90 protein-coding genes, 2 tRNA genes, 2 pseudogenes, 1 riboswitch and 1 other annotated feature (2 of these 96 running past the window's edge) are annotated in these 115,343 nt (G+C 41.8%); of the genes and pseudogenes, 50 read left to right on the plus strand and 44 right to left on the minus strand.

The window, feature by feature from the left end:
* Positions 1 to 352, plus strand: a protein-coding gene (locus HGO23_RS08780) for an IS1 family transposase (RefSeq protein ID WP_209028584.1) (it extends 316 nt beyond the left edge of the window). Within the gene, positions 1 to 352 belong to an annotated coding region that runs on past the window's edge; the region does not span the whole gene.
* Positions 353 to 920: 568 nt separating this feature from the next.
* A complete protein-coding gene (locus HGO23_RS08785; RefSeq protein WP_099134695.1) occupies positions 921 to 1,658 on the plus strand; it encodes a class I SAM-dependent DNA methyltransferase in 738 nt (245 codons plus the stop codon).
* 812 nt (positions 1,659 to 2,470) lie between these two features.
* Here HGO23_RS08785 and mntP read toward each other — a convergent pair.
* The 8 genes from mntP to pabB all read right to left on the minus strand — a co-directional run bounded on the left by mntP (position 2,471) and on the right by pabB (position 10,736).
* A complete protein-coding gene (gene mntP / locus HGO23_RS08790) occupies positions 2,471 to 3,058 on the minus strand; it encodes a manganese efflux pump MntP (protein WP_209028585.1) in 588 nt (195 codons plus the stop codon).
* 47 nt (positions 3,059 to 3,105) lie between these two features.
* A riboswitch (yybP-ykoY riboswitch) is annotated at positions 3,106 to 3,239 on the minus strand.
* Positions 3,240 to 3,388: 149 nt separating this feature from the next.
* Positions 3,389 to 3,847 carry a DUF986 family protein gene (locus HGO23_RS08795; RefSeq protein ID WP_099134693.1) on the minus strand — a complete coding sequence of 153 codons (459 nt, stop codon included), beginning with the start codon at positions 3,845 to 3,847 and terminating at the stop codon, positions 3,389 to 3,391.
* Positions 3,848 to 3,944: 97 nt separating this feature from the next.
* Positions 3,945 to 4,802, minus strand: coding sequence for a PTS mannose transporter subunit IID (locus HGO23_RS08800; protein WP_099134692.1), 858 nt, complete (start codon positions 4,800 to 4,802; stop codon positions 3,945 to 3,947).
* Positions 4,803 to 4,815: 13 nt separating this feature from the next.
* A complete protein-coding gene (locus tag HGO23_RS08805; protein WP_209028586.1) occupies positions 4,816 to 5,613 on the minus strand; it encodes a PTS mannose/fructose/sorbose transporter subunit IIC in 798 nt (265 codons plus the stop codon).
* Positions 5,614 to 5,696: 83 nt separating this feature from the next.
* Positions 5,697 to 6,647 (minus strand): PTS mannose transporter subunit IIAB, encoded by a 951-nt coding sequence (manX, locus tag HGO23_RS08810; RefSeq protein WP_416778690.1) that lies wholly within the window; start codon positions 6,645 to 6,647, stop codon positions 5,697 to 5,699.
* A 615-nt stretch (positions 6,648 to 7,262) separates the two neighbouring features.
* A complete protein-coding gene (locus tag HGO23_RS08815; RefSeq protein ID WP_099134689.1) occupies positions 7,263 to 8,627 on the minus strand; it encodes an L-serine ammonia-lyase in 1,365 nt (454 codons plus the stop codon).
* Between the two features lie 172 nt (positions 8,628 to 8,799).
* On the minus strand, positions 8,800 to 9,369 hold the full coding sequence (locus HGO23_RS08820; protein WP_099134688.1) for a CoA pyrophosphatase: 570 nt from the start codon (positions 9,367 to 9,369) through the stop codon (positions 8,800 to 8,802).
* Positions 9,366 to 10,736, minus strand: coding sequence for an aminodeoxychorismate synthase component 1 (pabB, locus tag HGO23_RS08825; protein ID WP_209028587.1), 1,371 nt, complete (start codon positions 10,734 to 10,736; stop codon positions 9,366 to 9,368). Before pabB ends, HGO23_RS08820 begins: the two co-directional genes overlap by 4 nt.
* A gap of 171 nt (positions 10,737 to 10,907) precedes the next feature.
* On the opposite strand from pabB, the gene HGO23_RS08830 reads away from it, so the two are divergent.
* From HGO23_RS08830 to pip, 3 genes are all read left to right on the plus strand, one after another.
* On the plus strand, positions 10,908 to 11,090 hold the full coding sequence (locus HGO23_RS08830) for a YoaH family protein (protein WP_099134686.1): 183 nt from the start codon (positions 10,908 to 10,910) through the stop codon (positions 11,088 to 11,090).
* 102 nt (positions 11,091 to 11,192) lie between these two features.
* Entirely contained in the window at positions 11,193 to 11,564 is a 372-nt protein-coding gene (gene yebF, locus HGO23_RS08835; protein ID WP_209028588.1) for a protein YebF, read from the plus strand.
* A 79-nt stretch (positions 11,565 to 11,643) separates the two neighbouring features.
* The gene (pip, locus tag HGO23_RS08840; RefSeq protein WP_209028589.1) at positions 11,644 to 12,597 is read left to right on the plus strand and encodes a prolyl aminopeptidase; all 954 of its coding nucleotides are present in this window, start codon (positions 11,644 to 11,646) and stop codon (positions 12,595 to 12,597) included.
* 47 nt (positions 12,598 to 12,644) lie between these two features.
* Here pip and HGO23_RS08845 read toward each other — a convergent pair whose 3' ends face one another.
* Positions 12,645 to 12,875 (minus strand): DNA polymerase III subunit theta, encoded by a 231-nt coding sequence (locus HGO23_RS08845; protein WP_099134903.1) that lies wholly within the window; start codon positions 12,873 to 12,875, stop codon positions 12,645 to 12,647.
* A 311-nt stretch (positions 12,876 to 13,186) separates the two neighbouring features.
* Here HGO23_RS08845 and ftnA point away from each other — a divergent pair, with 311 nt between their 5' ends.
* The 8 genes from ftnA to htpX all read left to right on the plus strand — a co-directional run bounded on the left by ftnA (position 13,187) and on the right by htpX (position 20,913).
* Positions 13,187 to 13,690, plus strand: coding sequence for a non-heme ferritin (gene ftnA / locus HGO23_RS08850; protein WP_099134683.1), 504 nt, complete (start codon positions 13,187 to 13,189; stop codon positions 13,688 to 13,690).
* Between the two features lie 218 nt (positions 13,691 to 13,908).
* Positions 13,909 to 14,295 (plus strand): CopC domain-containing protein YobA, encoded by a 387-nt coding sequence (gene yobA, locus HGO23_RS08855; RefSeq protein WP_047680240.1) that lies wholly within the window; start codon positions 13,909 to 13,911, stop codon positions 14,293 to 14,295.
* Complete coding sequence (copD, locus tag HGO23_RS08860; protein ID WP_099134682.1) at positions 14,295 to 15,254, plus strand: copper homeostasis membrane protein CopD; 960 nt, start codon at positions 14,295 to 14,297, stop codon at positions 15,252 to 15,254. The genes yobA and copD overlap by 1 nt, the downstream gene beginning before the upstream one ends.
* A 142-nt stretch (positions 15,255 to 15,396) precedes the next feature.
* A complete protein-coding gene (locus tag HGO23_RS08865; protein ID WP_099134681.1) occupies positions 15,397 to 15,768 on the plus strand; it encodes a YebY family protein in 372 nt (123 codons plus the stop codon).
* A gap of 626 nt (positions 15,769 to 16,394) precedes the next feature.
* A complete protein-coding gene (locus HGO23_RS08870) occupies positions 16,395 to 16,892 on the plus strand; it encodes a GAF domain-containing protein (protein ID WP_099134680.1) in 498 nt (165 codons plus the stop codon).
* A gap of 95 nt (positions 16,893 to 16,987) precedes the next feature.
* A complete protein-coding gene (gene proQ / locus HGO23_RS08875) occupies positions 16,988 to 17,701 on the plus strand; it encodes an RNA chaperone ProQ (RefSeq protein WP_099134679.1) in 714 nt (237 codons plus the stop codon).
* A 19-nt stretch (positions 17,702 to 17,720) separates the two neighbouring features.
* Positions 17,721 to 19,832, plus strand: coding sequence for a carboxy terminal-processing peptidase (gene prc, locus HGO23_RS08880; protein ID WP_209028590.1), 2,112 nt, complete (start codon positions 17,721 to 17,723; stop codon positions 19,830 to 19,832).
* A gap of 196 nt (positions 19,833 to 20,028) precedes the next feature.
* Complete coding sequence (gene htpX / locus HGO23_RS08885) at positions 20,029 to 20,913, plus strand: protease HtpX (protein ID WP_099134677.1); 885 nt, start codon at positions 20,029 to 20,031, stop codon at positions 20,911 to 20,913.
* Between the two features lie 218 nt (positions 20,914 to 21,131).
* On the opposite strand, the gene HGO23_RS08890 is transcribed toward htpX, so the two are convergent.
* Positions 21,132 to 22,520, minus strand: coding sequence for an L-cystine transporter (locus HGO23_RS08890; RefSeq protein ID WP_209028591.1), 1,389 nt, complete (start codon positions 22,518 to 22,520; stop codon positions 21,132 to 21,134).
* A 438-nt stretch (positions 22,521 to 22,958) separates the two neighbouring features.
* The gene (locus HGO23_RS08895; protein ID WP_209028592.1) at positions 22,959 to 23,552 is read right to left on the minus strand and encodes a metal-dependent hydrolase; all 594 of its coding nucleotides are present in this window, start codon (positions 23,550 to 23,552) and stop codon (positions 22,959 to 22,961) included.
* Between the two features lie 250 nt (positions 23,553 to 23,802).
* Between HGO23_RS08895 and HGO23_RS08900 the strand changes: the two genes are divergently transcribed.
* Positions 23,803 to 24,342, plus strand: coding sequence for a YniB family protein (locus HGO23_RS08900; protein WP_209028593.1), 540 nt, complete (start codon positions 23,803 to 23,805; stop codon positions 24,340 to 24,342).
* 292 nt (positions 24,343 to 24,634) lie between these two features.
* On the opposite strand, the gene HGO23_RS08905 is transcribed toward HGO23_RS08900, so the two are convergent.
* From HGO23_RS08905 to HGO23_RS08925, 5 genes are all read right to left on the minus strand, one after another.
* Entirely contained in the window at positions 24,635 to 25,498 is an 864-nt protein-coding gene (locus tag HGO23_RS08905; protein WP_209028594.1) for a fructosamine kinase family protein, read from the minus strand.
* Between the two features lie 143 nt (positions 25,499 to 25,641).
* Positions 25,642 to 26,517: a metal ABC transporter permease gene (locus HGO23_RS08910; RefSeq protein ID WP_099134672.1), complete on the minus strand. Its 876-nt coding sequence runs from the start codon at positions 26,515 to 26,517 to the stop codon at positions 25,642 to 25,644.
* Positions 26,514 to 27,389, minus strand: coding sequence for a metal ABC transporter permease (locus HGO23_RS08915; protein WP_099134671.1), 876 nt, complete (start codon positions 27,387 to 27,389; stop codon positions 26,514 to 26,516). The genes HGO23_RS08910 and HGO23_RS08915 overlap by 4 nt, the downstream gene beginning before the upstream one ends.
* Positions 27,386 to 28,285 carry a manganese/iron ABC transporter ATP-binding protein gene (locus tag HGO23_RS08920; RefSeq protein WP_099134670.1) on the minus strand — a complete coding sequence of 300 codons (900 nt, stop codon included), beginning with the start codon at positions 28,283 to 28,285 and terminating at the stop codon, positions 27,386 to 27,388. The genes HGO23_RS08915 and HGO23_RS08920 overlap by 4 nt, the downstream gene beginning before the upstream one ends.
* Complete coding sequence (locus HGO23_RS08925; protein ID WP_099134669.1) at positions 28,282 to 29,196, minus strand: metal ABC transporter substrate-binding protein; 915 nt, start codon at positions 29,194 to 29,196, stop codon at positions 28,282 to 28,284. The genes HGO23_RS08920 and HGO23_RS08925 overlap by 4 nt, the downstream gene beginning before the upstream one ends.
* 293 nt (positions 29,197 to 29,489) lie before the next feature.
* On the opposite strand from HGO23_RS08925, the gene HGO23_RS08930 reads away from it, so the two are divergent.
* From HGO23_RS08930 to lplA, 21 genes are all read left to right on the plus strand, one after another.
* Positions 29,490 to 30,164 (plus strand): transglycosylase SLT domain-containing protein, encoded by a 675-nt coding sequence (locus tag HGO23_RS08930; protein WP_244589842.1) that lies wholly within the window; start codon positions 29,490 to 29,492, stop codon positions 30,162 to 30,164.
* A gap of 400 nt (positions 30,165 to 30,564) precedes the next feature.
* A complete protein-coding gene (locus HGO23_RS08935; RefSeq protein WP_099134668.1) occupies positions 30,565 to 31,074 on the plus strand; it encodes a cupin domain-containing protein in 510 nt (169 codons plus the stop codon).
* Positions 31,075 to 31,244: 170 nt separating this feature from the next.
* A complete protein-coding gene (locus tag HGO23_RS08940; RefSeq protein WP_209028595.1) occupies positions 31,245 to 31,883 on the plus strand; it encodes a hypothetical protein in 639 nt (212 codons plus the stop codon).
* Positions 31,884 to 32,187: 304 nt separating this feature from the next.
* Positions 32,188 to 34,116 carry a threonine--tRNA ligase gene (gene thrS / locus HGO23_RS08945; protein ID WP_209028596.1) on the plus strand — a complete coding sequence of 643 codons (1,929 nt, stop codon included), beginning with the start codon at positions 32,188 to 32,190 and terminating at the stop codon, positions 34,114 to 34,116.
* A 3-nt stretch (positions 34,117 to 34,119) separates the two neighbouring features.
* A complete protein-coding gene (infC, locus tag HGO23_RS08950; RefSeq protein ID WP_099134665.1) occupies positions 34,120 to 34,659 on the plus strand; it encodes a translation initiation factor IF-3 in 540 nt (179 codons plus the stop codon).
* 93 nt (positions 34,660 to 34,752) lie between these two features.
* Positions 34,753 to 34,950, plus strand: coding sequence for a 50S ribosomal protein L35 (rpmI, locus tag HGO23_RS08955; protein WP_006118955.1), 198 nt, complete (start codon positions 34,753 to 34,755; stop codon positions 34,948 to 34,950).
* Positions 34,951 to 34,992: 42 nt separating this feature from the next.
* On the plus strand, positions 34,993 to 35,349 hold the full coding sequence (gene rplT, locus HGO23_RS08960; protein ID WP_010847342.1) for a 50S ribosomal protein L20: 357 nt from the start codon (positions 34,993 to 34,995) through the stop codon (positions 35,347 to 35,349).
* Positions 35,350 to 35,469: 120 nt separating this feature from the next.
* Positions 35,470 to 35,594: a sequence feature (Phe leader region), on the plus strand.
* Between the two features lie 90 nt (positions 35,595 to 35,684).
* Positions 35,685 to 36,668 (plus strand): phenylalanine--tRNA ligase subunit alpha, encoded by a 984-nt coding sequence (gene pheS, locus HGO23_RS08965; RefSeq protein WP_099134664.1) that lies wholly within the window; start codon positions 35,685 to 35,687, stop codon positions 36,666 to 36,668.
* Between the two features lie 14 nt (positions 36,669 to 36,682).
* The gene (gene pheT, locus HGO23_RS08970; protein ID WP_209028597.1) at positions 36,683 to 39,070 is read left to right on the plus strand and encodes a phenylalanine--tRNA ligase subunit beta; all 2,388 of its coding nucleotides are present in this window, start codon (positions 36,683 to 36,685) and stop codon (positions 39,068 to 39,070) included.
* 4 nt (positions 39,071 to 39,074) lie between these two features.
* The gene (gene ihfA / locus HGO23_RS08975; protein ID WP_099134662.1) at positions 39,075 to 39,371 is read left to right on the plus strand and encodes an integration host factor subunit alpha; all 297 of its coding nucleotides are present in this window, start codon (positions 39,075 to 39,077) and stop codon (positions 39,369 to 39,371) included.
* A gap of 65 nt (positions 39,372 to 39,436) precedes the next feature.
* Positions 39,437 to 40,456, plus strand: a complete 1,020-nt coding sequence (gene btuC, locus HGO23_RS08980; RefSeq protein WP_099134661.1) for a vitamin B12 ABC transporter permease BtuC — start codon at positions 39,437 to 39,439, stop codon at positions 40,454 to 40,456.
* Positions 40,457 to 40,554: 98 nt separating this feature from the next.
* Positions 40,555 to 41,322, plus strand: coding sequence for a vitamin B12 ABC transporter ATP-binding protein BtuD (gene btuD, locus HGO23_RS08985; protein ID WP_209028598.1), 768 nt, complete (start codon positions 40,555 to 40,557; stop codon positions 41,320 to 41,322).
* 132 nt (positions 41,323 to 41,454) lie between these two features.
* The gene (gene arnB, locus HGO23_RS08990; protein ID WP_209028599.1) at positions 41,455 to 42,600 is read left to right on the plus strand and encodes a UDP-4-amino-4-deoxy-L-arabinose aminotransferase; all 1,146 of its coding nucleotides are present in this window, start codon (positions 41,455 to 41,457) and stop codon (positions 42,598 to 42,600) included.
* Positions 42,597 to 43,580, plus strand: coding sequence for an undecaprenyl-phosphate 4-deoxy-4-formamido-L-arabinose transferase (gene arnC, locus HGO23_RS08995; RefSeq protein ID WP_169923023.1), 984 nt, complete (start codon positions 42,597 to 42,599; stop codon positions 43,578 to 43,580). The genes arnB and arnC overlap by 4 nt, the downstream gene beginning before the upstream one ends.
* Complete coding sequence (arnA, locus tag HGO23_RS09000; RefSeq protein ID WP_209028600.1) at positions 43,577 to 45,580, plus strand: bifunctional UDP-4-amino-4-deoxy-L-arabinose formyltransferase/UDP-glucuronic acid oxidase ArnA; 2,004 nt, start codon at positions 43,577 to 43,579, stop codon at positions 45,578 to 45,580. Before arnC ends, arnA begins: the two co-directional genes overlap by 4 nt.
* The gene (gene arnD / locus HGO23_RS09005) at positions 45,580 to 46,473 is read left to right on the plus strand and encodes a 4-deoxy-4-formamido-L-arabinose-phosphoundecaprenol deformylase (RefSeq protein WP_209028747.1); all 894 of its coding nucleotides are present in this window, start codon (positions 45,580 to 45,582) and stop codon (positions 46,471 to 46,473) included. The genes arnA and arnD overlap by 1 nt, the downstream gene beginning before the upstream one ends.
* A 7-nt stretch (positions 46,474 to 46,480) precedes the next feature.
* Positions 46,481 to 48,142 (plus strand): lipid IV(A) 4-amino-4-deoxy-L-arabinosyltransferase, encoded by a 1,662-nt coding sequence (gene arnT / locus HGO23_RS09010; RefSeq protein ID WP_209028601.1) that lies wholly within the window; start codon positions 46,481 to 46,483, stop codon positions 48,140 to 48,142.
* Position 48,143: 1 nt separating this feature from the next.
* Complete coding sequence (gene arnE / locus HGO23_RS09015) at positions 48,144 to 48,494, plus strand: 4-amino-4-deoxy-L-arabinose-phosphoundecaprenol flippase subunit ArnE (protein WP_099134655.1); 351 nt, start codon at positions 48,144 to 48,146, stop codon at positions 48,492 to 48,494.
* Positions 48,491 to 48,889: a 4-amino-4-deoxy-L-arabinose-phosphoundecaprenol flippase subunit ArnF gene (gene arnF / locus HGO23_RS09020; RefSeq protein ID WP_099134654.1), complete on the plus strand. Its 399-nt coding sequence runs from the start codon at positions 48,491 to 48,493 to the stop codon at positions 48,887 to 48,889. Before arnE ends, arnF begins: the two co-directional genes overlap by 4 nt.
* Positions 48,889 to 49,374: a C40 family peptidase gene (locus HGO23_RS09025; RefSeq protein ID WP_099134653.1), complete on the plus strand. Its 486-nt coding sequence runs from the start codon at positions 48,889 to 48,891 to the stop codon at positions 49,372 to 49,374. The genes arnF and HGO23_RS09025 overlap by 1 nt, the downstream gene beginning before the upstream one ends.
* 78 nt (positions 49,375 to 49,452) lie before the next feature.
* Positions 49,453 to 50,469: a lipoate--protein ligase gene (gene lplA / locus HGO23_RS09030; RefSeq protein ID WP_209028602.1), complete on the plus strand. Its 1,017-nt coding sequence runs from the start codon at positions 49,453 to 49,455 to the stop codon at positions 50,467 to 50,469.
* 169 nt (positions 50,470 to 50,638) lie between these two features.
* On the opposite strand, the gene HGO23_RS09035 is transcribed toward lplA, so the two are convergent.
* Positions 50,639 to 51,004 carry a helix-turn-helix domain-containing protein gene (locus tag HGO23_RS09035; RefSeq protein ID WP_099134651.1) on the minus strand — a complete coding sequence of 122 codons (366 nt, stop codon included), beginning with the start codon at positions 51,002 to 51,004 and terminating at the stop codon, positions 50,639 to 50,641.
* Between the two features lie 212 nt (positions 51,005 to 51,216).
* Between HGO23_RS09035 and HGO23_RS09040 the strand changes: the two are divergent.
* Positions 51,217 to 51,775: pseudogene (locus tag HGO23_RS09040) on the plus strand (hypothetical protein).
* A 284-nt stretch (positions 51,776 to 52,059) separates the two neighbouring features.
* Here HGO23_RS09040 and HGO23_RS09045 read toward each other — a convergent pair.
* The 7 genes from HGO23_RS09045 to ppsR form a co-directional block, all read right to left on the minus strand.
* Positions 52,060 to 52,845 (minus strand): heme ABC transporter ATP-binding protein, encoded by a 786-nt coding sequence (locus HGO23_RS09045; protein ID WP_416778694.1) that lies wholly within the window; start codon positions 52,843 to 52,845, stop codon positions 52,060 to 52,062.
* An 8-nt stretch (positions 52,846 to 52,853) separates the two neighbouring features.
* Positions 52,854 to 53,882, minus strand: coding sequence for a FecCD family ABC transporter permease (locus HGO23_RS09050; protein ID WP_209028603.1), 1,029 nt, complete (start codon positions 53,880 to 53,882; stop codon positions 52,854 to 52,856).
* Positions 53,879 to 54,697, minus strand: a complete 819-nt coding sequence (locus HGO23_RS09055) for a heme/hemin ABC transporter substrate-binding protein (RefSeq protein ID WP_099134648.1) — start codon at positions 54,695 to 54,697, stop codon at positions 53,879 to 53,881. Before HGO23_RS09055 ends, HGO23_RS09050 begins: the two co-directional genes overlap by 4 nt.
* Positions 54,694 to 55,767 (minus strand): hemin-degrading factor, encoded by a 1,074-nt coding sequence (locus HGO23_RS09060; RefSeq protein WP_209028604.1) that lies wholly within the window; start codon positions 55,765 to 55,767, stop codon positions 54,694 to 54,696. Before HGO23_RS09060 ends, HGO23_RS09055 begins: the two co-directional genes overlap by 4 nt.
* 57 nt (positions 55,768 to 55,824) lie before the next feature.
* Positions 55,825 to 57,867 (minus strand): TonB-dependent hemoglobin/transferrin/lactoferrin family receptor, encoded by a 2,043-nt coding sequence (locus HGO23_RS09065; RefSeq protein WP_209028605.1) that lies wholly within the window; start codon positions 57,865 to 57,867, stop codon positions 55,825 to 55,827.
* Between the two features lie 401 nt (positions 57,868 to 58,268).
* The gene (locus tag HGO23_RS09070; protein WP_099134645.1) at positions 58,269 to 59,315 is read right to left on the minus strand and encodes a 3-deoxy-7-phosphoheptulonate synthase; all 1,047 of its coding nucleotides are present in this window, start codon (positions 59,313 to 59,315) and stop codon (positions 58,269 to 58,271) included.
* Between the two features lie 162 nt (positions 59,316 to 59,477).
* Positions 59,478 to 60,341 (minus strand): posphoenolpyruvate synthetase regulatory kinase/phosphorylase PpsR, encoded by an 864-nt coding sequence (ppsR, locus tag HGO23_RS09075; RefSeq protein WP_099134644.1) that lies wholly within the window; start codon positions 60,339 to 60,341, stop codon positions 59,478 to 59,480.
* Positions 60,342 to 60,580: 239 nt separating this feature from the next.
* Between ppsR and ppsA the strand changes: the two genes are divergently transcribed.
* Entirely contained in the window at positions 60,581 to 62,959 is a 2,379-nt protein-coding gene (ppsA, locus tag HGO23_RS09080) for a phosphoenolpyruvate synthase (RefSeq protein ID WP_209028606.1), read from the plus strand.
* Between the two features lie 462 nt (positions 62,960 to 63,421).
* Here ppsA and ydiK read toward each other — a convergent pair whose 3' ends face one another.
* A complete protein-coding gene (gene ydiK / locus HGO23_RS09085) occupies positions 63,422 to 64,531 on the minus strand; it encodes an AI-2E family transporter YdiK (RefSeq protein WP_099134642.1) in 1,110 nt (369 codons plus the stop codon).
* 206 nt (positions 64,532 to 64,737) lie between these two features.
* Here ydiK and ydiJ point away from each other — a divergent pair, with 206 nt between their 5' ends.
* The 3 genes from ydiJ to HGO23_RS09100 all read left to right on the plus strand — a co-directional run bounded on the left by ydiJ (position 64,738) and on the right by HGO23_RS09100 (position 69,625).
* Positions 64,738 to 67,824 (plus strand): D-2-hydroxyglutarate dehydrogenase YdiJ, encoded by a 3,087-nt coding sequence (gene ydiJ / locus HGO23_RS09090; protein ID WP_099134641.1) that lies wholly within the window; start codon positions 64,738 to 64,740, stop codon positions 67,822 to 67,824.
* Complete coding sequence (locus HGO23_RS09095; RefSeq protein ID WP_099134640.1) at positions 67,821 to 68,234, plus strand: hotdog fold thioesterase; 414 nt, start codon at positions 67,821 to 67,823, stop codon at positions 68,232 to 68,234. The genes ydiJ and HGO23_RS09095 overlap by 4 nt, the downstream gene beginning before the upstream one ends.
* Positions 68,235 to 68,560: 326 nt before the next feature.
* Positions 68,561 to 69,625, plus strand: a complete 1,065-nt coding sequence (locus HGO23_RS09100; RefSeq protein ID WP_099134639.1) for a L,D-transpeptidase family protein — start codon at positions 68,561 to 68,563, stop codon at positions 69,623 to 69,625.
* A 73-nt stretch (positions 69,626 to 69,698) separates the two neighbouring features.
* Here the strand turns inward: HGO23_RS09100 and HGO23_RS09105 are convergent, their stop codons facing one another.
* From HGO23_RS09105 to HGO23_RS09125, 5 genes are all read right to left on the minus strand, one after another.
* On the minus strand, positions 69,699 to 69,935 hold the full coding sequence (locus HGO23_RS09105) for a major outer membrane lipoprotein (RefSeq protein ID WP_099134638.1): 237 nt from the start codon (positions 69,933 to 69,935) through the stop codon (positions 69,699 to 69,701).
* A 492-nt stretch (positions 69,936 to 70,427) separates the two neighbouring features.
* Positions 70,428 to 71,837, minus strand: a complete 1,410-nt coding sequence (gene pykF, locus HGO23_RS09110; protein ID WP_099134637.1) for a pyruvate kinase PykF — start codon at positions 71,835 to 71,837, stop codon at positions 70,428 to 70,430.
* A 531-nt stretch (positions 71,838 to 72,368) separates the two neighbouring features.
* A tRNA-Val gene (locus HGO23_RS09115) sits at positions 72,369 to 72,445 on the minus strand.
* Positions 72,446 to 72,478: 33 nt separating this feature from the next.
* Positions 72,479 to 72,555: transfer RNA gene (locus HGO23_RS09120), tRNA-Val, on the minus strand.
* Between the two features lie 160 nt (positions 72,556 to 72,715).
* Positions 72,716 to 74,089, minus strand: coding sequence for an MATE family efflux transporter (locus HGO23_RS09125; RefSeq protein WP_099134636.1), 1,374 nt, complete (start codon positions 74,087 to 74,089; stop codon positions 72,716 to 72,718).
* A 240-nt stretch (positions 74,090 to 74,329) separates the two neighbouring features.
* On the opposite strand from HGO23_RS09125, the gene HGO23_RS09130 reads away from it, so the two are divergent.
* A complete protein-coding gene (locus tag HGO23_RS09130) occupies positions 74,330 to 74,971 on the plus strand; it encodes a riboflavin synthase subunit alpha (protein WP_099134635.1) in 642 nt (213 codons plus the stop codon).
* Positions 74,972 to 75,069: 98 nt separating this feature from the next.
* Here HGO23_RS09130 and cfa read toward each other — a convergent pair whose 3' ends face one another.
* Together cfa and punC are read right to left on the minus strand one after the other, a co-directional pair.
* Positions 75,070 to 76,221 carry a cyclopropane fatty acyl phospholipid synthase gene (gene cfa / locus HGO23_RS09135; RefSeq protein WP_209028607.1) on the minus strand — a complete coding sequence of 384 codons (1,152 nt, stop codon included), beginning with the start codon at positions 76,219 to 76,221 and terminating at the stop codon, positions 75,070 to 75,072.
* Positions 76,222 to 76,540: 319 nt separating this feature from the next.
* Positions 76,541 to 77,719, minus strand: coding sequence for a purine nucleoside transporter PunC (gene punC, locus HGO23_RS09140; RefSeq protein WP_209028608.1), 1,179 nt, complete (start codon positions 77,717 to 77,719; stop codon positions 76,541 to 76,543).
* Positions 77,720 to 77,842: 123 nt separating this feature from the next.
* Between punC and punR the strand changes: the two genes are divergently transcribed.
* Positions 77,843 to 78,751 (plus strand): DNA-binding transcriptional activator PunR, encoded by a 909-nt coding sequence (gene punR, locus HGO23_RS09145; protein ID WP_099134632.1) that lies wholly within the window; start codon positions 77,843 to 77,845, stop codon positions 78,749 to 78,751.
* A 3-nt stretch (positions 78,752 to 78,754) separates the two neighbouring features.
* On the opposite strand, the gene purR is transcribed toward punR, so the two are convergent.
* Positions 78,755 to 79,780 (minus strand): HTH-type transcriptional repressor PurR, encoded by a 1,026-nt coding sequence (gene purR / locus HGO23_RS09150; RefSeq protein WP_099134631.1) that lies wholly within the window; start codon positions 79,778 to 79,780, stop codon positions 78,755 to 78,757.
* Between the two features lie 525 nt (positions 79,781 to 80,305).
* Positions 80,306 to 80,884 (minus strand): superoxide dismutase [Fe], encoded by a 579-nt coding sequence (sodB, locus tag HGO23_RS09155; protein ID WP_099135150.1) that lies wholly within the window; start codon positions 80,882 to 80,884, stop codon positions 80,306 to 80,308.
* 325 nt (positions 80,885 to 81,209) lie between these two features.
* Between sodB and HGO23_RS09160 the strand changes: the two genes are divergently transcribed.
* On the plus strand, positions 81,210 to 81,551 hold the full coding sequence (locus HGO23_RS09160) for a Grx4 family monothiol glutaredoxin (protein WP_209028609.1): 342 nt from the start codon (positions 81,210 to 81,212) through the stop codon (positions 81,549 to 81,551).
* Positions 81,552 to 81,725: 174 nt separating this feature from the next.
* Here the strand turns inward: HGO23_RS09160 and rnt are convergent, their stop codons facing one another.
* Together rnt and gloA are read right to left on the minus strand one after the other, a co-directional pair.
* Complete coding sequence (gene rnt, locus HGO23_RS09165; RefSeq protein ID WP_209028610.1) at positions 81,726 to 82,382, minus strand: ribonuclease T; 657 nt, start codon at positions 82,380 to 82,382, stop codon at positions 81,726 to 81,728.
* 124 nt (positions 82,383 to 82,506) lie between these two features.
* Complete coding sequence (gene gloA / locus HGO23_RS09170; RefSeq protein ID WP_209028611.1) at positions 82,507 to 82,914, minus strand: lactoylglutathione lyase; 408 nt, start codon at positions 82,912 to 82,914, stop codon at positions 82,507 to 82,509.
* A gap of 259 nt (positions 82,915 to 83,173) precedes the next feature.
* Between gloA and HGO23_RS09175 the strand changes: the two genes are divergently transcribed.
* Both HGO23_RS09175 and slyA read left to right on the plus strand, forming a co-directional pair.
* Complete coding sequence (locus HGO23_RS09175) at positions 83,174 to 83,413, plus strand: DUF1289 domain-containing protein (protein WP_099135154.1); 240 nt, start codon at positions 83,174 to 83,176, stop codon at positions 83,411 to 83,413.
* A gap of 681 nt (positions 83,414 to 84,094) precedes the next feature.
* Complete coding sequence (gene slyA, locus HGO23_RS09180) at positions 84,095 to 84,532, plus strand: transcriptional regulator SlyA (protein WP_099135155.1); 438 nt, start codon at positions 84,095 to 84,097, stop codon at positions 84,530 to 84,532.
* Between the two features lie 79 nt (positions 84,533 to 84,611).
* Here the strand turns inward: slyA and HGO23_RS09185 are convergent, their stop codons facing one another.
* The gene (locus tag HGO23_RS09185; protein ID WP_099135156.1) at positions 84,612 to 85,085 is read right to left on the minus strand and encodes an outer membrane lipoprotein; all 474 of its coding nucleotides are present in this window, start codon (positions 85,083 to 85,085) and stop codon (positions 84,612 to 84,614) included.
* Positions 85,086 to 85,420: 335 nt separating this feature from the next.
* Here HGO23_RS09185 and anmK point away from each other — a divergent pair, with 335 nt between their 5' ends.
* The 5 genes and pseudogenes from anmK to HGO23_RS09210 form a co-directional block, all read left to right on the plus strand.
* Positions 85,421 to 86,533, plus strand: coding sequence for an anhydro-N-acetylmuramic acid kinase (gene anmK, locus HGO23_RS09190; protein WP_099135157.1), 1,113 nt, complete (start codon positions 85,421 to 85,423; stop codon positions 86,531 to 86,533).
* A 41-nt stretch (positions 86,534 to 86,574) separates the two neighbouring features.
* A complete protein-coding gene (gene pdxH, locus HGO23_RS09195; RefSeq protein ID WP_099135158.1) occupies positions 86,575 to 87,228 on the plus strand; it encodes a pyridoxamine 5'-phosphate oxidase in 654 nt (217 codons plus the stop codon).
* A 203-nt stretch (positions 87,229 to 87,431) separates the two neighbouring features.
* Positions 87,432 to 88,703: a tyrosine--tRNA ligase gene (gene tyrS / locus HGO23_RS09200; RefSeq protein ID WP_099135159.1), complete on the plus strand. Its 1,272-nt coding sequence runs from the start codon at positions 87,432 to 87,434 to the stop codon at positions 88,701 to 88,703.
* A 125-nt stretch (positions 88,704 to 88,828) separates the two neighbouring features.
* Positions 88,829 to 89,707: a pyridoxal kinase PdxY gene (gene pdxY, locus HGO23_RS09205; protein WP_209028612.1), complete on the plus strand. Its 879-nt coding sequence runs from the start codon at positions 88,829 to 88,831 to the stop codon at positions 89,705 to 89,707.
* 19 nt (positions 89,708 to 89,726) lie between these two features.
* Positions 89,727 to 89,852 (plus strand): annotated as a pseudogene (locus HGO23_RS09210) (IS5/IS1182 family transposase); the annotation flags it as partial.
* A gap of 128 nt (positions 89,853 to 89,980) precedes the next feature.
* Here HGO23_RS09210 and HGO23_RS19920 read toward each other — a convergent pair.
* The 7 genes from HGO23_RS19920 to HGO23_RS09245 all read right to left on the minus strand — a co-directional run.
* Positions 89,981 to 92,935, minus strand: a complete 2,955-nt coding sequence (locus HGO23_RS19920) for a salicylate synthase (protein ID WP_342355501.1) — start codon at positions 92,933 to 92,935, stop codon at positions 89,981 to 89,983.
* 35 nt (positions 92,936 to 92,970) lie between these two features.
* Complete coding sequence (locus tag HGO23_RS09220; RefSeq protein ID WP_209028748.1) at positions 92,971 to 93,747, minus strand: thioesterase II family protein; 777 nt, start codon at positions 93,745 to 93,747, stop codon at positions 92,971 to 92,973.
* Positions 93,748 to 93,786: 39 nt separating this feature from the next.
* Positions 93,787 to 94,896 carry a Gfo/Idh/MocA family oxidoreductase gene (locus HGO23_RS09225; protein ID WP_209028614.1) on the minus strand — a complete coding sequence of 370 codons (1,110 nt, stop codon included), beginning with the start codon at positions 94,894 to 94,896 and terminating at the stop codon, positions 93,787 to 93,789.
* On the minus strand, positions 94,893 to 106,712 hold the full coding sequence (locus HGO23_RS09230) for a non-ribosomal peptide synthetase/type I polyketide synthase (RefSeq protein ID WP_209028615.1): 11,820 nt from the start codon (positions 106,710 to 106,712) through the stop codon (positions 94,893 to 94,895). Before HGO23_RS09230 ends, HGO23_RS09225 begins: the two co-directional genes overlap by 4 nt.
* Entirely contained in the window at positions 106,709 to 112,903 is a 6,195-nt protein-coding gene (locus HGO23_RS09235; RefSeq protein ID WP_209028616.1) for a non-ribosomal peptide synthetase, read from the minus strand. The genes HGO23_RS09230 and HGO23_RS09235 overlap by 4 nt, the downstream gene beginning before the upstream one ends.
* Positions 112,904 to 112,977: 74 nt before the next feature.
* Complete coding sequence (locus HGO23_RS09240; RefSeq protein WP_099135165.1) at positions 112,978 to 114,759, minus strand: ABC transporter ATP-binding protein; 1,782 nt, start codon at positions 114,757 to 114,759, stop codon at positions 112,978 to 112,980.
* On the minus strand, positions 114,746 to 115,343 hold the end of the coding sequence (locus HGO23_RS09245) for an ABC transporter ATP-binding protein (protein ID WP_209028617.1). Its footprint extends 1,217 nt past the window's final position; 598 of the gene's 1,815 nt are visible here — the last part of the coding sequence; its start codon lies beyond the right edge, outside the window; its stop codon occupies positions 114,746 to 114,748. Before HGO23_RS09245 ends, HGO23_RS09240 begins: the two co-directional genes overlap by 14 nt.

Consider the following 115,343-nt stretch of genomic DNA (forward strand, 5'->3'; position numbering starts at 1 on the left):
TGAAATAGACGAGCAATGGTCATTTGTGGGGAACAAGAAAAATCAACGCTGGCTTTGGTATGCTTGGAAGCCCCGCCTAAAACGGATAGTGGCCCATGTTTTTGGCGATCGCAGTAGAAAAACGTTAGACAAGCTACTTGCTCTCTTATCGCCCTTTAATATTCGGTTTTACTGCACAGATGATTATGTTGTTTATGATAACCTTCCCGAGGAAGATCACCTGACTGGAAAGACGTTTACTCAGCGTACTCGAGTAAAAAGACTGAATAGAAAAACTATCAGTTATTCAAAATCCGAAGAAATGCACGATAAGGTGATAGGGACTTTTATTGAGCGTGAGTACTATTTTTGATATTCAATCTAACTATTTAATACATGACCATGAAAAGGATTCATACGCCGCTCCTTCGGAAAAATGGGAGCCTATTTTACTACCATCGGCTATTTGCAACAGTGCCTATAAGTATTGCTATCATCTGTTCAATACCAGGTGGGATAATAGTCACTAAAGTGAATTACACTTCTCTCTTTGTTTTGGCGTCACTCTTCACCCTAGTGGGCCTGCTCTGGACATTATGCAAGTGTCACGATTTCCAAAAGAAAAACACATATGCTCAATCAGTTTTGTAAACATTCTGGCATTCATATTCAGGGTCTGCATTTACCAGCTTATTAAAAGAAGCATTTTACTTAATCATTACAGGAATGATAGTTTCCACAAAACATATCATAGGCGTTTTATATTTATTGACTTCTTCATATTTATCCGAAAATTAACCAACATAAAAAATAATATCTAATTCATCATTGACATATTAATATATAAAAGAGAAAGACTTTCAGTAATTATTAAATTCATACTAAATAATATACCTCTTCAATAAATAAAATACTTTGGCCTTTAGCTAAGGATAAAAAACATGAAAGATGACACTTTATATGACCCTATTGCACATCTTTACGAGAGCTTTTCAGATACTGCCGCCCATATCAAAGTAGAAATCAGAACCATCTTCAATCTGGCGGGGGATATACAAGGGAAATCCGTGTTAGATTTAGCCTGTGGATATGGTCTCTTTAGTCGAGAATACAGGAATCGTGGCGCTTCAAAAGTCATTGGAGTCGATATATCAGATAACATGATAGCCATTGCGAAAAGCAAATCACAACAATACGGTGACGATATCGAATTTCACGTAAGTGATGTCTGCAAGATGGAGTCATTTGGCAAATTTGATATAGTCAACGCAGCCTGGCTATTCTGCCATGCAGAATCTATTGAAGATCTTGAAACTATGTTCCGTGTTATTGCCGCTCACCTCAAGCCTTCCGGTAAATTGATTGCTTATACCGTTGAACCTGATTATCGATTAGAAAAAGGGAATTATGAAAATTATTGTATAAAAATTCTGAGTGAAGAGCCCGTGAAAGACACAACTCTGCTGAGAGCTGAATTTCTTACCACACCACCCAGCCCTTGTACTGTGTATTGTTGGAGCCGTGAACAATATCAAGCAGCGATCCAAAAGGCAGGGTTCAAACAATTTATATGGCAAAAACCAATGCTGTTAAAAAGCGATATTGAGAATTATCCTCCGGGTTTTTGGGATGATTATCAACGAAATTGCCTTGATACAGCTCTTGTTTGTCAGTTTTAACAAAATAATCCCCCGTGATCCGGGGGATTATCCTTAAGCCCCTACCATCTCCCTGCCAGTGCCTTGCAACGCACTGATAATCTAATCTTTCTCATCAATTTCACACACTTATAGGCTACGAACCCGAATCAATATAATGCTATCTCAATTCGAGCGGATGGAATGCATCTCTGTAGGACTAATATCCGATAGCTATATATTGCACCTGTGCATATGACCAATGTCCAGCCGAGTCGTGAACAACAATTAAAAACTCTTCTTTTGATCTAATTTCAACCGATATACCTCGACCCCACGCATCTCCTTTAACATAACTACCCGTTACAACAAAGCACTTGTACCCGCACCAATGACAATCGATGTAACATGATCGACATTATCCCAAGGATTATCACTGGTGGTTATGTTGGTTACTTCTGTCGCTGATTCTGATTTATGCATAATAACTCCTGAGCTATTTTGTATTATGTAAAGGCGATTTCTGATAATGAAAATATTTCTTAGTAATAAATTATGCTCTTGGGAATAATTAGTTTGGCTACTTTGGATCGAAATTATAATATGATGAGTCAAAGTGAAATATTATATTCAATGAATGTGAGAGTTAGAGATATATAATGACTAAGTATTGCAACCCGATAGCGAAGTAATCTGTGGAAGGTATTTGGGCACTGTGTAAACGGATATGACAGAAAGTCTCTGTCACTTGATTACATCTGTAATATAGAACGAACGTCGATGTCAACGACGTCCGTAGCATTTATCTGCAGTGCAGACTTGCACTTGCCAGTGGGGAATGATGCAGGGAGGAATCAAGAGGCATACATAAATAATTTTAGATGCTCAAATAATATATTAAAACCAATCGCAATTAATACTAATCCACCTATAAGCTCTGCACGTTTACCTAATAATGGCCCGATATAGCGTCCAATCAGCATTCCCAGAGTAGCCATAATCATTGTCATCATTCCGATGACCATTGCAGTATGTAATATATTTACCTGTAAGAAGGCGAGACCAACACCAATTGCCATTGCATCCAGACTGGTTGCAATGGCAGTAAATATTAATGTTAATGAACTATAACGACGGGGGAGAATAGATTTAACCGTGGTTTCCGGCTCACGTTTGAAACTTTCGATAATCATCCGACAACCAAGGATAAACAATAATGAGAATGCCACCCAATGATCCCATTCCATAATATATTGGCTGGTATAAAGCCCCAAAGACCAGCCAATTAAAGGAGTACAGGCTTCAACCAGACCAAAAATAAGACCAGTACGGATTGCTTCACGTAGATGTGGGCGACGCAGAGCTGCTCCTTTACTTACGGCAGCAGCGAAGGCATCCATGGATAGAGCTAATGCGAGAATAAGAGTTGTATAGAGATTCATTAAAATAACCTTGGCTGGGTGATTCCACATACACATAAATCACCCCCAACCAATGGTGATGTTATGTGTCTATGGTCTTGCCAACCGATTTGGCATTCGTACCACGTTTTATGCAAACGAGTATGTTGATACGAATTTTCCAGAAGTCTTCTGGAACAGGCTACTCCCCAATGACTGGGGTGGACAATATCATATTTGGCATAAAAGGCAAAAATATTTTACTATATGTTAAATAATGAATTGAAAATAATTATCATTATATTTTTTGTGGAAAATAAGGCTGATATAGTGTTGCAGCCTTATTTAATATTAATATGAATCAGGGAAGGGTTATTTGTTATTCAGCAGGAATTGATAAATTTTTTCTAAGTCATCTGGTTTTGTTACAGCAATATATATTTTATTTGACTCAAAATCTATCATTAAAATACCATCTTCAGATAAATTCATTGCTTTAATCTGGTCATAATTAAAGAATCGGTTGGAATAATAAAAGCCTTTTTCTTTGAATATGAGTTTAGGTGAGCGAATATAACCAAGGTATATTGTTACTAAAATGATAAAAGATAATAGATAAGTCGTTAGTGGAGTACCTTGAGCTACCACGTTATTGTAAATAATGATAGTAATTAAGACGATAAATATTAAAGCATCAATTCGATGTTTTCTTTTTAATTTTATGTTTAACAGAGTCTTGCCTTTGAGATGGTTGATGATAATTTCATCATAAACAGCAAAAGCGAGCGTTAATAAAATTGAAATCATCAATATGATGTCATTCAGGCTCATTGTCACCTCTGATTTTCTAACTGATAACTCTTGTTTTTATAAACGGGGGAGAAAATTTCCTCCCCCATATTTTTAATAAATCAATTTTCTAACAAAACTATTTAACTAAGCTCAGAAAACCGAAATGATAACCAATGATGCCGATTACGAAGAAACCAATAATGATCCATAGAGGGTTTACTTTTTTCCGTAATAGCCACATACAGCCAAAGGTCAGCAATAGCGGGGCAATACCGGGTAGCAACTGGTCAAGAATAGTTTGAACCGTTGTTACTTTCTCTACTCCTGTTACGGGATCAGGTACTTTGGAAATAACAAGTGGGATATTGACTTTCGTCCAGCTATTAACCAACGCTCCCATCACGAATAGTCCCAGGATTGACGCTCCTTCTGTCATCTTTTGCAGGAAACCGCCACCCATATCTTTAACGATATCCATTCCTTTTTTATAGCCATATGCGACACCATAGTAGCGGGTCAATAAACGCACTAGGTTGAACAAAAAGAAAAACAGAATAGGGCCAAGCAAGCTGCCACTCATAGCAATTCCTGCTCCAAGTGCGGCAAAAACAGGACGGACAGTTCCCCAGAAAATAGGATCACCTACACCCGCCAATGGCCCCATTAAACCGACTTTAATACCGTTGATTGCACCATCATCGATATTAGCTCCGTTGGCTCGTTGTTCTTCCATCGCCATTGTAACGCCCAGAATTGGGGCAGCGACATAAGGATGTGTATTGAAAAACTCCAGATGGCGTTTGATAGCCAGTTTGCGTTCTTCGGTATTTTCGGGATAGAGACGACGAATGGCTGGGACCATTGAGAAACAGAAACCCAATGCCTGCATACGTTCGAAGTTCCATGAACCCTGTAATAAATTAGAGCGTAGGAAGACACCACGGATATCGCTTTGTGTCAGTTTTTTCTGCCCCATGTTTGTTGAATCTGACATATTGTTCATCCTCTTAATCTAATTCGTTATCAAGGTTATTTGGGGTATTACCAGCAGGAGCAGCGGTTTGTGATTGGTTGTATTTAGGGCTGAGTTGAATATACAGGATTGCCAGAACAGCGCCAACGACACCGAGTATAACGAGGTTTTGGACATATACAGCGGCCACAAAACCGAGATAGAAGAATGGCATCAGGTAGCCAGCACGCATCATGTTAATTACCATTGCATAACCAACAACGACGATCATACCGCCAGCAATATTGAGGCCAGTGGTGACAACTTCTGGAATAGAGCTCAGCATGTTCTGAACTTCAGAGGTTCCGACAGACAATGCAACAACCAGTGCAGGCAAAGCAATCCGCATTGCTTGCAGTACTAAAGCAGTAATGTGAATGATAGTGATAGCGCTCAGGTTGCCATTTTCAGCAGCCTTATCCGCTGCGTGTTGGAAACCGACGGTCATAGTACGGACGATAATGGTAAGAACCTGGCCCGCAGCAGCCAATGGAATTGCCAGCGCGATACCTGCACCAACATCTTGCCCACCGGCGATAACCAGAATGGTTGAAATGATGGATGCCAGAGCTGCATCAGGAGCAATCGCTGCACCGATGTTCATCCAGCCCAGGGCGATCATTTCCAGTGTACCGCCGATGATAATGCCGGTTTTCATATCACCAAGTACTAAACCAATCAATGTACAAGCAACTAATGGACGGTGGAATTGAAATTCATCAAGAATGGAGCCCATGCCCGCAATACAGGCGACGATGAATATCAATAAAAGTTGAACAACGGTAATTTCCATTGTTTTCTCCTGTAACCAAATGTAATTTGGTAAGAATTTTGTTATTGAGTAATGGTTAATAAAAAAATATCTGTTTTTGTTTTTTAAGCTTTTTTGAGCAAATCCATCATATTTAAGCGCGCATCGCTGGCAACTTTGCGTGCCTCAAGCTCGATACCGTGAGAATTCAGCTTTTCGAAAGCATTAATATCTGTTGCATCAACAGAGATAGCATTGTTGATTTGGGTTTTACCTTGTTTGAAAGCCATACCGCCAATATTGACAGATTCCAGTGAAACACCGCCTTCTACAATACGTAGTACATCAGTAGGGTTGGTGAATAACAGCATAACGCGTTCACCGGCATATTTAGGGTTATTGTAAACACGGATACACTTGGCAATATCAATCACATGTGCACTGACACCAGGAGGTGCAACCTGCTTTAATAACGTAGAACGTACAGTATCTTGTGCTACTTCATCACTGACTACAATGATACGTTTAACATTAGTTTCTTTTGTCCAGCGAGTTGCAACCTGACCATGAATAAGACGATCGTCAATGCGAGCAAGGGCAATTTTCATGTGACCACCAGCAACAGGTGCTGTAATCTGGGAAGTCATGGAGGTTGCAGATTGGGTCGGTTCAGATTTATCAGCTTCTTTGGCTGGCTCTGTTTTAAGGGCTCGAATACCTTCTTTCCCTGTTTCCAATGCAACAGAAACCAATTCTTCCATTGATGGATCATCATCACGGCACATAAAGGCTTCAACCAGCATTGGTATGTTCACGCCAGTGATGATTTCGTAGTTTTCTTTGTCCATTACGATACGGTTCGCCGCATTAAATGGACTGCCACCCCAAGTATCGACAAAAAATAGGACCCCTTGTGTTGTATCAAGCAACTCCAGTTTCTTGTTGTATTTCTCGAATAACGTATCGGCATTTTCACCGGGCACAAAGTCGATATAAGAAACGTTTTCTTGTTCCCCAATCAACATCTCTGTGGTGCGAAGCAGTTGCTCCGCAGCAGCCCCGTGTGTGCCAATCATAATGGCTATACTCACTTGTTTTCCCCTTCTGTAACAATTGAACTCGGATTTATTGCAAGCTCATATTCAATACTTCCAATATGTTGCACTATCCCCGTCGCCTTTCAAGATGCAGCTTTGAAATCCATAGGGTATATCTATTAATAATCATGACAGCTATTAACGAATATGATAGTTACAAGCATCGTGTTTTATCGAGGATCCATCTCAAATATTCCATTTCTCATGGCTTGTATTTAATTACATAAGAAAATGTGTCATTAGATTATCATTGGAAGCATTTAAGAAAATTGCTATCAGTCAGAAAATTCAAGATAGGCTATTTTGAGAGGTTAAAATAAGATTTTTATTTTACTTATCACGAATAGGTAACTTATTTTCCTTTAAATTTTTGTTTTAATGATTTTTGCAACTGTTTTCGGTAACATTTTATTAATTTTTAGATAAAAAAATTTGATACTTTAGATTTGAAAGAAGAAAAAATGTACTCAATTGATCCGTTTCAGCCAAAAAAAATCCCTACTGTGTAGCAGGGATCTTTTTAGATAAGTAAGATTTTACCTAAAATAGGTAACAGTTTAACTTATGAACATATTAATTAAGTTACAGGTTTGATCAGTCACACTGTACTTTTATTGCCAAACCACCACGTGATGTTTCACGGTATTTCGCGTTCATGTCTTTACCAGTTTCGTACATAGTTTCAATAACTTTATCAAGTGAAACCCGTGGTTCGCTGGTGCGGCGCAATGCCATACGAGCAGCATTGATCGCTTTAACTGAAGCAATGGCATTACGTTCAATACATGGAACCTGTACCTGTCCGGCAACAGGGTCACAAGTCAAACCAAGATTATGCTCCATGCCTATTTCGGCTGCGATGCACACTTGTTCAGGACTTGCTCCAAGTAATTCTGCAAGACCTGCCGCAGCCATTGAACAGGCAACCCCCACTTCTCCCTGACAGCCGACTTCTGCTCCAGAAATGGAAGCATTCATCTTATACAGAATGCCGATTGCGCCTGATGCCAGGAAGTAGCGTGTGTACAACTCAGGAGTAACAGGCTCGATACAATAGTTGTAATAAGCCAATACTGCCGGCACGATCCCACATGCGCCATTGGTTGGTGCGGTAACAACACGCCCACCAGCAGCATTTTCTTCATTGACCGCCAAAGCGAACATATTGACTAAATCAACGACATTCATTGGGTCATTAGACAGTTGATTTGATGATGTCAGCATACGGTGCAGAGCAGCTGCACGACGAGGTACACGCAGAGGGCCAGGTAAAATGCCTTCTGTATTCAAACCACGTTCAATACAAGCCTGCATGGTGTCCCATACATCCGCAAAATATTCAGCAATTTCTTCTTTGTTATGCAAATCCAGCTCGTTTTTCATCATCAAGCCAGAAATAGATAGCCCTGTTTTGCTACAATTCATCAACAGATCAGCAGCAGAGCTGAATGGGTAAGACACAGGTTTGGTATCCTGAGATGGCTTACCGAAATGTTCTTCATCAACAATAAAACCACCACCGATGGAGTAGTAAGTTTTGCTGTAAACTTTTTTTTCACCTGCAAATGCATGAATCTGCATACCATTTTCATGCAATGAAAGGTTATCGCTACGGAAATTCATACCTCCGTCACGAGGAAAATCGACTTCATGTAAACCATTTGCCAGCGGCAAACGTTGAGTTTGCTCAACATCACGAATAAAACCAGGGATTGAATCAATATCAACAGTGGCGGGCATATTACCGGCCAACCCCATGATAATGGCGATATCCGTATGATGACCTTTCCCGGTTAATGAAAGTGAGCCGTACACATCAACAGCTACACGCGTGATAGAGGACATCAGCCCCTGGTTTACAAGATCATCGACAAATTGTTTTCCTGCTTTCATAGGGCCAACAGTATGAGAGCTGGATGGGCCGATACCCACCTTAAACATGTCGAAAACGCTAATCACGCCAGACTCCTTAGAGAAGAAAGATATATAGTATATTTATAATTAAAGCGCGTTACTTTACTGTTATTTAGTGGTGTTGATAAAGGAGTTTACAGTTTTTTTTTAATTATAATAGCTATTGATATGATTTTGGATAATAAACAAGCAAATCTATAGCTCTTCGCAAGCATTCCTAGAGTGATTTTTGAACTTGTTGTGCCAGTTGGTAAATAATGGTAGCGGTTAATCCCCAAATCATCTGATCACGATACCAGTAAAAATAGATCCGATGTTGTCGATTCCGTCGTTTAACATCTAAATATCGATAGCAAGGAAGAGAGAGTGCATCAAAAAGTGGAATTTCAAAAACTCTGTCTACTTCTGTTGGATTGACCTGAAAAGAAAAGGGAGGAGAAACCAACCCGACGACAGGTGTAACACGATACCCGCCACTACTGTCCAATGGAGTCAGTTGCCCCAGAACTTGTACCTGATGATGTGGAATGTTGACTTCTTCTTCTGCTTCACGCAAAGCCGTAGCGATCAATGAATGATCTTCCGGCTCAGCTGCACCACCGGGAAAAGCAACTTGCCCCGCATGTGAACGTAAGCTTTTAGCTCGTTGAGTCAATAAAAGTGTTGGCTCTGGCTTACAAATAATTGGCAATAATACAGCGGCACTCCGCTGATTATTGCTTAGATACTTTGGTTGTACAGGAAGTTGCAATTGAAACCGATGAATAAAATCAGAAAGAGATGTCATGATAGCTGGAGTTCCCTTAATTTAGGCAAGATATGTCCAAGTTTATCGAATGTTTCCTGATACTCTTTTTCCGCAATACTATCTGCAACAATACCACCACCAGCCCAGCAGTATATTTTTCCTTTTTCTGTCAGCAGAGTACGTATAGTGATATTGCTGTCCATTGTACCGCAGAAACTAATATAGCCAATAGAGCCACAATATCCATGTCTGCGATGTGGCTCTAATTCTTCGATAATTTCCATAGCCCGAATTTTTGGGGCACCAGTAATGGAACCACCGGGAAAACAAGCTCGTAGTAAATCGGTCGCGTGATATTCATCTGGCAGTGTGGCTGTAATGGTACTGACGAGATGATGCACTGCCGGGAAAGGTTCCACGACAAATAATTCTGGAACTTTGACGGATCCTGGCATTGCAACACGCCCGATATCATTTCTCAGGAGATCAACGATCATCAGATTCTCAGCACGGTCTTTTCGGGAATTGGATAATTTTTTAGCTTGTAATTGATCTTTTTCCGGATCTTGAGCGCGCGGTAATGTTCCTTTAATTGGTCTGGTCTGGATTTTCTTGTCTTCCAGTAATAAAAATCGTTCAGGTGAAACACTAATGATGCAATTTTCGGGCAAGCGGATAAAAGCCGAAAAAGGGGCACGGTTACATTCATTCAGTTGCTCGAATGCCTGCCACTCATCACCTTGGTAGTCGGCATGAAAACGTTGGGCCAGATTGACTTGATAGCAATCTCCATCACGCAGATAACGGTGGATCTGGGCGATTTTTTCATGATACTGCTGTTCACTCATATTTGATTGCCATGAATTGATGAGAGCAAAATCGGTTTCTTGATTTTTTTTGTGTGATTTTAGCCATGCCAGACGGTTATCAATATCGTGGTAGCTGAGTAAAGTCGCTTTTTGCTGATGATGGTCAATAATAAGACACCAATCGTAGATCCCAATCGCCATATCTGGAAAATTCAGTTTATTAATGGCCATAGTGGGTAATTTTTCAATTTTTCGTCCGAGATCATATCCCCAGATTCCCAGTGCTCCTCCCTGAAATGGCAAGTCGGGATCAAATTGTGGGGTAAAATTACAGGCATGAAGATGCTTTTTCAGTAATAGAAAGGGATCATCTTGCGAATAAGAAACTGCATCATGACTTTTGATTTCTGTTGATTCCCCTTGTGTTACAAGAGTCACAATAGGTTCAGCCACAAGAATGTCAAAACGATTATGTGGATGTTGGGCTGCACCTGAGTGTAACAACATTGCCCAGGGCGAGGCAGAGAGTGGAGCAAAATAATAGGTAGCAAGATTAGGAGAATAAGGTAACTGACGTTTTTGTAATGCAATCTTCATGGTGGAACCCGTATTGGCTGGGCAATAAAAAAATAACTGATTAAATTAATGTGCGGAGAGTACCATAGAATGGTATACCTGTTCACTGGTTGCCACACTGCAACTTAAAATTGATTGGGTATATAATCACAGCTTGTCGCTAATTATTGTTGTATATTTGAGGTTAAAGGTATGTTTTCAGGTATGCCAGCGTTGTCCCATGAAGAGCAGCAGGTCGCAGTAGAGAGGATCCATCAACTTATTTCTGAAGGGATGGGAAGTGGAGAAGCCATTGCTATTGTTGCTCAGGAGCTGCGGGAAAAGTATCAGGATAAAGAACAGACCCATGTTTTATTTGAGGATGATGTAAAATAGCAGCAACGCATTTTAAACAAAACTCACATAATTACTTTCTATTACATGTTAGTTTAACCCAACATTTAATCCATATGAATTGGATGGTAATAGGAGGTAAGTATGAAGACAAATCAATTTGCTCATCGTACTGGGTTATTGAGTGTAGCTGCTGCGTTTTTCCTTTCGTTTGCTGCGTCAGCCGCTGAAAATGATCATGTGGCTAAATTTGTTTCCTGTAAAAACCTGACTAAAGATCAAATCGCAGCACAAGTTAAGCGAGACTTTTTACAAAATCGACTTAATCATTGGGATAAAGACAGACAACAACTGGGCACAGGAAAAACCGTCGCATGGGTAAATGTCAATGATATTATTGATGATAAAGATGCGTTACAAGTTCCACTTATTGTTCGGGGTTCCAAAAAAGACAAAAGTTACAATGTCACAATTGATTGTCAAAAAGAGACTATCAGTTATAGTGAAGTTAAGTAAACAAATTGCCATGCCAGATTCAAATATATTCGGGATACTGAAAATGTATCCCGTTTTATTTAATGAGTGAGGGCTTTTTATGACGGAACCACGAAAACTTTATCCAGCTTATGACGCATATAAAACCGGATATCTGGATACTGGGGACGGACACCAAATTTACTGGGAGCTTTGCGGTAATCCTGAAGGTAAACCTGCGATATTTATCCACGGAGGGCCCGGAGGAGGAATAGCAAATTATCATCGGCAGTTATTCGATCCGGAGCATTATCATGTCATGTTATTTGATCAACGTGGCTGTGGCCGTTCCAAACCTCATGCAAGTCTTGAAAATAATACAACATGGCACCTGATTGATGATATTGAACGCTTACGTAAGCTGATGAGGGTTGATAAGTGGCTGGTTTTTGGTGGCTCATGGGGGTCAACTTTATCCCTGGCTTATGCGCAAAAACATCCGAGTTCTGTATCAGAATTGGTATTAAGGGGAATATTTTTACTCCGGCCTCAAGAGTTGCAATGGTATTATCAGGGAGGTGCTGCCCGGTTTTTTCCGGAAAAGTGGGGGCGTACACTTTCTCTTCTTTCTGAAGAAGAACGTACTGATATGATAAAGGCTTACAACAAACGTCTCACGAGTAATGACCCCGCAGTGCAGTTGGAAGCTGCCCGTTTATGGAGTATTTGGGAAGGGGAAACTGTCACACTATTACCTTCTGTGCATGCAGATTCATTCGCAGAAGAACAGTTTGCGTTGGCGTTTGCACGTATTGAAAACCATTATTTTATCAATAACGGTTTTATGGATGAGACACAGCAGTTATTAGATCATATTGACGTTATCAGGCATATTCCAGCAGTCATCATTCATGGGCGTTATGATATGGCATGCCAGTTACAGAATGCCTGGGATCTGGCGAAATCGTGGCCGGAGGCAGAATTTTATATTGTAGAAGGTGCAGGTCATTCTTTTGATGAACCGGGAATTTTGCATCAATTAATTGATGCAACTGATAAATTTATTGGGAAATAGGTAGGATAACCACTCGCTTATGCGGTGGTTACCTTTTTTATTCATATTTAACGGTTTTTGGGCTCATAAGGTAAGCGAGAAAAATATCTCGATTGTTGGCGATAGTAGTTCAATCGTTGTTGAAAATATTCCCGCAGGTGTTGTGGTTGGGTGTGTTCAACAGTGTCTGGAACGACAGGCATATTATAGCGCTCTTTAAATGCAACCCCTGATGCCGCCAGATCAACATTGACCTTATCCATCTCATCTTTAGATAACTTGGCTAAGTTATGCTCCATCATTTCCTCTCCAAAAGTACTATGTGTCTTCAGAAGATAAAATTAATTGAGTCTTCTTTATTTGGCAAGTCATTATTTGCATAATAAAACACCTCTTAAATATTAATAATATCAATTCTCATTTTGATTAAATATTTAATCAAATAAAATTGATTCTTATTTTCTTATATTTAATGAGATTTATTCTTTCTATAAAATAAAAATAATTCCTTAAATATCAATATATTATTTTTTTAAAATTTATCTTTGTTTTATTGGTTTTTAATAGGCATAATATGCAGCAATTAATAAAATGTTAGGAGGGTGGGCTAATGTTAAAACAAGAAATGATTACGAAATTAAATGAGCAATTAAATCTGGAGTTTTATTCTGCCAATTTGTACCTACAAATGAGTGCATGGTGTAGTGAGAAAGGTTACGAAGGTGCGGCTGCATTTCTGAAAACCCATTCAGGAGAAGAAATGCAACATATGCAGCGTTTATTTGATTATTTGGGCGATACAGGAGCAATGCCTGTACTGGGTGCTATTCAGGCTCCACCTGTTGAATTTAATTCTATTTCTGATGTGTTCAATCAAACCTATGAACACGAAAAACTGATCACAGAAGAGATCAATAAACTGGCTCACTTAGCGATGACAACCCAGGATTACTCTACTTTTAACTTCTTACAGTGGTATGTGGCTGAACAACACGAAGAAGAAAAATTATTCAAATCTATCTTAGATAAACTGGATATGGTGGGTGAGAGTGGTAAGTCTTTATTTTTACTGGATAAAGATTTGAAAGGATTATCGGTTCCAGCTCATGCTTAAGAGAGCACTAAAATAAATTAATCTGCATTATTTTTACCGTAATTCCTGTTTTTTGCTTATTTTTAAGCAGGAGTTACGGTTTTTTGTTTTATCTCCTATTTTTGTTTTTTGCGCAGTGTTTCACAGGTCAGGATTTTCACCACGGATTAAATTTATCGTTTGTTATAAAATCCCCTTTAAGCATAAAAATTCATCTGTATATTAAAGGGTTATTTATCATGTCTATTTTTAACATCCGTTCATTCTGGAGCAATCTGTCTGCTTTGGTTGTTCTGTTTGTCGGTATGTCCTGCCAACAGGCTTTAGCTCATGCTCACTTGAAAGATCAGACTCCGGCAGAAAATACAACGGTGGAAGCTGCACCACAAGCTATAACTCTGAGTTTCTCAGAGCGCATTGAACTTGGATTCAGCAAAGTAAAATTAATTGGCCCAGAAAAAAAAGAGATTAAAACAGGTAAGCTAGCACTTGATCCTGCGACTAAAACGAAACTAATCCTGCCTGTAGAGGATAAACTGGCAGCAGGGGAATATCGTGTTGACTGGAGTGTTCTTTCTGTCGACGGTCATAAGACGAAGGGTGTTTACAACTTTACTGTAAAATAATGATTTCACTTGAGGCGTTATACGTACTCTGCCGTTTCTTGCATTTTGTGGTAGTTATGCTGATGTTTGGGTTCAGCTTGTTTACTACCATACTTGCTTCAGGCCATTTTTTAGTTTTGATTAAAAAACGGTTGAGAGTCGGCCTGGCGATTAGCACGGTATTGGCTTTTATTACCTCAATGATCTGGTTTATTGTACAGGCAGGGTTGATGGGGGATGGCTGGCACGACGTTTATCAACTTGAAATATGGCAGGCAGTGTTAACAACTTCTTTTGGTAAAGTATGGCAATGGCAATTATTGGTTGCTGCACTTGCTGTTGGGGGAATATTCTTTTTACGTACTAATGTTGGAGATTCTAAAACAAAGAATTTCTTATTATTAGGCTGTTCTGTCGTTTTGCTTTCAAGTCATGCTTTCATTGGTCATGTCACTATGTATGAAGGGAAGCTTGGTTTGCTGCTTCAGGTAAATCAGATTGTTCATTTGCTTAGTGCAGGCTATTGGTTCGGAGGGCTATGGCCTTTTTTACTATGTCTGCAATTCTTGCGGCTAAAAGATATTTCCAAACCAAACTCAGCCTTTCACCAGATAGATAGCTGCAATATGGAGAATAGCTTGTATGATGAAAGTGTAGTTGCAATGAGGCGATTTTCTGACTATGGGCACGTAGCCGTTTTTTTGGTGATCGTTACAGGAATTGTAAGCAGTGCCATTTTAATTCCTGGTTGGCTAACTTTTGATGCTCCTGCTTCCGAATATCAATCAATGCTATGGCTGAAAATCATACTCGTTACAGCTATGGTTCTTTTGGCCTTAATCAATCGCTACATTCTGGTGCCCAAATTAAAGCAGAAAGGGCGTTATGAATTACTGATGATGAACAGTTGGTTGGAAATCATTCTTGGAACTGCTGCTCTATTGTGTGTTGCTATCTTTGCGACAGAGTCTCCTGTGTGACCCTTGAATAGTTGGTATGAGCTTAGATACGTCTATGGTTTTTAAGTTATGACCAATAAGGCTGCAATTTGTAAGACGATGGGTATATAAACAAGAAAAAGGGCGGTAGAATTCAGCTTGTATGTTTATCAGGAGGATGATGATGAAACGAGTATTTTGGTTTTTATCTTTTTTATTTTTCTCTTTCCAAGGGATTGCTGCTCCAATACAAACCATCAGTAAATTACAGTTCGGGAAACAATGGGCTTTTTCTCGCGAAGAGGTTATGCTTGATTGCCGCTCAGGAGGTGCGCTGTTTGTGATCAATCCTAGTACGCTTATGCAATATCCGCTCAATGATCGCGCAGTAGAACTGATGAAAAATAGCCGAGTTATTGCAACTCCACTAAGTACAATACTCTTAGATGATCCTGAACATCACAATCAAAAAATGAGTATTGAACCATTTCAGAAAGCAGCTATGGTGCTATGCAATGATCAAACAAGTAACGGTAAATCGAGCGGTAAAAAATAACCGTAATTTTTACTGCTAATATGCATGTCAATTAACAAGCTAACTAATTAACAAAACTTGGTAATTTACTATGTGTCAACTACTCTTTAAGAGGTAAGTTGTTCTACGTCTCAATGGCATTTTAGTGCACGGCTCTTTAAACAGAGTCATTTTCCCTAGGCTGAGTAGAGGAGTATGCTCGGCCTTTTTTTGTTATGTTTATCATGAGAACTGAATAACTTTACTCTTTTTTCGCAAAATCACCTCTTTTTCTTAACTTGTATAATCTATTCAATATACCTTATGAATTTCAAGACACAGTGTGGCGGCAGATAAATGCTCAAATAGCGAGTGACTAATGCTCTTTTTTTAACGAAGTTTTGATAATAATATGAGCAGGGACACGATCTTGGCTGCAAATTAGGTAATTTTCTAATATAAGCTGTGATAACTAACTGAATTTCATAAGTGAATACTGGTAAAAATATTAAAAGAAAATTTTAATTCTGAGGTTCAAGCGGTATTCTGGGACAGGGATATAAGGATAGTAGAAGATTTACCAGAATGGTTTGATGTCCTTGGAAAAACCTATGTTGTTGTTTTATTGTTATTAAATTGTTATTTTTCTGACTCTTGTGTAGGTGTATATGGACAAACGTGAATTCTATCAGGAACTATCAGATGGCTTGGTAGCTTTATTATCAGGCGAATATAACTTGATCGCATCTCTTGCAAATACAAGTTCATTGTTATATGAACGTTTGGGTGATGTTAATTGGGTTGGCTTTTACTTGGTAGATGGTGATACCCTAGTTTTAGGGCCATTCCAAGGTAAAATTGCTTGTGTTCGTATTCCTATAGGGAAAGGTGTATGTGGAACCGCTGTAGCAAAGAATCATATCCAGCGTATTTCTGACGTACATGCTTTTCCGGGTCATATAGCTTGTGATTCTGCCAGTAATGCTGAAATTGTTCTTCCTTTGGAAATTAATGGACAAGTTATTGGAGTTCTGGATATTGACAGCACGGTTTTTGATCGGTTTGACGAACATGATGAACATGGCTTAAAAGCGCTTGTCAGCAGGCTTTGTGAGCATTTGGGGCAATGTGTTGTGCCAAAATATCTGCAACAGAATGTAACTTAACCTATGTATGACGTGGCATTTATCAGCAACACTATTATAATGTCGCCTGTTCATGCCTGCGCTGGTTGGCAAAACCGTTGTAATCAGGAAATTTCATGGAAAATCAACCTAAGTTGAACAGTAGTAAAGAAATCATTGCTTTTTTGGCTGAGCGATTCCCGCTTTGTTTCGCCGCAGAAGGCGAAGCACGTCCTTTGAAAATCGGGATCTTTCAGGATATCGTTGAACGTATTCAGGGCGAAGAGTGTTTAAGTAAAACACAGCTCCGTTCTGCTCTGCGCTTGTATACTTCCAGTTGGCGCTACCTCTATGGAGTTAAAGAAGGAGCCCGGCGTGTTGATCTTGATGGTAATACGTGTGGTGAACTGGAAGCTGAGCATATTGAACATGCGCGTCAGCAATTAGCGGAAGCTAAAGCTCGAGTACAAGCTCAACGAGCTGAACAACGTGCCAAAAAACGTGAAACAGAAAACGTATCTGACAAGAAAAGCGAACGTCCTGTGAGTAAAAAGGCAGCGCCTCGTCGTCGCCCATCAGCAGGTAAAAAAGATGACAAGCGTCCATTTCGTTCGCAAGATCGTTTGCAACAATCATGTAAGCCAGCAGATAAAACTACCAAAAAAATTGCACAGCCTGAGTTAACCTCAGTAACGGATGTATCCTCTCTGAAAGTCGGTCAGACAATCAAAGTGAATGTAGGGAAAAGCCTCATGGATGCTTCTGTGCTGGAAATTGCAAAAGATGGTGTAAGAGTGCAATTACCTACTGGTTTGGCAATGATTGTACGCGCAGAACACTTAAAGTTCTGATACGGAGGCCAACTTGGGCATGAACAAACTCATTACTTTGGCTTTCGTTTTAGTGCTGTCATTTTCTGATATAGGGCACGCAAATACTGTTAATGGTAGTGTAAGCCGTAATAGTAATGTCACTAATTCTGATGTAGCTGGTGTTGGTACAACAGGAGGAAATAATCCCCTTACTGTTACTATTAATCAGTTACCCGATCTAAAACCAGAACTACAACATCCGACAGTGAGTAAACGAATTGTTTCCCGTTTTCTCCGCTCTCATTATCGCCATTTTAGTCTGGATGCTGATTTTTCAGGTAAGGTTTTTGATCGTTACCTAAATATGCTGGATTATGGGCACAATGTTTTTCTTGCAGCAGATATTGCACAATTTGCTGCGCAAAAAGGGCTCTTAGGCAAAGAGCTTGAAAATGGTGATCTACATCTTCCATACGCATTATTTAATTTGCAGCAGAAACGCCGTTTTGAGCGCTATCAATATGCTCTTTCCCGATTGGAAAAGCCTATCAGTTTAGATGACAACGATACGCTTGAAACTGAACGTGATAAAGCACCTTGGCCTACGAGTATTGAAGAATTAAATAATCTTTGGGATGCCAAGATTAAATCGGATTGGATAAATCTCAAACTGTCAGGTAAAAATGACAAAGAGATCAAGGAAGTACTGAAAAAACGCTATCGGACTTTATTGAAACACCTAACTCAGAGTAAAAGTGAAGACGTTTTTCGAACAATTATGATGGCTTTTGCTCGTGAAATAGATCCGCATACCAGCTATCTCTCGCCTCGCGATACGGAACAGTTCAATTCAGAGATGAGCCTTTCTCTTGAAGGTATTGGAGCTGTTTTGCAGTATGATGATGAATATGTATCTGTCCGCTCATTGGTTGCAGGAGGGCCTGCAGCCAAAAGTAATTTACTCAAAGTCGGAGATAAAATTATTGGAGTGGGGCAAGCTGGTAAACCAATTGTAGATGTTGTTGGTTGGCGTCTGGAAGATGTTGTTGTTCTGATTAAGGGGCCAAAAGGTAGTAAAGTCCGTCTTGAAGTTATTCCAAGCACAAAAGGTGCTAAAAATCACATTATCACTTTAACGCGTGAAAATATCCGTCTTGAAGATAACGCAGTTAAGATGTCAGTTAAAACTGCTAGTAAAGAGAAGGTAGGGATCCTTGATATACCAAGTTTTTATGTTGGTCTGACTAATGATGTAAAAGTACAACTGCAAAAACTAGCGAAACAAAATGTTTCTGCAATTGTCATTGATTTACGTGGTAATGGTGGTGGTGCGCTAACAGAAGCTGTCTCACTTTCTGGCTTGTTTATCTCAACGGGGCCGATTGTGCAGATTAGAGATAATACAGGTCGGATTAAAGAAGATTCGGATACTGATGAGGCAATCTATTATAAAGGGCCTTTGGTTGTTTTAGTTGATAACCGAAGTGCTTCAGCATCTGAAATTTTTGCTGCTGCTATGCAAGATTATGGGCGTGGATTGGTTGTTGGTGAGCCTACTTTTGGTAAAGGGACTGTCCAACAATATCGTTCTTTGAATCGCATTTATGATCAGATGTTAAGTCCTGATTGGCCAGAGATTGGCTCAGTACAGTATACTATTCAGAAATTTTATCGGGTGAATGGTGGTAGTACTCAACTTAAAGGTGTAACGCCTGATATTCTGATGCCAACAGGGGAAGAACCCTCTGACATAAGTGAAAGCCAGGAAGATAATGCCCTGCCATGGGATAGTATTCAACCGGCAAGTTATAATTTTTCAAAGAAAATTTCAGAGTTAGTACCACTATTGACCAAATTGCATCGTCAGCGTATCACCAATGACCCTGAGTTCAGATATATCAATCAGGATATTGCTTATTATAAGGTGCTAAAAGCGCGTCATGGTGTTTATTCGTTAAACTATGCAGAGCGAGATAAAGAAAATAAAGAGTATGAGGCGATTAAATTAAATCGCATTAATGAGCGTTTTAAACGTGAAGGGAAGAAACCACTCACATCACTTGATGATTTGCCAAAAGATTATAAAGGTCCAGATCCCTATTTAGATGAATCGGTACAGATTGCTCTAGATTTAGCTCATCAGCCTGCTGAAATAACTCAAGCGAAGTGATTTCAAACTGTGTTATGGATAAAAAGTCGGCTTGATAGTCGGCTTTTCTATTACCGACTGGATCTTATGTAATATTGTAAAGTTATGTCGATTCTGTCGCTTAACATCTTAAAAAAATTGAATAATATGAGTTCAGCCCCCATCTTATGATTTACTTTTAGTTGAACTGTTTGATTATTAAAGGAAGCCAATTTATATGATGCGAATTGCTTTGTTCCTGCTCACTAACCTGGCTGTTATGGTTGTGTTTGGGATAATACTTTCACTCACAGGAGTTCAGCGAAGTAGTGTAGCTGGTCTCATGATAATGGCTGGGTTGTTTGGTTTTGGTGGTGCATTTATTTCTCTGTTAATGTCGAAATGGATGGCATTACGTTCTGTTGGTGGTCAGGTTATTGAAAAGCCGTCTAACGAAATGGAATTTTGGCTGATGGAAACTGTCCGTCGCCAGTCTGATCAGGTTGGTATTACCATGCCACAGGTTGCCATTTATGATGCACCTGATATTAACGCATTTGCGACAGGAGCTCGTCGTAATGCTTCTTTGGTTGCTGTTAGTACTGGATTACTGAATAACATGAGTCGTGATGAAGCGGAAGCTGTAATTGCTCATGAGATCAGCCACATTGCTAATGGTGACATGGTGACAATGACGTTATTGCAAGGGATTGTAAACACATTCGTTATCTTTATTTCACGTATCATTGCACAAGCGGCTGCAAGTTTCCTGTCCAGCAGTGATGATGAGAGCGAAAGCAGCAGTAACGGTAACCCTATTGTTTATATGATCCTTTCCATGGTCCTGGAGATTGTATTTGGTATTCTGGCAAGCATTATTACCATGTGGTTTTCCCGTTACCGTGAATTTCACGCGGATGCAGGGTCAGCGAAACTTGTCGGACGTGAAAAGATGATTGCTGCATTACAACGCCTCAAAACCAGTTATGAGCCTCAGGAAGAAGGCAGCATGATGGCGTTTTGTATTAATGGTAAGTCTAAAAGCTTCAGCGAGCTATTCTTATCTCACCCTCCATTAGATAAACGTATTGAAGCTCTGCGTAGTGGTGAGTATATAAAGTAACATTCTTCTCTGATTTTTAGATGAAAGATTAAAAAAGTAATTAAAGTAAAAGCCGGGATTCAGATGAACTCCGGCTTTTTTGATACTGTTTGTCAGATAAGAAATGAAACTGAACTGAGAAAGTTTGGATAGAGGAAAAGGAAGGGGATAAGACCTTGAACCCCACCTTTGCTACTGAGATACAAAGGTGAGGGAAGGGAGTAATGAGTTTATCTTGATTAAGATTGACGCAATGTTACTTTATCTTGTTCGAATGTTTTTTTATCAGTCTTACCCATTAATTGGCTGGTAATTGTGCCAGCTACCATTGATCCGTTGACGTTTAACGCTGTGCGGCCCATATCAATAAGAGGTTCAACAGAGATCAACAGGGCGACTAAAGTGACAGGTAATCCCATTGCAGGCAGAACAATAAGCGCAGCAAATGTAGCTCCACCGCCAACACCAGCTACACCAGCAGAGCCGACTGTCACGATGCCAATGAGAGTGGCTATCCATAGGGGGTCAAGAGGATCAATTCCAACAGTTGGAGCAACCATTACTGCTAACATGGCAGGATAAATGCCTGCACAGCCATTTTGACCGATAGTTGCCCCGAATGAGGCGGAAAAGCTGGCTATAGATTCCGGGACACCGAGATGACGGCTTTGTGTCTCAACATTTAACGGAATGCTGGCAGCGCTTGAACGGCTGGTAAAGGCAAATGTCAGTACAGGGCCTGCTTTTTTGAAGAACTTTAGTGGATTAATGCCTGTCAATGCTAGAAGGACGCCGTGTACAACAAACATCAGACCTAAAGCGACGTAGGAAGCAACAACAAAGTTACCTAATTGTGCGATATCGTGAATATTGGAGCTGGCAACAACTTTAGTCATTAAAGCCATTACACCGTATGGAGTGAGGCGCATAACCAGTCTGACAAGTTTCATTGCCCATGCCTGCATAGTATCGATGGCAACAAGTGCTTGCTCACCACGCTTGCGGTCATCTTTTATCATTTGTAATGCAGCAATTCCCAGGAATGTTGCAAAAATGACTACACTGATAATTGAAGTTGGGCTTGCTCCTGTGAGATCTGCAAATGGATTTTTAGGAATAAAAGAGAGGATTAATTGCGGCACACTCAGCTCTGAAACCCGATGAATATAGTTTGCTTCAATCGTCGACAGACGCGCAGTTTCTTGCGTACCTTGAATTAACCCAGCAGAGGTCAAGCCAAACATACTGGCGATAAAAATAGCAATTAAAGCGGAAATGGCGGTAGTGAGCAGTAAAGTACCGATAGTCAGGAAGCTGATTTTACCTAAAGAAGACGCCTTATGCAGATGTGCAACTGCACTCAGTATAGAGGCAAAAACCAATGGCATAACAACCATCTGTAACAATTGTACATAACCATTACCGACAATGTTGAACCATTTAATTGATTCTTTCACAATAGGATTGTGTGCACCATAAATCACATTTAATGCCAATCCAAAAAAAACGCCTACAATCAGGGCAATAAGAACTTTCTTGGATAGGCTCCATTGATCTGAACTCGTTTTAGCTAATAATATGAGTAACGCTGCGAAAATCAGCACATTAATAACGAGTGGTAAATTCATCCCCAGTCTCCAATATTCTGACTAATATGACTTTTTTGTATGGAATATGCTTACTTCAAGTTATAACAAGAAGTTGCACCATATATTCTATTAACTATGCATGGTATCAATATAAGAATTGGCTTTCTTATAATTAAAAAGAATAAAATATAATTATTTATCACTAGCTAGTGCAATTAGTTATATGTCCTTATGTAATTTATTTTCACCTTGTTTAGATTTGGTAACAATATGCAGAGATTTACCGCGTGATATATGGGCTTTCTGGTGTTATATAATTAATAAATTTCAGATCGTTACATCAAAATAGGGGACATAACTAACAAAGTAGCGACGTTGAAGATAAAAATGATAAGTAAAAATTAAAAAGTAATACTTATGTTGTGAGTTAACCCCATCTTTTAAATGGGGTTATGGTTTGATTAAAAATAAACTCAGTTATTTATATAGATTTTGTAATTTATCGATATTTAACTTATCAAGTGACAGCTTATCGAGTGGTAGTTTGTCTAAATAGTGCATAAACGAAAAATCGATGTACTGTGGAATGAGAATAGCAATTGCTACAATCAAAACGGCTATAAATCGTTCCGCTTTTTTGCGCTCTTTTCCCCTTAATATAGGGATCCGGAAACGCACTTTTAATGGCCATAAGAGAGGGATACCTGCTGGCGTAAGCATATCTGCAACCAAATGGCTGATATAGCCTACGATCATGGCGTGGAAAAAGTCAGTTGGTATGGGCCAGTCAGCTGGCATTTTGGTCTGAAAGAGAATAATGCCAACAACTAGTGCTAATAGGCTATGTGTAAAACCACGATGCCCACAAAGTCGTGCAATAGGAATGGAAATAAAACGGAATAACCTGCCTAACGTTGAATGTGGATGATCAATATCAGGTAGTAAAGAAGCCAAAAGCACACCAGGAAGCATATGCAACCAATCTCCCTGTGCTATTTCTGGAGTAATTTCTAGCTGATGAGCCAATACAAGGCTGGCAACCGAAAAGAGAAGATGCCCTTCTGCTGTCATAATTATTTATACTGAGTTGTTTGTTATATTGATATTTATTGCTGTTTATACATACAGTTCTCGCTAGTATAGAGGGTTTTGTATAAGTTGAATAGGGGGTAAACAAGAAAAACCTTTTATTTATTAACATATGACACTAATATTTAACTGATTTTTGTCTAGAATAACTGTCTATGCTTCTGGAGATTCGTTCACTTACTGTCGCGTTATAACTTGAAATCTATTGGGTATATACTCATGAGGAGTATTAATGACGTATCAACAAGCAAGATATGTTGCTATTGCGAAGCGGCTGTTGGGGTGGATTATTTTTGTACCCACTTTTTTGTCAACTTTAGTTTCAGTGATTAACCTAGTGTGGCAACATAAGGTTAAAGGTGAGGGGATTAATGCAGTATTGAATGATTTTTTGAGAATGATGGCTGAAATGATCAAATTCAATACATCATTCTTGGATTTTTTTTGGAAGCATTCTCCAACTCCAGACTACATAGCGACGATCACAGGAGCAAATGTCAGTTTTTTGATTATTTATTTTCTGATGTTTGTTGGTTTGGCAATGAGTGCATCTGGTTTGAGGATATACCGTCAATTCAAATTCGTTAAGGAACAGATTGAAGACCATATGATCCTTGAGAAAGCTAAAGATAGCGGTGTAACTAAGAAACAGTTGGAAGCTAAAATCAAATTTCCACGCCATTCATTGTTCAGCCAAATATTCACTCTTTATATATCACCCATTATTATCGGCGCAATTGCCTATTTTTTATTGAAATTATTAGGTTGGTAATATATAAGATAGCTGCGAGAGTGGTTAGCTCCGCAGCTTACTGATATATCTAAGAATAGAACTGAAAACTGACTAAAATAGCACTCTGATATTGGGTAGACATATTACTCGTAAACTGAAGGTAATATGATGTAATTAATTTTTATTATGTATTTAATTGCTTTATTTCTATTTGTATTTGTATTTTTATAAAAATTAAATAATAACTGAATAAAATCTAGTTATTAACTTTAACTATTGGATTAGATTTGAAAGAAAAAATTTTATTTTATTCTGTAGATAGTCAGAATGATTATTCAGATAATATATTATCGATTATGGTTTGTGCAGCAATGAAACTATCGCCACCAAAAAGATTACAGCGATTCAGTAAATAATAGAGTTGATAAAGTGGTTGTCGTTCAATAAAGTCTGATGGTAATGGCCAGACACTTTGATAACCGTCAAGAACTTGCAGAGGCAATTCAGGATAGAAAGGGAGCATAGCAAGGTCACATTCACGATCTCCCCAATAACATGCCGGATCAAACGCTACGGCACAATTGTTGTTTAATGATGCACAATTTGTTGGCCATAAATCACCATGCAATAAAGATGGCTCAGGTTGATGAGAATGCAGTTTGTCACCGATTTTTTGGACAATAGAATCGATATTTCCGAATACCATTCCCTTGTCTGCTGCAAGTTGTAATTGCCAGCCAATACGCTTTTCTGCGTAAAATTGATCCCAGCGTTTTTGCCACCCATTAGGCTGTATCGTAGTGCCAAGCATATTATCAAAATCAAAACCGAATTTCGGTTGCTCATTCCATTGGTGCAGCTTAGCAAGTTGTTGACCAAAGCAATACGCGTTGTGAGCGTCAAATGGTTTTATGGGAAGGTATTCCAGTATAAGAAAACTATGACTACGATCATGCCCAACACCGTAAACTTCAGGTACGCGCGTTGTTTTACTACGCGCTAATAATTCCAGCTGTTCTGCCTCTGTTTTAAAAACAGTCAACATCTCTTTTGTGTTGGATTTAACAAAGATATGTTGTCCGCCATACTCAATAGACCACGAGTGGTGAATATCTCCTCCTGATAATTCCGTTTGATTGCGGATTTCTGCCTCACCAAAATGTTCACTTAATAGATGGCTAACAGTTTGCCACATGACTCACCTCATTAAGTTGACAATTACTATGCTCATAGTACATACAGAACCGACGATTGAACAGATTAAAAAGGAATTTAAATGAAATTGACAGGGCTATATCTAAATCAGATATAGCCCTTTAATTTGATTTTATTGAAGACTCATAATGATGGAGAGAATATGTCCTTGGTCAACTTTCTATGCATTTTCTTTCTAGCTAATTTTATTTGGTCATAAATAACGGCAAATGTGAAGAAAATAGCCTGAATGATAACAATACATGGACCTGTTTCACCATCGATATGGAAGCTGATTATTGTGCCTAAAACACTTGATAAAACAGATGCTATTATGGCAACAATCAACATTCGATCAAAACTCCGGCAGAGAATAAAAGCAATAATGCCGGGGGATATCAGCATAGCAATGACCAGAATAATACCGACGGCCTGTAATGAAGCGACAATGGTTAGAGCCAAAAGGGACAATAAGCCATAGTGGAGCAATTTTACTGGCAGGCCAACCACTTTTGCTTGATTGGGGTCGAAGCAGTAAAGCATGAAATCTTTGCGTTTCAGCAGTACAACTGCCAGCGTGAACCCTGCAATGCAGAATGTTTGGATCAATTCATTTTCGGTAATTCCGAGTATACTGCCGAACAGAATATGGGTCAGATGTTGTTCCGTATCTATACGGGTAAAAAGTACTAAACCAAATGCAAACATACCAGAAAACACAACACCCATTACGGTATCTTCTTTAATCCTACTGTGTTCTTTCAGATATCCAGTGGCGAATGCACAGAATATTCCTGACAGGAAAGCACCGATCGCAAGTGGTATACCTGCGACAAATGCCAGAACGATACCCGGTAAAACGGCGTGAGAGATGGCATCTCCCATCAATGACCAGCCCTTTAACACTAAATAACATGATAGTACTGCGCAGACCGTACCCACAACGATAGCCGCCAAAATAGCACGTTGCATGAAATCATGCAGAAAGGGTTCCGTGATGAGTTCAATTAGTGTACTCATGGGTGTCCTCCTTGAGTTAATGCCTGGGATTCTTTTCTGGCTCGTCTGCGAGAAGCCAACATGCCATGCTTAGGTGCAAAGAAGAAAGCCAATAGGAAAATCAAAGTTTGTATTGTGACAATCACACCGCCGGTTGCACCATTGAGGAAATAGCTGATGTAAGCGCCTACACAACTTGTTAGTGTGCCAATAGCAACTGAAATGATAAGTAGGTGTTTAAAACGATCTGTCAGCAAATAGGCCGTTGCTCCGGGAGTAACTACCATAGCGATAACCAGAATGGCTCCTACTGTTTGTAAAGCAGCAACAGTACAGGCACTTAATAAGGTGAAGAAAATAATTTTCAGGCGTAGTGGTGATAACCCGATAGATCGGGCATGGACTTCATCAAAGAAAACGACCAGCAGATCTTTCCAGAGCAGCATCAGGATCACGAAGGATACAGCAATAATAATTTCTACTTGTAAAACATCTTCATCAGCGATACCCAGAATATTGCCGAGAATAATCGTCTGCACATTGACAGAAGTCGGATTTAAAGAAACGATTAATAACCCGGCGGCAAAAAAAGTGGAAAAGATAAAACCGATCACTGCATCTTCACGTAATCGTGTGATGTGACGAACGAGTGTCATTGATAATGCTGCAAGCATACCGGTAAAGAAAGCGCCTCCGGCATAAGGTAAACCAAGAGCATATGCACCGGCAACGCCGGGTACAACAGAGTGGGAGAGAGCATCCCCCATCAACGACCAACCTTTCAACATCAAATAGGCTGATAAAAAAGCACAGACAGCACCGACAATAGCACTCACCCACATGGCTTTAACCATGTAGTTATAATTAAATGGTTGTAACAACAATTCCATCATGGCTGGTCGTCCTTCTGTTTTTGATTTTGTCGTGGAGGAACATGATGGTCATGACCATAAAATACGGCGGCACGTTCGTCATCGGTAATGACAGTGAGGGAGCGTGGGTCATCATCATCATGGAGTTCAGGCCCAGAAAGATTGATATGGCGTAAGACACCGTCAAATGTCATTTCCAGATTCTTCTGAGTGAATGTTGTTTCAGTTGGGCCGCTGGCCAGGACTGTTCGATTAATCAAAATAACGTGGTCGCAAAATTCGGGAACACTACCGAGGTTATGTGTTGATACTAAGATTAAGTGTCCTTCATCACGTAAATCACGGAGTAAATCGATAATGGCATTTTCTGTCTTAACATCTACTCCGGTAAAAGGTTCATCCAGTAACAGAACCTTTCCTTCTTGAGCGAGTGCTCGTGCCAGAAATGCACGTTTTTTCTGTCCGCCGGAAAGCTCACCAATTTGCCTGTCGCGTAGTTCAATCAGCCCGACACGCTCAAGTGAGTTGTTCACGATTTGATGGTCGATTTTACTCGGTCTGCGTAAGAACCCCATTTTTCCATAGCGTCCCATCATCACAACATCAGAAACCAGAACCGGAAAATTCCAGTCAACATCTTCAGTTTGTGGAACGTATGCGATGATATTTTGTTTTAATGCTGTTTTAATGGATTGGGCATTGAGAGTCACTTTTCCTTGAGAAGGTGTCACTAATCCCATAATGGTTTTAAACAATGTGGATTTTCCACTACCGTTCATACCGACTAACGCACAAATTGTGCCGCCTTTAATGTCAAAACAGGCATCGTAGATTGCAGTGTGCCCATTGTTGTAAGTAACAGTAGCGTTATTAACCAATAAATGCGGATGTTCAAATAGTGACGATGTGTTTCTCATTGATTAAATCCTTTTGCGATGGTGTCTACTGTCGTATTCAGCAGGTCAATATATGTCGGCACCGGGCCTTTTGATGTAGAAAGAGAGTCAACATAAAGCACCCCACCGTAACGAGCTCCAGTCTCTTTACTGACTTGTTTTGCTGGCTTATCTGAAACAGTACTTTCACTGAAGATGACGGGGATCTTATGTTTCACCATAATATCAATAACACGGCGAACCTGCTGTGGTGTGCCCTGAGCTTCAGCATTAATCGGCCATAAATAGGCTTCTTTGAAACCATAATCCTGTGTGAGATAGCTAAAAGCGCCTTCACTAGTTACTAACCAACGCTCATTTTCGGGAATACGAGAAAGGCGCTCTCTGAGTGGTGCATCCAGTTTGGCTATCTTATCGGCATAGATTTTGGCATTGCGATTGTAAGTATCTGCATTCGCCGGATCGTGTTTGACCAAGGCCTTGCGAATATTTTCAATATAGATTAACGCATTATTCGGAGACATCCAGGCATGTGGATTGGGATTTTGATTGTAAGGTCCTTCACGGATTGGAAGCGGTGTAATGTTTTCGGTAATGACTGCAACAGGAATATCCTGCATATTTTCGAAAAAGCGTTCAAACCAACGTTCAAGATTCAGGCCATTCCAGAGGATTAGGTCTGCTCGCTTTGCTTTGATAATATCTTTTGGGGTGGGTTGATAATCGTGAATTTCTGCACCGGGTTTTGTGATTGACTCTACAATCGCTGCATCTCCTGCGATATTTTGAGCCATGTCTTGAATAATGGTAAATGTAGTAACGACCCTGAATTTTTCATCGGCATGAGCCTGTTGGTTGAATAGAATGATCGAGAAGAGAGTAATGGCTATACTGAGTATCGGGAATGTAGAGAGTGAATGTTTTTTGTTCATTAGTGTAAACCTTATTTTTTATGTCTGTAATTTTTGATAATGATTATCAGTATCATCTTTATAAAGTCAAGGTGACACTGTCATATGGATGATAATTTTGCAGGTTTTCCTGAATTTTCTTCCTGTTCCTGAAATTACTATGCGAACAAAAAAACAGCGCATTGTCTAGTGTTTTGAAGTTTATTGAATATAACTACTTCAATTTATTTTGATGAGATATATAAAAATATTTTTATTTTATTTATAAAATTATATATGCTTTATAAGGTTAATTTTAGTTCAGGAGAATTTTCGTGAGATTAAATTTTATTCATGCTTATATTTTTCTGGCAATATTGTTAACGGGGTGTGCCAGTCAGGAATCTCATCAAATAAAGAATCACAATCCATCTCCTAAAGGAATATTCAGTGGCAATAATGTTGTTTTGGGTTCTGGTAAATTGACAAGTCGAACCAGAACAACGCCATTTGATGGGTTTATTGAGCAAGCTGCAAAGCGTTATGGTGTTGATGAAATTTTGATCAAGTCAATTATCCAGGTGGAATCCGGTTTCCGTCCAGAAGTTATCAGTAAATCTAATGCGGTTGGATTGATGCAGATTAAGGCCTCTACAGCAGGGCGGGATGCCTATCGATTGAAAGGAAAATCGGGGCAACCGACGATACGAGAGCTGAAAGATCCTAAAACTAACATTGATCTTGGCACTGCTTACATCAGTATCTTGAAAAAGCAGCATTTGGAAGGGATTATCCATCCTGAAACTTTATATTATGCGACAATAGTCGCTTATGTTAATGGTGCAGGGGCATTACTGAGAACATTTGATTCCAATCGTACTCTGGCGATTAATAAAATTAACCGAATGACTCCGGATGAATTTTATCAATATGTTCAGAATAATCACCCCGCACCGCAAGCACCTCGTTATTTATGGAAAGTGAAGAATGTTTATCGTGCCTTAGAGTAGTGTGATTTTTGGCATGTTTTGAGTATTTATTGTGTTGATGAGATTGACAGAAAACTTCAGTTTTGTTCTATTTTTTCTGTAAGTAGAAAATGCAGTTTATTACTTGTGTTCTGTTAACATATATAAAGAATAATCAGATGTGGTTATTAACGATATGTCGAGGATTTACCTTCGAAGATATTAATATCTTTGGGCTTCAAGAGTTCTGTAGAGTAACAGAGATGGAAGCATATCAAAATAATTTCTAAGTAAGTATATAAGTATATTAAATTATTATATGAGGCCATTTATTCCCGAGAATTGGGGTTAGAAATAAGAGAGACTATGTTAGTTAAACATAGTTATTGGAATAAAATAATTTAATTATCTTACTATCAACAATCATTGATTAGGAAAACCAATGTCATTAAAACAAGAAAAAAGAAGGCCTGAGTTTATTCAACATTGGACACAAAATGAAGAGGAAGAGGGGCCGGCATATCCTGATAGCGATGAAATATTCACTATAGGCTCTGCTCTTGGTGAATCTCTGGGACTAAAGAAAATAGGTATTCATCATGAACGTGTATTGCCGGGTCGCAGAACGTCCTATCCTCACGCAGAGAAAGATGAAGAAGAGTTTGTATATGTCCTCAAAGGAACTCCCGATGTATGGATTAATGGAAAGTTATATCGATTAGAACCTGGGGATGCGGTTGGGTTTCCTGCGGGTACAGGAATTTGTCATACAGTAATTAATAATACTGATTCAGAAGTCAGGTTACTGGTTGTAGGAGAGAAAAGTAAACCTGAACATAAAATTTGGTATCCACTGAACCTGGAATATCAAAAAACTATAAGTAGGGGATGGGATTTTCCTCCTGAGCAGGTCTTTGGTGAGCATGATGGTAAACCCGATAAAAATAGATAAATTATGTTACATTGTTATTCCTAAACCATCTGCTACGCAGGTGGTTTTTTACATAGGTATAGCTCCATGTAACCAGAATGAATTCTGCCAGTAAAAGATAACATGAAAGAGGAAATTTTGAATATGACGTTCATACTATAGTTACCTGATTAAACTATGATGGTGAATGTATGTTTGATGATTTGCTTGATTGGTCAATAAGAAACTACTCTGCGATAGCATCAATATTGTCTGCTTTGACTGCATTTCTTGGCGGAATTTGGGTAATGCTTAAAAATTTCTATAGCAGTTTAAATTTCTTGAGAAATAGGAGAATCACAAACAATATTGATTATCTTGAAAAATATGACGAATATCTGAGTCAGGAAGATAAAAAATATATCAAAAACATTATTACTTCTGAGATTATGTTTAAAGTAACCAGGATTAAATCAAAGGAACTCCGACATCTGGTCATAAAGCTCGTTGCTCTCGGTATTGAATCAGGTTATATATTTGATATTAGAAGATTGAAAAGATATGTGATAGTAAATGCTGATATTGCAAAGATAAAAATTGACGCTTCTTATGTGATAACTTATTGGATTGAAAAGTTAATATCTATCATTATTTTTGCTTTAATGATTTTCATCGTTTTTAAAATACTATATATCGATAATCAAAATATCTCCAGTTGGGAGTTTATAGCAATGATATGCCTCGTTATCATCTTAGAGTTGTTAGGCATTTGCTTTTTAACATTGAGTGTATCTCCTGGACGAATAAAGAAAATAAATACGGAATTAGCTAAACATAAGTTGAATAATTAATGTTCAATGGTTGAAGTTGAGAAATCATAATGAAATTTGCTGCTTTATTTGGCGAAAAGAATTGTGTTAATAGAATGACAATACTTATGTTGTTCTTTTTATTTGTTGCTAAATGATATGGGTGATAACATCCCCTCCCGAGTTAAGGCGGTGTACATGAGTCGTTTGTAATTTTGTGTACTTAACTATGTACATAACTTGCATGGTGCAGCAAGTGCCCGTAATTAACGTATTGAACTTTAAGGTAAAATATTTCATACAAGTGATCTTTCGTGTGGGTCACCACTGTAGATAAGGATTTTAAATGCCTGTAATTACTCTTCCTGACGGTAGTCAGCGTCAATTTGAGCATGCTGTCTCTGTGATGGATGTTGCTCGCGATATCGGGGCTGGGTTGGCAAAAGCGTGTATTGCTGGTCGTGTTAATGGCGAATTGGTGGATGCATGTGAGTTAATCGAAACCGATTCCACTCTTGCTATCATCACCAGTAAAGATGAAGAAGGTCTGGAAATCATCCGCCATTCATGCGCTCATTTGTTAGGGCACGCAATCAAGCAGCTGTGGCCTAATACGAAAATGGCAATTGGCCCTGTGATTGACAACGGTTTCTATTATGATATCGATTTGGATCGCTCTTTGACGCAGGAAGATATTGAGCTGCTTGAGAAACGCATGTTGGAACTTGCCAAGAAAGACTATGATGTTATCAAGAAAAGCGTCACTTGGCAGGAAGCTCGTGATACTTTTGTGGCTCGTGGTGAAGAGTATAAAATCCAGATTTTGGATGAAAATATCAGCCATGATGATCACCCAGGTCTGTATCATCATGAAGAATACGTGGATATGTGCCGCGGCCCTCACGTACCTAACATGCGTTTCTGTCATCATTTCAAATTGCAGAAAGTTGCAGGTGCATATTGGCGCGGCAACAGCGATAACAAAATGTTGCAACGTATTTATGGTACTGCATGGACGGATAAAAAACAGCTTAACGCTTATTTGTTGCGTCTGGAGGAAGCTGCAAAACGTGACCATCGTAAAATTGGTAAGCAGCTTGATTTATACCATATGCAGGAAGAAGCGCCGGGTATGGCATTCTGGCACAATGACGGCTGGACCATTTTCCGTGAGCTGGAAACTTTTGTTCGTGTCAAATTGAAAGAGTACCAATATCAGGAAGTCAAAGGCCCATTCATGATGGACCGCATCCTGTGGGAAAAAACCGGGCACTGGGAAAACTATAAAGAGAACATGTTCACCACATCATCGGAAAACCGTGAATACTGCGTAAAGCCGATGAATTGCCCTGGTCACGTCCAGATTTTCAACCAAGGGTTAAAATCCTACCGTGATCTGCCTCTGCGTATGGCTGAGTTCGGCAGTTGCCATCGTAATGAGCCTTCAGGTGCGTTACATGGTTTGATGCGTGTTCGCGGTTTTACTCAGGATGATGCTCATATCTTCTGTACGGAAGAGCAGATCCTGCAAGAAGTCAGTAACTGCATCAAAATGATTTATGATGTATACGCTACATTCGGTTTTGAGAAGATTGTTGTTAAGCTATCGACTCGGCCGGAAAAACGCATTGGTACTGAAAAACAGTGGGATGAAGCGGAAACTGATCTCGCAGAAGCACTGAAAATGAATGGTATTGAATTTGAATACCAGCCTGGTGAAGGTGCGTTTTATGGTCCTAAAATTGAATTTACTTTGTATGATTGTTTGGATCGTGCGTGGCAATGTGGTACTGTGCAGCTAGATTTTTCACTGCCAGCGCGTTTGAGCGCGTCATATGTCGGTGAAAATAATGAACGTAAGGTTCCTGTAATGATCCACCGTGCTGTTCTTGGTTCCCTTGAACGGTTCATTGGTATCCTGACAGAAGAATATGCTGGGTTCTTCCCAACATGGCTGGCACCTCAGCAGGTGGTTGTCATGAATATTACGGATGGTCAGTCAGATTATGTACAGGAATTGGTTAAAAAACTTCAAAATGCAGGCATTCGTGCAAAAGCAGACTTGAGAAACGAGAAGATTGGCTTTAAAATTCGCGAACACACTCTGCGTCGAGTGCCTTACATGCTTGTCTGTGGTGATAAAGAGGTCGAGTCAGGAAAAGTTTCCGTTCGTACCCGCCGAGGCAAGGATTTAGGTAGCATAGATGTCAGCGAGTTTACAGAGAAACTGCTGGCAGAAATACGCAGTCGTAATCTTCGTCAATTGGAGGAATAAAGTATTAAAGGCGGAAAAAGAATTCAACCGGCGCGCCCAAATCGCATTAATGAAGAGATTCGCGCCTCTGAAGTTCGTTTAACTGGGTTAGATGGCGAACAGATTGGTATTGTCAGTCTGAGAGAAGCTCTTGAAAAAGCTGAGGAAGCTGGTGTTGATTTGGTGGAAATCAGCCCAAATGCCGAACCGCCGGTTTGTCGTATCATGGATTACGGCAAGTTCCTCTATGAGAAGAGTAAGTCAATCAAAGAACAGAAAAAGAAACAAAAGGTTATTCAGGTCAAGGAAATTAAATTCCGTCCTGGTACAGATGAAGGCGACTATCAGGTCAAACTACGCAACCTGGTTCGTTTTCTGGAAGATGGCGATAAAGCCAAAATCACTCTGCGTTTCCGTGGACGTGAAATGGCGCATCAGCAGATTGGTATCGAAATGCTTAACCGCATTCGTGGCGATCTGAGTGAACTGGCTGTAGTCGAATCCTTCCCATCGAAAATCGAAGGCCGCCAGATGATCATGGTGCTCGCTCCTAAGAAGAAATAGTCAGGCAGACAAGTAATAGGTTCTAACCAGTTTGGATGGGGCCTATTCGCCTTACTAGTTCGTTGTAATTAACAATGCGAAGTGGATATTAAAATGCCAAAGATTAAAACAGTACGCGGCGCAGCTAAACGCTTCAAGAAAACTGCAAGTGGCGGTTTCAAGCGTAAGCACGCTAACCTTCGTCACATTCTGACTAAAAAATCAACTAAGCGTAAACGTCATTTACGTCCAAAAGGCATGGTCTCCAAAGGTGATCTGGGCCTGGTTGTTGCTTGTTTGCCATACGCATAAGCAATTTTTTAGATTAGAACTCAGAGACGATAGGAGAAGTATATGGCTCGCGTAAAACGTGGTGTTATTGCCCGTGCACGTCACAAGAAAATTTTGAAACAAGCGAAAGGTTACTACGGTGCTCGTTCGCGCGTTTATCGTGTTGCTTTCCAGGCTGTTATAAAAGCTGGTCAGTACGCTTACCGTGACCGTCGTCAGCGTAAACGTCAATTCCGTCAACTGTGGATTGCTCGTATCAACGCTGCTGCACGTCAAAACGGTATGTCTTACAGCCGTTTCATCAACGGCCTGAAAAAGGCTTCGATTGAAATCGACCGTAAGATTCTGGCTGATATCGCTGTATTCGACAAAGTAGCATTTGCTGCTCTGGTTGAAAAAGCGAAGGGCGCTCTGGCATAAGTCAGGTTAGAAGAGGGAGCAACGCTCCCTCTTTTACTTTTTTCAAAAATATGCTTAGTATTAGCCAAGTTTGCTAATCAGGCTAAAATAGTCGGGTTAGGAAGCATATAGGAGAGAATAAAAATGATAAAATTAGCCTTTTTTCGTTTCTTTTTTTACTTTACCACCTGAAATCAGGGGGCTTTGCGCGTAATAAAAGAAACGAAAAACAGCGCTTGAGCCTCCAGTGTGGAGGCTTTTTTATTTCTATGACCTCATTAAGAGATATACACATATTGATGAAGGCATAGTCGATAACAACTAAAAGGCCATCTGGCCGAAGGAAGAGGAAAACGATGTCACATCTTACTGAGCTGGTTGCGAAGGCAAAAGCAGCCGTAGAAGAAGCCCAGGATGTTGCCGCGTTGGATTTGGTGCGAGTTGAATACCTGGGAAAAAAAGGCCATTTAACTCTCCAGATGTCATCGTTGCGTGACTTGCCTGCCGAGGAACGTCCAGCAGCAGGGGCTGTTATTAATCAGGCAAAACAAGAAGTCCAGGAAGCTTTGAATGCACGTAAGGATAAATTGGAAGCGGATGTTCTGAATGCTCGTTTGGCAGTAGAAAAAATTGATGTTTCATTGCCTGGCCGTCGTATGGAAAATGGCGGATTACATCCTGTCACTCGCACAATTGAACGCATCGAAACTTTCTTTGGTGAGCTAGGTTTTTCTGTTGAGTCAGGCCCGGAAATTGAAGATGACTATCATAACTTTGATGCCCTGAATATTCCTTTGCATCATCCGTCTCGTGCTGATCATGATACTTTCTGGTTTGATGCAACGCGTTTGTTGCGCACGCAAACCTCAGGGGTACAAATCCGCACAATGAAAGATCGTCAGCCACCGATCCGCATTATTGCTCCTGGCCGTGTATACCGGAATGATTATGATCAGACACACTCGCCAATGTTTCATCAGATAGAAGGGTTGATTGTTGATAAAAATATCAGCTTCACCAATCTGAAAGGTACGCTGCATGATTTTTTGAACAACTTTTTTGAAGAAGATATGCAAGTTCGTTTCCGTCCGTCTTATTTTCCATTTACTGAGCCATCCGCAGAAGTTGATGTGATGGGGAAAAACGGCAAATGGTTGGAAGTATTAGGCTGTGGCATGGTGCATCCGAACGTATTGCGTAATGTCGGTATTGATCCTGAAGTTTATTCTGGCTTTGCCTTTGGTATGGGAATGGAACGCTTGACTATGCTGCGTTACGGTGTGACCGATCTGCGTGCTTTCTTCGAAAATGATTTGCGCTTCCTTAAACAGTTTAAATAAGGCGGGAATATCTCATGAAATTCAGTGAACTCTGGTTACGCGAGTGGGCGAACCCTGCCATCAGCAGTGAAGAATTGTCTGATCAAATTACCATGGCAGGTTTGGAAGTGGATAGTATTGAAAAAGTCGCGGGTCAATTCCACGGTGTTTTTGTTGGTGAAGTTGTTGAGTGTGCTCAGCATCCGAATGCGGATAAATTGCGCGTTACAAAAGTCAATGTAGGCGGCGATCGCCTGTTGGATATTGTCTGTGGTGCGCCGAATTGCCGTCAAGGGCTTCGTGTAGCTGTTGCTACTGTTGGCGCTGTACTACCAGGTGATTTCAAAATAAAAGCTGCCAAATTACGTGGTGAGCCATCAGAAGGTATGCTCTGTTCATTCTCCGAACTGGGAATTACCAGTGATCAGGATGGCATCATTGAACTGCCTGCGGATGCGCCAATTGGCACCGATTTACGTGATTACATGAAACTGGATGATAATGCGATTGAAATTAGCATTACACCTAACCGCGCTGATTGCTTGAGCATTCAGGGCGTTGCACGTGATGTTGCGGTTATCAATAAACTGTCAATGGTTCAGCCAGAGATCGAATCTGTTAAACCATCTACGGATGCAACATTCTCTATCCGTGTTGATGCACCAGAGGCTTGCCCACGTTACCTCGGACGCGTTATCAAGAATGTTAATATTAAGGCAGTGACACCATTATGGATGCGTGAAAAGCTGCGTCGTGGTGGTATTCGTTCTATTGATCCTGCTGTTGATGTGACCAATTATGTGTTGCTTGAATTGGGTCAACCATTGCACGCATTCGATTTAGAACGTCTCAGCGGCTCAATTATTGTGCGCATGGCAGAGCAGGGTGAAAAATTAACACTGCTAGATGGTAATCACGCGGAACTTTCTGCTGATACTCTCATCATTGCCGATGAAAAGCAACCACTTGCAATCGCAGGAATTTTTGGCGGCGAATATTCTGGTGTTAATGCTGAAACCCAGCATATTCTGCTGGAATCTGCTTTCTTTGCACCACTAGTAATTACAGGTCGTGCCCGTCGTTATGGTTTGCATACAGATGCTTCTCATCGTTTTGAACGAGGTGTTGATCCACAGCTTCAATACAAAGCGATGGAATATGCGACTCAGTTATTGATTGCTATTTGTGGCGGGGAAGCTGGCGAGATCATCGATGTTACCAGTGAATCTCATCTGCCGAAGCCAGCAACTATCATTCTGACTCGCCGCAAATTGGATCGTTTGGTTGGTCATCATATTGCTGATGAACAAGTAACAGATATTCTGACACGTTTAGGTTGCCAGGTAACAAAGCATAATGATTGCTGGGAAGCAGTTGCACCAAGCTGGCGTTTCGATATGCAGATTGAAGAAGATCTGGTTGAAGAAGTTGCTCGTATTTATGGTTATAACAATATCCCTGATGTACCCATATGTGCTGATCTGGTGATGACTTCACATCGTGAAGCGGACTTATCCCTGAAACGTGTGAAAACCATGCTGGTGGATAAAGGTTATCAAGAAGCTATTACCTATAGCTTTGTTGATCCTAAGATCCAGCAATATTTGCACCCACAGCAAGAAGCGTTGCTCCTGCCAAATCCAATTTCAGCTGATATGTCTGCAATGCGTCTGTCTTTGTTGACAGGATTATTGACTACTGTTGTGTATAATCAGAATCGTCAACAGAATAGAGTTCGATTATTTGAAACAGGTCTACGTTTTGTGCCTGATGAAAGCGCAGAATATGGGATTCGGCAGGAATTGATGCTTGGCGGTGTAATCGCCGGAAATTGTTTTGATGAACACTGGTTGATTGAAAAACAAGCAGTTGACTTTTTTGATCTGAAAGGTGATTTAGAATCCGTTTTAGAACTGACGGGTAAACTATCCGAGATTTCCTTTAAAGCAGAAGAACATCCTGCTTTGCATCCCGGACAAAGTGCTGGGATTTATCTGGGAAATAATTATATTGGTTATATTGGGGTTGTTCATCCAGAGCTGGAACGTAAACTTGACTTGAATGGCCGCACCGTGATATTCGAATTGTTGTGGGCCAATCTTGCGGACCGCATAATTCCTGAAATGAAGGAAGTTTCTCGCTTCCCATCCAATCGCCGTGATATCGCGATAGTTGTGCCTGAAAATGTAGCCGCAGAAGATATTCTGGTTGAATGTAAGAAAGTTGGCATAAATCATATAGTTGGCATAAACTTATTTGACGTGTATTGTGGTAAAGGTGTTGCGGAAGGCTATAAAAGCCTTGCTATTAGCTTAATCTTGCAGGATACCTCGCGTACACTGGAAGAAGAAGAGATTGCTGCGACCGTTAACAAATGCGTTGCTGCATTAGAACAGCGATTCCAAGCATCCTTGAGGGACTGAACTTATGGCGCTTACTAAAGCTGAAATGTCAGAAAATCTGTTTGAAAAACTGGGTATTAGCAAACGTGACGCTAAAGATCTAGTGGAAATGTTCTTTGAAGAAGTGCGTCGTTCTTTGGAGAATGGGGAGCAGGTTAAATTATCTGGATTTGGCAACTTTGATTTGAGAGATAAAAATCAACGTCCAGGTCGTAACCCGAAGACTGGTGAGGATATTCCAATTACTGCTCGCCGAGTTGTCACTTTTCGTCCGGGGCAGAAGTTGAAAAGTCGGGTAGAAAGAGTTTTACCAAAAGAATAATGCATAAAAAGACCGCTATTAAGCGGTCTTTTTCTTATTTTCCATTCTGAATAATTTCACTCTCCATGTTACCTACATACTCTTTATCGACACTTTCTATCTCTGAGCTGATCACACGCCAGAAAAAACGTGATTATCGGATGATGGTACTCTTATCCGCCTTGTCAATTGTGTTGTTTATTTTATCACTGTGCGCAGGGGAAATATGGTTCTGGCCCGATCAATGGTTGTCTGATCCTGCACGGCTTTTTGTTTGGCAATTAAGATTACCCAGAGCACTGGCGGTGTTTGCCGTTGGTGCAAGTTTGGCGGCGTCTGGTGCAGTTATGCAGGCACTATTTGAGAATCCATTGGCTGAACCCGGACTATTGGGAATTAGTAATGGCGCGGGAGTGGTGGTTGTTTTTCTGATCCTTGTTTTTCATGGTATTGCTCCATTGTGGATATTAAGTATCGGTGCAGTTTTAGGAGCATTACTTATGACCACGATTTTATTGGCTTTCTCTAAAAGGCATTGGGTGACTAATGCACGTTTATTATTAATTGGCGTTGCTTTCGGTGTTGTATTCGGAGCCATGATGACATGGATGGTTTATTTCAGCACCAGTCTTGACTTGCGCCAATTAATGTACTGGATGATGGGTAGTTTTAGCGGTATTGATTGGCGGCAAATATGGCAAGTGATCGTATTGATCCCTGTTATTTTCTGGTTAAGTAGAACCGGGAAGATACTTAATTATCTTTCCCTGGGGGAATTGCAGGCGCAACAATTGGGAATATCTCATAATAAATGGCGTAATTTATTTGTATCGGCTGTGGGATTATTGGTTGGTTTAAGTGTTGCCCTTGCCGGAGCGATCAGTTTTATCGGTTTGGTGCTTCCCCATATTCTGAGGTTGATTGGTCTTACGGATCATAAGACTTTACTACCAACCTGCACATTGGCGGGAGGGAGTTGCTTGTTATTGGCAGATTTAATTTCTCGTTTATCTTTATCCCATGCTGAAATACCGATCGGTGTTGTCACAGTAACATTAGGAGCTCCCATTTTTATCTGGCTGTTATTAAAAACACCTCGGACATAGCTACATGTTAATCATAATCATGCATTAATAAGTGACCTAATAGATTACGGAAAAGCACGAAGAGAATAACAAAGAAATAAAAGAGTAGAGAAGATAGCATGATTCATCGACCGCTTTTAGTATTGGATAATATCACCGTCAGTAACAGGCTGGCTTCACTGTCTGCATCAGTGAAAGCTGGCGAGAAAGTTCACTTAGTTGGGTTGAACGGTTCAGGAAAAAGCACTTTGCTTGCAGCAATTGCCGGAGTTTTGCCTCACGGTGGCAGTATTTATATCAATGGCAAAGAATTGCGTGATTATCGACAAAGTGAATTAGCGCAATGTCGGGCATGGTTTTCTCAGTCCGCTTCAGCTCCTGTTATGCCTGTTTTTCAATATTTGGATATGTATCGTCCTGAATTAGCACGATTGCCTGAAGGAGAAGAGGTGTTATATGAACTTTGTCGGCAACTGAAATTAACCACATTACTGTCTTCAACAATTGGGCAGTTATCGGGAGGAGAATGGCAACGGGTCAGGTTGGCTGGTGCTTTTTTGCAGGTATGGCCTGAATTGAATCCGGTTGGAAAATTATTACTTCTTGATGAACCAACTAATAACCTTGATATCACTCAACAAGCTATTTTAGATAAATTAATTAATCAGTTTTGTACATTAGGTGGTTCTGTTTTATTGAGTAGTCATGATCTTAATCATACTTACGAACAAGCTAGTAATGTATGGTTACTTTTACGAGGTAAATTATTTATGTCTGGTATTACACAGGATATTATGAATGAAATAAATTTATCTGAAATTTTTGAAATAAACATTAGACATATCCAAAATAATAACTATAAATTATGGAGGGTCAATCATGATTAATTTTCATAAAAACAATCACTTTAATTGATTGTTTTTCTTTAATCTATTGATTGCCATGATTTTATTTGCTTGTTATTATTTTTTTAATGGATATTTTCTACTATAAAATAAATCAGGCTACACAAGGCGATTATGGATATTTCTTTACCATTCTCTCGTCCATCAATTGGAAATGAAGAGATAGAAGCAGTAGAAAGAGTTTTACGTTCAGGTTGGATTACAACAGGGCCACAAAACCAGCAGTTAGAACAGGATTTTGTTCGTATGTTTGGTTGCAGGCATGCGATAGCTTTGAACTCTGCTACGGCGGGAATGCATTTAGCCTTGCTGTCGTTAGGTATTGGATCTGGTGATGAAGTAATAACGCCTTCCCAAACCTGGGTTTCTACTGTCAATATGATTTGCCTGTTAGGTGCAGAGCCAGTTATGGTCGATGTGGATCGTGATACTCTGATGGTTAATACCAAAACGATTAAACAGGCTATTACGCCGAGAACTAAAGCAATTATCCCTGTCCACTACGCAGGTGCGCCCTGTGATCTTGATGCCCTGCGTGCGGTTGCAAAAGAAGCTGATATCCCCTTGATTGAAGATGCCGCTCATGCAGTGGGAACCCGTTATAAGAATGAATGGGTTGGTGAACGAGGAACGGCTATTTTTTCTTTCCACGCCATCAAAAATATGACATGTGCGGAAGGCGGCATGTTGGTTACAGATAGTGATGAACTTGCGCAGCGAGTTCGTTGTTTGAAATTTCATGGGTTGACCGTTGATGCCTTTGATCGGCAGATCCAAGGCAGGAAACCTCAGGCAGAAGTTATTGAACCGGGCTTCAAATATAACTTATCAGATATTCATGCGGCAGTGGCGGTTGTCCAGCTAAGTAAATTGGCATCTATGAATGCCCGCCGCCGGGAGCTGGCAGCACGATATTCTTCTGCTTTAAAAGATACCCCTTTACAGATGTTGAGTGTGCCTGAATATGAACATCGGCACTCTCATCATTTATTCATGGTACGTGTTGATCAAAGTATTTGCGGTATTGACCGCGATGCTTTCATGACACGCTTAAAAGAACGCAATATCGGCACGGGATTACATTTCAGAGCGGCACATACACAAAAATATTATCGGCAACGTTATCCAGCTCTGTCTCTGCCCGAATCTGAGTGGAATTCGGCAACACTTTGTTCGTTACCCCTTTTTCCGGATATGAACAATGATGATGTAGATCGTGTCGTGAATGCCGTGTTGGAAATTCTTGCGGAGTGTAGATAGTGGTGTTTGAAAAAATAAAAAAAGTTTCGGTTGTTATTCCGGTTTATAACGAAGAAGAAAGCTTGCCCCAATTATTGGAAAGGACGATATCTGCATGTCAACAACTTGAGCAGAAGTATGAATTAATTTTAGTCGATGATGGTAGCCGCGATAGCTCCGCCGACATTTTGACTAAAGCGGCTGAAGATCTTAAAAATCATGTCATTGCAATTTTGTTGAACCGTAATTATGGGCAGCACTCTGCAATTATGGCGGGATTCCATCAGGCCGATGGTGATCTTATCATCACCCTTGATGCAGATTTACAAAATCCACCGGAAGAGATCCCCCGTTTAGTGAGAACAGCTGAAGAGGGATATGATGTTGTCGGTACACGCCGTGCCAATCGTCAGGATTCTTGGTTTCGTAAAACCGCCTCTAAGATTATTAATGCAATGATCACGAAAGCAACGGGGCGTTCAATGGGGGATTACGGCTGTATGTTACGGGCATATCGCCGCCATATTGTGCGAGCAATGTTGCAGTGTCATGAACGCAGCACATTCATTCCTATTCTGGCTAACACATTCGCCCGCAAAACAATCGAAATTGATGTAGCTCATGCAGAGCGTGAGTTCGGTGATTCTAAATACAGCTTTATGAAGCTGATAAACCTGATGTACGACTTGTTAACTTGTCTGACAACAGCACCGTTACGGTTATTGAGTGTTGTAGGAAGCATTATTGCTGTGACGGGTTTCCTGCTGGCCGTATTGCTGATCGCTTTGCGCCTTATCTTTGGCTCTATATGGGCTGCTGAGGGAGTGTTTACTTTATTTGCCATCCTTTTCATGTTTATTGGTGCACAGTTCGTTGCGATGGGGTTACTCGGAGAATATATCGGCCGGATATATAACGATGTTCGTGCACGTCCACGCTATTTTATTCAAAAAGTGGTTGGAGCTAAAAATCCAACAGTAATTAAGGAAGAAAAAAAATGAAAGCCGTTATTTTTGCCTATCATGATATTGGTTGTGTCGGGCTTAATGCATTAGTGAGAGCGGGGTTTGATATTCAAGCTGTTTTTACGCATGTCGATAATCCGAATGAAAATAATTTTTTCTCTTCTGTGGCCCATATTGGTGCGAATATGGGCTTACCTGTATTTGCTCCGGAGAATGTGAATCATCCACTCTGGATTGAACGTATTAGTGAAATGCAGCCGGATGTTATTTTCTCATTTTATTATCGCGATCTGCTCAGTCAGGATATTTTATCACTGGCAACAAAAGGAGCATTTAACTTACATGGTTCTTTATTACCTAAATATCGTGGTCGTGCTCCTGTTAACTGGGCGATATTAAATGGTGAGACAGAAACAGGTGTAACACTGCATAAAATGGTAGCTAAGGCAGATGCCGGAGATATTGTTGCTCAACAGGCAGTACAGATTGAGAAAACAGACACTTCATTGGATATTCATGGCAAAATTCGTGAAGCCGCAGTTGAGCTATTGAATAATATTCTGCCTCAGATAAAGGCGAATAATTACTCATCTATTCCGCAGGATGAAAATCAGGCAACCTATTTTGGTCGCAGGACAGCAGAGGATGGGGAAATTTTCTGGCATAAATCTGCCGAAGAGATTAATGACCTCGTCCGGGCGGTGACAGAACCCTATCCAGGTGCATTTACTTTCCTTGGTGAGCGTAAAATTACTATTTGGCGCTCACACCCAATTAATAAAGTTCATGATAAACAGCCAGGAACCGTGATTTCTACGGATCCACTGCTTATTGCGTGTGGAGAAGGGGCATTAGAGATTGTCAGTGGACAGAGTGAATCTGGTATTTATGTGCAGGGTAGCCGACTCGCTTTAGAAATGGGGATTATGGCAGCTATTCGGCTTGGGCCAAAAGTCACAACACAAATCAGCCTTCGTAAACGTGTTTTGATTCTGGGGGTTAACGGATTTATCGGTAATCATCTGACAGAACGTCTGTTGAGCGATGGTAATTATGATATCTATGGAATGGATATTGGCTCTTCTGCCATTGAGCGTTTTATTGGTAACCCAAATTTTCATTTTATTGAAGGAGATGTCAGCATTCACACAGAATGGATCGAATACCACATTAAAAAATGTGATGTTGTGCTGCCATTAGTGGCGATAGCTACACCTATCGAATATACCCGTAACCCGTTGCGTGTTTTTGAGTTGGACTTTGAAGAAAACCTGAAAATTGTTCGCTATTGTGTGAAATACAATAAACGGATTATTTTTCCGTCCACTTCTGAAGTTTATGGCATGTGTGATGATAAGGAATTCGATGAGGATACTTCTCGTTTAATTGTGGGGCCAATCAACAAACAGCGTTGGATCTATTCAGTTTCTAAGCAATTGCTTGATCGTGTTATTTGGGCATACGGTGAAAAAGCAGGTTTGAAATTTACTTTGTTTCGACCATTTAACTGGATGGGGCCAAGGTTAGACAATTTGAACTCAGCCCGTATTGGGAGTTCAAGGGCAATTACTCAGTTAATTTTAAATCTGGTGGAAGGTTCCCCCATTAAGTTGATTGACGGGGGAGAGCAAAAACGCTGTTTCACCGATATTCATGACGGAATTGAAGCGTTATTCAAAATTATTGAGAACCAGAATGGCTTGTGTGATGGTCAGATTATCAATATTGGTAATCCGATGAATGAGGCCAGTATTCGTCAATTAGCTGAAATATTGCTGAATAGCTTTGAAAAACATGAGCTACGTGGATATTTTCCTCCGTTTGCCGGATTCAAGAAAATCGAAAGTAGTAGTTATTATGGTCAGGGGTATCAGGATGTTGAACACCGTAAGCCCAGCATTAAAAACGCGGAACATCTGTTGAGATGGAAACCCACGATCAATATGGAACAAACCATTGATGAGACATTGGATTTCTTCTTGCGTGATGCTGTGAAAGAGCTAAAAAGGAAGAAAGAATATGCAGGGCATATATGATGCAAAAAGTTGGCTTGAGGATTGATGTAGATACTTATCAGGGCACCAGGGAAGGTGTGCCGCAATTACTTAAAACTTTACAGCGTCATCATATTCAGGCTAGTTTCTTTTTCAGCGTTGGCCCAGACAATATGGGACGCCATTTGTGGCGTCTGTTAAAGCCTAAATTTTTGTGGAAAATGTTGAGATCAAATGCCGTATCTCTTTATGGTCTGAATATTCTATTAGCTGGTACAGCCTGGCCGGGAAAGAAAATTGCAAAAGATTTAGGTTATCTGATGAAAAAAACCCTGGATGCAGGCCATGAAGTTGGTCTGCATGCTTGGGATCATCAGGGTTGGCAGGCAAAAGCAGGACATTGGTCAGAATCAGAACTGGCAGAACAAATACAACTTGGTATTAATGCCCTGGAAAAGGCGACAGGACACTCCGTAACATGCTCTGCTGTTGCTGGCTGGCGGGCAGATGAGCGTGTACTGGCAGTCAAACAGCAATTTGGTTTTGACTACAACAGTGATTGTCGTGGAACACATCCATTCAGGCCATTGTTGCCGGATGGGAGCTTGGGTACTGTTCAAATTCCTGTGACATTACCGACTTATGACGAAGTTGTCGGAACGCAAGTCAGTGATGCGGATTTTAATCACTTTATTCTTGATGCAATCAAAAATGCTCAGGGTGTTCCTGTTTATACCATTCATACAGAAGTTGAAGGAATGTCCAAAGCGCCGCAGTTCGAGGAACTATTGGATATGCTCCACCAGCAAGATATTCAGTTTTGCAAGTTATGTGATTTATTACCAGAAAATAGAAACACCTTGCCTGTTGGGAGAATTATCCGTTCAGATTTTCCTGGTCGTGAAAGCTGGTTAGGTTGCCAACAAGAGGTATAAAACAAATATGTCGAATACTTGGACGAGTAGAGCCGGGGCCGTTCTGATGGCTCTTTTTTTTATCTTTACTTACCTTATCCCTCTGAATAGCCGTCTTTTGTGGCAACCAGACGAGACACGATATGCTGAAATCAGTCGGGAAATGTTACAACGTGGAGATTGGATAGTTCCTTATTTTTTAGATATCCGTTATTTTGAAAAACCAGTGGCTGGATATTGGATAAATAATATTAGCCAATGGATCTTTGGGGATAATAATTTTGCAGTGCGTTTTGGTGCTGTATTCAGCATTATAATTAGTGCATTTCTTCTTTATCGGTTAGCTATGATGATGTGGCAGTCTCGCCAGACTGCATTTATTGCTAGTTTGATTTATCTCTCCATGTTTATTGTTTTTTCTGTCGGCACTTATAGTGTTCTTGATCCAATGTTTTCACTATGGATCACGGCAGGAATAGTGAGCTGTTATTGGGCATTAAAGGCTAGTAGTCGCCGTGAACGGATTTGGGCTTGGTCTGTACTAGGTATAACCTGCGGCATGGCGTTTTTGACAAAAGGTTTTCTGGCATTGGCTCTGCCGGTAATATCCATGATACCGATCACGATATACCAGAAACGTTTTTTGGAAATGGTTCGTTTTGGCCTGCTTGCAATTATTTGTGCTGTTTTGATCAGTCTGCCGTGGGTGATCGCAATTGCTTTGCGAGAGCCTGATTATTGGCATTATTTTTTCTGGGTAGAACATATACAGCGTTTTGCTTCTGATCATGCACAGCATTCCGCCCCATTCTGGTATTACCTGCCGGTATTGATTTTAGGTGTTATTCCGTGGCTAGGATTATTACCTGGCGCTTTGCTCAAGAGTTGGCAAGAGAAGAAAAATCATCCTGAGATGTTCTTTCTGTTTTGCTGGTTTTTTGTCCCATTGCTATTTTTTAGCATTTCTAAAGGAAAACTGCCGACTTACATTCTGCCATTTATCGGGCCATTAGCGTTGATGATGGCAAAGTATGCTATTGATAACATGAAGAATGGCAATATGAAGACATTAAAGCTCAATGGGTTGATAAATGTTTTCATTGGATTGATAGCAATACTGGCGCTTGTATTTCTGGAAATTGTTTCCAGTCGTCCTCTTTACCAACCCAATGAATGGGTTAAATGGGTGATAGGGATTTTCACTTTTGGATTTTGGGGGATAGTGGGCTATTTCTGTTTTATACACAATGGCAAACGTTGGCAATGGGCTGCCGCTTGTTCAATTGTGCTGAGTTTATCAATAGGTAGTGCATTACCAGATAAGACAATTGATTCTAAACTACCGCAGGATTTTATCAGGCAAAATGAAAAAGAGCTGGCTGAAAGTAAGTATATTTTGTCTACATCGGTTGGTTTAGGAGCCGCAGTTGCGTGGGAATTGAAACGCAGTGATATTTACTTATTTCAAAACAAGGGTGAATTGAAGTACGGATTGAATTATCCAGATAGTCGCAATAGGTATATAACACAGGAACAATTTCCCTCATGGTTGACCAGTGCACGGAAAGAGGGACAGGTTGCAATTGTTTTCTTATTGCCTACAAAAGAGAGGCTTCCTGAGTTGCCTGAACCTGATTTGATACAGCGTAAATATCGTTTTGTCCTTGTGATTTATAAGAAGCAACCGTGATATGAACAGTAGTATAGGGTTATTGATACTGGTTAGTTTACTAACTTGTGCAGGACAAATTTGTCAGAAACAAGCTGTTACCAGTTGGGGCAAAAAAGATGTCCCCTATAAACTGGCAATTGTAGTGGCATGGCTGATTGGTGCTATTCTTCTGTTGGGTATAGGAATGATATTCTGGCTACATTTGTTGCAAGCTCTACCACTGAGTATTGCTTATCCTATGCTGAGTATTAATTTTGTACTGGTAACGTTGATCGGACAATTTCTGTATCATGAAAAAGCCGGGATAAGACACTGGATAGGTGTGTTTTTAATTATGTTGGGAATTTTATTGATGAGCTTAAATCAATGAAAGGGTATTTTTGGGGAGTGGCAAGCGTCCTGCTAATTACTGTTGCTCAACTATTATTGAAGTGGGGAGTCGTACAATTACCTGAGCTTTCTTTATCATCTGCACATTGGTTAGATATCGATTGGCTTTGGTTGCATCATAAACCTTTATTGATGGTGATGGTGGGATTAGTGAGTTACGCATTATCCATGTTCAGTTGGTTTTTTGCTTTGAAATACCTGCCGTTGAATAAAGCCTATCCGCTTATCAGTTTGAGCTATGTTTTTGTTTATTTATTGGCGGTACTATTACCCTGGTTTAATGAAAATATCTCACTACTGAAAACAATAGGGATCCTGTTAATTTCATTGGGAGTTTGGTTTATTAGCAGACCAGAAGGCAGAGAGGCTGATTGATGATTATAAGAATAAGACATTTATGCTTGTTACTGAGCTTATTTCTGATTGGGTGTTCCAATCCTATTTCGAAGTCAAACTTACCTCCATTGCGAGCAGCACTTTCTGATCCGATTATTGTTATTACACAGTTAAAAGAGCAGCTTACACAATGGCAGGGTACACCTTATCGTTACGGTGGCATGGATCGGCGAGGTGTTGATTGTTCTGGTTTTGTTTATCGTACTTTTTATGATCGTTTTAATATCCTGCTTCCACGGACAACGAGTGAACAGACCCAATTGGGTACACGGATTAATAAAAAGGATCTAATGCCGGGTGATCTGGTTTTTTTCAAAACCGGTAGCGGTGATAATGGGTTACACGTTGGTATTTATGATATCAACAATGAATTTATTCACGCATCGACCAGTAAAGGTGTAATGCGTTCCTCTCTTGATAACATATATTGGCGTCGTGTTTTTTGGCAGGCCCGCAGAATATGATCCCAGTCTGAGTCACCAATTGAATTAATACATTATGATATCCTAACACACTGTTTTTGCTTTGTTCGGAGACAAATAATGTCCACATTACGTTTACTGCTGTCTGATTCCCACGATCCCTGGTTTAATCTCGCTGTTGAAGAGTGTATTTTCCGTCAAATGTCGCCAGAGCAACGTGTTTTGTTCTTATGGCGTAATACAAATACTGTTGTTATAGGGCGGGCTCAAAATCCGTGGAAAGAGTGTAATACACGGCGTATGGAACAAGATGGTATAAAACTGGCTCGACGTAGTAGTGGCGGTGGGGCAGTTTTTCATGATCTGGGGAATACGTGTTTTACCTTTATGGCGGGTAAGCCAGAATATGATAAAACGGTTTCTACTCAAATCATTCTGGCTGGATTAAAAAAATCTGGTATTCATGCGATAGCTTCTGGTCGTAATGATCTGGTTTTGCCTTTATCGGATGGGGAACGCAAAATTTCTGGGTCGGCGTATCGTGAAACTAAGGACAGAGGTTTTCATCACGGCACATTACTGATTAATGCAGATTTGAATCGCCTTGTGGATTATCTCAACCCTGATCCTAAAAAGTTACAGGCAAAAGGTATTCCTTCTATCCGTTCCAGAGTGACAAACTTGTCAGAATTATTGCCGGATATTACACATGAAAAAGTGTGCGAAGGGATTATAGAGGCATTTTCTGAATATTTTGGCGAAGTTGTGCAACCAGAGCTTATTTCTCCACAAGCTTTACCGGATTTATCGGGCTTTGTTGATATTTTTAGCAAGCAAAGTAGTTGGGAATGGAATTTTGGTCAGGCACCTGCATTTAGTCATACACTGGATACCCGATTTCGTTGGGGTGGTATTGAATTACATGTTGATATTGAACGTGGAATTATCAATCGTTGTCAGATTTTTACTGATAGTTTAGAACCTGCCCCATTCGAATTATTAGCAGAAGAACTGATTGGTGTACTGTATCAGCCGGATGCCGTTGGGCAAGTGATCCAGCGCATCAAAGAACAAAATCCTTTGTTGGATATGGAATTGCAGCAATTTGCTCATTGGTTGGTTGATGCGCTGAAATAAAAAATAATTTAGGGGATTTAACAATAAAAAATGGTCAACGACAGGGACGTTGACCAGAAAAGGGGGACACTTACTATAAACACATTTTGTAAATCGGGATTGGACGATTAGTTATCGGTTGTCATTATTCGAACACCTATTTTTCCAATGGCTTACTTTTCACAATGATTTATTCTTCACAATATAAAAATGCCTTCAGCTCAGGTAATTGCCCATTCTCTCTGAACTTAGCCGGTGTTGTATTGAAGTGTTTCTTAAATATCCGGGTAAATGTAGCCTGAGAACTAAAACCATATTGCAGGGCAATATCCAGGATAGGTAAATCATCTTCACGTAAGGATTTAGCGGCTTCATGGAGCCGGCGCCGACGTACATATTGACCAAGTGTGCAACCTTTCAGCTCTTTAAAGATCCGCTGTAAGTGCCATTTCGAATAACCACTTTTATGTGCAATGGCATCTATTTTGATGCTTTCAGTCAGTTGAAGTTGGTTTTCTAACCATTTAACAATATCGTTAATAACACTTTCTAACATATTCACCTCCCACTGGAGTGGGGCTTGTGCTAAAAGAGACCGATATATAAATAATGATTAATATTATCGAAAGGCTCATTTTAAGAATTTATTTTATACCGTATATGCAAAATGTGCGGTTTTGAATCAATGAATATTAACTATCGTTATTTTCTGAATTACTGAGTGTTCTTAAAGGGCATGGATGGTATAAAAAAATATTGGTTAGTCAGATAGAATCGACAATTGTACTCAACATTGGGTGCTTTTTTGTTTTATATGCACTGGTAATAGCTGGAATAACAGGATTGTTATTTTTAGATGTTAATTACCTACACAATCGTGTATCTGAAGACTCACTCACAGAAACTTTTCAGGAACTTTCACTACTTAACCCGAATTCTGGATAAAGAATTCGGGTTGATTAGAGAATTAGATGCGTGCTTTGATAAAATTTTTCATGGAGCATGGTCATGGTTCGCGATCCCTTTGGCTGTGGTTTGCATTGTATATGCTTGTACACAAAGACAGAAAACGCTTGTTGGGCTTGTTTATTTTACTCGCCACCAAAGCTACGGGATGATGGTTTGTGGTTTATTGTGTGTGCTGGTGTTTTCCCGTTTGTTCGGTATGGGAGCACTATGGCAAGGATTGATGGATGAGCATTTTAATCGCACAGTCAAAAACATAGTAGAAGAGGGCTGTGAAATGTTGGGTTATGTCTTATGCTTGATTGCTACACTCTGGTATTTACCTGCTGCACGACAGCAACGTATGGCTGACGTTAAATAATCTTTACCTCAGTAAATTGTGGGTATAATTATTTCAGAATCATATAAATTCAAGCCCGGTTTTTTGGATTGGGGAAAAGAAAATTTAATAGAGCGGATGGACTAAGAGTTGAGGACTGGACGCTTGAGTAAGGGACTTATCAAAATGGGATAAGTCAATAAGGGCATAATTCTTTGAATTATGCCCTATTCGCTTAATCTTGATTTTCGATTAAAGATGGATCACGGTCATATTCAACTTTCTTAGCATATAGCATCAGCTTTTTAGGTATTCAGACATGGCCATTATTGCCGGAGGTAAACTTGCGGTTGGTAAGTTTCGGGATGCTGGGTTACGCCTAAATCAGCCCGATACCATTGTTTAAGGATATCATCCCGCAGAACATCCTGTGGTGTGCCGGATGCGACTAACTTTCCTTGATGTAATAGGATAATTTTATCCGCATAGAGTGCAGCCAGATTTAGATCGTGCAATACACAGCAGACAGCAAGAGGGCGTTGACGGGTCAGGTTATGAACGAGTCGCAATGTATGCTGTTGGTGGTAAAGATCCAATGCTGAAGTTGGTTCATCCAAAAACAGACAGGACTTTGTTGGCTCTGGATGCCAGAGTTGAGCCAGAGTCCTTGCCAATTGAACACGTTGCTGTTCTCCGCCAGAGAGTTGCTGATAATTCCGATACCTCAGTTTTTCACACTTTGTTAAGGCAATTGCATCATCAATCGCGATTTTCTTATGAGCGTTTTCATGGGGGACTCGCCCCATTGCAATAATTTCTTCCACGCTGAAAGGAAAATAAAGCGAACTGTATTGCCGCATTACTGCACGGATCCGGGCAAGTTTTTGGGTTGGCCATTGGGGTAAGGGGATTCCTTGTAACAGGCATTCGCCACTGTTTGGTAAAACATAACCTGTTAACAGCCGTAATAGCGTGGATTTGCCTGCGCCATTGGGACCAATAATTGCAACAACCTCTCCTTGATGGATAGAGAGCGAAACCTCTTTGATGATTTGGCGCTGCCCAATGAAGTAGTTCAGATTTTTGGCTTCAAGTAAACTTTTTGACATTATCGGCTCCATTACAAACGGCCTTTTGATGGTTTAAGGATTAACCCTAAGAAATAAGGGGCACCAATTAAACCGGTAATAAGACCGACCGGCATTTCGGCGGGAGCAACTAACGTTCTGGCTAATGTATCCGCAGTTAACAAAAGACATGCACCACCCATTGCTGATATTGGTAGTAACCAGGAATGATCACTACCAAACCGCAATCTGGCAAGGTGGGGAATAACCAGACCAATAAAACCGATAACACCACTCAACGCGACCGCACAGCCAATCAGCAAGGCACTAAGCAGTAGTAATTGAAACTTAGTTTGTTGGACATTAATGCCTAAATAGTGGGCTTCTTCATCACCCAATTGTAGTAGATTGAGTTTTCGAGACTGACTGAGTGCTAACAGGCTGACAGGAATAATAATAGAAGCGGCAATAACCAGTGTCGGCCATTCAATCTGGCTCAGTGAACCCATCATCCAAATGGTAAATTGACGTAATTGCTGGTCATTACTGATATAGCTCAATACACCGATAAATGACATGCACAGTGCATTAATGGCGATACCTGCAAGCAGCAATTTCGATAAATTGCCGTGGCTATATTTATTTAACGAAAAGATCAGCAATGAGACTAATAAACTACCACCAAAAGCTGCAACAACATGACCGTATAACGCAATACTTTCAGGTAACATATTGCCTGGTAAAGAGAAAGGCAAAAAGGTGGGCACAACAATGATTATTGCCACAGTCAGTGCTGCACCACTGCTGATCCCTAATAATCCGGGATCAGCAAGAGGATTACGAAATAATCCCTGCATTATGGCACCGGAAACAGCCAGCGCACCGCCAATCAGAATCGCCAATAGAATACGTGGTAGCCGGATATTTAACCAGATTTGCCACTGTGGGTCATCCAAAGAGGATTCCCACAGCGTTTTAAAAGAAAGAGGCAATGCCCCCATATTGGCTGAACTGATTACCAGAATAAATAGCAATACGCCCAGTAACATCAAACCAAAGCTGGGGGATTGGGTACGACTCATTGCACTTTCTCCGCAGCCTCACGGACTTGTTTCATAACTTCCGGGGTGTGGATACCGAATCCGAGCAAACTCATTTCATCCACAACGACAACCTGTTTTTTCTTTCCTGCCGGAGTAAAGTTCAAGCCCGGAAGTTGCCACAGTTTATCCACACCACCCAGCGTTTTCAGTCCCTCGGTGCTGACCAGCAGCAAATCAGGCTGGCTGGCGATAACACCTTCCTGAGATAAAGGGCGGTATCCTTTAAATCCCTGCATGGCATTTTTGGCACCAATGGCATGAATAATCTTATCCGCAGCGGTTTGTTGGCCGGCTGCCATTGGCATAATCCCTCCGTGACTCATAACAAACATCACTTTTGTGGGAATGTTTGACGTGGTGATTGCAGCCAATTGTTGTTGATATTGAGTGATTAGCTCTTCACCACGTTTTTCCTGATTGACCGCCTTGGCGACGGTCTTGATTTTTTCAGGAACGGCTTCTAACGAGGCTTTGCTGGTCACTTTAATAACTTTTACACCGGAATCTTCGACTTGCTTGAGTGCCAGAGAAGGTTGGGCCAATTCACTAGTGAGCATCAGTGACGGGCGCATAGACAAAATCCCTTCTGAATTCAGCATTCGCATATACCCCACATCTGGCAATGAAAGTATTTCTTTAGGGTTCTGACTGGTACTATCCCTGGCAACAACATGCTGTCCTTCGCCAAGTGCAAAAACGATTTCAGACACATCACCGCCAATTGTGACAATACGTTCAGCGGAGAACGCACTGGAGGAGATGGTAAGCATAAAGGTTAGAAGCCACTTTTTCATGCTACACAAGTTTCCTTTTCTGGTTGCAGTTTAGGTAGTGCGGCAATTTGTTCACGCCATTGTGTTTGCTCAGGAGTACCTTCGGTACGCTGACCATACAGTTGGGCGATTTGGTTACCATCCGCATCGAACAACTCAAGGCTGGTGACGAAACCATCTGCTGTTGGCTTGCGTGTGATCCAGCTTTCAGCAATAGCACTTTCAATCAGGTGCAACGTGAAGTTACGATTAAAAATATTAGCCCATTTCTGGGAAGAGTTTTCTTCCTGATATGGCATCAGACGCTCAAGTTTACCAGTAAAGATCTGGATACAACCGCGATTTCCGACGAAGATCATAATTTCATTTTGGTCTTTGTGTGCAACTTCAAGGATCTGAGTCAGGGCAGAATTCTCTACACGGTAAGCCAAATCATCTTTAACAGCATTGAAAATCTGCTGACGATTCAGATTATGACGTTTCATCATGATGAAGAACTGGTGAACGTCGGTCATTGCACGCCACTCTTCATCCAATTGTGTTTTCAGCTCTTCAGTCACTTTTGCATATTCAGAGACTTCTTCAGGTTTCACTTTCAGCACTGGGTTTTCATCTGTCTGATATTTTTCAATCAGGGCTTTCCATGCAGCCATATCAGTATTTGCGGTTGTATACACTTTATGCAAAGCATCGCCTTGACGATCAAAGAACTGGATGCTGTGACGCATACCATTTTTCGCAGGTTCTACCAGAGAAAAAACACTGTTCCAATGCTCAAAGAACATACGTAAATCTAGTTCACGCGGGTTTAGGATCAGACCAACATGCTGGCTGAACTTCGTGTTTTCGTAACGGCCAACCTGTTCATGAACAGCAAAGTCATTGCGGGTAATGGCCTTGGTTTCACCGACTGTTGCCAGTTCTTGTAGCAGGGTAGGAGCATCAACGTTCAAACGTTTTGCGTCGATACCGACACGACTGTGCAGTAATTCTCCTTCACTGATATTAAGATAAGCGGCTAAGTCGCGTGCATATTTAGCTTTATTATCCGCTTTTGCCTGTAGGTAACGTTCATAAAGTGACTGATTCACAGATACTAGCTCCTTAAAAAAACTGCGTTAAAGGTTAAGAATTAGTGTTGTTATTCTTTACCACTGATAGCTGACAAACAGTTTGGCATTACGGCCACTCTGCGGTGCACCCAGTGATGAGTAATATTGCTTGTCGAAAGCGTTGCCGAGTACGACAGAGGTCGTTACACCTTTTAGCTGGTCTTCACCGTGGTAACTGATGTAAAAATCATTGACGCCATAGCCTGCATATTGGGTAACTTTTTGTCCACGTTCATTTTTGTTACCATTAATGCCTTTGAACTGGGTACGTTGAGTAAACTTACCGATCCAACCAATAGAAAAACCGCTACTGGAAAGAGGAATATCTAGTGTGCTGGTCACCGTATCAGGGCTGAGGGCATCAATAGTTTTGCCAGTTTGTTCATTTCTGCCTGTAGTGCGGTTGTAAGCCAGATCCCACGAGAACCAATCAGTGTTATATGTCATCGATACATCCCAACCCCAAATTTTTGCTTTGGGGATATTCAGGGAAGTCGTAAATCCTTTCCTAAACTCTACGGAAGTGGTGATATAGTCTTTTGCTTTGGTATCAAAATAGCTGGCTTTGAATTTCAGGCCATCATTGTTGGTAAACAGTTCATCGAAACGTAACCCGAAGCCATATTCCAGAGTTTCATTGCTTTCAGGGCGTAAGTTAGGATTAGGTTTCCAGTAATTATTTGGAAAATGTTTGGAATCGTTATACATCTCTCCCATTGTCGGTGAACGGAATGCCTGAGAGTAAGAAGCAAACAGCATTGACCAATCTGTTGGGGTGATACTGATAGCACCTTTTGATGACCATTTATCGGCATTGATATCTTTATATTTATCATTTGATGCTTTGTAATTGTCGTAACGTGTACCGATGATAAATGAAATTGGTAAGTCACGAATGGTTATCTCATCTTGCAACCAACCAGATGCAAAACGGATGTCCGCATTCGGAAATCCATTTATATAATTGCTGCTTGGTTTTTGTTTCTGTTTATATATTTCGCTACCATAAGTAAATTGATGTGCAGCAAAGGAGTTAGCATTCAAGTGCGAACGGTTTTCCAATTTTATACCGTAAGTTTCCTGTTTACGGCCTTCAAAACCATTTTTCTCACTCTTAGCATCAATACTAATGTTGGAATAGTAAATATCTGTTCTGAAATTTAACCAGTTATATTCTGCCGGATTCAACTTGTAAGTCAGTTGCGCATCACGTTGTGTTGTGGTGCGATCAGCCTGTTCTGTTTTATCTGCTGTTTTGACAGATTGTGGGTTCAGTGGCTCATTGGCCTTATTGCGATAATAACGAAGTTCGCCACCAATTGATTGGCTGTCATCAATTTGCCATGTCCCTTTGGTCAGTACATTGCCGATAATTTCATCATTCTGGCCTTTTACCCCGCCGCCATAACGAATATTGCCAACATCACGGGTGCTGAAACTAAATAGACCATCAAGATTATCGGTTTTACCAAATGCGGCTCCGCCGAATCCCCAACTGTGATCCCCAGTTCCGGCACGACTAAAAACACGAAAACCGCTATTTTGCCCTGCCTGTAAGAGATCTGCTGCATCAACCGTCTGATAGGCAATAACTCCACCTAATGCGCTACTGCCATAGAGTAGGGCAGATGGGCCCCGGACAACTTCAACTTGTTTAATCAGTGAGGGATCAAGGAAAATACCATTAATGTGCCCGGTATCAGTACCCTGACGAACACCATCAACCAGCATTAAAACGCCTTTTTGAGAGTAACCACGCATACTGATATCTTGCCCGTTAGCACGCCCGTAATCCGCAGTATTAATCCCGGGGATCTTGCTCAGCAAGTCATTTGCATTGCCTGCAACTTTACTGCTGGCTGAGTTACCTTCAACAACTGTTACCATCATAGGTGCTTCAAAACTGTCGCGCTGATTCCCTGTGGCATAAACTGTCAGCGTATCTTTATGAGGTTTACTTTTTTCTGCTGGGGCTGTTTTATCAGTTGGGATGGTTACTGCGTGAGCAGAAGACAACCCTGTCAGAATGACAATACTTAATGCAGACAATTTTAGGTTTGGTGGTTGAATTCGGGTCATATAGGTTATCTCCATAATTTTGCTGTGTTTTAAAGCACATGAATGGTTTTGAAACACTCATATATCGTTTTAATCACCATGAGATGCATCCCGGTGAATTCTCTGAATTGTTATTAAGTCAGAGTAAAGTTATCGGTTTGTGTAGAATCACGATGTAACGCAAGAAGGATCTGTTGTTGCAAAGGATTGATGTGGTAACACAGGCAATCAGTTAATTTTTTCATAACCAATATGAACAATAATTATTATAATATTGAGAATAATTATCGTTTCTGATTTGATTAACTTCAAGTTATTTTTTTATGTAGGTATAACTGACTCAATAGATTGGTTTTGTATGATTTTTCAAAAGGGGGCTGGCTCCTACTCTCATCGTGAACAGAAGCCAGTAAAAACGATATTCAGAACCGACTTTCAACTGCTTCGGCCAGAATATTAAGGAATTGTTCAGTATCTTGCCAACTGAGGCATGGATCAGTAATCGATTGCCCGTAGGTCAGAGGTTCTCCCTGCATGATTTTTTGAGAACCTTCAACTAAAAAACTTTCTGCCATAACACCCGCGATAGCCGTTGAACCAGACTGAAGCTGTTGGCTGATATTTCTGGCTATATCCAGTTGTCGGCGGTGAACTTTCTGACAGTTTCCGTGACTGCAATCTACAATCAAGCGTTCTGGTAAGTCGAATTCACGTAATTTCTGACAAACTTCTGTAATATCTTCAGCACTGTAATTCGGTTTTTTCCCGCCACGCATAATGATATGGCCATAAGGATTTCCGCTGGTCTGATAGATGGTCATCTGTCCATCTTTATCTGGTGACAAGAACATATGTCCGGCACGTGATGCTCGTATCGCATCAATAGCAATATGAATATTGCCGTCAGTACCATTTTTAAATCCGACCGGACATGACAATGCGGAAGCCATTTCCCGGTGGATTTGGCTTTCTGTTGTTCTTGCACCGATTGCTCCCCAGCTAATTAAATCTGCAATATATTGCCCGATGACCATATCCAAAAATTCTGTGGCGGTGGGCATTCCCAATTCATTGATATCAATTAATAACTTACGGGCGAGTGAGATCCCTTTATTGACCTGACAGGAGCCATCTAACATAGGGTCTGAAATCAAACCTTTCCAGCCAACAACAGTACGAGGCTTTTCGAAGTAGGTTCGCATTACGATTTCCAGACTGTGCTGATATTTTTCACGTAATACGTGCAGACGCGAGGCATAATCAAAAGCGGCATCAACATCATGAATAGAACAGGGGCCAATGATGACCAGCAAACGTTGATCGTTGCCTGTCAGAATAGCTTCAATACGTCTGCGTGATACCGTCACATTTTGTAATGTTTTTTCTGATATGGGGTATTGTTCAGAAAGTGTTTTAGGTGTTATTAATCTGTCAATTGGGTGGGTTCTTAACTCATCTGTTTTGGGCATATACTTTCTCGAATTCTACTTCATCTTAGGACGCAGTCTGGCGTAATTGAAATTACAATAACTCAACCTCCAGCAAATTCAACAGACAATAATTACAATTATATGAGAAATCGCGAGTATAAGATTGTAATAGTGTTCTGAGATATGCTGGTATTTCCGGGATCAGAACATGCGCCGTTTCAATCCCATAATGTCAATAATTTTGGTTGAAATTTCTTCGACAGAATAATTGGTGGTATTTAAATAATTAATTTTGTTTTTGCGGAATAGAGCTTCAACCTCAGCAATTTCGATCCGACATTGCCGTAATGAAGCATAACGACTATTTTCTCTCCGTTCTTCCCGGATAGCAGCCAGCCTTTCCGGGCTTATTGTCAATCCGAATAATTTCTGCTGGAAAGGTTTTAGATCGGCAGGCAATTGCAGATTATCCATATCATCAGCGGTGAAAGGATAGTTTGCGGCTTGAATGCCGAATTGCATGGCAAGATAGAGGCTGGTGGGTGTTTTTCCACAGCGGGATACACCCAGAATAATCACCTGAGCCTGATCGAGATTGCGTAATGAAACCCCATCATCGTGTGCGAGGGTATAATCAATGGCTGCGATACGGGCATCATATTGACTCAGATTTTTCTTAGATAAACCGTGAGTACGGTGTAATTCAGGTTTGGGTTTCAGTCCGATTTCTTGCTGCAATGGTGCTACGAGAGTCTGGACAATATCCAAGCAAAAACCTTCACTGCTGGTGATAATATTTTTAACTTCACTGGAAATGATGGAATAAAAAACTAGTGGCCTGATTTGTGTTGCCTGATAGATGGTATTTATCTGGCTCCTGGTTTCTTCTGCTCTTATTTTGTTGGTTACAAAGGGTAAGGTATAAGACGTGATAGTAATTGGGAATTGGGACAATACAGCATGACCCAAAACTTCTGCCGTAATTGCTGTGCCATCGGAAATGAAAAATACACTGTGTTCCAGAGTTTCATTGTCCTGAGTCTGAGGGAGTTGGATCTCTATCATTGTGTTTTTCTTTTCTTGTTGAGTTTATAGGGTATTATCAAAATATTAGCTGAATCGTTTTTATTACAAATTACAGCTATAGCTTACGTTCCAAATTATACGCGTAAAAAAATAATATTGTTGGGTTGATCGATTCACCTTTCAATATGTAGCAAAACATTGTGCTAGGCTATTTCCTGTTGTAAAAAACAGCCTTAATTTTCTGATTTGTACCTCCGAATGTAAAAAGGATAGTTTCAATGTCCAATAATGGCCTCACCCCATGTAATGTGCTTTGGTATAACCAATTAGGCATGAATGATGTTAATCGGGTCGGTGGTAAAAACGCCTCTCTTGGCGAAATGATCACTAATCTGGCTGATCTTGGTGTATCTGTCCCCAATGGTTTCGCTACGACTGCACAGGCATTTAATGATTTTCTGGAACAAAGCGGTGTTAACCAGCGTATTTACCAATTACTGGATGAAATTAATGTTGATGATGTTAATCAATTAGCTAAGGCAGGCGTACAGATCCGTCAGTGGGTGATTGATACACCATTTACGGCACAACTGGAAAAAGATATCCGGGATGCTTACTTACAATTGTCTGAAGGTGAGTCGGATGCTTCTTTCGCTGTCCGCTCCTCTGCGACTGCTGAGGATATGCCGGATGCTTCTTTTGCCGGGCAGCAAGAGACTTTTTTAAATGTGCAGAGCATTGATGCCGTGATGATTGCCATTAAACACGTCTTTGCATCTCTCTTCAACGATCGTGCCATCTCCTACCGTGTCCATCAAGGCTATGACCACCGTGGTGTTGCATTATCAGCCGGGGTACAGCGTATGGTGCGTTCCGATCTGGCATCATCAGGTGTGATGTTTACGATTGATACTGAGTCTGGTTTTGATCAAGTCGTGTTTATTACATCTGCCTATGGTTTGGGTGAGATGGTTGTTCAGGGAGCAGTGAACCCTGATGAGTTTTACGTCCATAAACCTACATTAAAAAATAACCACCCTGCGATCGTCCGTCGCAATTTGGGCTCCAAAAAAATACGTATGGTCTATGCAGACAGCAAAGAGCATGGTCAGCAGGTACGTACAGAAGATGTCTCTGAGGAGTTACGCAATCGTTTCTCTCTTACTGACAGTGAAGTTGAAGCATTGGCAAGGCAAGCCTTACTGATTGAAAAACATTATGGTCGGCCGATGGATATTGAGTGGGCGAAAGACGGGTACAATGGCAAGCTATATATTGTACAGGCACGTCCTGAGACAGTCCGTTCAAATCAGCAGGTGATGGAACGTTATCAACTGAATGAACAGGGTCGTGTGTTGGTGGAGGGCCGTGCGATTGGGCACAAAATCGGTGTTGGTACGGTTAAAGTTATCCACAATCTCAGCGAAATGGATCGTATCCAGGCAGGGGATGTATTGGTGACAGACATGACCGATCCAGATTGGGAACCAATCATGAAAAAAGCGGCGGCGATTGTTACCAATCGTGGAGGTCGTACTTGTCATGCTGCTATTATTGCTCGTGAATTGGGTATTCCTGCGGTAGTGGGTTGTGGTGACGCGACAGAACGCTTAAAAGAAGGTGAACAAGTGACTGTTTCTTGCTCTGAAGGGGATACCGGTTTCGTTTATCAGAATAAACTGGATTTCAGCATCCAAAGTTCTCAGGTTGATGAACTGCCAAAGTTGGATGTCAAGATCATGATGAATGTAGGCAATCCGGATCGGGCGTTTGATTTTGCCTGCCTGCCGAATGAAGGTGTAGGTCTGGCACGTTTGGAATTCATTATAAACCGCATGATTGGTGTTCATCCCCGAGCCCTGATTGAGTTTTCCGAACAATCCTCTGAACTACAGGAACAGATTAAATTATTAATGGTAGGTTATGATGATCCTGTTGAGTTTTATGTCGGACGTTTGACGGAAGGTATTGCGACGTTGGCAGCTGCATTTTGGCCTAAGCGTGTTATTGTACGTTTGTCTGACTTTAAATCTAATGAGTATGCGAACTTAGTTGGCGGTGATTTATACGAACCACACGAAGAAAACCCGATGCTTGGTTTCCGTGGGGCTGGTCGCTATGTTTCTGACAATTTCCGTCAATGTTTTGCTCTGGAATGTGAAGCGGTCAAACGAGTGCGTAATGTTATGGGGTTAACTAACGTCGAAGTGATGATCCCATTTGTACGTACAGTAGCACAGGCTGAAGCTGTAATTTCAGAATTGGCATTACAGGGTTTGAAACGTGGTGAGAATGGGTTGAAAGTCATCATGATGTGTGAAATTCCATCAAATGCATTATTAGCGGAACAATTCCTTGAGTATTTTGATGGTTTTTCTATCGGCTCAAATGATATGACTCAATTAGCATTAGGATTAGATCGTGATTCGGGTGTCGTATCTGAATTATTTGATGAGCGTAATGATGCAGTGAAACAATTACTTTCTATGGCAATTCAGGCAGCTAAGCGACAAGGTAAATATGTTGGTATTTGTGGTCAAGGGCCTTCTGATCATGAAGATTTCGCTGAATGGCTAATGAAAGAAGGGATTGACAGTTTATCATTGAATCCTGATACCGTTGTAAAAACCTGGATTTCTTTAGCAGGAAATGATTAATCACAGCTTATTCAGGTATGAAATAAAAAGCCTGTTAAAAATATTTTCAGGCTTTTTGTTCTTTGTAGCATAATCTTTTTTAACATGGGCGATATATTATATATAGAGATAATGGAAATTTTCCCCCCCCAAAAAAAAAGCCTATCATGGGCTGACAGGCAAAGACTACACACAGCAATATATATTACTTCACTTATCCCAATTTGTGGCGTATACAAACTAGGACAGCAATTCATGGGAAACATTGTTTCGATGAAAAGAATATTAATTTAATAAGTGAGTTTATTCATTAAGAATTCTCTTAATAAATCAGAATTAGAAAAACAAAACTAAAAAACAACTTTTTTGTAACAAATTTTTGAAGGATTTATTTACTGGCGGGATGAGTTTCTATAGAAATAAGATTATATGTTTACTTTAATGATAATTGCGCGGAAAAATCATATTCCGCGCTATCGTTTATTATTGTATATGGTCTTTTTTGAAATATTGTTCTATATGTTCTGTTTTATTTTCAGGTTTAGGAATCTCATCCATCCAGGCCAGCAATAAGCTATAAGAAACAGCTAATACCACCGGGCCGATAAATAATCCAATCACACCCAGTGAAAGTATACCTCCGATAACACCGGTAAGAATTAAAACCATAGGTAAATCGGCACCGAGGCGAATAAGGAAAGGGCGAAGAACCCCATCCATCGTGACCAGAATTAAACTCCAGACAACTAAAATAGTTCCCCAGGTTGTTTCTCCTGTCCAATAAAGCCAAACAATGGATGGGATAAGGACGAGTAAAGGGCCTAATTGAGCAACACAGAGTACAAACATTATGACTGTTAGGATCATTGCATAAGGTATACCTGCGATTGCTAACCCAATTCCGCCTGCGATAGCCTGTATGAGTGCTGTAACAACCACACCTAAAGCAACAGCACGGATGGAGCGAGCAGCCAGTAGTACAACAGCATCACCACGTTTGCCTGCCAGTCGGATGGCGAAATGGCGAATGCCCAGCATGACGTGTTCACCTTTCCAATAAAGCAGGACACTGAACAGTACCATGAGTGCTAAGTGAAACAGAAAACGGCCTGCATTGGCGGCCTGAGCAAAAAACCATGTTGCTGCTTTACCAATATAAGGAGGAATTTTGGCCAGAAGCATGTTACTGCCCTCAGCAATGGTGTCTTGCCATTTAAGATATAAGTCATTACCAATGAACGGGATTTTATTGAGCCATTCCAATTGAGGCAGATGTATATTGGATGGAGATGTTGCCCATGCAATTAGTGGTGCGCTGTTTTCCAGCAGGCTGCTAACCAGCAAGGCAATGGGGATAACAAATAATAAAATCAATAATAGTGTCATGATGGAAACTGCGATCCAGCGTTTTTCCCATAAACGTTGTTGTATTTTTTCCATTAATGGCCAAGTTGCGATAACCACCATTCCTGACCAGATGAATCCCAAAATAAATGGACTCAAAACCCAAAAGCTGGTCGTAATGAGTAGTAAAATGAAGAACAGTACAAATAGCAGTTTGGGTAAATCGTGGTGTGGTTGCGATTTTTCCATGAAATGATTTCTCTCGGCAATTGAAAATATTGTCAGAATCAACAATGGTAAATAAATATAACGTTATTTCACAGATTGCTCAAAATTGTTAAATATTGTGATATTGTTGAAAAACTGCCTGTTCAGATCCCTGTCTGAATTGACGATTAAAGTAGTATATAAATAAAGCAATGTGGACACTTATTAGAAAAAGGGGCAATGAGCCAATGATCCCACGTATACCACAAGCCCCCCAAGTCAGTGAACTGGTAAAGGAATATTTGACTGTATTAAAGGAAACTGGTTTTACTGGCGATACTGCCAGCAATTACGCAGATAGACTGACTATGGCGACAGATAATAGTATTTATCAGTTGTTACCACAAGCGGTTATCTTTCCGCGTTCCAGTGCCGATGTCGCATTGTTGGCGAGGATTGCAGGAGAAGAACGCTTCCGTTCTCTGACATTCACCCCCCGAGGTGGGGGAACGGGTACGAATGGTCAAGCCCTCAACAATGGTATTGTTGTAGATATGTCCCGGTATATGAAAAGAATTCTGGAAATTAATCCAGAACAAGGCTGGGTTAAAGTTGAAGCAGGTGTTATTAAAGATCAACTCAATCAATACCTAAAACCTTTCGGTTATTTTTTCTCTCCTGAATTATCAACCAGTAATCGTGCTACGTTAGGCGGGATGATCAATACCGACGCATCCGGTCAGGGGTCGTTAGTGTATGGTAAAACGTCAGATCATGTACTTGGTGTCCGTGCTGTTTTATTGGGAGGAGAAATACTTGATACCCGCCCTATGAGCACAACACTGGCGGAATCGATTGCGGAAGAAAAATCGGTTATCGGCCATGTCTATAAAACGGTACTTGAGCGTTGTCGTGAGCAACGGGAATTAATTATTGAGAAGTTCCCGAAACTCAATCGATTTCTGACAGGTTATGATTTGCGTCATGTTTATAGTGATGATATGCAAGCATTTGACCTGACGCGCATATTAACGGGATCTGAAGGCACTCTGGCCTTTATTACCGAAGCAACACTGGATATTACGCCATTGCCGAAAGTCAGACGGCTCGTGAATGTAAAATATGATTCTTTCGATTCAGCCCTGCGTAATGCTCCGTTTATGGTTGAAGCCAAAGCGCTTTCTGTTGAAACAGTAGACTCAAAAGTTCTCAACCTCGCACGTGAAGATATTATTTGGCATTCAGTGAAAGAATTGATTGCTGATGTTCCAGACAGAGATATGCAAGGCTTGAATATCGTTGAATTCAGCGGAGACGATGAACAGCAAATCGATCAACAGATTAACTCTCTCTGCTTGCGTCTTGATGAATTGATGGTAAACAATCAGGCAGGTGTTATCGGTTACCAGACTTGCCACCACTTGGATGATATTGAACGCATTTATGCCATGCGAAAAAAATCTGTCGGATTGTTGGGTAACAGTAAAGGTGCAGCTAAACCTATCCCGTTTGTTGAAGACACTTGTGTACCTCCTGAACATCTTGCTGATTATATTGTCGAATTTCGTCAGCTTCTTGATAGCTATCAACTTGATTATGGTATGTTTGGTCATGTGGATGCTGGAGTTTTGCATGTTCGGCCTGCATTGGATATGTGCGATCCTCAGCAAGAAATTCTTATGAAGCAGATTTCCGATGATATAGTCCACTTGACGGCTAAATATGGCGGGTTGTTATGGGGAGAGCATGGCAAAGGTTTTCGGGCAGAGTACAGTCCGGCTTTTTTTGGTGAAGTCCTGTATGATGAATTACGTCGGGTAAAAGCGGCATTTGATCCACTCAACAGGTTGAATCCGGGAAAAATTTGTCTGCCAATGGGAATAGACGGCCCGATGATGCAGGTCGATGCCGCTAAGCGTGGTACTTATGACAGAATTATTCCTGTTAATGTCAGAAGCACATTCCGCGGAGCAATGGAATGTAATGGCAATGGCCTGTGCTTCAACTTTGATGTAAAAAGCCCGATGTGCCCTTCAATGAAAATCAGCCAGCATCGCATTCATTCGCCTAAAGGTAGAGCAACCCTTGTCAGGGAGTGGTTGCGGCTTCTGACGGAGCAAGGTGTTGAACCTAAGTTATTAGAACAAGGATTTGATCAGGCCCGATCCGGTTTACATGGAGTAAGCTTGCGTGGATTGATTGAGAAAACGCGTCATAGCTGGAAAGCATGGCGGGGAGAGTATGATTTTTCCCATGAAGTAAAAGAGGCGATGTCGGGTTGTCTGGCATGTAAAGCCTGTTCAACACAATGCCCGATTAAGATTGATGTACCATCATTTCGCTCCCGGTTTTTGGCTCTGTATCACAGCCGTTATTTACGCCCGTTGCGTGATCATATTGTTGCCAATGTTGAAAGCAGTACCCCGTTAATGGCAAAGGCTCCTCGGGTATTTAACTTTTTCTTGCGGCAGCCATGGCTACAAAAACTCAGTCAACATACTATTGGTATGGTTGATTTGCCACAGCTTTCCTATCCGACATTACAGCAGCAATTCGTAAGTCATTATGCAGCCCGGACGACATTAGAACAGCTCGAAACGTTATCTCCAACCCAGCGTAAGCAGCATGTACTTATCGTCCAGGATCCTTTCACCAGTTATCACGATGCAAAAGTTGTCACTGATTTTGTGCGGCTGGTCGAAAAGCTCGGATATCAGCCAGTGTTGTTACCATTTTCTCCTAATGGGAAAGCACAACATGTTAAAGGATTTTTAAATAAATTTGCCAAAACTGCCAGGAAAACGGCTGATTTCCTGAACCGGGTAGCACAACTGGATATTCCTATGGTGGGTGTTGATCCTGCTTTCGTTCTATGTTACCGGGATGAATACAAAGATATTCTGGGCGAACGGAGAGGAAATTTTAACGTTCAATTGGTTCACGAATGGCTGGTGAATGTGTTGCCGGAAATTGCCTCAAAAGAAAAACGTAACGATGTAGCATTCAGTCATGATTGGTATTTATTGGGACATTGTACCGAAGTGACAGCGTTACCTAATAGCGGTACACAATGGATTGATATTTTTCACCATTTTGGCTGCAAGTTAAACAACCTCAATGTGGGGTGTTGTGGTATGGCAGGCACATATGGTCATGAGAAAAAGAACTTTGATAATTCGATTGGCATTTACAAACTTTCATGGGCGTCTGTACTGAATAATCTGGCTTTGGAACATTGCCTCAGTACTGGATATTCATGCCGTAGTCAGGTGAAGCGCATAGAAGGAAAAGTACTTAAACACCCATTACAAGCTTTATTGGAGATAATGCAGTGATTTGGAAACGTCATCCAGATGTAAACATGTTAAATCAATTTGGTATTGATTGTATCTTGAAGCATATCGGAATAGAAATTACCCAGCTTGGAGATGATTTCATTGAGGGAACAATGCCTGTTGACCAACGAACCAAACAACCATTTGGTATTTTGCATGGTGGAGCATCAGTGGTATTAGCTGAGACTCTGGGTTCCTTTGCCGGTTATCTCTGTTCTGAAGGAGAGCAGAAAGTTGTAGGGGTAGAAATTAATGCCAACCATATCAAAGCCGTGCGCGGGGGAATAGTTAAAGGGATCTGCAAACCAATCCATCTTGGGCGTACTCATCAGGTCTGGCAAATTGATATCTATAACGGACAACAGCAATTATGTTGTACATCCCGCCTGACTACAGCTATTTTAGATTAATATTCAAATAATTATAGCGTAAATTGATTAGCTTAAGTTCCTGTTGATATTTGTTGGCAGGAACTTTTTGGGTTTATCTGATTATTTGGTTGGTTTCAGCTAATTCATTCTGAATATGGCAGAAAATAACACATAGCCTGTTTTACGTCAGATTTTGACTATTGATATGTTAGTCTAGTGTAATTACATTGCCATCAGTTGTAAGATGCGTTGTAGTCTGAATACTGTTCAAATTTAGCTTTGATTGTGGCAAAGGGAATAGAATAGTCTCCCAGAATAGACTATTAATTAACCACTGGCATTCAAATAACATTGAGGAAGTGTGTATGAAGCGATTTTTGACTTTTATCAGTACTTTCTTGATCGGCATGTTATCGTTCTGCGGGGCAGCTAATCTAGCTTATGCAGTGGAATATCCACTACCACCTGCTAACAGTCGCCTGATTGGTGAGAACTCCATCTATGTTGTACCTGATGATGGTCTCCCGTTGGAAACCATTGCCACCAAATACCAAATAGGTTTGCTGGCTATGTTGGAAGCCAATCCTGATGTTGACCCTTATTTACCCAAACCCGGTACAAAACTCACTATTCCGTCACAGATGTTGCTTCCTAATGCCCCCCGTCAGGGGATTGTCATTAACCTGGCTGAGCTGAGACTCTATTATTATCCAAAAGGAAAGGATCATGTCATTGTTTATCCAATTGGAATTGGGCAGCTTGGGCGCAATACACCAACAATGACGACATCAGTTAGTCAGTTAATCAAACATCCGACATGGACACCTACTGCTAATATCCGTAGAGATTATGCAAGTCGCGGTATTATCTTGCCAGCGGTAATACCCGCAGGCCCGGATAACCCAATGGGTGATTTTGCTCTGCGTTTGGCAGCAGGGCGTGGAGAATATCTGATACATGGTACTAATGCGAATTTTGGTATTGGCATGCGAGTCAGTTCGGGTTGTATCCGTTTGCGCTCTGATGACATTGAGGCACTATTCTACAACGTTCCGAAGGGAACCCGTGTTCAGATTATTAATGAACCAATCAAATATGTGGTAGAACCAGATGGCAAACGCTATGTTGAGGTTCATCAACCACTTTCAAAGACAGATGCTGATGATCCTCAAACAATACCAATTAAGCGTACAGAAGGGTTATTAAAATTTATTGAGAATAGTAATACGAATGCTGTTTTGGTAGATCAGGCAATAATTCGTCGTTCTGGTATGCCTGTGGTAGTCAATAAGGGAATTATTTCATCCGGTAAGCAGAAAAAAGAGTCCCCAAGGCTGATGGGAGAACATGAAGAAGCGACTCTCAATATTCAGCCCATTAAATTACCACCGTTGAGCCAGCCTGCTCCAATCTATCAAACTAAATCCTAACTGAGATAGTGAATTGGGAACATAAAGAATGGCGTACTTTTGTAAGTACGCCATTCTTGAATATACTACAAATTTATTTTTTGTAGGAACGAACTTGGTTATCAAGACGTTGATTCGCACGAGCGGCTTCGTCTCTAGCTGTTTGTACATCAGAATGCATTGAGCTAACCTCATTGCTCAGTTGGTCAACTTTTGAACCCAGAGTTTGAACCTGAGAGGAAAGCTGGTCAACTTTAGGCGGGCTTGTACAACCCGCTAACATAGTAGAAGCAAGAATTACTGCGCCAAGTACAACTTTAGTACGATTCATCACAATACCCTCTAGATTAAGTTAATCCCCAAGTAGCTATCTAATTATTACACAAACTTTTTTGGAAAGAGAATAATTTTTTGTCGGGAGAAACAAATTCTACTGTTTTTTATTCTAAAATAAGTTAATAATTTTTAGATAATCGCAATAAAACGATAGTGCGATGAGTAATTAAATCAGAAAAATCTCAAACAATACGTGATGTATCTTCCAGTTTTCACTGCTTGAATGAAATAAACCAGAACGGCCTATTTTTTCTAATATATCAAATAATTATCTACCAGTATCTGAAAATTAATCTAATGAGATTTTATTATAACCAATATTATTATAAATGATTTTAAAATAAACGGAGTGTTTTTTATGCTCAGTGTTTTGGATTATTTCAGTGTGAACGTTTGTTTATTATTGAGGTGTGGCTAAAAGGCAGGAGTTATTTTTGCTTGACAAGCTGCTCATTAATTGGGCAGCTTGTCTTGTGTTCAAAAATAATTACAGTACATGAACAGAAGAAGTATTTGTTGTACCACTTGGTACTAATGCACCGGATACCATTACAACTATCTCTCCTTTGCTTGCCATACCGCTGGCCAATGCAGCTTCTTTACCAATACGGTAGAAATCATCGGTAGAAGCAATTTCTTTGACAACTTGCGTAGAGACACCTTTGACCAGCAACAATTGACGAGCGGTAATTTCATTGGTAGTCAGTGCAAGAATAGGGGCATTAGGGAAGTATTTACGGATAGATCTTGCAGATTTACCACCATAAGTCGCTACAACAATCAGAGGTGCTTGCAATTTTTCAGCAATTTCTACCGCACCACGGCAAACCGCTTCGGTAACACGCAACTTCTGCGTTTTAGTATTTTCGATTCGACTACCCATGACACGATCTGTACGTTCACAGATAGTTGCCATAATGGAGACCGCTTCAACAGGGTATTTCCCTTTTGCACTTTCGCCGGAAAGCATCACTGCGTCAGTACCATCCAAGATTGCATTGGCAACGTCGCCTGCTTCAGCGCGGGTAGGGCGTGGATTTTTGATCATGGAATCCAGCATTTGAGTCGCAGTGATGACAACTTTGCGTGCAGAATTACATTTTTCTATCATCATTTTCTGCGCGAAAATCACTTCTTCTACGGGGATCTCAACACCCAAATCACCACGGGCAACCATGATACCGTCTGAAGCTTCCAGAATTTCATCAAAATTATTCAGACCTTCCTGATTTTCAATTTTGGAAATGATTTGGATGTGTTCGCCACCGTGGGATTTTAAGTGTTCGCGGATTTCCAGAACATCAGAACGCTTACGAATGAAAGACGCTGCAATAAAATCAACACGTTGCTCACAACCAAAGATAAGGTCTTGCTTGTCTTTTCCTGCCAGTGCAGGCAGGTTGATAGAAACATTTGGCAGATTGACGCCTTTGTTTTCACCTAACTCACCGTTATTTAACACTTCACAAATGACTTCAGTTTCGGTGATATCTTTTACTGTCATGGCAATCAGGCCATCGTCAATCAATACTGTATTGTCCACAGATAAATCCGCTGGTAAACCTGAATAGGTTACGGCAACACATTCTTTATTACCGATGACAGATTGATCTGTTGTGAAGGTGAAAGTCTGACCTGCCGTCAGAGAAACATCATTACCACCTTCCAGCTTCATGGTTCGGATTTCAGGGCCTTTAGTATCCAGTAAGATAGCTGCTTTTTTGCCGGTTTTGGCAGTAACTGCACGAAGATTTTTAATGCGTTGGCCATGCTCTTCGTAGTTGCCGTGAGAAAAATTCAGGCGCATAACATTCATGCCTGAGTTAAGCAATTCGGTTAGTTTTTCTTCGGATTCAGTTTTCGGCCCGATAGTACAAACAATTTTAGTTTTTTTCATGACAATCTATCTACTGGTTTTTATGAATTAAAAAAAGTGAATCACCAACCATTGACATTATAAGCTAGCATCATCTGGCTTTGTAATTTGGCATTTTTAGTTGCGCAACATAATGGAAAACGGGTGGCAGAAAGTGTCAAATGGTTGTTTTTCATGAAGCCAGGCATGTATGGACATGTGGACTTGGAACGATTAATCATCTGTAACTTTTTCTGAGTTCGGTAAATCAATTGGCTGAAACCATTCAACATATGACAATGCGTATTATAGAGGTTAATTTCTGTGAAATGAATTAAAAAAATAGTTCTCGAAAAGATTTATGTTACAGGAATAAAAAATATTCACGCACACGCTAGAAAAATCAGTAAGTTGTTGCACGATAGTATCGAATCGAATATTTGTTATTTCGGTTAGGTATGAGGATAAGTATGGGACAACCAGTACCAATTTTATGACAACTAATCATCGGGATAACCAGATTAGAAATGAAGAGAGTTAAAAACGAAAAAATAAAGAAAAACTATAAAGATATGGTGCGTCCGAGTGGACTCGAACCACCGACCCCCACCATGTCAAGGTGGTGCTCTAACCAACTGAGCTACGGACGCACATAAAAATGAATTTTTTGTCAACCGGATATTTGGTGCGTCCGAGTGGACTCGAACCACCGACCCCCACCATGTCAAGGTGGTGCTCTAACCAACTGAGCTACGGACGCAATCTAAATTTCTGTGGCTGACAACGGGGACGAATATTAACGATCACTGAGCTGTCTGGCAAGGGGAAAAATGCAAATTCGTGCTCGATTGCTCGCATTTACATCTATCAGTGTGAATTTACAACTTTTTCCCCTTTAGATGATAATCTAATGTACTGAATTAACGAGTAGAATGTGCCAGAACAGTATAATCAGGCTGCTTTTGTAACCACCAAATCCGGCTGCCCATCATGATCGCAGCTACAGTTAACCCGATAATAAACCCAATCCAGAAACCTTGTGGCCCCATCGGCTCAGTAACATAGTTGGTCAATGCCAGTATATAACCACTAGGTAATCCGAAACCCCAATATGCGATGAAAGTAATAAAGAAAATGGAACGCGTATCTTTATACCCGCGCAATACCCCGGAGCCAATCACCTGAACTGAATCTGAAAGCTGATAGATAGCAGCAAACAGCATCAAATGAGATGCCAAAGTGACAACTTCAGGATTATTGTTATACATTATTGCAATTGGTTCACGGAATAGAATCGTGAAGGTTGCTGTTATACAAGCAATTACCAAGCCAACAACAAGACTGGTATAAGCTGATATTTTGGCGCCTTCAGTTGATTCCTGTCCTAAGTTATAACCTACACGGATAGTTGCCGCTATGCCAAATGACAACGGGAACATAAACATCAGTGAGCTGAAATTGAGAGAAATTTGATGTCCTGCAACGGCAATTACGCCGAGAGGGGAGACCAGTAGGGATACAACAGCAAATAATGTAACCTCAAAGAACATAGCCAGAGCGATAGGTAAACCAAGCAAAGTAATGCGTTTTTGAGCATGCCAGTTAGGACGGGCAAAATTGTCAAATGTATGGATATCTTTCTGAGAAGGTGAGTGTTTGACATATGCAAGCAGTAACAGGAACATTACCCAGTAAACGGCTGCTGTTGCAACACCACAACCCACACCACCAAGTTCCGGTGCACCGAATTTACCGTAAATGAAAATGTAGTTGACGGGGATATTAACCAATAATCCTAAAATACCAATAACCATTGCTGGTTTGGTTTTTGACAGCCCTTCACACTGACTGCGTAAAACCTGATAGTACAGGCAACCAGGCGTTCCCCACATAATAGCGTGAATAAAATCTACAGCTTTTTGTGCCAGGATAGGATCCACATTATGTTGCGCTTCTATAATGAAACGGCAGTTATACAATATTGTAATAATGAAAATAGCGAGGAGCGTTGCTAGCCAAAAACCTTGTTGAATTTGACTTGCGACATTTTTTCTCTGGCCTGAGCCATTCATATGTGCAACGATTGGTGTTAAAGCCATCAACAAGCCTTGACCAAACAGAATCGTCGGCAGCCAGATTGATGTCCCGATAGCAACCGCTGACATCTCGATTGTGCCAGCTTTACCAGCCATAACTGTATCTACGAAACCCATCGCAGTTTGTGAAAATTGAGCGATGATGACGGGGATCCCCAGAGCGAGCAAACTACGCGCTTCATTTAAATATTTCTGCACGTACTACACCTTTTTTGATTAAAAATTAATTAGAAGAACAAGAAACATTTTTGCGAGCAAAAGAAGTTGTTTGAAAAGTAATCTCTTGTTAACTCAAGTATTGTATAGGACTCATTTTATTAAGCCAATCGTTGCACGATATTTATGCCAAATCGAAGATAACTCTCAACCGGAATAGTGTCTAAAAGAGATGAGTGCGTTACACTAACTTATCATGCAAAACGATAAAAGAGGTTTCCCATGTTTACAGGCATCGTCCAGGTAAAAGCGCCTATAGTTGCTATTGAAGAAAAAATACACTTTCGGACTCATGTAGTTAAATTTCCGGCTGAATTATTATCTGAAATTGAAACGGGGGCTTCCGTTTCCCATAATGGCTGTTGTTTGACTGTCACTAAAATAGATGGCGATTTGATTAGTTTCGATTTGATGAAAGAGACACTGCGCTTGACTAATCTCGGCGAGCTTAAGATTGGCGATTTAGTTAATTTGGAAAGGGCTGCAAAATTTGGTGATGAAATTGGTGGGCATTTGATGTCCGGTCATGTCATTACAACGGCTGAAATTGCTAAAATTTTTACTGCGGAAAATAACCATGAAATATGGTTCCGTATTTATGATAAGCAGTTAATGAAATATATCCTGCATAAAGGTTTTATTGGTATTGATGGGATCAGCCTAACGATTGGAGATGTCGTGAATAATCGTTTCTGTGTTCATTTGATTCCTGAAACGTTGGAACGTACGACACTGGGCAAAAAACGCATTGATCAAAAAGTAAATATTGAAATTGACCCGCAAACACAAGCAATTGTAGATACTGTTGAACGGTTCATGGCGCAAAAAGAACAGGAAAGAGTATTATCCCAATTGGAAGAGTAGTTAACGTTACTTATATTAATAAAAAATATTAATGAAAAAAGCTACAGAGATGTTCACTGTAGCTTTTCAGCAGCCTTAGAAAGCTGTTGTAAACAATATCATCGAGGAACTCTCAGTCCATTTTCAATTCCATGCGGGCTGAACATGACTTGCCATAGTTGAATATCTCTGGCACGGAATGCGCCAGCGCAGGCATTCAGATAATAGCTGAACATCCGTTTGAAACGAGGGCTGTAGTTATTTTCTATCTTACTCCAGTTTGCGATAAAACGCTCATACCATGCCATCAGGGTACGATCATAATCAGCCCCAAAGTTATGCCAATCTTCCATAACGAACTTTCCTGTGCTGGCTTTGGCGATCCTTGCAATTGATGGTAAGTAGCCATTAGGGAAAATATATTTACTGATCCATGTATCGACACTTACTTTATCTCGATTGGAACCAATAGTATGAAGTAAGAACAACCCATCAGGTTTCAGGTTTTTACGGACTATATCGAAATAATTGGCGTAATTTTTATGACCAACGTGTTCAAACATGCCAACGGAAACAATTCTGTCAAACTGGAGATTCAGGTTACGATAATCTTCAAGGATAATTTTAACATCCAGATCCTTACAGCGGTCTTGAGCGTATTTCTGTTGCTCTACCGAAATGGTAACGCCAGTGACGGAGGCATCATAGTGTTTGGCAGCATAGGCGGCCAGCCCACCCCATCCACATCCGATATCCAAAAGAGTCATGCCCGGTGATAACTGTAGTTTTTCGCAAATTAACCGGAGTTTATTAGATTGAGCTTCTTCCAGAGTATTTGCATCTTTCCAGTAACCACAGGAATATTGCATATAGGGATCAAGCATGAACGTGAATAGGTCATTACCTAAATCATAATGCTCTTTACCCACAATCCAAGCTCGCTTGGTAGATTGTAAATTAAATACGCGGGAGGTAATAATCTTCAGAATGTCTTTGATATTTTTAGGGATTCTGTGTTCCAGACCCACTCTTAAAATTTTATAAAAGAAAATGTCCAAACGTTCACAATCCCACCAACCATCCATATAACTTTCACCTAATCCCAAAGAGCCTTGTTTTAACACTCTTTTATAAAAATCAGGGTTTTTGACTTGTATATCAAAAGGACGTTTACCGTTGATTTCAACACCAGCTTCTTGAAGCAAGTCATTGGCGATCCTATGCCACTGGTCAGTAATTGTTTTTTTTCCTTCAACGAAAGATGAACTCATAGACTCTCCAACATTTGTTTGATGGAATTTTGAGGTATATCTTTGTGATAGATTGTTTATTATCCTAAAACAAAAATGGATTGACTTGAAATTAAGCAGAAAATGTTTCAAAGGCACAGAATGCCGATTCATCCTGAAATGAAAGAGAGCTTCATTGCCCTTAGAAACCTCAAATTCCGAGTTTTTTAGAATAATGAATCTGTATGAGTATATGAGTGAAATAATATTTAAACAATAATCTAAAGGCCATATTATGGTATGGCCTTTAGATGATAATATTCTTAGTTATTATCTTTGGGAGTAATTTTTTAATTTATAACTAATGACCATTGTTTACTTCTTTCTTTTGTAAAGAATAGCCTATTATCATTGGGATAATAGTAGAAACCATCACTGTTGTGGTAGACAGAAGAGGGTCTTTCATGAACATAGCAACAAGCATGCTGGCAATAAAGCAAAGACCCAATTGTAAAGCATTTTGTAATGCAGCCGCTTTACCACCGTCTTTGGGATAAACAGAAAGTGCATTTGCTACAGCAATAGGGTAAGAAGCACCATTCATGACGGCCATAAAACAGAAAGGAACAAGAATAAGCATGAAAGAAGGATAAATTAGGGCAATTAAATAGATGAGTGCCATGCTTACAGCATAACCTACCAGCAAAATTGGAAATATGGTTTCACTTTTGATTTTTTCCAATAAAAGACGGCAACCATACCCACCGAGCATAAATGCCAAAGTTTGTGGAATATAGCTTAAGCCAATATCTGTGGCATCATAACCCATATTGATCAAAATCGTTGGTGAACCCGTTAGCCAGGCAAAAAAACCAGCACTACAGGAAGCATAAATCAACACATTTCCGCTGAAAGTTGAAGACTTCAATAAGGTGAAGAAAGAAATTTTATTTTCATTGATATTGGTGTCAATAGGTGCACGTTTACTAGCCAGTAAAAATGTTGGTACAAGCAAAACTAGTGTTACAGCCATTAAAACAAGAAAAATAGTTCTCCAACCTGTATGTGACAATAACCATGCACCGAGTAAAGGGGCAAGGGCAGGGGAAAGTGCAACCAGCGGCATAATCATGGCAAAAACGCGTTTTGTGCGTTCAGCGTTATATCTATCAACGACTAAAGCTTGCCAGGAAACAGCAGCAGAACAGACACCCACAGCCTGAATAAATCGCAGAATAAGTAATTGAGTTGCATCTGTTATCCAAAGCATTCCTAAACAGCTAAGACAAAACAGAGACAAGCCGATAAGCAGAACAGGTTTTCTTCCTAGGCGATCAGACAGTTGTCCCCATAAAAGCTGGGCAACAGCAAAACCAGCAAGAAAAACGCTGAGGCTTGCACTAATAGCCCCTTCTGATGCACCTAAGTCTTTCGCCATAGCATCAAAAGCGGGTAGATACATATCAATGGCTAAGTAGCCAAGCATACTTAGGCCAGCGAGATAAAACATAAATGGCATGGAATTTTTATTTGTTGTCATTGTGTCAATAAATTGATGTGATAATTGATAAGAAAATATACGGTTTATTTTATATGGCGTAATTTTTACTTGTGAAACGGTATTATTTGCATAATGCTGTGAAAAAAATTAAAAGGAAGAAATATGTGGTCTGAATATTCTTTGGAAGTTGTTGATGCTGTGGCCAGAACAGGAAGTTTCAGTGCGGCTGCGTCAGAGCTTCACCGCGTACCTTCTGCCATTAGTTATACAATAAAACAACTTGAAGAATGGTTGGCAGTTCCCCTATTTGAACGTCGTCATCGCGATGTGGAATTAACCGAGGCAGGGGCTATCTTTGTAAAGGAAGCGCGTTCTGTTATCAAAAAAATGCATCATACTCGTCATCAATGTCAGCAGGTGGCTAACGGTTGGCGTGGGCAGCTTAGTATTGCTGTTGATCAAGTGGTGAAACCAGAACGGACACGCCAGCTTATTCTGGATTTTTACCGCCATTTTCCGGATATTGAGTTATTTATTTACCCTGAAGTTTTTAATGGGGTATGGGATGCGCTGGTAGATGGGCGCGTTGATGTTGCTATTGGTGCCACACGCGCCTCTCCAGTCGGGGAGCGATATAGTTTCAGGGACATGGGGTTCATGCCGTGGCTATGTGTTGCCAGTCCTGGGCATGAGTTGACCGTTATAATAGAAAGATTAAATGATGATCAATTGAGGGCTTACCCTAGCTTGTGCCTTGAAGATACTTCACGTAATTTACCCAAGCGTAATACATGGACTTTGGATAATCAACGGCGGTTAGTTGTCCCTGATTGGAATGCCGGGTTGGCTTGCCTGATGGAGGGGCTGTGTGTGGGAATGGTGCCCAAACATCGTGCTTTGCCGCTTATTCGTCAAGGAAAACTCAGTTTGCTTGAACTTGAGCAACCATTACCTGATAGCCCATGTTGCCTGACGTGGTCGCAAAAAAGCCATTCACCTGCATTAAGCTGGTTGCTTGATTATCTTGGAGATAGTGCAACACTCAATACTGAATGGCTACAAGAGGATTAATCGTTAACGACGATAATCAATGAAAGGGCCATCTGCAACAGAGCGACGCTCAACAAGACGCGGATGGACTTCGATAGTTTGTGCATCTTGACGTTTATTAATGATCCTATCAAGTAACGTGGAAAAAGCCATCTGTCCTAGACGCTCTTTAGGTTGATGAATCGTTGTCAGCGCTGGTGTGAAATAACGGGCATTGCGAATATTGTCATAACCAATGACAGAAATATCTTGTGGAACGCGTAACCCCATCTCGTCAGCAGCACAGATCGCCCCCATTGCCATCACATCTCCTCCACAAAATACGGCCGTAGGGCGGTGTTTTTGGCTTAAGATTTTATACATCGCCTGATATCCGGATTCGGGCTCAAAATCCCCCTGAACAATCCATTCTTCCCGAATAGTGATATTTGCTTCTTTTAGTGCCTTGAGGAAACCTTGATGACGTCCGCCTCCAGTATTTCTGGCCAATGATCCGGGAATAGCAGCAATATCACGGTGACCACGTTCAATAAGATATCGGCCGGCCAAATAACCACCATGGAAGGCATTATCGATAATTGCATCAGTGAAATCTCCTCTGGACTCTCCCCAATCCATGACTACCATGGGAATGTTGCGATAGTCTTCCAGCATTCCCAACAGTTGTTGAGGATATTCAGAACACATAACCAGTAAACCATCTACGCGTTTTTGCGCCAGCATAGAGAGATAAGCTTTTTGTTTGTCGAGATTGTTATGGGAATTACATAAAATCAAAGTATAGCCTTTGCTATAACAACTATTTTCGACAGACTCAATGATTTCAGCAAAATAAGGCGCTTCACTTGATGTTGCCAGTAGTCCGATAGATTTGGTGTGATTAACCTTTAAGCTACGGGCAACAGCACTGGGGGAATAATTCAGTTCCTTAATGGCAGCCCATACTGTGGTCTTTGTATCTTCGGCGACGAAACGGGTTTTATTGATAACATGGGATACGGTTGTGGTTGAAACACCAGCGCGTTTGGCCACATCTTTAATCGTTGCCATGATAAAAAGGACTCCTGACCTTAGGTCTAAATTTGTATACCCTTCATCTGGATATAGATCTTTGTTAATCATTTGCCAGTGTTATATTTATATATAGGAAGATAACTGACAATAATTTAGCGATAAACCCTGAATTTTGTCTGATCTAGCGCAAAAGTGAAAGTAGTAATCAATGCTATAAAGTATATGCATTAAATACCACAGTATGGTTTTTTAACCTCTGAGGTAAATAACCAGTCAAAATTTATGGTGTCGCTGAGCCTGAGTCTTAATTTTCATGGTGAGGATGGTTTATGGATACAGATCTGAAATTGGGATTATTGACTGCCTGTAGTGCGTTAATCGTGATTGTTTTTCTGGCGAGTCTTTGCCTGATCTAGCCAAGGTCGAGAAACAATATCAAGGTGAAATGCTATCTGCCTTACTTTAAAGGTAAGTTTTTCACTATTCAAAGGGCACTTATAAATAAAATGAAGTGCGTTGAATCGGAAAAACTTACCCTTGTCATTTTAACTGGCTGGTTAATTAAGCCAGATTTTCTTCCACAAATTTCCAGTTAACCAGAGCCCAGAAATGCTCCAGATATTGAGGACGTGCATTGCGGTAATCGATGTAATAGGCGTGTTCCCAAACGTCAACAGTCAGAACTGGCTTGTTTTCACCAGTCAATGGAGTTGCTGCATTGGAAGTATTGACGATAGCCAGACTGCCGTCGGTTTTCTTAACCAGCCATGTCCAGCCAGAACCGAAGTTTTTCAGTGCTGCATCAGTAAACTGCTGTTTAAATTCAGCAAAAGAACCGAAAGAATTATTGATAGCTTCTGCAACTTTACCAGTTGGTTCACCTCCACCATTTGGTGACAGGCTATGCCAGTAGAAGGTGTGGTTCCAGACTTGTGCTGCGTTATTAAAGATGCCGCCTTCAGAGATTTTGATAATTTCTTCCAGTGATTTTCCGGCAAATTCGGTATCTTTAATCAGATTATTTAGGTTTACAACATAAGCGTTGTGGTGTTTGCCGTAATGATATTCCAGAGTCTCTGCTGAGATGTGGGGTTCTAAGGCATCTTTAGCATAAGGTAATGCTGGTAATTCAAAAGACATTGCATACTCCTTTTAATATCGGGTTTTTGGCTTTATAAGCCATGATTTATAGTATATTAATCATGGATAGAGCAAATTTTAGCTTATTGTCATGTTGCTATTTTGTTTGGTAATTATCTTAACAATTTTTCTGCTAAATAACAGGGAAAATGATACTATTCAGTGGCGATTTGACGTAGAAGCATTCAATTTTGCTGATTTTAATGTTCAGAATAAAAAATTTTCAGGAGCACGTTCACGGTAGCAAACTCGCATCAGAAAGTGGTATTCTGAATCAATCTTTTTTGATGCTGATAAACAGCGCCTGCCGTTTAAGGAAGTAAGAATGACGACAATTGAGAAAATCGAATGCCAGATTCAAGAAAACCCAATCTTGCTGTATATGAAAGGTTCGCCAAAACTGCCAAACTGTGGTTTTTCTGCTCAGGCAGTTCAGGCTTTGTCTGCTTGTGGTGAACGTTTTGCCTATGTAGATATTCTGCAAAACCCTGATATCCGCGCAGAATTGCCTAAATATGCAAACTGGCCAACATTCCCTCAGCTTTGGGTTGAAGGTGAGTTAATTGGGGGATGTGACATTCTGATTGAAATGTATCAACGCGGTGAATTACAGGTTCTGGTCAAAGAGACTGCGGACAAATACCGTGAGCAGGAAGACAGTAAGTAATTCGTTGTCTCAGTGAAGTTCTGAATCAACAAAGCCCCATACACAATTAGCATTAATAGTCATATTTATTGACGGTAACATTTTATGGCAATGTTAGGTTGTGGCAACAGGTATGGGGTGATAATCGTTATATAGTTATAAACTAAGAACCTATCTCATTAGGCTCTTAGTTTATTAGGTTTCATTATCTGGATCTGGCACAGCCAACGGCCAACCACCAAGCCGTTTCCAGCGATTAACCAATTCGCAGAAAAGTAAGGCAGTCCGGTCTGTATCATACAGAGCACTATGTGCCTGATTACTATCAAAAGGTATTTCTGCCGTAATACAAGCTTTAGCCAGAATTGTTTGACCTAGCACTAATCCACTCAATGCGGCAGTATCAAAAGTGGCAAAAGGGTGAAATGGATTGCGTTTTAAACCAGAGCGTTCTGCTGCCGCCATGACAAAATTGTGATCAAAATTGGCGTTGTGGGCAACTATAATTGCGCGGTTGCAATTACTGTCTTTCATGCCCTTGCGGATCATTTTGAAAATAGCATGTAACGCTGTATATTCACTGACAGCTCCCCGTAATGGGTTGGTAGGGTCGATACCTGTAAATGCTAAAGCTGCCGGGTCAAGGTTGGCTCCTTGAAAGGGCTCAATGTGGAAATGTAGTGTATCAGCAGGTGCCAGCCAACCTTCTTCATCCATTTTTAAAGTAATTGCAGCGATTTCGAGTAAAGCATCTGTCCGTGCATTAAAACCAGCAGTTTCTACATCAATGACAACGGGATAATAGCCACGAAAACGTCCGCTTAGTATGTTTTGATCTTTTGTATTAGACATCTGATTTTGTTCTTAACTTCAGGATAGTCGATATTATGACAAAATTTACGGTGTCTTGCAGAAGTAATATCTATTAGTTGAGAAATGAAGGGCATGCAAGATGCCCTTTTGTATAGAGGAATAATTAGTGCCCTAATGCACTGGTGGCGCTTTTGTTTTCTATTAATTCGATCTTATAGCCGTCAGGATCTTCAACAAAAGCAATAATAGTTGTTCCACCTTTAACTGGCCCTGCTTCACGAGTAATTTTTCCTCCAGCAAGTTTGATATGTTCACAAGTTGCTGCAACATCATCAACGCCTAAAGCGATATGCCCGAATGCTGTTCCCATTTCGTAGCTTTCAACTCCCCAATTATAGGTCAGTTCGATGACTGCACCTTGATTTTCATCGGTATAACCTACAAAAGCGAGGGAATATTTATACTCTGGATTTTCACTAGTGCGAAGTAGACGCATGCCTATTACTTTAGTATAAAAATCAATCGAGCGTTGCATATTGCTAACACGGATCATTGTATGAAGTAGACGCATGATGACCTCTTGAGTTGATGGTCTGATAATCAAATGGTGATATCGCGAAATAACGTAGTGGTGAAATTTCGCGCTCTGACCGCATATGTTTGATTAACTATATATGGTAAAGATAAAGTAATTCAATTTGTCCTTTCATCTATTTTATTTCTACTCATTACTATTTTATAGTTCAGTATTTGATTTGAACTTAATCTAGGTGATGTTGTAATTCTGTCATAGATAATCATTTAGGTAATTCTGAGTACAGGAGGATGACATGGCTGAGCAATTAGAGTTTTTTGTTATTCCGAGCCCTTGCAAAGGGATTTGTGAATCTGATACTCGTGGTTTCTGTCGGGGATGTTATCGCAGTAGGGAGGAGCGATTTATGTGGATGAAATTATCAGATGGGCAAAAAAGAGAAGTATTGCGGTTATGTCGTGATAGATATCTGCGAATGCGAAGAAATAAAGAACATGATGAAGGTGCTCCATCAAAACAGCTTGGATTATTTTGATTCTTCGTCTTAACTATTAATGTAAATTGTTTATATGAATAATATTTCATATTTTCTATAAGGTTAGGAAGTTTTACCATGATAAAATGATATTTTATTCATATTACATATCTTTTATTTGATATAGGTCATTTAAAAATATTACAACAGTTGACTAATTAAAGTCTTTCGGTAAAATTTTCTTATCAAATAATCAATTATTGAACAATAATCACACTAATTATTTATCTTGTTGTTTTTAATGATTTTTATCGTTTTATTAGCTGTAACTGTAAGAGAAAAATGATATTAATGTAAAAATATATAGATTAGTATTTGGATGGCGGTTATTCTTATAGAACTTTAACCGAGTGGTACTGTGTCTATTTTTTAGAGTTTGGATTTGTTTCGTTGAGATTTAAAATCTTAATAGTTTAGCTGAAGGATTATTTTATACAGTTTATATCGTTGGTGGATTAATACGCGATTTTATTCGATGCGCCGTAAAACTTCGCTCTTTAGGGCGACGAAGATATCAATTTTTAAGTAACAGTCCAACGCGACACTAAATTAAGCAATTAGCGAAATATCTGACTCTACTTATGTGAGCGTGATATAGGATGCGTATCCATTATTCATATGAATAAACTGATTGGATAATTCATTGATGTTATATGAGTCTCTAATTATAAGGAGGGGTAATTGGAATTGACATTGGGATCAGACCTGGCACGTTTAGTTCGTGTTTGGCGCGCTTTAATTGATCATCGTTTGAAGCCGTTGAAATTAACTCAAACACATTGGGTTACTCTGTATAATATTAGTCTGTTACCACCGGAGCAGTCACAGATACAACTTGCGAAAGCTATTGGTATCGAACAACCATCCTTGGTAAGAACTTTAGATCAATTAGAAGAAAAGAAACTCATTACAAGGCACACATGTGCTAATGACAGGCGCGCCAAAAGAATCAAATTAACCGAAGAATCGGAAAATTTTATCAAAGAAGTGGATAGTGTTATTGGTTCGACGAGGAAAGAAATTTTGGAGGGAATTACTCATGATGAGCTAATTCTGCTTGCTTCTGTAATAAAAAAAATCGAAAGAAATATTAGCCAATTACATAAACAGGTAATATAAAAAATAATCGATAAACAGAAAATCACGGATTGCCAAGATTTGGTTCCGCGATTTTCTGTTTAAACATACTTGAACAATCTTAAATAGGTGATACTGTTGTTGAATCACCACTATCGACGATTTTAACTCGTTGCCCTTTATTGAATACAACCTGATCCAGCTTCTGTACCACAACGATATTCCTTCCGCTATCAGTACGAATTTCCAACTCAACACCTTTTGTTTTATCGAGAACACCTTCAATTCCTTGACCTGCCATTCCACCCGCAATAGCACCTGTGGCTGTTGCAAGCTTTTGACCAGAGCCGCCACCAATGGTATTACCTAACAATCCACCTAAAACAGCTCCACCAATCAGACCCAGCACATTCGGGTCACCAGCTTGACCACCTTTAATAGTCACTGGACGGACAGACAGAATAGTGCCATAGGCTACGTTTTGAATTTGTTTGGCTTGACCAATCGAGTAGGTATCACTGGAAAGTGCTCCCATGTCAGCACATCCGGATAATGTTGTCACTACAACTGCACCAACCAGGAAACGTTTGAACATAGTTACTCCTAATTTTAATGCTACGAGGAAAAACTGATAATAAACCTACAACCAAGCATTCAGCTACTATGGTCAGTAACAAGCATAATAATTTTACGAGTTACTTATTCTATACACTAATGGCTTATCTCTAAATATATAATAAATTTCTCGATGAACTCCAATAGGAATAATTCCTGACCAAAAGTTTAGCATGTTTTGTGAAGAGTCCTCCAAAACTCAGATTTTATCTCTTATATTGCTTGTTAAGCATATATAGTCCAAATCAATGTGTTTTATAGTTACACGGAATTTTATTTACAAATGTAATCCATTCTTTAAATAGGAGAATATTTATGAAGTCAGGACGTTATATTGGTGTGATGTCAGGCACCAGCATGGATGGAGTTGATGTTATTTTAGCAGAGATTAGTGATAAGGCAGTTACACAGCAAGAAAGTTACAGCCATCCATTTCCTCAGGAACTTAAACAAAAATTACTTTCTATTTGTCAGGGTCAGCAAACAACATTATCAATAATTGGGCAGCTTGATTATGAACTGGGGACGCTTTTTGCTGAATCAGTAAAAGGATTATTGGATAAAGCCGGGTTAACTGCAAATGATATTACAGCGATTGGGTGTCATGGTCAGACTGTATGGCATGAGCCGGACGGCGAAAAACCTTTTACCATGCAAATCGGTGATAATAACCGTGTAGCGGCATTAACGGACATTACAACTGTAGGTGATTTCCGTCGCCGCGATATGGCGTATGGTGGTCAGGGAGCACCTTTAGTCCCCGCATTCCATATGGCGGTACTTGGTCATCCGACAGAAAGACGAGTGATCCTGAATATTGGTGGTATTGCCAATATCTCCGCGCTTTTGCCAAATTCTTCTGTCAAAGGATATGATACCGGGCCGGGGAATATGCTGATGGATGCCTGGACATGGCGTCATAAACAACTGCCTTATGATAAAGATGCACAATGGGCGGATAAAGGGAACGTCAACGAGAATTTGTTACAGAAAATGTTGTCTGATCCTTACTTCGCGCGTACTGCGCCGAAAAGTACGGGGCGTGAATACTTCAATATGGCATGGTTGGAAAAACAATTAGTTGATTTTCCTGATGTCAAACCAGAGGATGTGCAAGCCACTCTTGCTGAACTGACGGCAGTTAGTATTGCCGAGCAGGTATTGCTGAATGATGGTTGTGAACGTTTGTTGGTTTGTGGTGGTGGCGCCAGAAATCCGCTCATCATGCGTCGATTATTTGCTTTGTTGCCTGATACTGAAGTTGCTACAACAGATAAATATGGATTGAGTGGTGATGATATGGAAGCATTAGCATTCGCCTGGCTGGCATTCCGTACAATGTCTGGGCTGCCGGGTAACTTGCCATCAGTAACGGGTGCGGACAGGGCAACAATTTTAGGAGCAATTTATCCTATTGTTGGTAGATAACAATGCTATGCTGATACTCATTCAGGAGTCGAGAGCTAAAAATGTCAGAGCATAATGAAACTCATATAGCAGAATTGCGCCGCGAATATATGCGTGGCGGATTACGGCGGAAAGATCTTACTAAAGAGCCGATGGATTTGTTTGAACTGTGGTTCAAACAGGCCTGTGAAACCAAACTCAGCGATCCAACGGCAATGTGTATTGCGACGGTTGATGAGCGTGGCCAGCCTTATCAGCGTATTGTTTTATTAAAACACTTTGATGCCCGTAGTCTGGTGTTTTATACCAATCTTGGCAGTCGGAAGGCGAAACATTTAGCTCAAAATAACCGTATTAGTCTCCATTTCCCATGGTATCAGCTTGAGCGACAGGTTAGTTTCCTGGGGAAAGCTGAGCGTTTATCGCCTGTTGAAGTGGTGAAATATTTTCACAGCCGCCCGAAAGATAGCCAGATTGCAGCTTGGGCTTCACAACAATCTTCTCGTATTTCTGCCAGAAGTATTTTAGAAGGTAAGTTTTTAGAGCTGAAACAGAAATTCCAGAATGGTGAAGTGCCACTACCCAGTTTCTGGGGGGGATTCCGGGTTGAGTTTGATTCAGTAGAATTTTGGCAGGGAGGAGCTAATCGTCTTCATGATCGTTTTCTGTACCAACGTGAAGGAGATGAGTGGCATATTGATCGTCTGGCGCCTTAACTGTACCAATTACCATTTTTAATACTGGCACTTATATTACTGGCGTTTTATGCTATAGCTCGCGATTTATAGTAAATTACGACAATTATATATGCCTGATAGGTTGCAAGTTGCAGAGCAGCAGTCCGTGAACATAATCGATAAAGCCTGCAACTTGGAAGACAAAGGGTATAACTACAGAATACAAACCGATGGAGTCATTGATGTCTAGCAATAACCTGATTAAACAACTGCAAGAGCGGGGCCTTATTGCCCAGGTAACGGATGAAGAGGCGTTAGCGGAAAGACTGGCGCAAAGTCCGGTCTCTCTCTATTGCGGCTTTGATCCTACCGCTGACAGCTTGCATTTGGGCCATCTGGTTCCCTTGCTGTGTTTGAAAAGATTCCAACTGGCAGGGCATAAGCCGATAGCGTTGGTAGGTGGAGCGACGGGTTTGATTGGTGATCCGAGCTTTAAAGCTGTGGAGCGCAAATTAAATACAGAAGAAACTGTCAAAGAGTGGGTTGAAAAAATTCGTAAACAAGTTTCACCATTCCTCGATTTTGAAGGTGAAAATGGTGCAGAATTAGCCAACAATTATGAATGGTTTGGCGAAATGGATGTACTGACTTTCCTGCGTGATATCGGCAAGCACTTTTCCGTTAACCAGATGATCAATAAAGAAGCGGTGAAGCAGCGCCTGAACCGTGATGATGTTGGTATTTCATACACTGAGTTTTCTTATAATCTGTTGCAATCTTATGATTTTGCTAACCTGAATGGAAAATACGGTGTTGAATTGCAGATTGGTGGTTCAGACCAATGGGGCAATATTACTTCAGGTATCGATTTGACACGCCGTTTACATCAGAAACAAGTATTTGGTTTGACAGTACCTTTGATTACTAAATCTGATGGTACTAAATTCGGTAAAACAGAAGGTGGAGCAGTTTGGTTGGATCCTAAGAAAACCAGCCCATACAAATTTTATCAGTTCTGGGTTAACACAGCAGATGCTGATGTGTATCGTTTCCTGAAGTTCTTTACTTTCATGAGCATTGAAGAAATCAACGCATTGAAAGAAGAAGATAAGAACAGCGGTAAAGCTCCGCGTGCTCAGTATGTTCTGGCTGAAGAGGTTACCAGGCTGGTACATGGAGAAGTGGGTCTTACTGCGGCGAAACGCATTACTGAAAGTTTGTTCTCTGGAGCTGTAGCTGATTTGACCGAAGATGATTTTGCGCAATTAGCACAGGATGGTATGCCGGCAATAGAACTTGAGAAGAATGCGGACTTGCAGCAGGCTCTGGTTACTGCGGAATTTGTTCCTTCCCGTGGGCAGGCGCGGACCATGATCAGTTCCAATGCGGTTTCTGTTAATGGTGAAAAACAGTCTGAGCCTATGTATGTGTTTACCGACAATGACCGTCTGTTTGGACGTTATACTTTATTACGTCGTGGTAAAAAACATTACTGCCTCATTAATTGGAAGTAATCCATAAACGTGTTTCTAAAGGGCAACGTTACTGTTGCCCTTAAAATATCAGCCTGTTAAGTCATTTATGTTTCTTAAACATGATTTTTAAGCATCGCTCCTAAAATAATAAATCAGGCTTTATTATGAAAAATATTCTTTCAATTCAGTCTCATGTTGTTTTTGGTCACGCAGGAAACAGTGCGTCTGTTTTTCCGATGTGTCGTATGGGAGTGAACGTATGGCCATTAAATACGGTTCAGTTTTCTAACCATACTCAATATCCACAATGGCGTGGTTGTGTGATGCCTCCGGAGCATCTGGCTGAGATTGTGCAGGGAATTGGTGAAATTAATAAATTGGCATCCTGTAATGCTGTACTGAGTGGTTATATTGGTTCAGCGGAGCAGGGAAACTATATCCTTGATATCGTGAAACAGGTTAAACAAGCTAATCCTGAAGCATGGTATTTCTGTGACCCTGTTATGGGACATCCGGAAAAAGGGTGTATTGTTGCTCCGGGAGTGGCTGAATTCCTCACTGAAAAGGCGTTACCTGTCAGTGACATCATTGCACCTAATTTACTGGAACTTGAAACACTCACTATGCGGGAAATAAAAGATGTAGAACAAGCAATATCTGCAGCTCGCTTACTGTGTGAAAAAGGCCCAAAAATTGTTTTAGTTAAACATCTCAGTCGTGCAGGCTACCGAAAAGATGATTTCGAAATGTTGCTGGTGACTAAAGAAAATAGCTGGCATATCAGCCGACCACTGATCGATACTGGTAAACATCAACCCGTTGGAATAGGTGATTTAACCAGTGGCTTATTCCTCGTCAATCTACTGAAAAGCCCGTCTTTAACAAATTCAGCATTGCAGGTTGCATTGGAACATGTTACCGCAGGAGTTTATGAAGTCATGCTGGAAACGCAAAAAAGAGGGGAGTTTGAGTTACAGCTTGTTGCCGCTCAGGACAAAATGGTGACCCCGATCCATAAATTCAGCGCTGTACAAATTGATTAAGCATAAAAACAGCCAGTATGTTCGTGCTCATCAACATAGTTCAGGAGGCTCTTCAAAGGAAAATGAAGCCATCGGTAAGAGTCAGGGAAAAGGATGTTCAACCAAAGTTCATTTAGCTGTAGACAGTTACGGTTTGCCTGTGCATTGAACAACAAGGAGCAACAGCTGTCATTCCTTACCGAAGGCCAATATTGATTTTGGGAAAACCAGACATAACTCTGGCTTTCCCGGAGGTATTGTTACTATAGCATTACGGCTTACTTCAATAGACTTTTAGTCTTTTTTGTCGGAATAAGGGCGAACATATTTAATAATGCACTCAAGTTTTTCGCAGGTTTCCTGCCATTCTCTTTCTGGTTTTGAATCTCTGACCAGTCCAGCACCAGCCTGTAGCCAACAGTGTTCTTTATGCTGATAAAGAGAACGTAATACCAGAGCTGCGTCTAATTTACCTGAGCTATCCAATAACATGACACAACCACCATAAAGCCGACGAGGTTCACCTTCATAATGTGAAATAGCTTGTAAAGAAGGTTTTTTCGGTATCCCTGAAGCGGTTACTGCCGGGAATAAGGCAATGAATGCATCCCAACGATTTTTGTCTGTTTGTAGTAATCCTTTTACGCGTGATGCCAAATGTTGTACCGAACCTCGTTCACGAATAGCCATAAATTCTGATACACAAAGCGTGTCTGCCTGACAAATTGGGGTTAATTCTTCTAATGCAAGTTTGGTCGACACCGCGTGCTCAGCGATTTCTTTCGGATCAGAAAGTAAATCGGCACGTAGCTTTTGATCTTGCATTTTGTCATGTGTCAATGCTCTTGTACCTGCCAATGGTTGGCTATTAATCCAACCAGTACTATCTGCCTCAACCACAGTTTCTGGGCTGAAACCGTAAGCAGAAAATTCTTCATCCCGTAAGAAGAAAGAGCGGGCAGGGGTGTTAGCCTGACGGCCCAACCAATAACTGTGTGTTATATCCACATTTGAACCAAGCTGAACTTTGCGTGAGAGGATTATTTTTTGGTAGTGGCCTGTGACAATATCTTTTACCACATTCGCTACGTTATCTTGATAATTTTTTTCTGCGTCTGCTATGTTGATAATTTCCAGCTCTTTTGTATATGGGAAAGTTGGTGTACCGACTTGATCAGCTTGTCTGATTTTTTCGCTCAATATAGTGAGCTGGTTTTCTTCAAGTGTTCGTATCAGAACTTGCCCTTGAATTATGCGTAATTCATGCTGCGGAACAGTGATTTTTATTAATGCTTCATTTTGTTGTTCTAATGATGAAGCTAATGGTATCCCATATGTCATATGAGAAAACTCAAATAATGTTCTGCCATAAGCACGCCAGTCTTTGATAGAAAGGTCGTTGAGAACCTGCTCAAGTTTTTGGCTTAACGTACTGATATCGTATGGATGTCGATCACCTTTTGAATCAATTAGTTGTCCAGATGCATTTGCACTTATAGTGGCTGCACAGCCAATCCCCAATGACCATTCACCTTTGATCTCGTAGAGTGTACAAGGTTGTGTATTATTATCTGTAAGATCTGCAAGTAAATGAGTGACCAGATCTAATGGAGTGCTGGTAATAGTGATAGTGTGTTCATGATATTGCTGCATTGGGTTGTTATTTTCTTCTGCTTGTTTCGTTTGCTCTGTATGTTCTGTTTGTGCCATCTGTACCAACTGACGTTTGTCTATTTTTCCTACTGTGGTTAATGGCCAATACGCCACAAACAACCATTGATCAGGGACCTTATGGCGCTGAACGCCTTTCTGATGTAAAAATGCCTGTATCTGTGTAGGTTCCGGTTGGTTAATATTCTTTGGTATGCAAGCGCAAATTCGTTCACCCAAGAGTTCATCAGGAACAGCGATGACAACTACGTCATCAATATTTGGATGTTGCAGCAGTAATGTTTCAATTTCTTGCGTTGAAATTTTCTCGCCACTGCGGTTGATCTGCTCTTTAATGCGTCCTTCAACGATCAGGTTGCCATCTGATCTCATACGAACCAAATCGCCGGTACGATAGAATCCATCAGTGGTGAAGGCGATGGTATTATGTTGCTCAGCGCGGTAGTATCCCGTAATGGTGTAAGGGCCTCGTGTAATCAATTCGCCTACTTCACCGGCGGGGACAGATTGCAGATTGGCGTCAACAATTTTGATCTCATCTTCTTCTGATAGTGGGCGACCTTGGGTGTTAATAATGACCTCATCAGGATCATCCAGTCGGGTATAGCAAAGTAATCCTTCTGCGGTGCCAAATACCTGTTGCAAAGGCCCAAGGCGTGTCATCACCTGTTTTGCCAGTTCTGGTGTAAGTCTGCCTCCACCGGCTTGTAAACAACGCAGGGAGGAAAGATCGCTTTGTTCCCAGTCACGAGCCTGTTCCCAGAGTCGGGCAAGCGCCGGAACTAACGCAGTATGTGTCACCTTATACTGTTTAATTAATGGCATGGCTTCATCACAACTGGCGGTATTACTTAAGAGGACACATCCTCCTTGAGAAAGTGTGCCCAGAATACCGGGGCTGCCTAAGGTGAAATTATGTGCAACAGGCAGTACTGCTAAATAAACGCTTTCGGTATTAATTGAGCACAAGCGAGCTGACAGCACAAAGTCATAAGTATAGGCATCGTGAGTGCGTGGAATTAATTTCGGTGTGCCAGTTGTTCCTCCGGAAAGTAGGAGGACGGCAATATCACCGTAACATGGGCCAGAAACAGAAATATCGAGTGGTTCACCATCAATGGAGGATAAAGCAGTAAATTCTTCTGCTTCCCCATCAACAATAATATGTTTCATCTCAGGGCAAGACGCTGCCACTTCCCGTGCCATTTCTCGGTAATCAAAACCATGGATACAATCAGGGATAATGTAAGCCACCGGACGGGCAATCTGGCAAAGTGCATGAACATCATGGGCCCGTTGTGTCGGCATTAATAATACTGGATGAGCACCTAATCTAAACAGGGCAAAACAGGTGACAACAAAGGAGATGCAGTTAGGCAATTGCACCATGATGTTGTCACCACGACATATTCCCCGCTGAGATAATCCACTTGCCAGCCTTTCCGCAAGTTGATGGAGTTCATGGTAAGTCAGATGTTGTTCTTGATAGATCAGTGCTGTTTTATTCCCCCAGGTTTTCGACCATCCGGTAAGCTGTTGGTCTATGGTTTTGCCATTCCAAAGATAGTCTGGCGTCATAGTAAAATTTCTTCCTGGGATTGAATAAGATGCCATTATACGAACTCCTGTGGATAAACATATTGCATAAATTGTGTAATGTGACGGATAAAACTTTGAGGTTTTTGCGTGATATAAAAATGATTGCCGATAATCTCTTGGCAGCAATGCGAAAGGTTTTGTTTGTCACTGGCAAGCCAGTGATGCCACTGCTGAACTTCCAGAGCAGAAGCCTCTTTGTCTTCGTTGCCATAAAGCAACAAGGTTGGTGTTTGCAGTTTTATTGAGCCAGATTGAATAACCTGTTGATAATGTTCTGTAGCCCAGAAATCAGCACGTAACATGGGTAAGAACAGCGCCAGCAATCCGGGATCTTCGCGTAACATCGGGCTGCAACCGCCAATATCAATGAGTTGTTCAATAAATTCATAATCAGGTAATCCACTCAATTGACGACGAGATTGAAGATGAGGGGCATGACACCCCGAAAGTACCAGTGCTTTAGGAGAACAATTATGTTGTTCAAGGTGTTGGCAAGTTTCAAAAGCGACCTGAGCTCCCATACTGTGACCAATCAGTATCAGGTTTTCTCTCTGGGCAGGTGTTAGTGACACGAGCAATTCAGAAAGTGATTGAGCTAATGGTGCAATGCTGGTGACCGCACGTTCATTCATACGGCTGTCACGTCCGGGATAAATCACTAGCGAAACGGCTATATCTGGATTTTCCAGAGTAGACCATTGGTGAAATGCACTGCTGCTGCCCCCGGCAAAGGGGCAAATTAGTAGAGTGTATTTGGGTTCGCCACGAGGTGTTAGGTACGGGCGAATCATCGGATGTACAGGGAGTGCCCATTTCATCAGCATTCTTCCTTAATTAACATCATCATTAGCATCAGTAGCCAGCATCAATTGAGCCGGTTCAATCCAGACTGGAGGCGGTAAATCCTGAATAACAGGCTCTCCCATCATACGCAGAATTTGTTGCCACAAGCTTGCCAACTGTTGTTGATAGTCGTCACTAAAAGCGGGAGGGCGGAGTGCGCCATTCAATACAGAACTTAAGGTATTAAGTAGAAATGCCACGCCCTCAGCACCATCACATTCAAATGCTGTCATCCAGTCTTTGGTTGCCGGGCAAAGAATTTGTGATGTTGTTTGGTGTTGATAAGTACCATCCGGCTGACCGGCAGTCAGATAGAGACTCTGATTACTATTCAGATGGTTTGGGGCATGCAGAACCGGTGTCCAGATCACCGGTCCATAACTGGCTTCTTGCGTCAGATAACCCGCAGGCCAAACCAGCGTCATCTTGTGCATGACAAGGTTGTGCATATCGGGATCTTTCGGATCGAGATAGGATTGAACGTCTAACGCGATGGTTGTCCCTGCCAGACGCAGTTCAAAGCAATGAAATGCATTACTCCGTTGACCCACATAGGCTATTTCTATCTGTTCCGGGCAATGACAGGCTTGTAGTAACAGGTCAAGGGCGGAAAACAGCAACTGACGGCTGGTTGTCAGATAGCCATTTATCGGACGTTGCCGTGATAAGCGGCTAATTTGATGTGCTGCATGTAACCAACTTCTGCCAGCATGGCATTGGCTGTAAAAGCTATTTACCCAAAATATAGCTCCTTGTTTTTCAGCAACTGATTGGTGCCGTTTGATGGCTTCTGCATCAAGCGGATGTTCCTGAATAACAGAAATACCCCGTGCCAATAATTCTTGGGTTAATTGATCACCTTTGCCACCAATGACTTCTGCGCGTATGACTACACAGGCGATATCAATGTCGTCCGGCAATTCATCCAATGAACGAAACAGTGGCACATTGAAATCACGGGCCAGTTGCTGCGAGCGAGGACTTCCTTGCGCCAGAATACCGGCCAGCTCCAGATCTGGCCGAGGTTGCAGGAATGCATTAACGTACAGTTCGCCAAATTTGGCACCGACAATCAGAACCCGCCGTGGCTTTATCATATGTTCCCCTTAACAGGCTCAATAGCTGGGATTGAATGCAGAATTTTTTTCAGACAAATAACCAGAGAGCTGACATGTTTATGTTGGAATAAGCTGTAGTGATTACCGTCAAGTTGTGTCACGCTGACAGGTCCGAAAACTTGCCAGCCGAGATCCACTGAGGTGATTGTTGTTGGATCGAGATAATCCATAAAATCAGGTAATGCTTGCGCGGCCCGGATAAGGCTGAAAGGCTGTGAAGTCCGTGGTGGGCAGTAATCAAGCAATGCACACAGATTATGGCGCCATACGGTGTAGAGCTCAGTCAGCGAGCTATCAATCTGTGCAGATTGTGGCAGGGCCTCATGCAGCGTTTGCAGGAATGTCTCGGTATTGGCCGCAATCGTGCGATTATCCAGCGTCAGATCGGGGAATTGTCCCTGTAAATCGAGCAGGAAATGACGGTGGCAGAATGTATCATCCAAAATCAGATCAGGGCGCACGTTTGGAGCGAAACTATCAATCAGGATGCAATGAGAAACGTTTTCACCCGCAGCACGTAATTGATGCGCCATTTCATAGGCCACCAATCCTCCAAAAGACCAACCTGCCAGTGCATAAGGTCCTTTAGGCTGGAAGGTACGGATTTGGTTGATATAGTCAGCCGCCAACGCTGCAATGGTAGGTCTATCGGTATTCAGGTTATCTGGGGCAAATGCTAACCCAATCAGGCGCTGATCGCCGAAATTGGCCGCCAGATGGCGATATCCCAGCAGATGTCCACCAATAGGATGGACGATAAATAAAGCAGGTTTTTCAGTGCTTCCCTCGTTTAAGATTACCCTTTGGCAGGTATCTTCCGGTTGATGCTCAATAAATTCAGCTAATGAATGCACCGTATCGTAAGTTTGCAGCAGGCTGAGTGGATACTGGCAATTGAAGGTCTGGTTGATTTTCACCATTAACCGTACTGCCGCCAGAGAATCTCCTCCAAGAGTAAAGAAACTCTCATGCACATTGATACTTTGTTGCTCTAATACTGATTCCCACAGGCTTAATATAGTGTGTCCTGTCGTGCTGAGGGCTGCCGATGGTGTTGAATTAACTTCTTGTGCTTTTTCAACCAGAGTAACCAATGTGCGTCTGTCGATTTTACCGTTGTCGGATACAGGTATCGCATCGAGAATGAGAAATTGCTGCGGACACATCCAAATTGGTAAGGTTTGCTGCAACCAGTGAGGTAGTATTGGTAAAAGTTCGGTAGATAGCGGCGCGTTGTCAGTTAAACGTAAGCCCGCAACCAGTTGTAATGCACCGGTTGACGTTGTATGAGAAAATACTAACGCTTGTTGTATCGCAGGATGTTCACATAAACGGTGCTCAATTTCGCCTAACTCAATTCGGTAGCCACGGATTTTAATCTGGTGATCATTGCGCCCCAGAAATTCGATATTCCCGTCTGGGAGCCGGCGCCCTAAATCACCTGTACGGTAAAGCCTCTCACCTGTTTGAGGATGCGTGATAAAAGCATGTTTCGTTTTTTCAGCATCGGCCCAATAACCCAGTGCCAGACCTTGTCCACCAATATATAACTCACCGGTTACCCAGACAGGGCAAGGCGAGAGTGCTGCATTAAGCACATGGAAAGTCTGATTAGCCAGAGGCTTACCATATGGAATGCTGCGCCAATTTGGATCGACCTGTGCGATAGGATAGGCAATAGACCAGATTGATGCTTCGGTTGCACCTCCTAAACTAAGGAGATTTAACTCAGGGTGAAGCGTATGTAATTTGGTCGGTAAATTGGTTGGTATCCAGTCACCACTCATCAACACCCAACGTAGGCTGTGTAGGGAATGGGGATAGCTACGGGCATATTCCTCAAGCAATTGCACAAATGCGGGAACGGAGTTCCAGACAGTCACTGATTCTTGATGTAACCATGCTAATAGTTTGTCCGGCTGCCGATTGTCACCAGTAGCAGGGATTACTAGTTTTGCCCCACAGCTTAGCGTGCCGAACAGGTCATAAACGGAGAGATCGAAGGTTAACTCTGAGATTGCCAGTATGCTATCGTGCTCATTGAGTGCAATGCGCTGGTTAATATCGAGAATAGTATTGACTGCGCCTTGATGATCAATCATTACGCCTTTTGGTGTTCCGGTAGAACCGGAGGTGAAGATAACATAAGCCAGATCTTCAGGGTGTACGGATAAACTTGGTTTGCTGGTGGTTGGCAACTTGTTGAGTAATGTTTCATCCAGAGGGATGATCTGGACATTGTCGGGCCAATTCAACTGTTGAGCGAACTTAGGTTGAGTCAGTACGGTATCAACTTCCCCTGATGCCAATAGCTGATGAATCCGTTGTTGCGGATAGCTGGCATCAATAGGCAGATAAGCCCGTCCTGCTAATAAAGTCGCAATAACCGCAATAACCTGTTCCCGGCCTTTTTCCATCACCACACCAACCAGAGGCGAGGTCTGATTCTCTTGTGCTTGCAGATGAGCCGCCAGTGTCAGGCTTTGTGACCACAAAGTGCGATAGTCTAACTGACAACAAGCATCGACAACGGCGATATGTTGTGGATAACGATTTACTGCCTGTTCAATCAACGAGCAAAGTGTATGGGGTGGAAAAACGTTTTTTGTCGCATTGCTGTTCTGGCATAAAGTGCGATCACTTGCCGGAAGCCAGTCAGGAAGTGGAGCACTCCATTGGTAATCCGGTTCGAGCAGTGCAATGATACTGGCTTGATAATGGTCAAACATATTTTCTGCTACTTGAGGCTGAAACAGTTGCGGCAAGATCGCCCATTGTATGGTGACCCCACCTTCTGTACCGGAAATTAGCATACAGTCAAGATAAACATGAGGTGTTTGCGCACCAAAGAGATTGAGTGTTCCTAATCCTGATGGCCCTTTGCCCGCAGTACCAGTGGTATCGTTGAATACGATCGGCATACCGGCATTCAGGTTATGGCGATGTTGATTTTTCTCCCTGAGTACCAATTGCCCGTCAAACAGTGCGTGTTGAAGATCCGCTATCCATTGTTTTTGAATCCGGTTTATGGCATCGCTAAATCCAGAGATATTGTGTAAATCGACTTCCAGCAATGAGGTGGTGGACAAATTGCCGACCAGCATATCGCAATGTTGTGGCATTAACAGGCGATTGCCATGCAAAACATTGATAGTGAAATGTTCGCTGTTGCTCCATACCGACAGAATATGAGCAAATAGTGTGAGCATGACTTGGGATGGTGATACCCGGTGTTCTGCCGCACGTTGTTGCAAACGCTGCCATTGTTGTGAGCTGATATATCCTGTCAGGCACTGTTGATCGAGTTGTTGTGACTGATGATCTTTCAGTGGTAACACTGGTGCATCAGGAATTGAAGGTAAGCGATCAAGCCAGTATTGCCGGCTTTGTTGCCAGGCTTCTCCGGCTTTCTCATTCTCCAGAGCCTGAATATAGTCAGCAATAGTTGTTGCTGGCGGTTCAGGTTGCCAGTCAGGTTCCTGATACCAGTGGTGTAAATCACGCAAGATTAAGGTCAGACTTTTGCCATCTGCTACCAGTAGGTCAATAGTCAGGTGCAATAAGTGTGTCCGGTCATCGGTATGGTACAGCGTTAAATCAAATAACGGCCAGTTGTCGCTAGGAACGCCTTGAGTACGCAGAGTGTTTCGGGCATTGTTCAGTTGTGTCTCGCGTTTCTCTTGTGTCATGTCACGACAATCAATGATTGTCGGCGTATAGCAGGGCACTTCTGGCAGAATATGGTACTGCCCCTCTTTTACGTAACCGCGTAATTGCCCATGATGGTTTATCACACGGTTCCAGGCGGCAGTAAAACGAGGCAGATCGAGCCCGTCAATAGCCAGCTCGGCATAGAAGTGGGCAATCCCATTGCCAAATTGAAACAGTTGGCTCTCTCCTAACCAATAAGCATATTGCAGAGCGGTGAGTGGCAGAATCTGCTCTGATGCTGATTCTGTGTGATGTGGTGTAACCAGTGTTGTTGAATTTGCCTCAATAATCCGCAGGGTACGACAAAATTCATTCAACTTAGGATGTTCAAACAGTTGTTGCAGATTGGCTTGTTCGTAACCCTGGCGACGTAGTTGCACTACCATGCGGGTCGCAATCAAGCTATCGCCGCCACTTTGGAAAAAGTCACTGTGACGTTGAATTGTTTGAGGAAGCAGTGAGTTCCAGAGCGCAATAACTTGCTGTTCAATACCATGAAGCTGATCATCTGCCGTTTCCGGTTGTCCAGCTTCCGTGGTTACCGATTGTGCCATGTTATCTTTCGCGGTCATTGTTGGTAATGCTGCCAATGGTAACTGCTCTTGCTGCTGAATATGTAATGGGTAAGGTAAGGCAGAAAATTGTACCGCGATTTCATTGACATTCAGTCGTGCCTGCTGTTCGGATCGTGCCAGAATCAATTGTTGATGCAATTCTGGCCCATCCTGTCCCGGCCATTCCAGTGAAACCCGATAACCGGATTTCTCCAGACATTTACGCCAGTCCGCAAGTTCCAGCAATGCGCTATTACCTTGATCATCACCGCGATCATCGGCCCAGGCATTAATACCTTCAATAAATCCGACACTGGCGAGTTGCATAGCACTTTCACGCTTGGTGGATTCAATAATCAGCAACCATCCACCGACTTTTAGTAATAGGGACAGACGCTTCAAGGTATTTCTTAAATGGATGGCATCATGTAAGACGTTAACCGCCATAATCAGGTCGTAACCAGATGCAGGATGTTGGTTAAAATCAATGCGCTGGTTAATGTCGAACAGGGCAAATTTTACGGTTTCACCATAGTGCTTAAATGACTGGCGAGCATCATCCAAAAATAGCGGTGAAACATCAGTAAAGTGGTAACTTTTAATGCATTGAGCATTCTGTTTAAGCACTCTTTTTGATGTAGCACCTGTGCCTGCACCGACTTCCAGCACAGTGAAATGTTCAGATGTTTGGCTCAATTGTCGGACAATTTCAGCGGCAGTCTGGTTCAGGCAACGTAACGCAGGGTTTTCGCTGTAAAGGCTGGCTGTAGTTTGTTTATCAGCAAACAGCAGTTCCAATGCATTGCCACGCCCGGCAAGCAGAGTGTCATGTTGGTCTATACAGGTTGTCACATAACGGCTGATGGTTTGGCACCACACGGCATTATCCAGTTTTGCCGTAGGAGCAGGGATCTGGCTGAGTGGTTGCAGACAACGGTATCCACCAGCGATTTTTTCCATAAATCCTTGCTTGCTTAATAATGCTAACCATTGGGTAAGCAAGCGTTGATACTGTGGTGCCAGTTGTAAGCGTTGTTCAATCTCTTCACGAGAGTGACATTGTTGTGAAGACGTGAACAGGTTATGGCGCAGTAAGGTCTGTCCCAGACCCAATAACGCCTGTTGCTCAATATGCTGCCAGGAATGTTCAAATGCCTGTTGTTCCGTTAACGTCGGCAGCGGTAAGACTTCAGTGTTTATCACCAATGGTTCTGAAAACGATGGTTCTGGCAACGATAATGACACATTATCTTCTGCTACCAGCCATAAATTGTAACCCTGAGTATCGTCCTGACGTGGCTGAATTTCTGCTAACCGTATTTCAGGTTGAGAACGCAGATATTGTTCGGCCTGATGCAATGCGGGGTGTTGTGGCCAGAAGTCATAACGAGTATGACCGGCAGGTGGCGTATGCAGATCATAATGTTCCAGACGTTCAGGCTGGCGGCAAATTTGCATAACTTGCACTAACAGCGTGTTATAGGCAGTAAATAGTGCTTCAATGACTCCCGCTTCCAGTACATCGTCCATGCAATACCAGTTAAATAGCAGATCACCATCCACTTCCATAACCTGATGATCCAGCCAGACTTGTGGCGTTTGGCTCAGCACAAAGACCGGATCGCCCAGTAATTGAGTGATGGATTGTTTAATTGCGACACCTTCTTGTGCCATCCCCAACATACTGGTGAAAACAACCGGTGTCAGAGGTTGCCTGTTTTGGGCTTCACCAGATTGCTGGCGACCCAATTCCCGCAGCACTTCAACCCCATTGACATGACTATGACTCAGCCGTTGCCAGAGCAAAGCCTGGGTTTTTTCCATGCTGGCACGCAGGGAGGTGGTTTTGCGTAAATCAAAATCCATCAGCATGACGGAGGTAAAATCACCAATCAGCTCTTGAACCTCTGGATGGAAAGGCTGGCGGTTAAAAAATGTCAGGTTGAGGGTAAACAGCGGATGGCGGCTGTACCATTCAAGCGTATGGGCAAATAGTGTTAGCAGACCCGCGGAAGGTGTGACTCCCCATTTTTTCCAGCTTTGTTTAAGTATTTGCCAGTCAGATTGTGCCAGCCGACCTTCATAAGTCGTGAATTGTGGCTGGCTACGCTGAGGTAATTGTGGGTTCAACGGTAATCTTGGCGCAGGAGGCAGTGAAAGTAATTGTTCCTGCCAGTATGCCCATGATGCGCGCCACTCTTTACTTTCACGTTGTGCTTGTTCTGCCATCACATAGTCGCGGAAAGTAAATGTTTGTGGAGCCAGTGGTTGTTGCTGGTGATAAGCTCGTTGTAGATCGTCCATCATGATCCGGAAACTCTGTACGTCAAACTGCAACAGATCCAAGTTCATATGTAAGCGGCAACGCTCATTCGGCAGCAGGGAAACAGAGACTTCAAACAGTGGCCACTGTTCCGCAGGCGGCACTTGATAAGAAAGAGTATGACGACGCTGAGCTAAAGCTTGTTCGCAGGCTGTATCGTCCAGCGTTCGCAAATCATCCTGCGATAAAACATACCAAGGTGTTTCAGACAGAATTCTCTGTTGCCCATCTTCATCAACGATCATGCGCAACATGCCATGACGCTGAATTAAAGCATTCCATGCCTTTTCAAAACGTGGGATATCAAAGCTGTTCAGTGTCAGATCCCATTCAAACAGGACGTGACATGCCACACCACCAAAATCAATGGCCTGGGTACGACCAACCCAGTAAGCGTGCTGAATGGGTGTCAGAGGAAATGGTTCATGGTGTTGGGCACTGTCAATAATGATCTCAGGCTGAGCGGATACAGAGGCTTGTTCAGGCAATGCGTCGCCAATAAGCGTATTAAGCCCCTCCAGTGTCATATTCTGATAGGCCAATTCAGCGGTTAATCTGAAACCAAATTGCTGGTGAATTACCGTATTTAGTTCAAGGAACAGTAAGGAATCCAAACCGAATTGTAATAGATCTTGTTGGGGCTCCAGACGTTCAGGCTGTTCTAAGCGCAATAATGTTGCAATATGCTGATGTAGCCAATGAAGCCGCTGTTTACTGTCCTGATAGAGCGCGTTATCAGCAGCGAATGCAGATGTCGGCATTGTAGCGGTATGGGCTGTGTCAGCCTGCAAACGCCGCAAAATGTCAGGATGACGCTCATCTAACCGCATTGCCAGATAGCAAGGAGAAGCGGTACGCAGGGATTGATTGAGATGCCAGATTCCTTCATTGACACTGAATGGTAACATGCCATCTTGCGCTAGTTTTTCCACTAATCGCCGATCGCTGGCCATGCCAATGCCACCCCAAACACCCCAAACTAACGTTTTTACCATCAATGTATTTGCCATCAATGGAGTGGTTGCGGTCAGTGCTAAAGATTCCAGACAAGCGTTGGTGACGGCATAAGAGCCTTGTCCCTGAGCACCTAACATGGAAGCAGCGGAAGCATGAAGCAGCAGGTATTTTGCCTTATGTTGCTGAAGTACCGTATGTAACGTTGACGCGCTCTGGGATTTTACACATAACATTTGCAACAGATGTTGACGCTCAAGTTTTGCCAGCGGAGTATGATCAGCAATACCGGCGGCATGAATCGCGCCAGCAATACCATCTTCTTGTGCCAGTGATTGCACGGCATTTAACAAAGTTGATGTGTCAGTGACATCAACATTAATCCAGCGTATTTCGCATTCGCCACTCAGTGACAGCTCTTGGACAAAAGCATCCCAGTTCTCATGTTTGCGGCGGGCAAACACAGCAACCTTACGAGCACCTTGAGCCAGCAACCAACGGATAGAAATTTGCCCGATCCCACCCATACCACCAATAACGATGTGCCAACCCTGATGGGGAATCGACATTGGTTGCTGCGATAACATAAATGGCTGACGCTGTAAAACAGGGACAGCCACTTGATTTCCGCGTACTTTCAGCCAGCGATGTTGTTCATTCAGATAACCGAGTGCTAATAACAAAGCATCGGTATCATTGATATCGGTGATATCAATCGCCTGAATATGGCGATGGGGATACTCTTCAACCGCAACCCGCAACAGTGCCCAGACGGCGTATTGAGCGGGATTGATATCCTCTTTTGATAAGGTGCTTTCAGGTTGAGCACAGCAAGTTACAACGGTTAAGGATGTTGTTTCATCACGTTTTAATTCGCTAATAACCTGATCACACAATTCACCAACATCATCACCCTGGAGCAGTAATAATGTATTTCCGCTTTCCGGCTGTAAATTAATGCCTGCCTGACGCCAATGTTGAGCAATTGTGTCACTCGCTGTTGATGAACGAAGAGTATACCTCGTTGAAAATCTTGGTTTATCTACAGTCTTTATGGTGCGCCAATGCAGAACATAGTGAGTATCAGGGCAAGGTTGTGGTGCAGGAAGCCATGATTTTGTCGTCGTCGGTGTTGTCGCTAACTGGCGAGGTAGATCAGCCCGATCACTCATTAAGGCGAATAAACGTTCGCCAACATAAATCAATGCAGGGAAATCGGTGAGTAAATTTGCCTCCAATAAGCGGCGCTTGGCATATGGCAGAGCACGGAGCGGGCGATACATTTTACTGACTGTTGGCCCGACAACTTGTTGGTAATAGCCTTGCTGAACACAATGGTTCAATAGTTGTTCTAGCAAAGGGCGCCAGCAAGGTTGCAGTCGGCCAGCCCGAATCGTGTCAATGGCACTGAAACCTTGTTCAGTCTTGTGCCCATGACATTGATAGATCAGTGCATCGGTATACAGCGCTCGAAGTATTGCTGCATTGGCGTTTTGCTCAATGGCAGGATCGAGCAGGGAATTAATATCAAGCTCAGTATTAGTATTGGCCGAATGTTGTACAAAATTGTGTTGCACAGTGTTGGCGGTAGCGAAGCTATAATGCTGTTTGTCAAATGGATAGAGAGGAGCATGGCATTTTGATCCGGTAAACGGAAAAAGACGCGGCCAATCAAGATGTGCCCCAGCACAGTAGAGTTGCATTAGTGCTGTTTGCTGAGCTGTCTCTGGCATATTTTGACGAGGCGCACTGGCAACCCAGGTTTCATGTGGCAAACTGATACGTCGTCCGATCCCTGTTAGCTGTGCATCAGCACCAAATTCTACGAATAATGCCACACCTTGTTGACGGGCGAACTCAATCGCTTGATGGTAACGCACTGTCTGACGTATATGGTGACGCCAGTAGTTTGGTGAACCTAGTTGCTCGGTAGTTGCAATATCTGCTGTCAGGGTAGAAATTAACGGAATTTCGCCCGATACAGGCTGTAGCTGGTTGCCATACAGGGAAAAATGCTGAGAAAATTCTTCCAGAATTGGTTCAAGCATAGCTGAATGTGCTGCGCAGGCAACGTTAAGGCGCTGGTAATTGATCTGCTGCTGTTCCAGACGTTGTGTCAGTGTGTCAATTTCTGTTTCTGTACCAGCCCAAATCCAGTGTTGTGGACTATTGCAAACCGCCAGATCCAATGCCAGTGTATGCGTAAGGGGAAGAATATCTTCTTCGTTGGCAAAAACTGCCAACATTGCCCCCCCTTGGGCACATTTTTGCATCAACTTGCCCCGTACCGCGACCAGCGGCATCACTTGCTCCGGCGTGAGAATTCCGGCAACAACGGCAGCAGCGAATTCGCCAACGGAGTGCCCTAATACGTAATCCGGCTTTAAGCCAAGTGATCGCCAATATGCTGCCAGCGCAATCTGATGCGCCACAATTGCTGGCTGTGCATATTCAGTGGTAGCTAATGCGGCTTCATGCTCTCCAAACATCACTGCTTTTAATGGCAGTGCCAACTCAGAGGTACAGGCGACACAACAGCGATCCAACATAGCGGAGAAAACAGGAGAGCTGGCATACATTGCTTTTCCCATGCCAGACCATTGACAACCCTGACCGCTGAATTGCCACAGTTGTTTATTTTCACTCCTCGCTTGTCCGCTAAAAATATCCGGTGTTGGACTATGGTTCGCAAAAGCGGATAAGCTCGCAGCATTTTTTGCCGTATTTTGTGGTATCAGTGTCAATGCTAAACGCCAGGGGAATGAAAGATCGCGCCCCTGTAAAGCCGTCCAGGCCAAATTAGCATGATTTTCTGAGGCAAGCACAATAGCGTAACGTTGTGCCAATTGACGTAGTGAAGATTCAGAAGCTGCGGAGAGCAACAAAGGCGTGCTTTGTGCTTGAACTTGAGAATAATTGACACGGTTACGCTGTAATTCTTCTGGCAATGATTGCACCACGATATGGCAGTTGGTGCCGCCAATACCGAATGAAGAAACGCCCGCAGTACGCAGTTCTTGTGTCCAACGTTGCCCTTGTGTTGCTAGCCTGAATGGGCTTTCTTCCAACCGCAATGCCGGATTGGGTTGCTGTACATTGATAGTCGGCGGAATGTAACCATGCCAGACTGACAGAACCGTTTTAATCAAACTGGCAATACCCGCGGCAGTATCGAGATGGCCTATGTTGCTTTTCACTGAACCAAGGTAACAAGGCGGTACAGCCACACTACGTTTGGAGAATATGCTGCGTAATGCATCAACTTCTATTGGATCGCCAAGTGGTGTACCTGTACCATGTGCTTCAATCATTCCGACATCATCAATGCTGACATCTGCCAGTTGTAATGCTTCGGTAATTACACTGCGCTGACCATTAACCGAAGGGGCAGTAAAACCCACTTTCTCATTGCCGTCGTTATTAATGGCACTGCCACGCAACACCGCCATGATAGGATCGCCATCGCGTAACGCATCGCTCAGACGTTTCAGCGTAACAACACCAACGCCATTGCCACCGTAAGTGCCGTTTGCCTGACTATCAAAGGGACGGCAGTGCCCATCGGGTGAGAAGATCATCCCTGGTTGATACAAGTAACCGCTTTCTTGTGGGAAAGAAACCGCTACACCACCCGCCAGTGCCATATCACATTCACCGGAACGCAGGTTTTCGCAAGCCATATGCACAGCAACCAGTGAGCTTGAACAGGCTGTTTGTACTGTCAGTGCGGGACCTTTCAGATTTAATTTATAGGCGGTACGCGTCGCAAGATAATCTTTATCGTTGCTCATTAGCGCTTGTAGCCCTTTCACTTTGCCAATGTCGGTCATAGTGAATTGTGACCATGAAGGCCAAGTACTGACTCGGCTACTAGCGAAAACGCCTGTTTTCAGGCGCACATTACGTGGAGAATAGCCGGCATGTTCAAGGGCATGCCAGGCTGTTTGCAGAAACAGGCGTTGCTGAGGATCGAGCATTTCTGCTTCCTGACGCGAATAGCCAAACAGTGTGGCGTCAAATTGTTCCGCATCCTCTAATATCGCTGCCTGATTGACAAAGTTTTCACTATCAATGACTTCAGGTGGAATACCTGCATCCAATAATGTTTGGCGGGAGAGTGTGGTAGTACACTCAATCCCTTGTTGCAGGTTATGCCAGAAAGTATCGCTATCTGGTGCCTGTGGAAAACGACAGGCAAGGCCAATCACTGCGATAGGATCACAATTATCGTAGTGAAGCGTTAAATCAGTCATTGTGCAGCTCCTTTATGACGTTTTTCCCGTTGTTGCAGACGTTTTTGTTGTTGACGCTGACGAAGAGTAATCGACGATTGATTTCCGCCGTGAGTATCTTTTCGACAACGCAAACTGAGTGCTTCTGGAGTTGGATAAGCGAATAAATCAGTAACAGCAAGGTGGTGAAAACCTGCATGTTGTAATTTGCCGTGCAATTGAATTAACTGTAGCGAATTGGCTCCGGCATCAAAAAAGTTCTGTTGAACATTGATGGCGTGGTTGGTTACAGATAAAAACAGGTGTTGAATTTCACTGCATATCTTTGGATCGCAACCTTCTGAATGTGATGATGCAATAACAACGGATGCATTATCTTCAACCATCAGGCATTGCTGGCGTGGCATCAGTTGTTCTAACGCTGAATGCCAGCTTTCTGGTTGTGCCGCGAGGGTGCGTAATAGCGTCATATAGCTGTTAAACATGGTTTGCAACTGATGCGGCTCAAATAACGCTTCGACCGCATCCCAGTTCAGGCAAAGCTCATCGTCAGATTCGTAAACCTGATGATCCAGCCAGATTTGTGGCGTTTGCGAGATGCCCCAAACGGGTTTCATCCATGATGAACGTGAAAGGAATTTCCCCTCATGAGTTCCTAATGCACTGGTGAAAACAACAGGCATGGTAGCTGCATCCGGGCCACGATTTTGTGCCAGCTCACGCATCACTCTGATCGCCGAAATATGGCGGTGATCCAGATCCTGCCATAACTGTTGTTGTAATCGCCGTGCACTTGATAACCAATTTTTCTCTGGATGCCAGGCGAGAAGTGACAGTGAAGTAAAATCACCCAAAATATGATTAATGTCCTCATGCCAGTGTGGACGATCAAACAGGGTAAGATTAAGGGTTAATTCCGCTCTGGTGCTGAATGCAGAGAGAACAACCGCGTAAGCGGCAATCAAGAGCGCGGAAGGTGTTATCTGATGTGGGGCAGCATATTGCTTCAACTGCTTCCATTCATGTGCAGATAACCGATCGCTATAACGTACAAAATGTGGGGATTGCACGTTTTCCGGTACAATACGCAATGGTAATTGTGGTGCCAGTGGTAATGTTTTCACCTGTTCTTGCCAATATTGTAGCGAACTTTGATGCACTGGCGTTTGTTGCTGACGTAACACACACTCTCGGAATGTGATGCTCAGTGGTGGCAATTCGTGTTGTTCGTTGAGATATAGCTGTTCTAATTCAGCCAGCAATATCTGCATACTCAAGCCATCTAATAGCAAATTATCCAGACTGACAAATAATCGGGAAACAGGGCTGTTGTCTTGCGCAAGTTGGAAATCGAACACTGGCCAGTGTCCGGCATCTAATACCTGATGTGACAAACGATCGCGTAGTGTATCCGCCTCAGTAATATCAGTGAATTGGTGTTGTTTAACTGAGAAGAAGGGGACATCTTGTAATATTTGTTGTTGCCCATTAACAACCACGGTTCTAAGCATCGGATGACGCTGGATCAGGCGATTTAATACTCGGTTCAGGCGTTGAACATCTAGTTGTTCTATCCGGTATTCGATAAAGAAATGCGAGCCAACACCACTTAGGGTAAAACCGGGGTGACGCCCAACCAGATAAGCCTGTTGAACTTCGGTCAGTGGGAAAGGTTGGTATTCATCTTGTCCTTTTAGTGTTAAATGTGTTTCTGATGAGGTTTCAGACAGAGGCGCAATGAGTGGAGAAAGTGTCGTGGTGAATGCCGCTAATTGCGGGTTACGGAAAAGGTGACTCAGTTCACCTTTCAAGCCTTGTTGTGCCAGTTCACCGATCAGACGTGTAGCCAAAAGACTGTCACCGCCAAGTTGGAAAAAGTCGCTGTTACGACCTGGCTGCTCAGTATTCAACAAACGTTGCCAAATGGCAGCAACAGTTTGCTCCTGTGCATTCAACAGAATCATGTCATTCTGGTGCGGTTCGGTTTCGGTTTTTGTGGCGGACAGCAAGCCTTGTGCCAGAGCTTTACGGTCGATTTTACCATTAGGTGTAAGGGGCAGATGAGGAATAACATGCAAGTGTTGTGGGATCATATATCCCGGTAAATATTGTGCCAATACGGACTTAATTTTTTCCCGATCTGGTACGGTGACGTTGTCACTTGCTTGCATTAATAACACACTAAGGTTGCCAAGGGTAATTGGAGCTTCTGTCTGTAGCGGCAGAAGAGATAACCATTGTGATGCAGCGCGTAGCTGAATACCGTGAGGTGAGAGCAACTCAGTGGTAACCAGAGAGATAGATGAAGCGTGGTGCAACTCTATTGCCAATACCAACGCACCGGGTTGTGCTAAAGGTATCAACGCCTCAATACAGTTTGCCGGATCTTCTTCTCGGTGTAATACATTGTTTAGCAAGATAATATCTGCCTGATGTTGTAACGAATCAGGAATTTGCTTAGGCCAGCGTTTCACTGACATATGAGTGTGAGCACTTAACCGAGTTTGCATCTGGTTAATGAATGCCTGAGAACGTTCAAAGCCGATATAGGACAGATGTTGATCGGTAATCTGTTCTGCCAGCCATTGGGCACAGAGACCACTGCGGGCATCGAACTCCATCACGGTAACAGGGCGTTGTAACCGTTGGGAAAGGGCAACGATAACCTGCTTTAATCCTGCCAACCATTGTTGAGTTTCGGGCAGTACAAAGAGCTGTTGTTCCGGTGCGAACTGCGGATCATCAAGCAATGTGACTGCGGTTTGTTGTCCGGTCAGAATACTACGCAGCGTAGAATGCCAGCGCTCAGGGATAAATCCTGCTTTAGTTTCATTCTTGAATGTCGAGGATGACAATCCAGTTTGATAAACGTTATGCTCAGATTCAACCAATAGATTGCATTGGCAAAGATACGCCAGCATACGGGCAAACCAGTCATGATATTCCGGTTGAGGCTGGTAATCTTTCAGACAATCGGTGAGCGGTTGGGGGGAAGTAAACGTAATGCCGTAACGAGACAGATGTTCCAGCAAAAATGTTGCAACTTGAGGTTCACTGTTGTCACCAGTTGTATCTGTTTTATTGATAATGGCCTGTGTTGCAGGAAACAGATCAGCAGGAAACAGATCACGGTAGGTTGTCGGTAACTGTGGGGCACGATTTATGCGTTGGCATAAGGTATCGCCTTCCAATTCAAGGAATGCCACCAGCGATTTTTCTTTGTCGCCACTGGTTAAGGCAACGCCTTTACGAATACCGGTTACTTGATTGAGGGCAGCATCAACTTCTCCTAGCTCAATGCGATATCCCCCAATTTTGACCTGACTGTCGCGGCGCCCCATAAATTCCAACCAGCCTTCGGGATGATAACAACCCAGATCACCAGTTCGATACCAGCGCTCTCCCTGATCGATATTGAATTGAGCGGTGGTGCGTTCTTCATCATTAAAATAGCCTAGTGCAACGCCGGCTCCACCAATCCAAAGTTCACCGACAACCCAGTCAGGACAATCTCGGCCATCTTCACCCACGACACGGTAACGCTGGTTAGCCAGAGGATAGCCATAAGGGATAGAACGCCACTGCGGATCAACTTCTTTGACAATATATTCGTTTGACCAGATAGCGGCTTCCGTTGCACCTCCCATGGCACTGAGTACGCCAGCAGGATTGAATGCACGGTAACGTTCAGGCAGTGACAAACCGATCCAATCTCCAGATAGCATCACGGTACGAAGCGTTTTCGGTGCATCGACTTCCATTCCTTCACAATAGGTCAGCAACATATCGAACAGTGCCGGTACACTGTTCCACAACGTAATATTGTGTTGCTCGATCAACATTTCCCAAGTTGATGGATCGCGCCGTTGTGCTTCATTAATAAGTACCAGTGCTCCTCCGGCACTGAGAATGCCAAAAATGTCGTAAACGGAAAGGTCGAAATGCAGTGCGGAGAGTGCCAGCAATCGATCACGACTTTGAACCTGATGACGGCGGTTGATGTCCAGACAGGTATTCAGTGCACTTTGATGACTGATGACGACACCTTTCGGCATGCCGGTTGAACCAGAGGTATAAATAATATAAGCCGGATCGGTCACGGCACGTTTAGCCATGTGAGTTAAAGGTAATAATGGGTCATCTTGTTGCCAGGAAATACAGCATATATTTTGTGACCAATCCACATGTTGCTGTTTAAGGTCAATGATAACGATAGCGATACCGGCACTTTCACAGATAGCACGACGTCGATTTAATGGCTGATCCACCGGAACTGGAACGTAAACACCTCCAACATAAAGGATGGCTAATACAGCAACGATTTGCCCGATGCTTTTTTCCATGCTAATCGCAATTCTATCTCCCGGCATAACCGACATTTTTTGCAGTGCGGCCGCTAACTGGCGAGCTGCCAGACTGAGTTCGCCATAACTGATTTTTTCATTAGGATGAGTCACCAACGCAACAGCATGGGGTGTGCGCTCTGCTTGGGTAAACACACCTTCATGCAGCAAAGTGTTTGGTAACGGTTCAACCGTGTTGTTGATTTGACGTCGTAGCTGATATTGTGATTCAGGCATCAAATCCGGGAGTTTCTCGTTCCACTGAGCGGCGTTTTCCGTCAGGTTCTCAATAAGCCCTTGGTAGACAGTGAATAAGGTATCCATTAAGCCGTCAGGGAAGAGTTCATCGTTACTGTCCCATTGAATGTTCAATGTGTTTTCATGTTCAAAAGCAACGAAATCTAACCATACCTGAGGTGTCTGTGAGATTCCCCAACTTGGTTTTCCCAGAACATCGTGGGTATTCTCACCATATAAAGGTCGGCCTAAATTGCTGGTAAACACAATTGGCGCACCGTGTGGGTGGTTGCCGCGTTTCTTAAGCTCACGCAATACTTCTACACCAGACCAATGACGATGTTCATATGCTTCGGCAAACGTTGCTTGTGCATTTTGAGCTAGTTGGCAGAATGGTAGATTATTACCGGGAATATCCAGCAGTAGAATATTGGTAAAATCTGCCAGGATGTTGTCAACCGCAGGATGCAGCGGAGTTCTGTCAAATAGCGTTAGGTTAAACAATAAGCGCGTGACGCTATCTTGTGTTGCCTTATCTTGTATTGCGCGGTCTTGTATCGTACTGCTCCAGCGACATAATAAAGCAGCAAATGCGGTCGCCAATGCCATGGTTGGTGTTACCCCATTTTGCTGCGCGAGGTGTTTAAAATGTTCCCAATGCTCAGGCGCTAAACAGAAATGTCTGCGCTGGATCCGGACATTTTTTATTAGGGCAGGATCTTTGACCAGGGGGAGCTGAGGTGCAAGTGGCAAGGTGTCTAATCGACTACGCCAGAATACCTCGGCTTCTTGTCTGGCTTGCTTAAATTGAGCCTGATATTGCGTTAGATAACTGCAAAAATCATAGTCAGAGGATATAACTGGCAAGTTACGTTTGGCAATTAATGCCGCCAGTTCAGTAAAGAACAGACTGAAACTGGCGGCATCCATGATCAGTAAATCGATATTCGCATGCAGCCGATGCTGATTATCACCGAACAGGCTAAGTTGGATATCGAAAGTTTCTCCTTTTTCAACCTGTAATAGCCGATGGCTTAGCTGTTCACGTATGCTAATCAGCGTTTGTTGTTGTTCATTGGCTGTCAGGTTACGTAGATCGTGAACAGTTAATTTTTTCCAGTAAGCATGAGCCATTCCTTGTTGGCGGCCATCTGGCAAAAACTGTACTTGCAACATTGGATGCCGCTGAATCAGAGCATGAATAGCTGCCTCCAATTGTTCAGGTTCCAGCCCAATACCATCAAATTCGTGATACAAATGACAACCAACGCCCCCCAATGTTTGTTCTGGTGAACGTCCAACAAAATAAGCATGTTGTACTGCTGTTAATGGGAATGGATGAACATCTGCAATCCGTGGCAGTGGCGTTGTATCTTGAGAGACGGTTTGAGAGAGCGGTGCATGGCGTTGTAGAAGCTGGCTCCAGGCATACAGTGTTGGATTTTGGTAAAGCTCACGCAGAGTGACGCGATACCCTTGACGTCTGAATTGGTTTAGCAATGCCATTATTTGCATTGAATCCAGTCCGTTGCGAATTAAATCGTCGTTATCACCCACCAAAATATTTTTTTGGTTAAATAGACCAGAAATAAGCTGGCGCAGTGAATCTGGGGAAGGAAGGTCCATGTGCATGAAGAAATCCTATAAAAATGGCAGTTACCTAATAAATCAATAAACGGAGTTACAATTTATTGGAATGAATATTTCTAAGTGGATGTCTCGGATAAATGTTTTGGTTGCAAATGCCAATGCTCTTCTGAACCAAGATGATTTTTCCAGAGAGATTGATAAAGTGGACAACGTTGTAGTAATTCGTCATGGGTTCCGCTATCACAAAGGGTTCCATGATCCATTACTAATATCTGATCAGCACGAGTTATCGTGCTTAATCGATGAGCGATAACAAAGACAGTTTTATTCTCGGTAAGAGAAGAAAATGCTTTTTGTATCAATCGCTCATTTTCAGGATCTAGTGAAGCGGTTGCTTCGTCCAGGAATAAAACAGGAGACTGTTTTAAGATAGCGCGAGCAATGGCAAGACGCTGGCGTTCACCGCCGGATAATGTACCGCCATCTACACCTAAAAGGGTGTCGTATCCTTGTGGCAGAGCCATAATTGTGTCGTGAATATTGGCAAGACGAGCAGCTTGCTCCAATTCCAACTGAGTCGCATTTGGATCCCCCAAACGGAGATTATTCGCGACAGTATCCTGAAATAGTGCGGTTTCCTGAAACACCATTGTGACGGTGTCATACAGTGCCTGAGTCTGATAATGATGGATGAGATTTCCACCCAGGTGAATTTCACCTTTGTCTAGCTGATAGAAAGAGAGCAATAAATAAGCCAGCGTAGATTTACCGCTGCCGCTAGGCCCCACAATGGCAGTTATACTTCCTTGTGGTGCATAGAATGAAACGTTTTGGATAGCGGGTTGGCTAGTACCCGGATAACTAAATGAGATATTGTTAACTTCAACATCATATTGAGTAGGTGCGGCTAATGGCCCAGAAACTTGCGTTGCAACTGTTTCTATCTCGGCAATATGCGTTTCACCCACTTGTGTCAATGCAGTTACATTGATCAGGGGAATAATCCCGCGTAAAGGGGTAATCGTGGCAAACAATAGTAGGGTTGTGATGAGCATTTCGGAAATTGAGAGCGTTTCTGGCACATGGAAGCGTAGAGCACCAGCCAGTATTCCCACAACTACACTCGTATCAATAACGATGTAGAACAGACTCAATAGTGGTATGCTTTTGAATACTCCCCGTCGGAATGCGGTACGTAATTGTTCAATTTCTTGGACAAAACGTTGTTCTACCGTTGTGGTTGTTGCTGCTGCACGGATAAAGGCCATGCCTTGTGCATATTCTACAATCGCTTCAGATACGCCAGCCATCATAGCAGCTCGTCGACGTAATATTTCATTGAGTTTTTGGCGGATCGCGATCAGGATGAATAATCCAACCATCAATACTAACAACGCACTGCCAGCCACAAACCAATCGAACCAAAATAAAGCCAGATAAATGAGCGCCAGCATCACAATCTGACAGGTGATTTGTGGAGTGGTATAGGCTGACTGATTTTCCTGCCATAGCACATCCTCGGATAATGTCAGCGCTATTTTTCCGGCACTTAAGCCCCGAATTGTCGCGACCGACATACTCACAAGCCGTTGTAGTAAAGAGCGCCGGATCTCGATACCCAATCCATAAGCGGCAATGGTGAGTTTACGCAGTGCGCGGGACATAAACGCGAACCGCAACAACAATAAAATAACTAATAATATCAGAGTGATAATCGGCAGCATATCAGTGCTACCTTCTTTCAGATGACGATCCTCCAGATGTGTGATAGCCCAAGCTGCGATGGCAAGTTGAGCAATAATTGCTATGGTATCAAGCTGCTTATATAACAAGCCAATGAACCAAACCCGTTGCAGTTTCGGGGACAGATGTTGCTGGAGACGATTAAATAACCCCATGATAATTTACTCCTGTTCTGGTATTTTCTCCCCGCCAAGCAGCCCACTGTTTGGCATAGGCACCTTGCTGTGTGATAAGTTCATCATGGATGCCTTGTTCAATGATTTGTCCTTTATCCAAAACCACTATTTGATCAAGATGACAAATGGTCGGCAGGCGATGGGCAATAACAATCACTGTCTTATTCTGGCCTGTTTGGGTATGACATAGTGCGTTGAGTGCTTGTTGCATCTCTTTTTCACACTCAGGATCGGCATAGGCGGTCGCTTCATCCAAGACAAGGATTGGCGCGTTTTTCAGGATAGCGGCGGCAACGGCGATACGCTGCTTTTCTCCCACAGATAAGCTGATACCGTTGTTCAGTACTGTGTTGTAACCCTGTGGTAACTGTTGGATAAATTGGTGTGCTTGAGCTGCGATAGCTGCGGCTTCAACCTCAGCCAGGGAAGCATTAGGACGGGCCAAGCGTATGTTATTAGCTACCGTATCGTTGAACAGAAATACCCGCTGAAAAACAAAAGAGATGTTATTGCGCAGGGTGAGTTCATCCATATTGCGGATATCAACACCACCAACAGTAATT

Origin of the sequence: Xenorhabdus budapestensis (assembly GCF_017743015.1) — a bacterium.
Taxonomy (GTDB): domain Bacteria; phylum Pseudomonadota; class Gammaproteobacteria; order Enterobacterales; family Enterobacteriaceae; genus Xenorhabdus; species Xenorhabdus budapestensis.

What these genes read in the sequence shown, in the direction of transcription:
- HGO23_RS08785 (WP_099134695.1), top strand. Translation starts at nt 921, where the DNA reads ATGAAAGATGACACTTTATATGACCCTATTGCACATCTTTACGAGAGC.
- mntP (WP_209028585.1), bottom strand. Translation starts at nt 3,058, where the DNA reads ATGAATCTCTATACAACTCTTATTCTCGCATTAGCTCTATCCATGGAT.
- HGO23_RS08795 (WP_099134693.1), bottom strand. Translation starts at nt 3,847, where the DNA reads ATGAGCCTGAATGACATCATATTGATGATTTCAATTTTATTAACGCTC.
- HGO23_RS08800 (WP_099134692.1), bottom strand. Translation starts at nt 4,802, where the DNA reads ATGTCAGATTCAACAAACATGGGGCAGAAAAAACTGACACAAAGCGAT.
- HGO23_RS08805 (WP_209028586.1), bottom strand. Translation starts at nt 5,613, where the DNA reads ATGGAAATTACCGTTGTTCAACTTTTATTGATATTCATCGTCGCCTGT.
- manX (WP_416778690.1), bottom strand. Translation starts at nt 6,647, where the DNA reads ATGATTGGCACACACGGGGCTGCTGCGGAGCAACTGCTTCGCACCACA.
- HGO23_RS08820 (WP_099134688.1), bottom strand. Translation starts at nt 9,369, where the DNA reads ATGACATCTCTTTCTGATTTTATTCATCGGTTTCAATTGCAACTTCCT.
- pabB (WP_209028587.1), bottom strand. Translation starts at nt 10,736, where the DNA reads ATGAAGATTGCATTACAAAAACGTCAGTTACCTTATTCTCCTAATCTT.
- HGO23_RS08830 (WP_099134686.1), top strand. Translation starts at nt 10,908, where the DNA reads ATGTTTTCAGGTATGCCAGCGTTGTCCCATGAAGAGCAGCAGGTCGCA.
- yebF (WP_209028588.1), top strand. Translation starts at nt 11,193, where the DNA reads ATGAAGACAAATCAATTTGCTCATCGTACTGGGTTATTGAGTGTAGCT.
- pip (WP_209028589.1), top strand. Translation starts at nt 11,644, where the DNA reads ATGACGGAACCACGAAAACTTTATCCAGCTTATGACGCATATAAAACC.
- HGO23_RS08845 (WP_099134903.1), bottom strand. Translation starts at nt 12,875, where the DNA reads ATGGAGCATAACTTAGCCAAGTTATCTAAAGATGAGATGGATAAGGTC.
- ftnA (WP_099134683.1), top strand. Translation starts at nt 13,187, where the DNA reads ATGTTAAAACAAGAAATGATTACGAAATTAAATGAGCAATTAAATCTG.
- yobA (WP_047680240.1), top strand. Translation starts at nt 13,909, where the DNA reads ATGTCTATTTTTAACATCCGTTCATTCTGGAGCAATCTGTCTGCTTTG.
- copD (WP_099134682.1), top strand. Translation starts at nt 14,295, where the DNA reads ATGATTTCACTTGAGGCGTTATACGTACTCTGCCGTTTCTTGCATTTT.
- HGO23_RS08865 (WP_099134681.1), top strand. Translation starts at nt 15,397, where the DNA reads ATGAAACGAGTATTTTGGTTTTTATCTTTTTTATTTTTCTCTTTCCAA.
- HGO23_RS08870 (WP_099134680.1), top strand. Translation starts at nt 16,395, where the DNA reads ATGGACAAACGTGAATTCTATCAGGAACTATCAGATGGCTTGGTAGCT.
- proQ (WP_099134679.1), top strand. Translation starts at nt 16,988, where the DNA reads ATGGAAAATCAACCTAAGTTGAACAGTAGTAAAGAAATCATTGCTTTT.
- prc (WP_209028590.1), top strand. Translation starts at nt 17,721, where the DNA reads ATGAACAAACTCATTACTTTGGCTTTCGTTTTAGTGCTGTCATTTTCT.
- htpX (WP_099134677.1), top strand. Translation starts at nt 20,029, where the DNA reads ATGATGCGAATTGCTTTGTTCCTGCTCACTAACCTGGCTGTTATGGTT.
- HGO23_RS08890 (WP_209028591.1), bottom strand. Translation starts at nt 22,520, where the DNA reads ATGAATTTACCACTCGTTATTAATGTGCTGATTTTCGCAGCGTTACTC.
- HGO23_RS08895 (WP_209028592.1), bottom strand. Translation starts at nt 23,552, where the DNA reads ATGACAGCAGAAGGGCATCTTCTCTTTTCGGTTGCCAGCCTTGTATTG.
- HGO23_RS08900 (WP_209028593.1), top strand. Translation starts at nt 23,803, where the DNA reads ATGACGTATCAACAAGCAAGATATGTTGCTATTGCGAAGCGGCTGTTG.
- HGO23_RS08905 (WP_209028594.1), bottom strand. Translation starts at nt 25,498, where the DNA reads ATGTGGCAAACTGTTAGCCATCTATTAAGTGAACATTTTGGTGAGGCA.
- HGO23_RS08910 (WP_099134672.1), bottom strand. Translation starts at nt 26,517, where the DNA reads ATGAGTACACTAATTGAACTCATCACGGAACCCTTTCTGCATGATTTC.
- HGO23_RS08915 (WP_099134671.1), bottom strand. Translation starts at nt 27,389, where the DNA reads ATGATGGAATTGTTGTTACAACCATTTAATTATAACTACATGGTTAAA.
- HGO23_RS08920 (WP_099134670.1), bottom strand. Translation starts at nt 28,285, where the DNA reads ATGAGAAACACATCGTCACTATTTGAACATCCGCATTTATTGGTTAAT.
- HGO23_RS08925 (WP_099134669.1), bottom strand. Translation starts at nt 29,196, where the DNA reads ATGAACAAAAAACATTCACTCTCTACATTCCCGATACTCAGTATAGCC.
- HGO23_RS08935 (WP_099134668.1), top strand. Translation starts at nt 30,565, where the DNA reads ATGTCATTAAAACAAGAAAAAAGAAGGCCTGAGTTTATTCAACATTGG.
- HGO23_RS08940 (WP_209028595.1), top strand. Translation starts at nt 31,245, where the DNA reads ATGTTTGATGATTTGCTTGATTGGTCAATAAGAAACTACTCTGCGATA.
- thrS (WP_209028596.1), top strand. Translation starts at nt 32,188, where the DNA reads ATGCCTGTAATTACTCTTCCTGACGGTAGTCAGCGTCAATTTGAGCAT.
- rpmI (WP_006118955.1), top strand. Translation starts at nt 34,753, where the DNA reads ATGCCAAAGATTAAAACAGTACGCGGCGCAGCTAAACGCTTCAAGAAA.
- rplT (WP_010847342.1), top strand. Translation starts at nt 34,993, where the DNA reads ATGGCTCGCGTAAAACGTGGTGTTATTGCCCGTGCACGTCACAAGAAA.
- pheS (WP_099134664.1), top strand. Translation starts at nt 35,685, where the DNA reads ATGTCACATCTTACTGAGCTGGTTGCGAAGGCAAAAGCAGCCGTAGAA.
- pheT (WP_209028597.1), top strand. Translation starts at nt 36,683, where the DNA reads ATGAAATTCAGTGAACTCTGGTTACGCGAGTGGGCGAACCCTGCCATC.
- ihfA (WP_099134662.1), top strand. Translation starts at nt 39,075, where the DNA reads ATGGCGCTTACTAAAGCTGAAATGTCAGAAAATCTGTTTGAAAAACTG.
- btuC (WP_099134661.1), top strand. Translation starts at nt 39,437, where the DNA reads ATGTTACCTACATACTCTTTATCGACACTTTCTATCTCTGAGCTGATC.
- btuD (WP_209028598.1), top strand. Translation starts at nt 40,555, where the DNA reads ATGATTCATCGACCGCTTTTAGTATTGGATAATATCACCGTCAGTAAC.
- arnB (WP_209028599.1), top strand. Translation starts at nt 41,455, where the DNA reads ATGGATATTTCTTTACCATTCTCTCGTCCATCAATTGGAAATGAAGAG.
- arnA (WP_209028600.1), top strand. Translation starts at nt 43,577, where the DNA reads ATGAAAGCCGTTATTTTTGCCTATCATGATATTGGTTGTGTCGGGCTT.
- arnD (WP_209028747.1), top strand. Translation starts at nt 45,580, where the DNA reads ATGCAAAAAGTTGGCTTGAGGATTGATGTAGATACTTATCAGGGCACC.
- arnT (WP_209028601.1), top strand. Translation starts at nt 46,481, where the DNA reads ATGTCGAATACTTGGACGAGTAGAGCCGGGGCCGTTCTGATGGCTCTT.
- arnE (WP_099134655.1), top strand. Translation starts at nt 48,144, where the DNA reads ATGAACAGTAGTATAGGGTTATTGATACTGGTTAGTTTACTAACTTGT.
- arnF (WP_099134654.1), top strand. Translation starts at nt 48,491, where the DNA reads ATGAAAGGGTATTTTTGGGGAGTGGCAAGCGTCCTGCTAATTACTGTT.
- HGO23_RS09025 (WP_099134653.1), top strand. Translation starts at nt 48,889, where the DNA reads ATGATTATAAGAATAAGACATTTATGCTTGTTACTGAGCTTATTTCTG.
- lplA (WP_209028602.1), top strand. Translation starts at nt 49,453, where the DNA reads ATGTCCACATTACGTTTACTGCTGTCTGATTCCCACGATCCCTGGTTT.
- HGO23_RS09035 (WP_099134651.1), bottom strand. Translation starts at nt 51,004, where the DNA reads ATGTTAGAAAGTGTTATTAACGATATTGTTAAATGGTTAGAAAACCAA.
- HGO23_RS09050 (WP_209028603.1), bottom strand. Translation starts at nt 53,882, where the DNA reads ATGAGTCGTACCCAATCCCCCAGCTTTGGTTTGATGTTACTGGGCGTA.
- HGO23_RS09055 (WP_099134648.1), bottom strand. Translation starts at nt 54,697, where the DNA reads ATGAAAAAGTGGCTTCTAACCTTTATGCTTACCATCTCCTCCAGTGCG.
- HGO23_RS09065 (WP_209028605.1), bottom strand. Translation starts at nt 57,867, where the DNA reads ATGACCCGAATTCAACCACCAAACCTAAAATTGTCTGCATTAAGTATT.
- HGO23_RS09070 (WP_099134645.1), bottom strand. Translation starts at nt 59,315, where the DNA reads ATGCCCAAAACAGATGAGTTAAGAACCCACCCAATTGACAGATTAATA.
- ppsR (WP_099134644.1), bottom strand. Translation starts at nt 60,341, where the DNA reads ATGATAGAGATCCAACTCCCTCAGACTCAGGACAATGAAACTCTGGAA.
- ppsA (WP_209028606.1), top strand. Translation starts at nt 60,581, where the DNA reads ATGTCCAATAATGGCCTCACCCCATGTAATGTGCTTTGGTATAACCAA.
- ydiK (WP_099134642.1), bottom strand. Translation starts at nt 64,531, where the DNA reads ATGGAAAAATCGCAACCACACCACGATTTACCCAAACTGCTATTTGTA.
- ydiJ (WP_099134641.1), top strand. Translation starts at nt 64,738, where the DNA reads ATGATCCCACGTATACCACAAGCCCCCCAAGTCAGTGAACTGGTAAAG.
- HGO23_RS09100 (WP_099134639.1), top strand. Translation starts at nt 68,561, where the DNA reads ATGAAGCGATTTTTGACTTTTATCAGTACTTTCTTGATCGGCATGTTA.
- HGO23_RS09105 (WP_099134638.1), bottom strand. Translation starts at nt 69,935, where the DNA reads ATGAATCGTACTAAAGTTGTACTTGGCGCAGTAATTCTTGCTTCTACT.
- pykF (WP_099134637.1), bottom strand. Translation starts at nt 71,837, where the DNA reads ATGAAAAAAACTAAAATTGTTTGTACTATCGGGCCGAAAACTGAATCC.
- HGO23_RS09130 (WP_099134635.1), top strand. Translation starts at nt 74,330, where the DNA reads ATGTTTACAGGCATCGTCCAGGTAAAAGCGCCTATAGTTGCTATTGAA.
- cfa (WP_209028607.1), bottom strand. Translation starts at nt 76,221, where the DNA reads ATGAGTTCATCTTTCGTTGAAGGAAAAAAAACAATTACTGACCAGTGG.
- punC (WP_209028608.1), bottom strand. Translation starts at nt 77,719, where the DNA reads ATGACAACAAATAAAAATTCCATGCCATTTATGTTTTATCTCGCTGGC.
- punR (WP_099134632.1), top strand. Translation starts at nt 77,843, where the DNA reads ATGTGGTCTGAATATTCTTTGGAAGTTGTTGATGCTGTGGCCAGAACA.
- purR (WP_099134631.1), bottom strand. Translation starts at nt 79,780, where the DNA reads ATGGCAACGATTAAAGATGTGGCCAAACGCGCTGGTGTTTCAACCACA.
- sodB (WP_099135150.1), bottom strand. Translation starts at nt 80,884, where the DNA reads ATGTCTTTTGAATTACCAGCATTACCTTATGCTAAAGATGCCTTAGAA.
- HGO23_RS09160 (WP_209028609.1), top strand. Translation starts at nt 81,210, where the DNA reads ATGACGACAATTGAGAAAATCGAATGCCAGATTCAAGAAAACCCAATC.
- rnt (WP_209028610.1), bottom strand. Translation starts at nt 82,382, where the DNA reads ATGTCTAATACAAAAGATCAAAACATACTAAGCGGACGTTTTCGTGGC.
- gloA (WP_209028611.1), bottom strand. Translation starts at nt 82,914, where the DNA reads ATGCGTCTACTTCATACAATGATCCGTGTTAGCAATATGCAACGCTCG.
- HGO23_RS09175 (WP_099135154.1), top strand. Translation starts at nt 83,174, where the DNA reads ATGGCTGAGCAATTAGAGTTTTTTGTTATTCCGAGCCCTTGCAAAGGG.
- HGO23_RS09185 (WP_099135156.1), bottom strand. Translation starts at nt 85,085, where the DNA reads ATGTTCAAACGTTTCCTGGTTGGTGCAGTTGTAGTGACAACATTATCC.
- anmK (WP_099135157.1), top strand. Translation starts at nt 85,421, where the DNA reads ATGAAGTCAGGACGTTATATTGGTGTGATGTCAGGCACCAGCATGGAT.
- pdxH (WP_099135158.1), top strand. Translation starts at nt 86,575, where the DNA reads ATGTCAGAGCATAATGAAACTCATATAGCAGAATTGCGCCGCGAATAT.
- tyrS (WP_099135159.1), top strand. Translation starts at nt 87,432, where the DNA reads ATGTCTAGCAATAACCTGATTAAACAACTGCAAGAGCGGGGCCTTATT.
- pdxY (WP_209028612.1), top strand. Translation starts at nt 88,829, where the DNA reads ATGAAAAATATTCTTTCAATTCAGTCTCATGTTGTTTTTGGTCACGCA.
- HGO23_RS19920 (WP_342355501.1), bottom strand. Translation starts at nt 92,935, where the DNA reads ATGACGCCAGACTATCTTTGGAATGGCAAAACCATAGACCAACAGCTT.
- HGO23_RS09220 (WP_209028748.1), bottom strand. Translation starts at nt 93,747, where the DNA reads ATGATTCGCCCGTACCTAACACCTCGTGGCGAACCCAAATACACTCTA.
- HGO23_RS09225 (WP_209028614.1), bottom strand. Translation starts at nt 94,896, where the DNA reads ATGATAAAGCCACGGCGGGTTCTGATTGTCGGTGCCAAATTTGGCGAA.
- HGO23_RS09230 (WP_209028615.1), bottom strand. Translation starts at nt 106,712, where the DNA reads ATGACTGATTTAACGCTTCACTACGATAATTGTGATCCTATCGCAGTG.
- HGO23_RS09235 (WP_209028616.1), bottom strand. Translation starts at nt 112,903, where the DNA reads ATGCACATGGACCTTCCTTCCCCAGATTCACTGCGCCAGCTTATTTCT.
- HGO23_RS09240 (WP_099135165.1), bottom strand. Translation starts at nt 114,759, where the DNA reads ATGGGGTTATTTAATCGTCTCCAGCAACATCTGTCCCCGAAACTGCAA.